Origin of the sequence: Streptomyces sp. MUSC 14, assembly GCF_001866675.1 — a bacterium.
In the GTDB taxonomy this organism is placed as follows: Bacteria; Actinomycetota; Actinomycetes; order Streptomycetales; family Streptomycetaceae; genus Streptomyces.
In genome coordinates this window covers 56853-144452 of the sequence record NZ_MLYN01000048.1, presented here as the reverse complement: position 1 = coordinate 144452, position 87600 = coordinate 56853, and the positions used below count along the sequence as shown (strand labels likewise).

The 87600-nt window shown below is 72.3% G+C and carries 73 protein-coding genes, 1 tRNA gene and 6 pseudogenes (1 of these 80 cut by a window edge); 35 read left to right on the top strand and 45 right to left on the bottom strand.

What is annotated here, in order from left to right; translation table 11 throughout:
* Positions 1-274 precede the first annotated feature (274 nt).
* Positions 275-529, bottom strand: coding sequence for a DUF397 domain-containing protein (locus BIV25_RS29650; RefSeq protein WP_071375516.1), 255 nt, complete (start codon positions 527-529; stop codon positions 275-277).
* Complete coding sequence (locus BIV25_RS29645; protein WP_071375515.1) at positions 530-1390, bottom strand: helix-turn-helix transcriptional regulator; 861 nt, start codon at positions 1388-1390, stop codon at positions 530-532.
* 193 nt (positions 1391-1583) lie between these two features.
* Between BIV25_RS29645 and BIV25_RS53320 the strand changes: the two are divergent.
* Positions 1584-2142 (top strand): annotated as a pseudogene (locus BIV25_RS53320) (ATP-binding protein); the annotation flags it as partial.
* 502 nt (positions 2143-2644) lie between these two features.
* On the top strand, positions 2645-3019 hold the full coding sequence (locus tag BIV25_RS29635; protein ID WP_071375530.1) for a hypothetical protein: 375 nt from the start codon (positions 2645-2647) through the stop codon (positions 3017-3019).
* 110 nt (positions 3020-3129) lie between these two features.
* Here the strand turns inward: BIV25_RS29635 and BIV25_RS51450 are convergent, their stop codons facing one another.
* The 4 genes from BIV25_RS51450 to BIV25_RS29620 form a co-directional block, all read right to left on the bottom strand.
* Positions 3130-3306, bottom strand: a complete 177-nt coding sequence (locus BIV25_RS51450) for a hypothetical protein (protein WP_177235461.1) — start codon at positions 3304-3306, stop codon at positions 3130-3132.
* A 175-nt stretch (positions 3307-3481) separates the two neighbouring features.
* Positions 3482-4132, bottom strand: coding sequence for a DUF899 domain-containing protein (locus BIV25_RS29630; RefSeq protein ID WP_071375514.1), 651 nt, complete (start codon positions 4130-4132; stop codon positions 3482-3484).
* A 174-nt stretch (positions 4133-4306) separates the two neighbouring features.
* Positions 4307-6145, bottom strand: a complete 1839-nt coding sequence (locus BIV25_RS29625; RefSeq protein WP_177235460.1) for an FUSC family protein — start codon at positions 6143-6145, stop codon at positions 4307-4309.
* Positions 6146-6517: 372 nt separating this feature from the next.
* Complete coding sequence (locus BIV25_RS29620) at positions 6518-7282, bottom strand: nucleotidyltransferase domain-containing protein (RefSeq protein ID WP_071375513.1); 765 nt, start codon at positions 7280-7282, stop codon at positions 6518-6520.
* Between the two features lie 133 nt (positions 7283-7415).
* On the opposite strand from BIV25_RS29620, the gene BIV25_RS29615 reads away from it, so the two are divergent.
* Both BIV25_RS29615 and BIV25_RS29610 read left to right on the top strand, forming a co-directional pair.
* Positions 7416-7832: a RidA family protein gene (locus BIV25_RS29615; RefSeq protein WP_071375528.1), complete on the top strand. Its 417-nt coding sequence runs from the start codon at positions 7416-7418 to the stop codon at positions 7830-7832.
* Complete coding sequence (locus BIV25_RS29610) at positions 7829-8299, top strand: GNAT family N-acetyltransferase (protein WP_071375512.1); 471 nt, start codon at positions 7829-7831, stop codon at positions 8297-8299. The genes BIV25_RS29615 and BIV25_RS29610 overlap by 4 nt, the downstream gene beginning before the upstream one ends.
* A gap of 10 nt (positions 8300-8309) precedes the next feature.
* Here BIV25_RS29610 and BIV25_RS29605 read toward each other — a convergent pair whose 3' ends face one another.
* Positions 8310-9032: an aspartate/glutamate racemase family protein gene (locus tag BIV25_RS29605; protein ID WP_071375511.1), complete on the bottom strand. Its 723-nt coding sequence runs from the start codon at positions 9030-9032 to the stop codon at positions 8310-8312.
* Between the two features lie 5 nt (positions 9033-9037).
* The gene (locus BIV25_RS29600) at positions 9038-10498 is read right to left on the bottom strand and encodes an NCS1 family nucleobase:cation symporter-1 (RefSeq protein WP_071375510.1); all 1461 of its coding nucleotides are present in this window, start codon (positions 10496-10498) and stop codon (positions 9038-9040) included.
* 146 nt (positions 10499-10644) lie between these two features.
* Between BIV25_RS29600 and BIV25_RS29595 the strand changes: the two genes are divergently transcribed.
* Positions 10645-11322 carry a GntR family transcriptional regulator gene (locus tag BIV25_RS29595; RefSeq protein WP_071375509.1) on the top strand — a complete coding sequence of 226 codons (678 nt, stop codon included), beginning with the start codon at positions 10645-10647 and terminating at the stop codon, positions 11320-11322.
* A 108-nt stretch (positions 11323-11430) separates the two neighbouring features.
* On the opposite strand, the gene BIV25_RS29590 is transcribed toward BIV25_RS29595, so the two are convergent.
* Together BIV25_RS29590 and BIV25_RS29585 are read right to left on the bottom strand one after the other, a co-directional pair.
* A complete protein-coding gene (locus BIV25_RS29590) occupies positions 11431-12126 on the bottom strand; it encodes a uracil-DNA glycosylase (RefSeq protein WP_071375508.1) in 696 nt (231 codons plus the stop codon).
* Positions 12127-12226: 100 nt separating this feature from the next.
* On the bottom strand, positions 12227-13588 hold the full coding sequence (locus BIV25_RS29585; protein WP_371273078.1) for a M20/M25/M40 family metallo-hydrolase: 1362 nt from the start codon (positions 13586-13588) through the stop codon (positions 12227-12229).
* A 217-nt stretch (positions 13589-13805) separates the two neighbouring features.
* Between BIV25_RS29585 and BIV25_RS49670 the strand changes: the two are divergent.
* Positions 13806-14588: pseudogene (locus BIV25_RS49670) on the top strand (RNA-binding S4 domain-containing protein); the annotation flags it as partial.
* 262 nt (positions 14589-14850) lie between these two features.
* Here the strand turns inward: BIV25_RS49670 and BIV25_RS54610 are convergent.
* The 3 genes from BIV25_RS54610 to BIV25_RS29575 form a co-directional block, all read right to left on the bottom strand.
* Positions 14851-14976 (bottom strand): hypothetical protein, encoded by a 126-nt coding sequence (locus tag BIV25_RS54610; protein ID WP_371273077.1) that lies wholly within the window; start codon positions 14974-14976, stop codon positions 14851-14853.
* Between the two features lie 94 nt (positions 14977-15070).
* Positions 15071-15754, bottom strand: a complete 684-nt coding sequence (locus BIV25_RS29580) for a bifunctional 2-polyprenyl-6-hydroxyphenol methylase/3-demethylubiquinol 3-O-methyltransferase UbiG (protein WP_071375507.1) — start codon at positions 15752-15754, stop codon at positions 15071-15073.
* 98 nt (positions 15755-15852) lie between these two features.
* Positions 15853-16761, bottom strand: coding sequence for an acyltransferase domain-containing protein (locus tag BIV25_RS29575; RefSeq protein WP_071375506.1), 909 nt, complete (start codon positions 16759-16761; stop codon positions 15853-15855).
* Between the two features lie 110 nt (positions 16762-16871).
* On the opposite strand from BIV25_RS29575, the gene BIV25_RS29570 reads away from it, so the two are divergent.
* The gene (locus BIV25_RS29570) at positions 16872-17198 is read left to right on the top strand and encodes a DUF6343 family protein (RefSeq protein WP_071375505.1); all 327 of its coding nucleotides are present in this window, start codon (positions 16872-16874) and stop codon (positions 17196-17198) included.
* A gap of 39 nt (positions 17199-17237) precedes the next feature.
* Here BIV25_RS29570 and BIV25_RS29565 read toward each other — a convergent pair whose 3' ends face one another.
* The 4 genes from BIV25_RS29565 to rpsA form a co-directional block, all read right to left on the bottom strand.
* Positions 17238-17618: a tetratricopeptide repeat protein gene (locus BIV25_RS29565; protein WP_071375504.1), complete on the bottom strand. Its 381-nt coding sequence runs from the start codon at positions 17616-17618 to the stop codon at positions 17238-17240.
* Positions 17619-17668: 50 nt separating this feature from the next.
* Complete coding sequence (coaE, locus tag BIV25_RS29560) at positions 17669-18280, bottom strand: dephospho-CoA kinase (protein ID WP_071375503.1); 612 nt, start codon at positions 18278-18280, stop codon at positions 17669-17671.
* A gap of 45 nt (positions 18281-18325) precedes the next feature.
* The gene (locus BIV25_RS29555; RefSeq protein WP_071375502.1) at positions 18326-19264 is read right to left on the bottom strand and encodes a PAC2 family protein; all 939 of its coding nucleotides are present in this window, start codon (positions 19262-19264) and stop codon (positions 18326-18328) included.
* Between the two features lie 178 nt (positions 19265-19442).
* A complete protein-coding gene (rpsA, locus tag BIV25_RS29550; RefSeq protein ID WP_071375501.1) occupies positions 19443-20933 on the bottom strand; it encodes a 30S ribosomal protein S1 in 1491 nt (496 codons plus the stop codon).
* A 365-nt stretch (positions 20934-21298) separates the two neighbouring features.
* On the opposite strand from rpsA, the gene BIV25_RS29545 reads away from it, so the two are divergent.
* Both BIV25_RS29545 and hrpB read left to right on the top strand, forming a co-directional pair.
* A complete protein-coding gene (locus BIV25_RS29545; protein ID WP_071375500.1) occupies positions 21299-22132 on the top strand; it encodes a class I SAM-dependent methyltransferase in 834 nt (277 codons plus the stop codon).
* A 94-nt stretch (positions 22133-22226) separates the two neighbouring features.
* On the top strand, positions 22227-24752 hold the full coding sequence (hrpB, locus tag BIV25_RS29540) for an ATP-dependent helicase HrpB (protein ID WP_071375499.1): 2526 nt from the start codon (positions 22227-22229) through the stop codon (positions 24750-24752).
* On the opposite strand, the gene BIV25_RS29535 is transcribed toward hrpB, so the two are convergent.
* The 3 genes from BIV25_RS29535 to BIV25_RS29530 all read right to left on the bottom strand — a co-directional run bounded on the left by BIV25_RS29535 (position 24742) and on the right by BIV25_RS29530 (position 27856).
* Entirely contained in the window at positions 24742-25734 is a 993-nt protein-coding gene (locus tag BIV25_RS29535) for a DUF3068 domain-containing protein (protein WP_071375498.1), read from the bottom strand. The two genes, hrpB and BIV25_RS29535, sit on opposite strands and share 11 nt — an antisense overlap.
* Before the next feature lie 46 nt (positions 25735-25780).
* Positions 25781-25915, bottom strand: coding sequence for an SPW_0924 family protein (locus tag BIV25_RS49665; protein WP_107471226.1), 135 nt, complete (start codon positions 25913-25915; stop codon positions 25781-25783).
* A 180-nt stretch (positions 25916-26095) separates the two neighbouring features.
* Positions 26096-27856, bottom strand: coding sequence for a lytic transglycosylase domain-containing protein (locus BIV25_RS29530; RefSeq protein ID WP_071375497.1), 1761 nt, complete (start codon positions 27854-27856; stop codon positions 26096-26098).
* Positions 27857-28167: 311 nt separating this feature from the next.
* On the opposite strand from BIV25_RS29530, the pseudogene BIV25_RS29525 reads away from it, so the two are divergent.
* A pseudogene (locus BIV25_RS29525) lies at positions 28168-29036 on the top strand (DUF4184 family protein).
* Here the strand turns inward: BIV25_RS29525 and BIV25_RS29520 are convergent.
* The gene (locus tag BIV25_RS29520; protein ID WP_177235459.1) at positions 28945-29370 is read right to left on the bottom strand and encodes a hypothetical protein; all 426 of its coding nucleotides are present in this window, start codon (positions 29368-29370) and stop codon (positions 28945-28947) included. The pseudogene BIV25_RS29525 and the gene BIV25_RS29520 sit on opposite strands and share 92 nt — an antisense overlap.
* 649 nt (positions 29371-30019) lie before the next feature.
* Positions 30020-32746 carry a DNA polymerase I gene (gene polA / locus BIV25_RS29515; protein ID WP_071375495.1) on the bottom strand — a complete coding sequence of 909 codons (2727 nt, stop codon included), beginning with the start codon at positions 32744-32746 and terminating at the stop codon, positions 30020-30022.
* A gap of 214 nt (positions 32747-32960) precedes the next feature.
* On the opposite strand from polA, the gene BIV25_RS29510 reads away from it, so the two are divergent.
* The 9 genes from BIV25_RS29510 (at position 32961) to BIV25_RS29470 (ending at position 43119) form a co-directional block, all read left to right on the top strand.
* Complete coding sequence (locus BIV25_RS29510) at positions 32961-35273, top strand: FdhF/YdeP family oxidoreductase (RefSeq protein WP_071375494.1); 2313 nt, start codon at positions 32961-32963, stop codon at positions 35271-35273.
* 76 nt (positions 35274-35349) lie between these two features.
* Positions 35350-35841: a hotdog fold thioesterase gene (locus tag BIV25_RS29505; protein ID WP_071375493.1), complete on the top strand. Its 492-nt coding sequence runs from the start codon at positions 35350-35352 to the stop codon at positions 35839-35841.
* A 53-nt stretch (positions 35842-35894) separates the two neighbouring features.
* Positions 35895-36350, top strand: a complete 456-nt coding sequence (locus tag BIV25_RS29500; RefSeq protein WP_256256195.1) for a hypothetical protein — start codon at positions 35895-35897, stop codon at positions 36348-36350.
* A complete protein-coding gene (locus BIV25_RS29495) occupies positions 36347-37009 on the top strand; it encodes a Tat pathway signal sequence domain protein (RefSeq protein WP_071375492.1) in 663 nt (220 codons plus the stop codon). The genes BIV25_RS29500 and BIV25_RS29495 overlap by 4 nt, the downstream gene beginning before the upstream one ends.
* Positions 37010-37294: 285 nt before the next feature.
* Positions 37295-38533 carry a branched-chain amino acid ABC transporter substrate-binding protein gene (locus BIV25_RS29490; RefSeq protein WP_071375491.1) on the top strand — a complete coding sequence of 413 codons (1239 nt, stop codon included), beginning with the start codon at positions 37295-37297 and terminating at the stop codon, positions 38531-38533.
* A gap of 113 nt (positions 38534-38646) precedes the next feature.
* Positions 38647-39579 carry a branched-chain amino acid ABC transporter permease gene (locus BIV25_RS29485; protein WP_071375490.1) on the top strand — a complete coding sequence of 311 codons (933 nt, stop codon included), beginning with the start codon at positions 38647-38649 and terminating at the stop codon, positions 39577-39579.
* A gap of 5 nt (positions 39580-39584) precedes the next feature.
* Entirely contained in the window at positions 39585-41435 is a 1851-nt protein-coding gene (locus BIV25_RS29480; RefSeq protein ID WP_071375489.1) for a branched-chain amino acid ABC transporter permease, read from the top strand.
* 5 nt (positions 41436-41440) lie between these two features.
* Positions 41441-42406 (top strand): ABC transporter ATP-binding protein, encoded by a 966-nt coding sequence (locus tag BIV25_RS29475; RefSeq protein WP_071375488.1) that lies wholly within the window; start codon positions 41441-41443, stop codon positions 42404-42406.
* Positions 42403-43119, top strand: a complete 717-nt coding sequence (locus BIV25_RS29470; protein WP_071375487.1) for an ABC transporter ATP-binding protein — start codon at positions 42403-42405, stop codon at positions 43117-43119. The genes BIV25_RS29475 and BIV25_RS29470 overlap by 4 nt, the downstream gene beginning before the upstream one ends.
* Before the next feature lie 67 nt (positions 43120-43186).
* Here the strand turns inward: BIV25_RS29470 and BIV25_RS29465 are convergent, their stop codons facing one another.
* Positions 43187-43843 (bottom strand): ANTAR domain-containing response regulator, encoded by a 657-nt coding sequence (locus tag BIV25_RS29465; protein WP_071375486.1) that lies wholly within the window; start codon positions 43841-43843, stop codon positions 43187-43189.
* A gap of 100 nt (positions 43844-43943) precedes the next feature.
* On the opposite strand from BIV25_RS29465, the gene BIV25_RS29460 reads away from it, so the two are divergent.
* A tRNA-Leu gene (locus tag BIV25_RS29460) sits at positions 43944-44018 on the top strand.
* Between the two features lie 93 nt (positions 44019-44111).
* On the opposite strand, the gene pyk is transcribed toward BIV25_RS29460, so the two are convergent.
* The 7 genes from pyk to BIV25_RS29425 form a co-directional block, all read right to left on the bottom strand.
* Positions 44112-45548 (bottom strand): pyruvate kinase, encoded by a 1437-nt coding sequence (gene pyk, locus BIV25_RS29455; protein WP_071375485.1) that lies wholly within the window; start codon positions 45546-45548, stop codon positions 44112-44114.
* Between the two features lie 158 nt (positions 45549-45706).
* The gene (locus BIV25_RS29450) at positions 45707-46831 is read right to left on the bottom strand and encodes a GDSL-type esterase/lipase family protein (RefSeq protein WP_071375484.1); all 1125 of its coding nucleotides are present in this window, start codon (positions 46829-46831) and stop codon (positions 45707-45709) included.
* Between the two features lie 51 nt (positions 46832-46882).
* Positions 46883-48298 carry a lysine N(6)-hydroxylase/L-ornithine N(5)-oxygenase family protein gene (locus BIV25_RS29445; protein ID WP_071375483.1) on the bottom strand — a complete coding sequence of 472 codons (1416 nt, stop codon included), beginning with the start codon at positions 48296-48298 and terminating at the stop codon, positions 46883-46885.
* Entirely contained in the window at positions 48295-49728 is a 1434-nt protein-coding gene (locus BIV25_RS29440) for an aminotransferase class V-fold PLP-dependent enzyme (protein WP_071375482.1), read from the bottom strand. Before BIV25_RS29440 ends, BIV25_RS29445 begins: the two co-directional genes overlap by 4 nt.
* Before the next feature lie 813 nt (positions 49729-50541).
* Positions 50542-53070 (bottom strand): aminopeptidase N, encoded by a 2529-nt coding sequence (gene pepN / locus BIV25_RS29435; protein WP_071375525.1) that lies wholly within the window; start codon positions 53068-53070, stop codon positions 50542-50544.
* 135 nt (positions 53071-53205) lie between these two features.
* Positions 53206-53553 carry a chorismate mutase gene (locus tag BIV25_RS29430; protein WP_071375481.1) on the bottom strand — a complete coding sequence of 116 codons (348 nt, stop codon included), beginning with the start codon at positions 53551-53553 and terminating at the stop codon, positions 53206-53208.
* Between the two features lie 33 nt (positions 53554-53586).
* Complete coding sequence (locus tag BIV25_RS29425; RefSeq protein ID WP_071375480.1) at positions 53587-54477, bottom strand: AraC family transcriptional regulator; 891 nt, start codon at positions 54475-54477, stop codon at positions 53587-53589.
* Between the two features lie 113 nt (positions 54478-54590).
* Here BIV25_RS29425 and BIV25_RS29420 point away from each other — a divergent pair, with 113 nt between their 5' ends.
* A complete protein-coding gene (locus BIV25_RS29420) occupies positions 54591-56345 on the top strand; it encodes a beta-galactosidase family protein (protein WP_071375479.1) in 1755 nt (584 codons plus the stop codon).
* 58 nt (positions 56346-56403) lie between these two features.
* Positions 56404-57285, top strand: coding sequence for a hypothetical protein (locus BIV25_RS29415; protein WP_071375478.1), 882 nt, complete (start codon positions 56404-56406; stop codon positions 57283-57285).
* Positions 57286-57610: 325 nt separating this feature from the next.
* Here the strand turns inward: BIV25_RS29415 and BIV25_RS29410 are convergent, their stop codons facing one another.
* Positions 57611-58516: an SDR family oxidoreductase gene (locus tag BIV25_RS29410; protein WP_071375477.1), complete on the bottom strand. Its 906-nt coding sequence runs from the start codon at positions 58514-58516 to the stop codon at positions 57611-57613.
* A complete protein-coding gene (locus BIV25_RS29405; protein ID WP_256256191.1) occupies positions 58513-59295 on the bottom strand; it encodes an SDR family oxidoreductase in 783 nt (260 codons plus the stop codon). Before BIV25_RS29405 ends, BIV25_RS29410 begins: the two co-directional genes overlap by 4 nt.
* An 86-nt stretch (positions 59296-59381) precedes the next feature.
* Between BIV25_RS29405 and BIV25_RS29400 the strand changes: the two are divergent.
* The 4 genes and pseudogenes from BIV25_RS29400 to BIV25_RS29385 form a co-directional block, all read left to right on the top strand.
* Positions 59382-60116, top strand: a pseudogene (locus BIV25_RS29400) (enoyl-CoA hydratase family protein); the annotation flags it as partial.
* Between the two features lie 252 nt (positions 60117-60368).
* Positions 60369-61220, top strand: coding sequence for a CoA transferase subunit A (locus tag BIV25_RS29395; protein WP_071375476.1), 852 nt, complete (start codon positions 60369-60371; stop codon positions 61218-61220).
* 26 nt (positions 61221-61246) lie between these two features.
* The gene (locus BIV25_RS29390) at positions 61247-62041 is read left to right on the top strand and encodes a CoA-transferase (protein ID WP_107486389.1); all 795 of its coding nucleotides are present in this window, start codon (positions 61247-61249) and stop codon (positions 62039-62041) included.
* A 7-nt stretch (positions 62042-62048) separates the two neighbouring features.
* Positions 62049-63107: a nitronate monooxygenase family protein gene (locus BIV25_RS29385; protein ID WP_071375474.1), complete on the top strand. Its 1059-nt coding sequence runs from the start codon at positions 62049-62051 to the stop codon at positions 63105-63107.
* Positions 63108-63258: 151 nt separating this feature from the next.
* Here the strand turns inward: BIV25_RS29385 and BIV25_RS29380 are convergent, their stop codons facing one another.
* The 3 genes from BIV25_RS29380 to BIV25_RS29370 are packed head-to-tail and all read right to left on the bottom strand — an operon-like array spanning position 63259 to position 65902.
* On the bottom strand, positions 63259-64416 hold the full coding sequence (locus BIV25_RS29380; RefSeq protein WP_071375473.1) for an acetyl-CoA C-acetyltransferase: 1158 nt from the start codon (positions 64414-64416) through the stop codon (positions 63259-63261).
* Between the two features lie 40 nt (positions 64417-64456).
* Positions 64457-65068: a TetR/AcrR family transcriptional regulator gene (locus BIV25_RS29375; RefSeq protein ID WP_071375472.1), complete on the bottom strand. Its 612-nt coding sequence runs from the start codon at positions 65066-65068 to the stop codon at positions 64457-64459.
* Positions 65069-65116: 48 nt separating this feature from the next.
* On the bottom strand, positions 65117-65902 hold the full coding sequence (locus tag BIV25_RS29370; RefSeq protein WP_071375471.1) for an SDR family oxidoreductase: 786 nt from the start codon (positions 65900-65902) through the stop codon (positions 65117-65119).
* 61 nt (positions 65903-65963) lie between these two features.
* On the opposite strand from BIV25_RS29370, the gene BIV25_RS29365 reads away from it, so the two are divergent.
* Together BIV25_RS29365 and BIV25_RS29360 are read left to right on the top strand one after the other, a co-directional pair.
* Entirely contained in the window at positions 65964-67103 is a 1140-nt protein-coding gene (locus BIV25_RS29365; protein WP_071375470.1) for an acyl-CoA dehydrogenase family protein, read from the top strand.
* Complete coding sequence (locus BIV25_RS29360; RefSeq protein WP_071375469.1) at positions 67103-68077, top strand: acyl-CoA dehydrogenase family protein; 975 nt, start codon at positions 67103-67105, stop codon at positions 68075-68077. Before BIV25_RS29365 ends, BIV25_RS29360 begins: the two co-directional genes overlap by 1 nt.
* Before the next feature lie 12 nt (positions 68078-68089).
* Here the strand turns inward: BIV25_RS29360 and BIV25_RS29355 are convergent, their stop codons facing one another.
* The 4 genes from BIV25_RS29355 to BIV25_RS29340 all read right to left on the bottom strand — a co-directional run bounded on the left by BIV25_RS29355 (position 68090) and on the right by BIV25_RS29340 (position 76212).
* Positions 68090-68821 carry a VWA domain-containing protein gene (locus BIV25_RS29355; protein ID WP_071375468.1) on the bottom strand — a complete coding sequence of 244 codons (732 nt, stop codon included), beginning with the start codon at positions 68819-68821 and terminating at the stop codon, positions 68090-68092.
* Between the two features lie 131 nt (positions 68822-68952).
* Entirely contained in the window at positions 68953-70416 is a 1464-nt protein-coding gene (locus tag BIV25_RS29350; RefSeq protein ID WP_071375467.1) for a glutamate synthase subunit beta, read from the bottom strand.
* On the bottom strand, positions 70409-75001 hold the full coding sequence (gene gltB, locus BIV25_RS29345; RefSeq protein ID WP_177235458.1) for a glutamate synthase large subunit: 4593 nt from the start codon (positions 74999-75001) through the stop codon (positions 70409-70411). Before gltB ends, BIV25_RS29350 begins: the two co-directional genes overlap by 8 nt.
* A 479-nt stretch (positions 75002-75480) precedes the next feature.
* Complete coding sequence (locus BIV25_RS29340) at positions 75481-76212, bottom strand: VIT1/CCC1 transporter family protein (RefSeq protein WP_071375465.1); 732 nt, start codon at positions 76210-76212, stop codon at positions 75481-75483.
* Between the two features lie 260 nt (positions 76213-76472).
* Between BIV25_RS29340 and BIV25_RS29335 the strand changes: the two genes are divergently transcribed.
* The 7 genes and pseudogenes from BIV25_RS29335 to BIV25_RS47845 all read left to right on the top strand — a co-directional run.
* Positions 76473-77540, top strand: a complete 1068-nt coding sequence (locus BIV25_RS29335; protein ID WP_071375523.1) for an ADP-ribosylglycohydrolase family protein — start codon at positions 76473-76475, stop codon at positions 77538-77540.
* Between the two features lie 319 nt (positions 77541-77859).
* On the top strand, positions 77860-78981 hold the full coding sequence (locus BIV25_RS29330; protein ID WP_071375464.1) for an ADP-ribosylglycohydrolase family protein: 1122 nt from the start codon (positions 77860-77862) through the stop codon (positions 78979-78981).
* A gap of 8 nt (positions 78982-78989) precedes the next feature.
* Complete coding sequence (locus BIV25_RS29325) at positions 78990-80213, top strand: ADP-ribosylglycohydrolase family protein (RefSeq protein WP_071375463.1); 1224 nt, start codon at positions 78990-78992, stop codon at positions 80211-80213.
* A complete protein-coding gene (locus BIV25_RS29320) occupies positions 80201-81559 on the top strand; it encodes an ADP-ribosylglycohydrolase family protein (RefSeq protein WP_071375462.1) in 1359 nt (452 codons plus the stop codon). Before BIV25_RS29325 ends, BIV25_RS29320 begins: the two co-directional genes overlap by 13 nt.
* Positions 81556-82449, top strand: a complete 894-nt coding sequence (gene rbsK / locus BIV25_RS29315) for a ribokinase (RefSeq protein ID WP_071375461.1) — start codon at positions 81556-81558, stop codon at positions 82447-82449. The genes BIV25_RS29320 and rbsK overlap by 4 nt, the downstream gene beginning before the upstream one ends.
* Positions 82450-82471: 22 nt before the next feature.
* Positions 82472-82570: pseudogene (locus BIV25_RS49660) on the top strand (CoA transferase); the annotation flags it as partial.
* A gap of 2 nt (positions 82571-82572) precedes the next feature.
* Positions 82573-82936: pseudogene (locus BIV25_RS47845) on the top strand (aldolase/citrate lyase family protein); the annotation flags it as partial.
* A gap of 57 nt (positions 82937-82993) precedes the next feature.
* On the opposite strand, the gene lgt reads toward BIV25_RS47845, so the two are convergent.
* From lgt to trpC, 6 genes are all read right to left on the bottom strand, one after another.
* Positions 82994-83971, bottom strand: a complete 978-nt coding sequence (lgt, locus tag BIV25_RS29310; RefSeq protein ID WP_071375460.1) for a prolipoprotein diacylglyceryl transferase — start codon at positions 83969-83971, stop codon at positions 82994-82996.
* Between the two features lie 87 nt (positions 83972-84058).
* Entirely contained in the window at positions 84059-84832 is a 774-nt protein-coding gene (locus tag BIV25_RS29305) for a thioredoxin domain-containing protein (RefSeq protein WP_071375459.1), read from the bottom strand.
* Between the two features lie 107 nt (positions 84833-84939).
* Entirely contained in the window at positions 84940-85758 is an 819-nt protein-coding gene (gene trpA, locus BIV25_RS29300; protein WP_071375458.1) for a tryptophan synthase subunit alpha, read from the bottom strand.
* Entirely contained in the window at positions 85755-87038 is a 1284-nt protein-coding gene (gene trpB, locus BIV25_RS29295; RefSeq protein ID WP_071375457.1) for a tryptophan synthase subunit beta, read from the bottom strand. The genes trpA and trpB overlap by 4 nt, the downstream gene beginning before the upstream one ends.
* Before the next feature lie 117 nt (positions 87039-87155).
* Positions 87156-87332 (bottom strand): tryptophan biosynthesis modulator TrpM, encoded by a 177-nt coding sequence (gene trpM / locus BIV25_RS54605; RefSeq protein WP_371273079.1) that lies wholly within the window; start codon positions 87330-87332, stop codon positions 87156-87158.
* Positions 87333-87365: 33 nt separating this feature from the next.
* Positions 87366-87600, bottom strand: the 3' end of a protein-coding gene (gene trpC / locus BIV25_RS29290) for an indole-3-glycerol phosphate synthase TrpC (protein WP_071375456.1). 575 nt of this gene lie beyond the right edge of the window; only the last 235 of its 810 coding nucleotides appear in the window; the start codon falls outside the window, past its right edge — the gene reads right to left on this strand; its stop codon occupies positions 87366-87368.

Sequence of the window (87600 nt, the reverse complement as noted above, 5' to 3'; positions counted from 1 at the left end):
TCTTGCAGGACCGCGAAAAACATAACGGGGGCGCCGGCCGGACGGAGCAGATCGACGACGGCCGCCCCGGCTTCGGCTTCCATGGGACGGCGCCGAGTTCTCCTAGGCGGAGTCGGCCGTCGCGCGGGTCGTCATCGGGTCGCTGCCGTAGGGCGGTTCGGACGGCAGGCGGGCCGGAGGGGGCCAGCGGTGTCCGGATGGATGCTCAAGAGGTCGAGGTCAAGTCAGTGCCAGGGTGAGGAAGTCGGCTGAGCAACAAGGAGCACGGGCAGGCTCAGGACAGCAGGAAGTCGGCCTCCCCCGCCTTGGCGCCCTCGATGAAAGCGGTCATCTCGTCCGTGGTGTAGATCAACGCCGGCCCGTCCGGGTCGGTGGACTGGCGCACGGCGATCCGGCCGTCGGCCAGCTTCATCGCCTCCAGGCAGTTACCGCCGTTGCCGCCGCTCCAGGGCTTGTGCCACCCCTCGCTGCCCAGCTCCCGCGCGGGCATGCCGTTGTAGACGTGTCCGCGCGGCGTGATGCGATCCATTCACAGCTCCTTGCGGAGATCCTGGAGGATCTCCTTCGTGCGTTGTGCCGTAGCGGCCTGTGCCGCCATGCGGTCCATGACCTCGAGGTGGGTCGCCACCTCGGTGCGCGCGTCCAGGTAGACCGCGCCGGTCAGGTACTCGCTGTAGACCATGTCCGGAAGTTCTGACATGGCAAATCGGAACAGCACGAAGGGCCCGTACGTCCCCGGGTGCGGCCCGTGGGCGAACGGGGCCACCTGGAGCGTCACATGGGGCAGCTTCGTGGCCTCCAGCAACTTGTCGATCTGCGCGCGCATCACCTCCGGGCCGCCGACCTGCCGACGCACGGCGGTCTCGTCCATCACCGCCCAGAAGCGCGGGGCGTCGGAACGGCTGAGCAGGTTCTGGCGTTGCATGCGCAGCGCGACGTGCCGTTCGATGTCGTCCGGGCTGGTCTGGCCGATGGCACCGGACTTCAGCACACCGCGCGCGTAGTCCTCGGTCTGGAGCAGGCCGGGGACGAAGTGCGGCTCGTACGAGCGGATCAGGGCGGCCGCGCCCTCCAGGCTGACGTACATCGAGAACCAGCCCGGCAGGATGTCGTGGAACCGCTGCCACCAGCCGGGCTTGTTGGCCTCCTCGGCGAGCTGGACGAACACGTCGGCCTCGTCGTCCGCTACGCCGTACGCCTTGAGCAGCAGTTGCAGGTACGGGATCTTGAGGGCGACCTCGGCCGTCTCCATACGGCGGACGGTGGCGGGGGCGACACGCAGCACGCGGGCGGCCTCCTCACGCTTCAGCCCGGCGCGTTCCCGCAGGTCCAGCAGGCGCCGGCCGAGGACCACCTGGCCCACCGTCGGCGCGGACCGCGGCTCGCTCACGCTGTCACCTCCACGGAATCCACCGAAAGCCCCACTCCACGACTCGTTCGAAGACCGGGGCGGATCTCCGATGACCCCAATTGGCGCCGCTCGACGTGCTGTTGCGAGCAGTGTGCCACGGCCTCTGACCGAGTCATACAGCACTCTGCAATTTTCAGAGTGACACTTGCCAAGTGTTCACGGCGGGGAGATAGTGGCAAGCGTGATTCCGTCCGCGCCCTTAGGAACAGATGCCGCCGCAGACCGTTCCGGTCTCGGTGCCGCGTCGGAAGCGGCCCCCCGGTGGGGCGCCGCCGAGCGCCGGTTCCGCTTCGAGCTGGCCGCACATCCGGGTTCCGTCGCCCAGGCGAGACGCCTGGCGCATGCCCGGCTGACGGGCTGGTCCGTCTGCGCGGACACCTGTGACAGCGCGGTCCTGGTCATCTCCGAGCTGGTCACGAACGCGATCGTGCACACCGCGAGCAGCCATGTCGTGTGTGAGCTGCACGATCACGAGGACGTCGTACGCATGGCCGTCCTCGACGAGGGCTGCGCTCCCGGCGAACCCCACCCGTCTGCCCAGCGCCCGGACGATGAGCACGGGAGGGGATTGTTCCTCGTCGACGCGCTGTGCCGGGCCTGGGGTGCGCAGGAGCACGGCTCCGGCCTGCTGGTCTGGGCCGACCTGCCGCGCCGGAGCGGCGGGGCCCACGACACCGCCGAGCCGTGCAACGACCTCGGCTGGGGTGCCCGCCCCAAGCCGGACCGGCCCGCCGACACGCGCGAGGACGACCCGGCCGGGGCCGGCCACGAGGGCGCGGGGCGGGCCACCGACGAGGTCCACGGGAAGCGCAGGATCCCCGAGCAGCCCGGCCGCGACGACGACCGTACGCGCGCGGAGACGCTCGGCCGTGGAAGCGACGGAACTTCGGAACAGCCGCCGTCCCGGGCACCAGAGCGGCAACACCGGGCCGCGACGGCCGAGTACCGGGTGCAGCAGGCGTCCGAGCAGCACTGTCACGGGACATCCGAGCAGCTCCGGCACGGCATACCGGAGCCGCACCGGCACCGGTCCCCGGACCGCCCTTGGCACCACCCGCTGCACCGGGCCCCCGAACAGCGCCGCGCCGGGGAGCGGCCGTGACCGGCGGCGGACCCGACGTCACGGGCGCGGAGCACAACGGTCCGGCTTCCGGCTCCGGCTCCGGCTCCGGCTCCGGCTCCGGCTCCGGCTCCGGCTCCGAGCGTGCGCTCGGTCTCGACACCCTCGTACGGCTGCAACGCCGACGGCCCGTCCCTGAGGCGCCCCGTCGCCTGCTGCTGCCCGAGGGCATGACGGCCCCGCTGGGCTGTGACGCCGTGGCCGTGCCGGACCGCCTCGGTCCGCTGGTCGTACCGCGGCTGCCGCGGCTGGGCTGCGTCTACACCGACGGTGCGCGGTGGTGGTGGATCGTTCCGTCGGACTCCGACTACGCCCTGCCCTGGCCGGCTCCGGCCCAGTACGCCCCCGGCGCCCTGGTCACCGGCCCCGCACGGCTCATCCACCGCCCCGAGGGCACGGTGCCGTACACCCCGCCGATCCCGCTGTACCTGGCCCTGTGCCGGGTGCTCGGCACGGCCCCGGACTGGTCGCGGGCGGTCTCGGCGTAGACGGTTGAGACGATCGAGGGTGGGCGGTGCGCGGCAGGCGGTAGGCGACGCACTCGTCCGCGGTCACGCGGCGTCGGCAGCCCGCCAGAGGCAGCCGCCCCTCCGGACGCTCACTCCGAGCTGTCGCCGCCGCGCACGATCACCAGGAACGTGTCCGTCGCGAGGTCCATGACGACCTCGGCGGGCATGCCTTCCTGACGCCGCGCATGCGCGAACTCCTCCGCGGGCCAGGACCCCCGCGGACCGCCGGCGGGAAAGCGCTCGAGCACCGTTCGTCCCTTCACCATCGCGCACCTCCAGAAAGCGTCGCTCTCGGAGGAGTTAACGCCCTGGAGGCGGCGAACGCTTCGCCCGGTGAAGGCACTGAGACATTACCTACACCCGTTCGGCGCGAATCAGAAGAACGCGTTCACTTTTTGACATCAAGTGCACACGCTGTGTCAGCGAGTTGCATGATTCATGTCAGTAGTCGTACTCGTCGTGCAGCCGGAGCCGGTCGCTGCCGGCGGGGCTGCGGCCCAGCGCGGTGAGGTCGAGCAGGCCGGCGATGGTGCAGGCGCCGTCCAGCCCGTCGTCGAAGACCGAGTAGGTGTGGAAGACCCGGTCGTGGTCGCGCAGGAAACAGCTGATGCCCGCGCGCTCCACCGGGCCGCGGTCCGACTCCACGGTGGCCTCGAAGTCGCGGTTGAAGTCGCCGTTGGACGCCGCGTACGAGTACCAGGGCACCGCCCAGCCCATCCGCGCCTTGAACGGCAGGATGCGGGTGAACGGGGCGCGGGAGACGGACGCGAACGCGGTGTTCCTGGCGCGCAGATGGGCGAGGTGGCCGAGCTGGTCCAGGAAGGCCGAGCAGCACGGGCAGCCGGTCCGCCACTCCGGGGCGAACATGAAGTGGTGCACGATGAGCTGGGACCGGCCCTCGAAGAGGTCGAGGAGCGTGGCCTTGCCGTCGCCGCCCTCGAAGACGTACTCCGTGTCGACCTCGACCATGGGCAGCCGCCGCCGCTGCGCGACCAGTGCCTCGCGCGCCCGTCTGACCGCCTCCTCCTTGCGCAGCAACTCCTCGCGCGCCGCGCGCCACTGCTCGCGCGAGACGATCTCCGGAAGCGACATGGGCCCTCCTGTCCGACGGTCGGTTCGGGGTGGTGACCGATGCCGGGAGCGGAACTCATCGCTGTCCGCGAAGAATTTCCATGCGTCTTCGACGACCACGCCATCGAGGTGTCGGCCGACGTGTGCCGATGGCGCAGCCGGGGTCCGGCGAGGGCGCCGTACACCACCGTACGGCTACGCGGCGGCGGGCAGCGGCATCTCGATCTCCTGGAGTTCCAACTCACCCAGCGCGTCCCGCAGTTGCCGGACGTGCCGGGGGGTGAGGCGACCGGTGTCGTCGAGGTGTACGGCGCAGGCGGTGGTCGTGTCGACAAGTCGCTCCAGAACGTCCGCGACGGCCTCGGTACCGGCGGTGTGCCGGGCCAGGGCAGGCAGTTCGGCGGCGGCGAGCGCGATGGCGGTGCGGGCCTCGGCGAGGGTGCGGTAGGCCTCCCGGCGCAGCGCCCAGCGCTCCGCGCGGTCGCCGGACTCGCCGAGGACGTGCACGAGGTACGCGTGCGCGGCGCTCCCGGCCGTCGCGAGCCGGGCCCGCACCCCGCCGCCCCGCTTCCCCGGCATCGGCAGATGCCCGACGACGAGCACGAGCGCGCAGGCGAGCAGCGTCTCGCCGATCCGGCCGGCGCAGGCCTGCGCTTCGCCGCCGACCATGACGAGGGCGAGGACGAGGACGGTGACGACGGCGGTCAGCGCGGCGAAGTGCCGGGTGGCGACCGGGACGAGCGCCCCGCAGACCGCGACCAGCGCGATCAGCCCCGCCGGGCGCGGCAGCAGCGCGGCGAACCCGGCGAACGCCAGGGCGCCCAGCACGGTCCCGGCGGCCCGGCACAGCACCCGGGAGGCGAGTGGCCCGAGGTCGGGCTTGACGAGGAAGACGGCGGTGGCGGGCAGCCAGTACCAGTGCTGGTGGTGGCCGTACCAGCGGGTGTGGTGCAGCGCCTGGGCGATGGCGGCGCTGGCCCCGAAGCAGAGGGCGACGCGCAGCCCGTACTCGCGCCCGCCGGTGCCGAACGCGGCGCGCAGGCTGTCCCGGAGGCCGCGGCGCCGGGCGGGCGGCCACTGGTGCGGGCCCTCGGCCCGGTCGAAGGCCTCGGCGGCGCGCAACAGGGCGTCGTCCAGGGCGCGCAGGGCGGGTACGGAGCGGCTGGGGGCGGGCAGCGGGCCGGTGCCGGTGTTGCCGCGGACCGCGGCGGCGAGCCTGCGGGGACCCTCCGCAGCCCGCGCGGAGACCGGCTCCCCCGCCCAGTACAGGGCGGTGGCGGCCTCGGCGAGGGGCAGCGCGGCCACGTACTGGGCGTGCAGCCGACGCTCGGCGGCGGAGCCGGCGTGCCGGCGCAGTCGGGGGCCGGCGAGGGCGTCCTGCGCATGGTCGAGCGCGGCGGTCAGCGCGGCCCGCCGTGCGGTGGCGAGGTCACCGCCGACGACGTCGAGGAGATCGGCGACGGCGCCGTACACGCCGGCGACCGCCTCCCGCTCCCCGTCGAACCGGAAGTCACCGGCGAGCGAACCGGGCGTGGGCAGCGCGAGCCGCAGCAGGATCAGCCAGCCGGCCCCGGCGAGGAAGGCGAGCGCCCGCTGCCAGCCGCTCGCGGCCGCGGGCATCCCGGCGCCGAGCGCGGCTCCGACGAGCAGTTGCGTCCCGGCGGCGGAGGCGACGGGCCCGACGGCACTGATGCCGCCGGCGACCAGTCCCAGCAGGGTGAGCACCAGGGTGAGCGGTACGGCGGCCAGCCCCTGCCCGGCGTACGTCCCCGCGATCAGCCCGAGCGCACCGGCCAGCGCGGGCCCCCCGAGCCGCCCGACGGAGGCGCGTCGGCTGCCGGGGCGGTCGTTGATGCCGGCGAGCATCGCGGCGATGGCGGCGAGGACACCGCTGGGCAGCCGGTCGGCCGACAGCCCGGCGAGCAGCAGCGGCCCGGCAGCGAGCGCACCCCGGGTCACCGCGCTCCAGGGCACGGGGCCGCGCTGCGCGCGCAGGGCGTGGGCGAGCCAGAGGGGTGCGGCGGGCCGGGACACGGGACTCCTGTTCGTCCGAGGGCGGGGCGGGGTGAGGTGCCTTCGGACGACGGTGGCCGGCGGACCGTGCTTCCACGGTAGGCCGGGTTCGCCGGGCGAGCGGGGCGATCACGTTTCGGGAAGGTGAAAGGTGCCCGGGACGGCCGGTTTCTTTATGAACGCAACGCCCCGACTGCCACGACTGCCCCGACTTCCACGGCTTCCACGGCTTCCACGGCTTCCGCCGCTTCCACGACGTCCATGACCGCCACAGTTTTCACTGCTCCCCGGCTTCCGCTGTTGCCCGGCGGCCCCTCTGCTTCCACCGCTTCCACCGCTTCCACGATGACGCGGTTCCGGCCGGCGTGTCACCGCCCCACCCGGGCGCTCCCGTTACTGCCGGGCTTCCGTCAGGATCTCTCCGGCACGGGCGACTGCGCGGACGAGAACCGCGGGCTCGGCGCGCAACGCGCCCACCACGGCGTCGATCCCGCGCAGTCCGGCCCGTTCCAGCAACCGCTTCTCGTTGGTCACCCACTCCCCGCGTGCCGCGAGCACGCCGTGCGCGGCCTGTGCGGCGGCCGTGGCGACGGCCCCGGCGGTCTCGGTGAGGCGGCCGTGCGGGGCGTGGTTGGTCCTGGCGTAGTCGAGGGTGGCGCGGGCCGTGCCGTGCCAGCGCTCGGCGGCGGTCGCGCGCAGCCTGTCCGGATAGCCCGCCGGGCGCGGCAGTTCACCGCGCAGCACCTGGTTGACGGCCAGTTCCGCCACGAGCAGGTAGGTGGGGATGCCTGCGAGATGGAAGAGCAGCGGCTCCACCCGGAACCGCCCCTCCGCTGCCTCGGCCAGCTCGTGCTCGACCACGTCGAGGTCCCGGTAGTGCACATCGACCCGGCGCCCGTCGACCTGCAGCCAGGCCCCGCCGTTGAACACGCCGCCGCCCCAGCCGCCGACCTCGGACACCTCCCCCTCCCAGCCGACGGCCCGCAGGTCGTCGGGGTCGAAGGAGCCTCGGTAGTAGACCGCCATGTCCCAGTCGCTGTCGGGACGATGGACGCCCTGTGCGCGGGAGCCGCCGAGGGCGACCGCCCGGACGGTGGGGAGGGCGGCGAGACGGTCGGCGGTGGTGTCGAGGAACTCGGGATCGGGACAGGAGGGCATGTCTTTCAGTCTGTCAGCCGTCCGACGCACACGCTTCGAGCGCCCGTCGCACCCGGACCGGGAAAACGGGATGCGTCGGCTCCGCCGGACGCAGATGATCGGGAGGCTGCCGTCCGCCGCCCCAGGAGCCGCCATGATCCGCCGAGCGAACGCGCCCGGTCTCTTCCCGCCGCCCACCTATGCGCACGCCTCGGTGGTGGAGGCGGGCACCAGGCTCGCCTTCCTCGCCGGCTCCGTGCCGCTCGACGAGAAGGGGGAGATCGTCGGCCCGGGCGACCCCGTACGGCAGGCCGAGCGGGTGATCGGGAACCTGCGCGAACAACTCGGCGCCGTGGGGAGCGACTTGGCGCATGTGGTCGTGACCGAGGTGTACGTGGTGAGCACGGAGCCCGCCGTGCTGTCGGCGGTGTGGGACGTGGTCGAGGCCTCGGGGCTGAGCGCAGGGCCGCACTCGTCCACGTTGGTCGGGGTCGCTTGTCTCGGGTACCCCGGACAGCTGGTGGAGATCACAGCCACGGCCACGGTGCCGGAGGGGCGGAAGCAGCGGTGACGGAGGAGACGGAGGAGGTTGCACTGCGGCGGGCCGTCGCGGTGGATGCCCGGGCCGTCGCCGACGTCTGGCTGCGCTCCTTCGCCGCCGCGCTGCCCACCGTCGTCCGGCCGCGCTCCGACGACGAGGTCCGGGACTACTTCGCGAGCGTCGTCGTACCGGCGCGGGAGACCTGGGTGGCGGAGGCGGCCGGCGGCCGGATCGTCGGACTGATGGTGCTGAACGGGGAGTTGCTGTCCCAGCTGTACCTGCATCCGGACTGGCGGGGGCGCGGAATCGGCGACCGGTTCGTCGCGCTGGCCAAGGAGCGCAGCCCGGGCGGGCTGGCCCTGTGGACCTTCCAGGTCAACAAGCCCGCCCACCGTTTCTACGAGCGGCACGGCTTCACGGCCGACGAGTTCACCGACGGCAGCGGGAACGAGGAGCGGGAGCCGGATGTGCGGTACGTCTGGCGCCCCCAGGAATGACCCTCACCGATCAGTGGGGCGGCCGCCCCCATCTCCGCTCCTTCGGCAGCGGCTTGCCGTAGCTGCCCGCCCGGCTGGTCGTCAGGCCCAGGGCCACCAGGGACTCGGCGAGCCGGACCGCCGCGGCCACGCCGTCGACCACCGGCAGCCCGAGCTTCTCGCCCACCGTCCGCCGCAGGCCCGTCATCCCGGCGCAGCCCAGCACCAGGACCTCGGCGCCGGCGTCCCGGGCCCGCTCGGCCGCGGACAGGAACGCGGACTCGGTGCGGCCGGGGTCCTCGGCGAGATCGAGGACGCCGAGGCCGGTGCCGACGACGGCGGCGCAGTTGCGGGCCACACCGGCGGTCTCCAGGCTGTCCTCGATCTGGCCGCGGGAGCGGTCGAGGGTGGTGACGACGCCGTAGCGGCGGCCGAGCAGACAGGCCAGGTGGGCGGCGGCCTCCGTGATGTCCACGACAGGGACGTCGACGAGTTCGCGCACGCCCTCCCTGCCGTGCTCGCCGAAGCCGGCCAGGACGACGGCGTCGTACGCGGGACCGTCGTAGGTGCGCAGGGTGTCGAGGACGGCCGCCGCCGAGAGGTAGCTGTCGAGCCAGCCCTCGGCGGACGCGGGACCCCAGGCGGGGGTCAGACCGGTGACGGCGGTGCCCGGCCCGGCGGCGGCCCGGGCACCTCGCACGATCTCCTCGGTCATCTCCTGCGTGGTGTTGCAGTTGGTGACGATGATCCGCACGCTCGTCAGACCTCCTGCGTCGTACGGGCCTGGCGGTCACGCCGGTTGAGCAGCGCGTAGAGACCGGCGCCGAGCGCGGTGCCGATGAACCAGGAGTACGGCGCCACGTCGCTGAAGCTCTTCACCAGCGCCAGCACGGCCGCTACCGCCGCGGAGGGCAGGAACGCCCACAGCGCCCGGGGGTTGACGCCCTTGCGGTAGTGGTACGGGCTGTCCGGCCGGGCGTCGAACAGCGCCTGGACGTCGATCTTCTCGCGCTTGACCCAGTAGTAGTCGATCATGATCACGCCGAACAGCGGGCCCAGGAAGGCGCCGAGGCCGCCGAGGAAGTAGTTGACGACGGTCGGGTTGGAGAAGAGGTTCCAGGGGGTGACGACCAGCGCGGCCACCGTGCTGATCATGCCGCCGACCTTGAAGGTGATCTTCTGCGGCCAGACGTTGGCGAGGTCGTACGCCGGGGAGACGAAGTTGGCGACGATGTTGACGCCCATGGTCGCCACCGCGAAGGCGAGCGCGGCCACGACCAGCACCCAGGTGTTGCCCACCCTGGCGACCAGTTCCGCCGGGTCGGTGATGGCCTGCCCGAACGCCTTCAGCGAACCGGCCGTGACGATCACCGAGACGACGACGAAGGCGGTGGAGTTGACGGGCAGGCCCCAGAAGTTGCCGCGCCGGACGGTCCGGTGGTCGGGCGCGAAGCGGGAGAAGTCGCAGAAGTTGAGCATCAGCGTGCCGTAGGTGGCGAGGATCAGGCCGATCGCGCCGAACCACTGCCGCCACTGCTCGCCGGTGGACACCGGGTGCGGGGTGGAGGTGAGCGAGATGCTCCAGCCGGCCTTGGCCAGGACCCAGACCGCGAGCGCGATCATCACCAGCCAGATCACCGGGCCGCAGAAGTCCTGGAACTTGCGCACCGCCTCCATGCCCTGGCTGATGATCACCCACTGGAGCAGCCAGAGCGAGACGAAGGAGATCCAGCCGAGCCCGTCCAGGCCGAGGAAGGAGTGATGGGTGAGGGAGGCCAGGCCCGGCCAGGCGGCGAGCAGCATCACGTTGACGGCGACGGAGGCCAGATAGGTCTGGATGCCGTACCACATGATGGCGATCACGGCTCTGATCAGCGCCGGGATGTTGGCGCCCCAGATACCGAAGCTGATGCGGCTGACCACGGGGAACGGCACTCCGTGGCGCTGGCCGATCTTCCCCATGCGGTTCATGCCGACGTAGATGAGCACGAAGCCGGCGAGCAGGGCCGTGAAGACCTGCCAGACGTTCATGCCGAGGACCAGCAGGCCGGCGGCGAAGGTGTAGTTGCCGAGGTTGTGGACGTCGGACATCCACATGGCGAACAGGTCGAAGACCTTCCAGTTCCGCTGCTTCGCGGGGGCGAGGTCCTCGTTGACGAGGCGTGGGTCGGGGACGAACGCGGTGACGCCGGTGGCTTCGGCGCGGTCGGCGAGGGACACGGGGCCTCCAGGGGCAGGGGGGAGACGGAGGGCGGCGACCGTTTGGTATACCAAACTCCCTCATGGTCCCGCCGTCAACCGTTCGGACCGATGTCGTTGCCGTTACAGCCCCGTAAAAGCACCGACGGGTCGGCGAAGATGGGCCCATGACCCCCACGACGGCCTCTGCGACGACGAAGACCGAACCCCTCGGCGCGGTGCGCGAACGCGTCCTGGCGAGCCTGCGGGAGGACATCATCGGCGGCCGCCTGGCACCCGGTGACCGGCTCGTCGAACGGGAGCTGGCCGAGCGGTTCGGCGTCTCGCGGGTACCGGTGCGCGAGGCGATCCGTGCACTGGTCGCCGAGGGTTTCGTGCTCTTCGAGTCGGCCCGGCGCACGGTGGTACGACGGCTGACCCCGACCGACGTCAGGGAACTCTTCGAGCTGCGCGAGGCGTTGGAGGTGTACGCGGCGGGGCTGGCGGCGAGCCGGGTGACGCCGCAGGCCCTGGCGGAGCTGCGCGCACTGCTGGAGCGGGCGGCGCGGGCGACGAAGGAGGGAGACGCCGAGGCGATCACGGACATCAACACCCGCTTCCACGACCGCATCCGCGCCCTGGCCGGCAACAGCCTGCTGATCTCGGTCATGGAACCGGTCGACGGCCGCCTGCGCTGGCTCACCCGACAGAACGAGGAATGGCCCCAACTGCTCAGCGAACACCGTGAGTTGTACGACGCCATCGCCTCCGGCGACCCGGACCGCGCCCGCACCCACGCGCTGGCGCACGTCCGCGCCAACTACCGCTCGACGGTCCGGCACCTGTTCGGGGACGACGCCGTCTGACGGAGGTGACCGGGGCGACGGAGGTGACCGGGGCGGCGGAGGTGATCGAGGCAGGGGAGATGACGAAGCCGGCTGGCGTGACGAGCCGGCCGAGCCGGCCGGGATGCGTCACGGCAGTCCTGCCGCCCGCGCCGCCGTGCGCAGCACCTCGCGCAGCATCTCGGGGGTGAGCCTGCCGGTGAAGGTGTTGCGCTGGCTGACGTGGAAGCAGCCGAACAGGTCGAGGCCGTCGAGCGCGACCCGGGTACCGTGGGCGAAGGCCGGGCGCGGCCGGGGTACGGCCCAGCCCGCTTCGGCGAACGCGGGCAGCGCGGCTTGCCAGCCGAAGGCACCGAGGACGACGGCGGCCCTGAGCGTCGGGCGCAGCAGCTTCAGCTCCTGGACCAGCCAGGGGCGACAGGTGTCACGTTCGCCGGGGGTCGGCCTGTTGGCGGGCGGGGCGCAGTGCACGGGCGCGGTGACGCGGACGCCGTACAGCTCCAGTCCGTCGTCGGCGCTGACCGAGGTGGGCTGCGAGGCGAGCCCCACGTCGTACAGCGCCCCGTAGAGCACGTCCCCGGAGCGGTCGCCGGTGAACATGCGGCCGGTGCGGTTGCCGCCGTGCGCGGCGGGGGCGAGCCCGATGATCACCAGCCGGGCGTCGGCCGGGCCGAAGCCGGGCACCGGTCGCCCCCAGTACGTCCAGTCGGCGAACGCGGCCCGCTTCGTCCGGGCCACCTCCTCGCGCCACTCCACCAGCCGGGGGCAGGCCCGGCAGTCCGCGACGCGCCGGTCGAGCCGGGCGAGGGCAGCACTGTCGTCCATACCGCCACCGTATGCCCCGACGACTCCCCGACGTCCGTCGCCACCGGCGTCGACGCCCACGCCGACACCGCCGCCGTCACGGTCACCGCCGCCGGCGCCGTCACCCGTTCGTTTTGGCCCGGTCCTCGGCCGCGCGGCTCGCGTAGTTCTCCACGAACGCGCACATCGCCACGACCGTGTTGCGCAGCTCCGACAGCAGCACGCGCTCGTTCGGGGCATGCAGATTGCACAGGTTGTCCTGGGCGCCGAAGAGCAGCACCTCCGCGTCCGGCGCGGCCCTGGCGAGCCCGTTGACCAGCGGGATCGAGCCCCCGGTGGCGATGTACGCCGGCTGGGTGCCCCACGCACACGCCAGCGCGTCGAGCGCCGCCCGGTAGGCCGGACCACCGGTGACGGCCTCGAATCCGGGGCCGGTGTCGCCGGGCGTGACGGTGAGCGGCACGCCGTACGGTCTGAGCACCCGCAGATGCTCGACCAGCGCCGACAGCGCCTCGCGCGGATCCTGCCGGGGATGGAAGCGCAGGTTCAGCTTGGCCCGGGCGTACGGGACGACGGCGGAGGTGGCGTGGTCGACGCTCGGGGCATCGAGCCCGACGACCGTGATCGCCGGGCCGCTCCACAGCCGCTCCCCCAGCGTCCCGCTGCCCATGAGCGGCAACTCCTCGCCCACCCCGGCCAGCTCGCGGAACTCGTCCTCGGTGTACCCGGCCCCCGACCACGCCTCCCGCCACAGCCCCTCCACCGCGACGTCGCCGTGCACGTCGTGCAGCGTCGCCAGCGCCTTGAGCAGGACAAGCAGGGCATCGGGTGCGGCCCCGCCGAACTCACCGCTGTGCCGGGGCTCGGTCAGGGTGCGGGCCTCCACGATCACGTCGGCGGCCCCACGCAGCCCGGTGGTCAGGGTCGGGGTGCCGGGCCGCAGGTTTCCCAGGTCGGCGATCACCATCGCGTCGCACGCGAACCGCTCCGGGTCGGTCGGCGGGTACGCGTCGAAGGGGCTGCCGTACTCCTCCTGCCCCTCGAAGACGATCTTCACCCCGACCGGTGGCCGCCCCTCGTACGCCCGCAGCATGCCGAGGTGCGCGATGACGTTCGCCTTGTCGTCCGCGATGCCCCGGGCGCGCAGCCCGCCCTCGATCGGCGTGGGCTCGAACGGCGGCGACAGCCACAGCTTCTCGTCACCGGCCGGCTGGACGTCGTAGTGGGAGTACAGCAGGACGGTCGGCGCGGCCGGATCCGGCGGCGGGATCTCCGCGAAGATCACCGGCGCGGTGCCGGGCAGGTCGATCCGCTCGATGTGCTCCACGCCGACGCCGCGCAGCAGCTCCACGAGCAGATCGTGTGCCGCGTGCACCGGCTCCTCCGGAAACCCGGGACAGGCCACGGAGGGAATCTCGGCCAGCCGCACCAGATCGGCGCGCAGCCCCTCCATCAACGCATCCACCCTGCCCGCCGTGTCCACGCCGCCTCCTGCACTCGGGTCCACTCGACGACAACAGCCTCTGGGGTACGCCGGTACGACGCATCCGGGGTGAGCCAGGGGGGTGCGGTCGGCGAGACAGCGAGGGCAGCCCCCTCGCGGTCGTCGCACTGCTCGCGGTCGCCGCCTCCTTGCCCTCTGGAGCGCGCCCCGGAAAAACACGACCGGCTCCGTCCGCCCCGGGAGTTAAGGTCGGGACATGGCTTCCGAGGATGCGGACGACGACGTGAACCGTGAGACCGGCGGACCGGACGGAACGATCCCCGCCCAGGACGTCCCAGACTCCGGAACGCCGGCCGCCCGTCCCCTCGATCCCGCGATCCTCGCCGCGGTGGCCGCCGCCGAGGCCGCGGGGCCGACGACCGGCGAAACGGTCCGGATCGACAGCTGGATCTGGGCCGTACGCCTGATCAAGACGCGTTCCCTCTGCGCCACCGCCTGCCGGGGCGGCCACGTGCACGTGAACGGCGAGCGGGTGAAGCCCGCCTACTCCCTGCGCGTCGGCGACGAGGTGCGTCTGCGGCACGAGGGCCGGGAACGGGTGGTGATCGTCAAGCGCCTGATCCGCAAGCGGGTCGGCGCTCCCGTGGCCGTCCAGTGCTACATCGACAACTCCCCGCCGCCCCCGCCCCGCGAGGCCATGGCCCCGGCCGGCCTCCGCGACCGTGGCACCGGCCGACCCACCAAGCGGGACCGCCGCGAGATGGAACGACTCCGCGGCCTCAATGCCCTCCCCGGCGCCCCGAGCGGCTTCGCGGGACCAAGAGGCATCGGCGGCCCGGGAGGCTCCACGCGGCCTGAAGGATTCGCCGGACCTGGTGGCGCCGGTGAGCACGCTGGACGTGGTGGTCGCGGTGGCTCCGGTGGTGCGGCCGGGCGGGGCAGGTCCGGGGAAGCTGGTGGCCGTGCGGGCGCCGGTGGGACTGGGGGCCGTGCGGGCCGACGTGGCGGATCGGACGGGGCTGGTGGATCGGGCAGGCCCGGTGGGACCGGTGCGCGGGATCAGGCCGGTGGGTCTGGTGGGCGTGACGGATCCGGTGGGCGTGATCAGGCCGATGGGCGTGGCGGATCGGGTGGGCGCTCTCGGGATCGGTGATCCACCGCCCGTCACTCCTTCTGGCTCTCCTTTCGTTCTGGCTCTCCTCTCCGTCCTCCTCCCTGCTCACCCCCGCCGAACCAGCTCCAGCAGTTCGCGGTGGGACCTCAGCGCCCCCAGACGATCATGATGAGCGGCATCATCAGGATCAGCGAGGGGTCGTCGCGTTCTGGCCGTGGAAGGCGGTGAGCTGGACGATGAAGGCGATCGCCCTCAGCGCGCTGAGGGCGATCGCCGCCACGGACCGGAGGAGCGGTGTCAGCAGGGCGAGCAACTCCTGGACCGCACACAGCGCGACCCTGTGGACCCGGCGAGTCCCGGGAACTCATCGCCCTCCGCTCCCGTCCCCGGCAGCGCCGGGACGCCCGCTACCCCCTCGGCACAGCCCGCACCCACGTCCGGTCCGGTGTCAGGTAGGTGTCCACCTTCAGCCCCGCCTCCGCCAGTGCCGATTCGAACTGTTCCTTCGTCAGGGGCCGGGCCAGGAAGGTCTGGGTCCAGACCGCGTCCGGGAACGTGTACTCGGCCCGGACCGAGTTCACCCCGTCTCCGGCGGGCTCCACCGAGGCGATCCGTATCGTGAAGCCGCTCGGGTCGGCCCGCTCCCTCGGCACGTTCGTGTGGTAGTCCTCGCCCTCCCGCTGGATGAGCACCCAGCCTCCCTCCGCCACATGCCGGGCGCAGGCGCGCAGCAGGCCTCGGCGCACCTCCTCGTCACCGGCATGCACGAGGAACGACGCCAGCATCACCACGTCGAACTTCTCGCCGCCCAGGTCCAGTTCCTCGATCGGACCGCATACCGTGCGTGCCCCGCGGACGCGGGCCAGCATGTCGGCGGACTCGTCCACCGCCGTGATCGTGAAGCCCCGTGCGAGCAGGGGGTGGGTCATCCGGCCCACTCCGCTGCCCAGTTCCAGGATGTGTGCCCCCGCCGGCACCGCCGCGGCGATGATGTCCGGCGCGTCGCCCGCCGGCAGCCGCTCGTACAGCTCGACCGCGCAGCCGTCCGGGGTGATGGCTCCGGGTCCCGTGCCCTCGTGTCCCTCGCGCATTTCGACCGTCATGCCCGAACAACGGCCGGTCCCCGCACGCCCGTTCCCCTCTCGCGCCAGTTCACCCGTTCGAGTGATCCGCGCCCACCCCGCACTGTTCAGCCGGGGAACGGGAACCATCCGTGCCCGATGTACCAGTGGCCGCCCGCCCGCAGATGGTCTCCCACCGCACGCTCCACGGACGTGCGCCGCGGCAGCTCCGCCACCGGCAGTCCGGGGTCTCCGAAGACGAACTGGACGGGATCGGTGTCGGCCGGTTCGGTGTCCTCGCGGGCGGTGCGGAAGCGGTCCTGGAACCGGATGATGTGGGAGTCAGCCGGCAGATAGCGCCTCAACTGCCGGTCCAGCAGCCAGGAGTGGCACAGCGCCGCCACCGGCCGCTCCTCGGGGAAGTGCCGGGCGAAGAACTCACGGGCCCACGCGAGCGAACGGTCGCAGGCGGCCGGGGTCAGCGGACCGTGGAAGTCCGGGATGTGCAGGTTCAGACAGGGCGTACCGGGCACCACGGCCGATCCGGCCGCCGCGATCCCCCGTGCCGAGCGCTGCCCGAGTCGCGCCCGCTCGAACTGCAGTCGGCCCAGCTGGAACAGCTCGCCGCGGAAGTGCCGGACCAGCCAGCCTCCCGCCTGCACGCCGGTCGTTCCGTACCGTCGGCGGTGCGCCGCCAGCTGTCGGCCCAGGTCGGCCAGGGTACGCCGGGAGATCTCGGGCGGGATGCCGCGGTCCCGGTGCCGGGCGAGGGTGCGCGGGACCGCGGCGACGAAGACGTACACGGGGAAGGTGCGGCTCAGCTCCTCCGGCGCCGCGTCAAAGAATTCCGCGAGGTCGGGCGGGTGGCCGGTCCCCTCCGGACCGTGGAACAGCGCCTCGACGCACTCCTCAACCAGCCGCAGCAGGCCCGGGTCAGCGGTGATCCTGCGCCGCCGGGCCACCAGGTCGTTGATGTCCTCGTGCGGCACGGCGAGGTCGAGGAGCAGTTCGGGCAGGTCGTCGGCGTTCGGCAGCACGGGATCCCCCTTCGGCGGTTGACGTGCCGCCTGCGCGTGAGGGCCGGGTACGCGCCGTTGGTGGACATCGTCCCCGAAGAGTACGTTGCAGGGAGGAGTGGTGGTGTCCCATGCGTACGGGCAGTGAACCGTCGACCGCGCGCAGTGCGCTGCGGGCGCGGTTCTGGCTGAGCATGTGGGGGCTGGTCTGGTCGATCTTCGGCACGGCCGCGTTCGTGCTGGCCGGGCGCCCCGGCTGGGCGGCGGCCTGCGGAGTGCTGTGGCTGGTCGTCACCGTCGACATGACCATGATCCTGCGGCACATGCGGCAGGGCCCGCACTACCAGCCGGGCCGTGACGTACCGCCGTATCCGCCGCCGGACGACGTGCCGCCGCCGTACCGGCCGCCGCGGAACCGACGGCCGTACCCGCACCTGCCCAGGCACCGGCATCCGTGACCGCCCCGGCACAGCGCCGCCGTTCGACGCGGCCACTGGTCAGTCGTCGAAGCGGGCCGCCTTCAGGTACTCCGGATTGGGGTCGAGCGCGGCCGCCAGCCGGAAGTGGCGTTTGGCCTGGTCGGAGCGGCCCTGGCGTTCGTAGGTGCGGGCCAGCGCGAAGTGCGCGAACGCGTTGTCCGGCTCGCGCTCCAGCACGATGGTGAACTCCAGCTCGGCGGGCCGCAGTTGCGCCGCCGCGAAGAAGGCACGCGCGCGAAGCAGTCGGGCTGCGGTGTTCTCCGGGTGTACGGCGATGACTCCGTCGAGAAGTTTCACCGCGCCCCGCGGGTCCCGTGAGTTGAGCAGCTGCTCGGCTGCACGGAAGTCGATGACATGCGTTTCCGGAGTACGTCCGGTGGAACCGCTGGTCTCGGGCACGGCAGAGTCCTTCCCTTGCTCGGAGCGTTCAACGCCCGGTCAGGGGCCCGCTATTCCGCGGACGCCTCGCGAGCGCGTCGTACGAGGTCGTCCCACACGTCGGCGACACGCTTGTGCAGCGTGTCCAGGGGGACGTCGTTGTCGATCAGGATGTCCGCTGCCTCCCGGCGCTGTGCGCGCGTGGCCTGCGCGGCCATGCGCGCGCGTGCGTCCTCCTCGGTCATGCCGCGCAGCCGCACCAGCCGGTCGAGCTGGGTCTCGGGGCTCGCGTCCACGACGATCACGAGGTCGTACAGCGGCGCCAGACCGTTCTCGGTGAGGAGGGGTACGTCGTGGATCACGACGGCGTCGGGGGCCGCGGCCTCCTCCAGTTCGCGGGAGCGGAGGCCGACCAGAGGATGCACGATCGAGTTCAGCACGGCGAGCTTCTCGGGGTCGGCGAAGACGATGGCCCCGAGCCGGGGCCGGTCCAGGCTGCCGTCGGCGACGAGGACGTCCGCGCCGAAGGCCTCGACCACGGCAGCGAGACCGGGGGTGCCCGGCGCCACGACCTCGCGCGCGATGCGGTCCGCGTCGATCAGCACGGCGCCGTGCTCCACGAGCAGCCGGGACACCTCGCTCTTGCCGGCGCCGATGCCACCGGTCAGGCCCACTTTCAGCATGTGCCGAAGCTTAGGCCCTGCCACTGACAACGGAACCGGCGGAGGTCAGTTGTCGCCCTCCCGCTCGGCCAGGAAGCGCTCGAACTCCCGGCCGATCTCGTCGGCGGACGGAATGTCCGCCGGTTCCGCGAGCATGTTGCCCCGGGTCTCGGCACCGGCCGCGGCGTCGTACTGGTGCTCCAGGCCCTGGACGAGCGCCGTCAGTTCCTCGTCGCCCTCCCGGATCTGGCGGTCGATCTCGTTCTGCGTGCGGTGCGCCTCCGTGCGCAGCGCGTGCGCCACGCCCGGCAGGACCAGACCGGTGGCGGCCGTGATGGCCTCCAGCACGGTGAGGGCCGCGTCCGGGTAGAGGGAGCGGGCGATGTAGTGCGGGACGTGCGCGGCGACACCCAGGACGTCGTGCCCGGCCTCACTGAGGCGGTACTCCACCAGCGACTCGGCGCTGCCCGGCACCTGGGCCTCCTCGAAGGGGCTGCGGTGGCCGGGGACGAGGTCGGTGCGGTTCCCGTGCGGGGTGAGGCCGACCGGGCGGGTGTGCGGGACGCCCATGGGGATGCCGTGGAAGTTCACGGACAGGCGCACGCCGAGCCGCTCCACGATCTGCCGTACAGCCGCGGCGAAGCGCTCCCACTCCACGTCCGGCTCGGGCCCGGAGAGCAGCAGGAACGGGGCGCCCGTGGCGTCCTGGACGAGTCGGACCTCCAGGGTCGGGTCCTCGTACTCGGTCCAGTGGTCCCGCTTGAAGGTCAGCAGGGGCCGGCGGGCCCGGTAGTCCACGAGCCGGTCGTGGTCGAAACGGGCGACGAGCTGGTGGGGCAGTGAGTCGAGCAGCCGGTCGACGATCTGGTCGCCGGTCTCGCCCGCGTCGATGTATCCGTCGAAGTGGTAGAGCATGACAAGACCGGCCGACTCCTGGGCGAGCGCCATGTCGACAACGGCGAGGCCCTTCGGCTCCCATGCGTACAAACCCTGCGGATCAAGCACTGTGACCGCTCCTCCTCGTGTTCCCCGGCTTCAACGCCCTCCGGACCGCGGGCATTCCCGCCCGGCACTTTCCTGATCAAGGAAGCAGGTGTCGGCCCCCGGACACGCCTGAGGAGCCGCACCTCGGAAGGTACGGCCCCTCAGGACCAGCTATCGGCTAAGCCTCAGCGGGGAGCATTCAGCTCTGGCCGCCCGCCAGCTTCTCGCGCAGCGCGGCCAGCGCCTCGTCCGAGGCCAGCGCACCGGAGGTGTCGGCGCCCTCGGAGGAGTACGAGCCACCGGTCGCGGCCGGAGCCGCAGCCTCGCCGCCCTCGGCCGCGGCAGCGGCGTCGGCCTCGCGGGACTTGATGACCTGCTGCTGGTGCTGCTCGAAGCGGGCCTGCGCCTCGGCGTACTGGCGCTCCCACTCCTCGCGCTGCTTCTCGTAGCCCTCGAGCCAGTCGTTGGTCTCGGGGTCGAAGCCCTCGGGGTAGATGTAGTTGCCCTGGTCGTCGTAGGACGCGGCCATGCCGTACAGGGTCGGGTCGAACTCGACCGAGGCCGGGTCGGCACCGAAGGACTCGTTGGCCTGCTTCAGCGAGAGGCTGATGCGACGACGCTCGAGGTCGATGTCGATGACCTTGACGAAGATCTCGTCGTTGACCTGGACGACCTGCTCCGGGATCTCCACGTGGCGCTCGGCCAGCTCGGAGATGTGGACCAGACCCTCGATGCCCTCGTCCACGCGGACGAACGCACCGAACGGAACCAGCTTGGTGACCTTACCCGGGACGACCTGACCGATCTGGTGGGTCCGGGCGAACTGCTGCCACGGGTCTTCCTGGGTCGCCTTCAGCGACAGGGAGACGCGCTCGCGGTCCATGTCGACGTCGAGGACCTCGACGGTGACTTCCTGGCCGACCTCGACAACCTCGGACGGGTGGTCGATGTGCTTCCAGGACAGCTCGGAGACGTGGACCAGACCGTCGACGCCACCCAGGTCCACGAAGGCACCGAAGTTGACGATCGAGGAGACCACGCCGGAGCGGACCTGACCCTTCTGGAGGGTCGTGAGGAACGTCTGGCGGACCTCGGACTGGGTCTGCTCCAGCCAGGCGCGGCGGGACAGGACCACGTTGTTGCGGTTCTTGTCCAGCTCGATGATCTTCGCCTCGAGCTCCTTGCCCACGTAGGGCTGGAGGTCGCGGACACGACGCATCTCGACCAGGGAGGCCGGGAGGAAGCCGCGGAGGCCGATGTCGAGGATGAGACCACCCTTGACGACCTCGATGACGGTACCGGTGACGATGCCGTCCTCTTCCTTGATCTTCTCGATGGTGCCCCAGGCACGCTCGTACTGGGCGCGCTTCTTCGAGAGGATCAGGCGGCCTTCCTTGTCCTCCTTCTGGAGGACGAGGGCCTCGATCTCGTCACCGACGGCGACGACCTCGTTGGGGTCGACGTCGTGCTTGATCGAGAGCTCGCGGCTCGGGATGACACCTTCGGTCTTGTAACCGATGTCGAGCAGGACCTCGTCCCGGTCGACCTTCACGATGACGCCGTCGACGATGTCGCCGTCGTTGAAGTACTTGATCGTCTCGTCGATCGCGGCGAGGAAGGCTTCCTCGTTACCGATGTCGTTGACCGCAACCTGCGGGGTGGTGGCGGTGGTCTCGGTGCTGCTCGTCATGTGGGAAAGGGCTCCGGTACGGACATTGAAGTCGTAGGTACTGCTACGCCGGGAGCCCGTATCGCTCTGATGAAGCCGGACAGCCAAGGAAGCGCCACACAAAACCGCTGGTGGCGCCTCGAAAACCGAGGGGACATACAACAGATGCGAGCGCAGCCTGCTACGTCTGAGGTGCGCAGGCCCGCAGCGCAACTTGTAGCATACGGGGGCAGCCGGACAGGGTCAATGCGCGAAGGCGCACACGGGGGGCGGATCGCCGCATACCCCGCAGAAGAATCGTCCCGGGTGGCCACACGCAGGCCTCGGGACCCTTCCGTGACAGACCCCGGCGGGTTGGACGGAAGAGTACGACGAGGGAGCCGATCATCCAAGAGCCGGAAAGCTATGACCCGGGCGACACCGTGGATTCCACCTCGGAGGCCACACGGCGTGATGCCGGTGTCACGGAGAGCGCGCGGGCCAATCGGGGCTGGTGGGACCGCAACGCGGACGAGTACCAGGTCGAACACGGCACGTTTCTGGGCGACGACCGCTTCGTGTGGGGTCCGGAGGGCCTGGACGAGGTGGAGGCCGAGCTGCTCGGTCCGCTGGAGGAGCTGAAGGGCAAGGACGTCCTGGAGATCGGCGCGGGCGCGGGCCAGTGCGCGCGCTGGCTGGCCGCCCAGGGGGCCCGACCGGTGGCGCTGGACCTCTCGCACCGCCAGCTCCAGCACGCCCTGCGGATCGGCGGATCGTTTCCCCTCATCTGTGCGGACGCCTCCGCGCTGCCGTTCGCGGACGACTCCTTCGATCTGGCGTGCTCCGCGTACGGGGCGCTGCCGTTCGTCGCGGACCCGCGGCTGGTGCTGCGCGAGGTGCGCCGGGTGCTGCGGCCGGGCGGGCGGTTCGTCTTCTCGGTGACGCACCCGATCCGCTGGGCGTTCCCGGACGAGCCGGGCCCCGAGGGCCTGTCGGTGTCCTCCTCGTACTTCGACCGCACGCCGTACGTGGAGCAGGACGAGCAGGGCCGGGCGGTCTACGTCGAGCACCACCGGACGCTCGGCGACCGCGTCCGGGACGTCGTGGCCTGCGGTTTCCGGCTGGTGGACCTCGTGGAACCGGAGTGGCCGGCCTGGAACACCGCGGAGTGGGGCGGCTGGTCCCCGTTGCGCGGCAGCCTGCTCCCGGGCACGGCGATCTTCGTGTGCGAGCGCGACTGACCCCTCACCCGCGTTCCCTGTGCGCCTCCCTTCGCCTGCGTCGGGAGGCGTACGCGCGCGTGGGCTGCGTTTCCCGTCGTACGACACTGGGGGCGTGATCCGTTACGACGCCCTGGACGCGCTGCCCGTGCGCTCCGCCCTGCCCGACCTGACCGGCGCCCTGGAGGCGGACGGCACCGCCGTCCTCGTGGCGCCGCCCGGCACCGGCAAGACGACACTGGTGCCGCTGGTGCTGGCGGGGCTGGTCGGGGGCGGTCCGGCGCGGCGGGTCGTGGTGGCCGAGCCGCGGCGGATCGCGGCGCGGGCGGCGGCGCGGCGGATGGCGTGGCTGCTGGGCGAGAAGCCCGGCGGGAGCGTGGGCTTCACGGTGCGCGGCGAACGGGCCGTGGGCCGGCACACGCGCGTGGAGGTCGTGACGACCGGTGTGCTGCTCCAGCGGCTGCAACGCGACCCGGAGCTGCCGGGCGTCGACGTCGTCGTGCTCGACGAGTGCCATGAACGGCATCTGGACGCGGACACGGCGGCCGCCTTCCTCTGGGACGTGCGGCAGACGCTGCGTCAGGAGCTGCGGCTCGTGGCCGCTTCGGCGACGACGGACGCGGCGGGCTGGGCCCGGCTGCTCGGCGGGGCGCCGGTGGTCGAGGCGGCGGGCGTCGCGCATCCGGTGGAGGTGGTGTGGGCGCCTCCGGCGCGGCCGGTACGGCCACCGCACGGGATGCGGGTCGATCCGGCGCTGCTGGCGCACGTGGCGTCGGTGGTACGGCGGGCGCTGGCCGAGCGGGCGGGCGACGTGCTGTGCTTCCTGCCCGGTGTGGGTGAGATCGCGCGCGTGGCCGGGCAGCTCGGGGACCTGGGGGACGTCGAGGTGCTCCAGGTGCACGGGCGGGCGCCGGCCGCGGCGCAGGACGCGGTGCTGGCGGGCGGGGAGCGGCGCCGGGTGGTGCTTGCCACGTCCGTCGCCGAGTCGTCGCTGACCGTGCCCGGGGTGCGGGTGGTGGTCGACGCGGGGCTGGCGCGTGAGCCGCGGGTGGACCACGCGCGCGGGCTGAGCGGACTGACGACCGTACGGGCGTCGCGGGCGGCCGGGCGGCAGCGGGCCGGGCGCGCGGGGCGTGAGGCGCCGGGGGCGGTGTACCGGTGCTGGACGGAGGCCGAGGACGGCCGTCTGCCGGCCTTTCCGGCTCCGGAGATCAAGCTGGCCGACCTGACCGCGTTCGCCCTTCAGGCGGCCTGCTGGGGCGACCCGGACGCCTCCGGGCTGGCGCTGCTCGATCCGCCGCCGGGCGGGGCGATGGCGGCCGGGCGCTCCGCGCTGACGGTCGTGGGGGCGGTGGACTCCGCCGGACACGCAACGGAGCTCGGTGTGCGGTTGGCCCGGCTGGGGGTGCACCCCAGGCTGGGGCGGGCGTTGTCGGACACCTCGGGCGAGGGGGCGGAGGTGGTCGCGCTGCTCTCCGAAGAGGTGCCTCGGGACTACGGAGACGATCTTGCCGGTGCGTTGCGACGTGCGCGGCGCGGGGGTGACGCCTACGCGGGGCGGTGGGCCGCGGAGGTGCGACGGCTGCGGGCCGTCTCGGCCGATCCCGCCCGCCCGGCGGCCCGTGGCTCCCGGTCGGAAAGTGCCGTTCCCGTGGGGCCGGGCACCCGGGTCGACAGGCTCGCCGGGCTCGTCACCGCGCTCGCCTTTCCCGAGCGGGTGGCCAAACTCGACGGCGGGTCGTATCTCATGGCCTCCGGGACCCGGGCCGAGCCGGCCGACGGGTCGGCGCTGCGAGGGACGCCGTGGATCGTCGTGGCCGTCGCCGACCGGCCCGGCGGCACCGGGCACGCGCGCGTACGGCTCGCGGCTGCCGTGCAGGAGGACGTGGCGCGGGCTGCTGCCGGGTCCCTGCTGAGCGAGCGGGACGAGGTGCGCTGGGCCGACGGGGAGGTCGTGGCCCGGCGGGTCGAGCGGCTGGGGGCGATCGAGCTGGCCGTGCGGCCGCTGCGGGACGCCGACCCGGCCCTCGTGCGCGCCGCCCTCCTCGACGGTCTCCGGCAGGACGGGCTCGGGCTGTTGCGCTGGTCGCCGGAGGCGGAGACGCTGCGCCGACGGCTGGCCTTCGTGCGGACGCACCTCGGGGAGCCGTGGCCGGACGTGTCCGACGACGCGCTCCACGCGCGCGTGGACGAGTGGCTGGAGCCGGAGCTGAGCCGGGCCCGCCGGCGAGCCGATCTCGCCCGGATCGACGCCGGACAGGCGCTCACGCGACTGCTGCCCTGGGCGAGCGGGGAGGCGGGCCGGCTCGACGAGCTGGCGCCGGAGCGGATCGCCGTACCCAGCGGGTCCAGGATCCGGATCGACTACGGCGATCCCGAACGGCCGGTGCTCGCCGTCAAGTTGCAGGAGATGTTCGGGCTGGACGAGACACCGGCCGTGGCGGGGGTGCCGCTGCTGGTGCATCTGCTCTCCCCCGCCGGGCGGCCCGCCGCCGTCACTGCCGACCTGGCGTCCTTCTGGAAGGACGGCTACAAGGGCGTCCGCGCGGAGTTGCGCGGGCGGTATCCGAAGCACCCGTGGCCCGAGGACCCGGCCGCTGCCGCGCCCACCCGCCACACCAGCGCGCGGCTCAGGCGCTGACCGGCTCCGGCTCCGCCGACCGCGTCGGTGCGGGGTCCTCGGGGCGGCGGGTGCGGGCCTCCAGGAGGAGGGAAAGCGCCAGGAGCAGGATCCCCAGGACGAGCGAGCCCCAGGGGACATAGGAGGTGAGCGCCAGGACGAGGGTGCGGTTGTGCTTGACCAGGGCGACCGTGTGCTCGATGTAGTCCTCGCGCATCTTCACGTCACCGGCGAACGCCGTGACGCTCGCCCGGCCGCCGAGCAGGGTGCCGCCGCGCAGCTCCTCCTTGTGGTCCTCCTCGCCGTAGACGGGCGCGCCGGTGACGGGTTCGACCCAGAACTTGCGGACGGTGCTGTACCAGCGGGTCGTGCCCGTCTTCGCCACCGACTCCGGCGTGATGCCCTGCACGGGCATCGTCTTCGGCATGGGGACCCTGGTCCAGGGGATGGTCTGCTCGAAGTAGTAGACCTTCAGGCCGCGGAAGGTCTGGGTGCCCTTGTAGTGGATGGGGCTGGTGGTGCGGGTCTGGGCGTCGAAGTACTCGTAGTCGCGCTTCTGGGTCAGGAAGGGCCACTTGAACTCGATGCCCTGGCGGGTGACAGGGTCGCCGTCGACCATCTCTCCGGTGGCGTGGACGGGATCCTGGGTGTGGGCGTCGAAGATGTAGCGCTCGGGGACCTTGGAGACCATCTTGCCGTCGGGGCCCTGGACGTAGGACAGGCTGTCCCAGACGACGACCGGCCGGCCCGCCGTCTTCTCGATCTCCTTCGCGGCCGCCACGTTGCCCTTGAGGGTCTGCACGATGGTGACCTTGGGGACCTTCTTGGCCTGCATGGTGCCGTAGTCGAGGAGGGTGGCGTCCTTGGCCTCCAGGACCATGTCCTGGTACTGGTTCGCGGGGATCCTGGCCAGGCGCGGGAAGGCGTACCAGCGCATCAGCGGGGACAGCGCCGCGCAGAAGACGGCGCAGGCGAGCAGGACCAGGCTTGCCTTGCGGCGCATGCGAGGCCTCCCTCCCGGACGGGGTGCGGCTACGGGTGCGGTGCGGCTACGGGTGCGAAGGCACCGTCGTCAGCAGCGGTCGGGGCGACGTCCGTCCCGTCGGCGAGCCCATCGCGCTGATCGTGAGGACCAGGGCGAACGCGAGGGCGAGACCGGTCGCGGCGGCGATCAGAGCGCGCATACGGGCCTCCCGGCGGACGGAACGGTTCCTGCGGGTCGTCACCCCGACAACTTCTGACAGGGCGTCAGGTTCGGCACCGTAGCAACGGGACGGTGAGATGAGAACAGTGATGCACGCACGAACGGGGGGCGCCCTCCCCGCGGGAACGGAGAGGGCGCCCTGTGCGTTCTTCGGGTGGGATCAGGAGGAGGCGGACGGACTCGGGGAGGTGCTCGGGGACGGGGTCGGGCTCGCCGAGGTGTCGGCGGCGGCGACCTTCAGCTCGACCGTGAGGACCGCGCCGCCCGTGGTGGTGATCCGGAGAAGGAAGGTGCCGGTGGTGTCGTCGGCGTACAGCTTCGGCAGGGTGAGCAGGCCCTTGGCGTCGGTCTGGAGACCGGTGAGGGTGCGGACCGTCTTGCCCTTCGCGTCCTTGAAGTAGGGGCCCTGGTCGTTCTCGCTCGGGTCGAGGAGCGACTTGGTCAGGGTGGCGGTGGCCGCAACCTTGTCCGCGACGGCGCCCCTGTACGTCGCCTTCACCTGGACCTGGTCGGCGAACTCGCCGCCCGGGGTGCAGGTCAGCGGGGTGTCGCTGGTGCGGGCCAGGGTGTCGGCGGCGCGCGGGGTGACGGTGGCCGTGTAGTCGACGCCCTTGGGCGAGCGGCCCACGACGGTCGCGGTGACCTTGAAGTCACCGGTCTTCTCGCCCGCCTGGAGCGCGGGGGCGAGGGCGACGCCCCTGGCGTCCGTGACGACCGTGGCCACGCTCTCGCCGCCGGTGAACGTGGTGTCGGTGCCGCCGCTGATGGTGAACCGGATCCGCACCTTGGCGACGGCGCCGCCCAGCTTGGTCGCGGCGCGGGTGGAGATCCGCTCGGTGAAGGTGTCGCCGGCCATCGCGGTGAGCTGGGGGGTGCCCGCGTTCTCCAGGTGGTCCACCGTGTCGGTGGGGGTCGGCGTGGGCGTGGGCGTCGGCGGCTTGGACGGGGTCCCGGGGCTGCCGCTTCCACCGGGCTTGGCCGGTGTGCTGGGCTTCGGGTGCGGCTTCGAGCCGGGCTTGGCCTTCGGCGGGCCGGAGGGCGTCGGCGACGGTGACTGGGTGTGCGCGGTGCCGTCGTCGCTGCGGTGGCTGGGCAGGCCGCCGGTGCCGTCGGGGACGGAGTGGCCGCCGGTGCGGTAGTACTCCAGCCAGCTCAGGACCGTGTTCAGGTAGTCCTGCGAGTTGTTGTAGCTGAGGATCGCGCTGCTCAGGTCGGCCTGGCGCGAGAGGTCCCAGCCGTTGCGGCACAGGTAGTGACCGGCGGCGAGAGCGGCGTCGTAGACGTTGTTGGGGTCCTTCTTGCCGTCGCCGTTGCCGTCGCGGCCGGCCCAGGCCCAGGTCGACGGGATGAACTGCATCGGGCCGACGGCCCGGTCGTACAGGGCGCTGCCGTCGTACGCACCGTGGTCGGTGTCCTTGATGAGCGCGAAGCCGTTGCCGTCGAGGACCGGGCCGAGGATCGGGGTCAGCGTGGTGCCGTCGGCGCTGACCCGGCCGCCGTCGGCCTGGCCCGACTCGACCTCGCCGATGGCGGCGAGCAGTTGCCAGGGCAGGTTGCACTCGGGCTTGGAGGAGCGCAGTTCGGCCTCGGCCTTCTTGTAGGCGTCGAGGACCGTCGCGGGTATGCCGGCCTCCCCGTCACCCTGGGGGACCGGGGTGCCCGCGCTCGGCGTGGAGCTGGGGCTCGGGCTGGGGTTGGGGCTGTTCAGCGGCGGAAGGTCCGTGTAATAGGGCGAGTTGCCGGTGGCGCTGTTGCCGTCCGCGCCGGGTACCGGTGCGGAGGCGCCGGCCGCCGCCTGTCTGCCGTGGTCCCCGCCGGTCGCTCCCGGAGCCTGGGACGCGGACAGAGCCGCAACCGCTGCCGCGGCCACGGCGGTGGTCGCCGCCCCCTTGCGCAGCCGCCTGCCGAAATGCGCCGCCATAAAGTGACCCCTCCTGTGGACGCCCCTGCGTCCGTCTCCGTCCGTCTCGTTCTGGTCTGACGGTTGACCCGGCGTTCTGGTTGCGTCTGTTGCGCCGTGTCTGCTGTGTGGTGTGTGCGACCCGCGCGCCGGACCGGCGCCGCTCGCGACCCTACGGCAACTTGTCCGAGGCGGGCACCTGTTCACGTCCGGTTTTCACCGGTTGGCCGACTCTCGTTCCCGCCCGTGGGCGCGCAGGGAGGTCCCGCATGCTGATCGGGCCTGATCACCGCCTCCGGTGGCACGGCCAAGGACCGTTCGAGGGGGCCCAGTTGCCGTTCACACTGAGCCACGCGGCGGCCGTCCTGCCCACGGTCCGCCGGGACGGGACCGGGCGCGCGGCCCGCTGGTGCCGGCGGCGCTCGCGGCAGGCTCCTTCGCGCCCGACATGACCTTCTACGCGGCGAATGTGCTGCCCGGCGGTAGGGAGTTCGATGCGGTCACGCACGCGTTCGCCGAAGTCGTCACGGTCGATGTGCTCATCGCCTGGGCGCTGGTGGGGCTGTGGCTGCTGGTCCGCGAGCCGTTGCTCGCGCTGCTGCCCCGGGCCGCGCAGGGGCGGCCGGCCGCGCTGCTGCGCTGCGGTGTGCCACGCGCGCGTGTGCGGGTCACCGCTGTGGGGTGGTGGTACGTCTCCGCGGCGCTGGGCGCGCTGACCCATGTGGTGTGGGACGCGTTCACCCGTGACGGCCGCTGGGGGACCCGGTTGGTTCCGGCCGTCGAACGGGACCGGCTGCTGGGCGTGCCGCTGTTCGCGTGGCTCCAGTACGGCTCGTCCGTGGCGGGTGCGGCCGCTCTCGCCGCGTTCGCCGTACCGGCACTGCGGGGGCTGCGGGGGCTGCCGGGCGGGAAGCCGGCGTGGGTGCCGGTGCTGTCCGTGCGGGACCGCTGGTGGGCCGGGGTGTTCCTCGGCGGCTGCGCGGCGGCCGGGGCGGTGCAGCGGGTGGCGCCGGTGTGGTCGGGGGACCTGGTGCCGACCCTGTGCTTCGGGGTGGGTGCGGGGCTGCTCCCGGGACTGCTCCCGGGGCTGCTGCTGTACGCCGCCGGGGTCAGGGTGTGGCGTCCGGTCCCGGCGCCGGACGGTCCCGGGGATCGCGGCGCGACGACCGCTGCGGGCCGGAGCCGGCCCGCCGGTCGGTGAGGGAGGCGACGAAGACCGTGAGGGTGGGCCGGGGCCGCGTTCTCGGGACGAGGGTGAGGGCGAGGGCGAGGTAGCCGCGGGCCAGGTCGGCCCACTGCCGCCAGTCCGGTACCCGGTCCGCGCGGGCGGCCGTACCGGCACATCTGCGCCGCAGGTGGGCGGTGGCCCTACGGACGGTCCTCGCGAGGTCGACGGGGACACGGACGGTGCTGGCGCCGGCCGCGAGGGCCGGGACCGGCGAGACAGGCAGCCGGGCCTGCGTCGAGGAGATGCCTTGCCAGGCCGCCCGAATGTGTGCCTCGGGCGTCCGGCGGTGCAGCATGCGTATACCCATGCCCGCAGTGTTGCGGCTGCGGGGGGTGCGGGGCGTTTTGGCGGGGGCCACGTGAGTGACGGACCCCTGCGGGGTCCGCCGACGTTCCCGTGCCGGGCCCGGCTCGCGATGCCGGTGAGGCAGATGAGGATGCCGGTGAGACAGACGAACGCGGGTGCCCGGCGGATTCGGCACCGCCGGAACGCACCGCCCCGGCGCAGCACCGTCACAGCGAAGGGAATCTCCGACGGAGGAGAAACCCCCAGCAGCCACGTGAGTGACAAGCCCCTGCGGGCGTTCGCCGACGTTCCCGTGCCGGACCCGACTCGCGATGCCGGAGAGACGAGTGAGCGCGGGAATACCAGCAGATCCGGCACTGCCGGAGCGCACCGCCCCGGCCCAGCACCGTCGCGGCGAAAAGCTCTCCGACAGGCCCCCGTCAAGCACGTGAGTGACAGGCCTCTGCGGAGGTTCGCCGACGTTCCCGTGCCGGACCCGGTTCGTGGTGCCGGGGAGACGGGTGGGCGCGGGGTACCCGCGGATTCGGCACCGCCGGAGCGCACCGCCCCGGCGCAGCACCGTCGCGGAGAGAGGAATCTCCGGCAGAGGAGAAGCCCCCGTCGGCGGAGTGAGGGGGCGTTCGGTGCCTCCTCACCCCGAGCGGCACGCGTCAGTGCGCTGCGGACTCCCAGTCCGGGCCCGCGCCCACCGAGACGTCCAGGGGGGCCCTGAGGTGGACGGCGTTCGCCATTTCGCGGCGGACGGTCTCCTCTGCGGCCCGGTGCTCGCCGGGGGCGATCTCCAGGACGATTTCGTCGTGGACCTGGAGGAGCATCCGGGACTTCAGGTCCGCCGCACGCAGCGCGCTGTCCACCTTGAGCATGGCGATCTTGACGATGTCCGCCGCCGTCCCCTGGATCGGTGCGTTGAGGGCCATGCGCTCGGCCGCCTCGCGGCGCTGGCGGTTGTCGCTGTTGAGGTCGGGGAGGTACCGGCGGCGGCCGAAGAGGGTCGCCGTGTAACCGGTCGCACGGGCCTCGTCGACCGCACGGCGGAGGTAGTCCCGGACCCCGCCGAAGCGCTCGAAGTACGTGTCCATCAGGGCGCGTGCCTCGCCCGCGTCGATGTTCAGCTGCTGGGAGAGGCCGAACGCGGACAGGCCGTAGGCGAGGCCGTACGACATCGCCTTGATCTTGCGGCGCATCTCCGCGTCGACCGCGTCCCGCTCGACCGCGAACACCTGGGAGGCGACCGTGGTGTGCAGGTCCTCGCCGGAGGTGAACGCCTCGATCAGGCCCTCGTCCTCGGAGAGGTGGGCCATCACGCGCAGCTCGATCTGGCTGTAGTCGGCGGTCATCAGGGACTCGAAGCCGTCGCCGACGACGAAGCCGCGGCGGATCGCCCGGCCCTCGTCGGTGCGCACCGGGATGTTCTGGAGGTTCGGGTCCGTGGAGGACAGCCGGCCGGTCGCGGCCACCGTCTGGTTGAAGGTCGTGTGGATACGGCCGTCGGCCGCGATGGTCTTGATCAGGCCCTCGACCGTGACACGCAGCTTGGCCTGCTCGCGGTGGCGGAGCATGATGACCGGCAGTTCGTTGTCGGTCTGGGTGGCGAGCCAGGCCAGGGCGTCGGCGTCCGTGGTGTAGCCGGTCTTGGTCTTCTTGGTCTTCGGCAGGGCCAGCTCGTCGAAGAGGATCTCCTGGAGCTGCTTGGGCGAGCCCAGGTTGAACTCACGGCCCGCGGCGGCGTGAGCCTCCTTCACGGCCTGCTGCACGGCGCCTGCGAAGGTCTGCTCCATGGCCTCCAGGTGCGCGCGGTCGGCCGCGATGCCGTGCCGCTCCATGCGGGCGAGCAGGGCGGAGGTGGGCAGCTCCATGTCGCGCAGCAGGTCCGCCGCGCCGACCTCCGCCAAGCGGGCCCCGAAGGCCTCGCCCAGGTCGAGGACCGCGCGGGCCTGGATCATCAGCGCCTCGGCCTCGGCACCGTCGTCCGCGCCGAAGGCGAGCTGGCCGTCGGCCGCGGCGGCCGGGGCCAGCTCGCGGTGCAGGTACTCCAGGGACAGCGCGTCCAGGTCGAAGGAGCGACGGCCCGGCTTGACCAGGTACGCGGCGAGCGCGGTGTCCATGGCGACGCCCTCGACGCGCCAGCCGTGCTCGGCGAAGACACGCATGGCGCCCTTGGCGTTGTGGAACACCTTGGCGCGGGCGGCGTCGGCCAGCCAGGCCGCGAACGCGTTCTCGTCGGCCTCGTCCAGCTCGGCCGGGTCGAACCAGACGGCCGCTCCCCCGGCCGCGGCGAGGGCCACCTCGGCGACCGAGCCGGTGCCCAGCGCCCAGCTGTCGACCGTGGCGACGCCCAGGGTCCCGGCGTCGTGCTCCGTGAGCCAGGGGGCCAGCTCGCCGGTGCCCAGGACCGCGCCGTCGATCTCCACGCCCTCGGCGGCGACGGGGGTGGTCTCGGCCTCCTCCGCACCGGGGTCGACGGCGTAGAGCCGCTCGCGCAGTGAGGGGTTGCGGATCTCCAGGGTGTCCAGGACCATCGCGACCGTTTTGCGGTCGTACGGCGCACGCTCCAGCTCGGCGACCGTCCTCGGCAGCTCGACCGCGCGCTCCAGCTCGGTCAGGACGCGGTTGAGCTTGACCGACTCCAGGTGGTCGCGGAGGTTCTGCCCGGCCTTGCCCTTGACCTCCTCGACGCGCTCGACCAGCTCGGCGAAGGAGCCGAACTGGTTGATCCACTTCGCGGCGGTCTTCTCGCCCACGCCGGGGATGCCGGGGAGGTTGTCGGACGGGTCACCGCGCAGGGCCGCGAAGTCGGGGTACTGGGCGGGCGTCAAGCCGTACTTCTCGAAAACCTTCTCCGGGGTGAACCGGGTCAGCTCCGAGACGCCCTTCGTCGGGTAGAGCACCGTGATGTTCTCGGTGACCAGCTGAAAGGAGTCGCGGTCGCCGGTGACGATGAGCACCTCGAAGCCGGCGGTCTCGGCCTGCGTGGCGAGGGTGGCGATGATGTCGTCCGCCTCGAAGCCCTCGACGGCGAAGCGGGGCGCGTGCATCGCGTCGAGCAGCTCGCCGATCAGCTCGACCTGGCCCTTGAACTCGTCCGGGGTCTTGGACCGGTTCGCCTTGTACTCGGTGAAGCGCTCGGAGCGCCAGGTCTTGCGCGAGACGTCGAAGGCGACCGCGAAGTGCGTGGGCGCCTCGTCACGCAGGGTGTTGGCCAGCATCGACGCGAAGCCGTAGATCGCGTTCGTCGGCTGGCCGGTCGCGGTCGTGAAGTTCTCCGCGGGCAGCGCGAAGAACGCGCGATAGGCCAGCGAGTGCCCGTCCATGAGCATCAGCCGGGGACGCGTGCCGCCGGGGGTCTTGTCGGTCTTCTTCGATGCTGTCTCTGCCACGTCCCCGATCCTGCCACGCCGCACTGACACTCCGTCCCGGGGCGGCCGAGGGTCGCGGCTCGGTCACCCGCTGTGCGGGCGGTGTCGCGGGAACGGGGAGGCGTAGGGCCGGGAGCAGGCGGGCGAGGAGGAGGAGACCGGGGCGGCACCGTTGTCGGTGGCCCGTGGGAGGATCGGCGACGCATACGCACACGCAGTCGGAGGGGAGCGGGCGATGGCGACGAAGCCGCCCAAGGGTGATCCGGTCCAGGACGCGCCGCAGGTCGAGGAGCCGAAGCAGGCGGCCGCGGGACTGCCGGCCATCGGCCACACCCTGCGGATCGCCCAGCGGCAGATGGGCGTGCGGCGCACGGCGCTGACGCTCCTGCGGGTGAACCAGAAGGACGGGTTCGACTGCCCGGGCTGCGCCTGGCCGGAGCCGGACCACCGGCACGCGGCGGAGTTCTGCGAGAACGGCGCGAAGGCGGTCGCCGAGGAGGCCACCCTGCGCCGGGTCACGCCGGAGTTCTTCGCCGCGCACCCGGTGTCGGACCTGGCCGGCCGCAGCGGTTACTGGCTGGGCCAGCAGGGGCGGCTCACGCACCCCATGTACCTCCCCGAGGGCGGCACCCACTACGAGCCGGTCACCTGGGAGCGCGCCTTCGACATCGTCGCCGAGGACATCGCGGCCCTGGCCTCCCCCGACGAGGCCGTCTTCTACACCTCGGGCCGCACCAGCAACGAGGCCGCGTTCCTGTACCAGCTCTTCGCGCGCGAGCTGGGCACCAACAACCTGCCGGACTGCTCCAACATGTGCCACGAATCGTCGGGTTCGGCGCTCTCGGAGACCATCGGCATCGGCAAGGGCAGCGTCCTGCTGGAGGACCTCCACCAGGCCGACCTGATCATCGTCGCGGGCCAGAACCCGGGCACGAACCACCCCCGGATGCTCTCCGCGCTGGAGAAGGCCAAGGCGAACGGCGCGAAGATCATCAGCGTCAACCCGCTGCCCGAGGCCGGTCTGTCGCGGTTCAAGAACCCGCAGACCCCGCAGGGCCTGCTGAAGGGCGCCTCCCTGACCGACCTGTTCCTGCAGATCCGCATCGGCGGCGACCAGGCGCTCTTCCGGCTCCTGAACAAGCTGATCCTTCAGACGCAGGGCGCGGTCGACGAGGAGTTCGTCCGCGAACACACCCACGGCTTCACGGAGTTCGCCGAGGCCGCGCGGGCCGCCGACTGGGACGAGACACTGGCGGCGACGGGCCTCACGCGCGCGGAGATCGAGCGGGCCCTGTCCATGGCCCTCGCCTCGAAGCGCACCATCGTCTGCTGGGCCATGGGCCTCACCCAGCACAAGCACGCGGTGCCGACCATCCGCGAGGTGGTCAACTTCCTGCTGCTGCGCGGCAACATCGGCCGGCCGGGCGCGGGCGTGTGCCCGGTGCGCGGCCACTCCAACGTGCAGGGCGACCGCACGATGGGCATCTTCGAGCGGCCGGCCCCGGCGTTCCTGGACGCGCTGGAGAAGGAGTTCGGGTTCGCCCCGCCGCGCGCGCACGGCTTCGACGTCGTACGGGCCATCCGCGCGCTGCGCGACGGGGAGGCGAAGGTGTTCTTCGCCATGGGCGGCAACTTCGTCTCCGCCTCCCCGGACACCGAGGTGACCGAGGCCGCGATGCGGCGTGCGCGGCTGACGGTGCACGTGTCGACCAAGCTCAACCGCTCGCACGTGGTCACCGGTGCGCGGGCGCTGATCCTGCCCACGCTGGGCCGTACCGAGCGGGATCTCCAGGCCGCCGGCGAGCAGTTCGTGACCGTCGAGGACTCGATGGGCATGGTGCACGCCTCGCGCGGGCGGCTCGCGCCCGCGAGCCCGCGGCTGCGCTCCGAGCCCGCGATCATCTGCGGCCTCGCCCGCCGGGTGCTCGGCGGGAGCAGCGTGGTGCCGTGGGAGGAGTTCGAGAAGGACTACGCGGCGATCCGTGACCGCATCGCGCGCGTGGTCCCCGGTTTCCAGGACTTCAACACGCGCGTGGCCCGGCCCGGCGGTTTCACTCTGCCGCACGCCCCGCGCGACGAGCGCCGCTTCCCGACCACCACGGGCAAGGCGAACTTCACGGCGGCGCCGGTGGAGTACCCCGAACTGCCCGAGGGCCGGCTGCTGTTGCAGACCCTGCGCTCGCACGACCAGTACAACACCACGATCTACGGCCTCGACGACCGCTACCGGGGCATCAGGGGCGGCCGCCGGGTGGTGCTGGTGCACCCCGAGGACGCCGGGGCGCTCGGCTTCGCCGAGGGGGCGTACGTCGACCTGGTCAGCGAGTGGAAGGACGGCGTGGAGCGGCGGGCGCCCGGCTTCCGCGTCGTGCACTACCCGACGACGCGGGGCTGTGCTGCGGCCTACTACCCCGAGACGAACGTCCTGGTCCCGCTCGACGCCACGGCCGACACCAGCAACACTCCGGCCAGCAAGTCCGTCGTCGTACGTCTCGAAGATCACACCGCTGCGACGGCGGGTCGTCTGGAACAATCGGCGACCGACTGAGCGTTTGCTCAGCAGGCAGACAGCTGAGATCAGACAGCTGTGAGCGGACAGCTGGACGAGGAACGGAGCCGGGACCATGGGTGAGCAGCAGCGAGTGAAGTTCCCGCAGGAGGTCGTCGACGAGTACGCGGCGCTCGGTGTCGACCTGCCCGCCCTGTTCTCGGCCGGACACCTGGGCACGCGGATGGGTGTGCAGATCCTGGAGGCCTCGGCGGACAAGGTCGTCGGGACCATGCCGGTGGAGGGCAACACCCAGCCGTACGGGCTGCTGCACGGCGGCGCCTCCGCGGTGCTGGCGGAGACCCTGGGCTCGGTCGGCTCCATGCTGCACGGCGGCAGCTCGAAGATCGCGGTCGGCGTGGACCTGAACTGCACGCATCACCGCGGGGTGCGCTCGGGCCTGGTGACCGGTGTGGCCACGCCGGTGCACCGGGGCCGGTCGACGGCGACGTACGAGATCGTGATCAGCGACGAGGAGGGCCGCCGGGTGTGCAGCGCCCGGCTGACCTGCCTGCTGCGGGACGCGCGGCCGGGCGACGCGGCACAGGTGCCGCCCATCGCGGGCTGAGCGCCTCCCGCCGGGCCGTTGCCCCGCGCCGTCCCGCCCCGTAACTTCGGGACATGGGACGGCGAGGGGACCCCGGGCCGGGGGTGAGGTGCCCGCTGCTCGGGCCGGTGCTGCCCGCGCTGCTGCTGACGCTGCTCGCCACGGCCTGCGACGCGACCGCCGGCACCAGCGGCACCGGGTCCCACGACGCCCCCGCGCAGCGCACCTCCTCGCACCCCACGGGCGTCACATCCCCCTCCCCCGGCCCCACTTCGCCCGCCGGCCTGTGCACCCGCCTGGTCTCCCACTGGTCGCGCGCGGTGCTCGACGGCACCACCTACGGCGACTACCAGTCGATGGGGCTGTCCAACGGGCAGTACGCGATCCTGCGCGAAGTCGTGGCCGCCGCACGGGTGGTGAAACGGCGTCAAGGGGCTGCTGCCGCAGACACGTTGATCGACCGTCAGGCACGACGGGCCTGCGCCGACCGCTACCAGTACGGCACCCCGAGCGAAAGCCCCTGGCAGTGAACGCCATCGGCCCCCTGGAGCCCGGCGAGGGCACGCGCGCGTGGGACGCCGGAGATCCGGCCGGCCCGGCTCCCGGCCCCACGAGCCGGATCCGCAGGGCCGTGGCCGCCCGGTACGACCACCACCGGCGCGCCGCCCTCGCCCTCGCCGCGGCCGCCGTACTCCTGGGTGGTGGCGGCTACCTCTACGCCACCCGGCCCCGGCAGGAAGCCTCTCCCCCGCCGCCCCCTACACCGTTTCCCGCTCAGATGGTGGACGTGTTCTACGCGGGCGGCCGGCCCACTCCGGCCGGGGCACCGTCCCGCAGTTTCAGCTTCGCAGTGCTACTGAGAGTGGAGTCCGGGCCGCCGGTCACGGTGGCCCGTGTGACCCAGCCGTACGCGGGCCTGTCGCTGGTGACGACTCCGCGAACCCCCTTTGATACCAAGGAAGGCGCCGACCGCAAGATCACCATAACGATGCACGTGACGGAATGCGGAAAAGTACCCAAGGACGCCGGACTCCCTTTCCTGGACGTAACCCTGCGTAATGTGCGCGCAATGCAGATTCAGAGCTTCATCCTCGGTTCGCAGTATGCGCACCACCTGTCCCAGGCCTTGAAAGCCGCCTGCGACAACAAGATCACGTCATCACCAAAACCGCTGAGACACCTGAATTGATCATGGCAATTCCTGCGGGTTCTCATCATCCGGACGGGGCGAATCGGATGGAATTCCGACCTTCCACCCAGGGAGTACCGCTCTGCATTACGTCGTGTCATAACAAGAGCGTCACAGCCTCGGGCAGACTCTCCTCCACGTTCCCTGCACAGGCCTAGAGTCACCGCCAGTCACCGCGCCCGTCGGATTACCGCTTCGACTCGCCTTCCGGGCTTGTCATGTCGTTCAGGCGCGCGGCTCGGCCGTCTCCATGGGGAGGCGGTCGTCCTGGGGAAAGGACTGATCGTGCGTCAACGTTCGCTCATCGCCATCACCGCCGCGCTGGCAGCGGGAGCACTCACCCTCACCGCCTGCGGCTCGCGCGACAGCGGCGGCGACAAGGGTTCCAACTCCGGAAACGGCGGCACCACCGTCACCATCGGCGTCGACGCCCCGCTGACCGGCGACCTGTCCGCGCTCGGCCTGGGCATCAAGAACTCCGTGGACCTCGCGGTCAATACGGCCAACAAGCAGAACCTCGTCAAGGGCGTCACCTTCAAGATCTCCGCCAAGGACGACCAGGCACAGCCGTCCTCCGGCCAGCAGAACGCCACCGCGTTCGTCGGCGACACCTCCGTCCTCGGCGTCGTCGGCCCGCTCAACTCCTCGGTCGCGCAGTCGATGCAGAAGGTCTTCGACGACAACAAGCTGGTGGAGGTCTCGCCGGCCAACACCAGCCCGGACCTGACCCAGGGCACCGACTGGCAGAAGACCAAGGTGCGCCCGTACAAGTCGTACTTCCGCACGGCGACCACGGACGCCGTCCAGGGCCCGTTCGCCGCCCAGTACATCTTCAACAAGGCCAAGAAGACCAAGGTCTTCGTCATCGACGACAAGAAGACCTACGGCGCCGGTCTCGCCAAGACCTTCACCGAGGAGTTCACGAAGCTCGGCGGCAAGGTGGTCGGCACCGAGCACATCAACCCCGACACCAAGGACTTCTCCGCGGTCGCCACCAAGGTCAAGAGCTCCGGCGCCGAGGTGGTCTACTACGGCGGCGAGTACCCGCAGGCCGGTCCGCTCAGCAAGCAGATCAAGTCCGCGGGCGCGAACATCCCGCTGATCGGCGGCGACGGCATCTACGACCCGACCTTCATCAAGCTGGCCGGCTCCGCCGCCACCGGCGACTTCGCCACCTCGGTCGGCGCGCCGGTCGAGACGCTGGCCTCCGCCAAGGAGTTCGTCGCCAACTACAAGGCGGCGGGCTACAAGGAGGAGTACGCGGCCTACGGCGGTTACTCCTACGACTCGGCCTGGTCGATCATCGAGGCCGTGAAGAAGGTCGTCGACGACAACGGCGGCAAGCTGCCGTCCGACGCCCGCGCGAAGGTGACCGCCGCGGTGCAGAACGTGTCCTTCGACGGCGTGACCGGCAAGGTCTCCTTCGACCAGTACGGTGACGCGACCAACAAGCAGCTCACCGTCTACTCCGTGACGGGCGGCGCCTGGAAGGCCGTGGAGTCCGGCACCTACAACGGCGGCTGACCCCACCCCACCCGCACCGACCGAGCCGCGCGGGGCGCTGTTCCACTGGCGCCCCGCGCGGTCTCGCATCCGGCCCCATCCGTCGAACGTCCGAACCTCTCGGAGGACATGCGGTGAACGAACTGCCGCAGCAGCTGGTCAACGGCCTGCTACTTGGATCCATGTACGGGCTGGTCGCCATCGGCTACACCATGGTCTACGGCATCGTCCAGCTCATCAACTTCGCCCACGGCGAGATCTTCATGACCGGCGCGTTCGGCGCGCTCACGGTCTACGTCTACATTCTTCCCGACGGCACCTCGATGTGGGTGGCCCTGCCGCTGATGCTGATCGGCGCCGTCCTGGTCTCCGTCGCCGTCGCCGTCGGGGCGGAACGCTTCGCCTACCGCCCGCTGCGCACCGCGCCGCGCCTCGCGCCCCTCATCACCGCCATCGGTCTGTCCCTGGCACTCCAGCAGGCGGTGTGGGCCTGGTACCCGCAGGCGAAGTCCGCCCGCACGTTCCCCACCATCCCGGGCGGCCCGTTCAACATCGGCAGCGTCACGATCCAGACCGGTGACATCTTCCTGGTGGTCGCGGCCCCGCTCAGCATGGCGTTCCTCGCCTACTTCGTGATGCGCACGCGTACCGGCCGCGGCATGCAGGCCACCGCCCAGGATCCGGACACCGCGCGGCTGATGGGCGTCAACACCGACCGCATCATCGTGATCGCGTTCGCCCTCGGCGCCGCCTTCGCCGCCGTCGGAGGCGTGGCCTACGGCCTCAAGTACGGCCAGATCGACTTCAAGATGGGCTTCCTCCTCGGCCTGAAGGCCTTCACCGCGGCCGTCCTCGGCGGCATCGGCAACATCTACGGCGCCATGCTCGGCGGCCTCGTCCTCGGTGTGGCCGAGGCCCTGTCCACCGCCTACATCTCGGACATCCCCGGTATGGACAAGTTCGGCAGCCAGTCCTGGGCAGACGTCTGGGCGTTCGTACTCCTCATCCTCGTGCTGCTGTTCAGGCCACAGGGCCTGCTCGGCGAGCGCGTCGCGGACAGGGCGTGACAGCGATGACCACACAGACCTCACCGTCCGAGTCCCCCAAGTCCCCCGGAACCCCGGAGACTTCGGGCACCCCCGCGGTCGCCCACGCCGGTCTCGTCGGCCTTCCGGCATCGCTCGGCCGGGCCCTGGCCACCGGCGGCGGCGTCCTCACGATCGCGTCCACCTTCCTGTCCTGGACCTGGACCACCGACTTCCCCGGCGACCTCACCGTCTACGGCTACCCGGGCGGCCTCCAGGTCCTCGTCCTGATCGGCGGCGTCCTCACCACCCTGTTCGGCCTCGCCTCCTACGGGGTACGGGGCGTGCGCGCGCTGGCGCCCGGCAGCGCCGACGCCGCGGTGAAGATGGCCGCGCTCGGCACCTTCGGCGCCGCCTGGTACACCGTCATCGCCATCAGCGTGGAACTCGGCGGCCTGGTGAACCTGGACCCGGGCGGCGTCGTCGTCGCGATCGCCACGCTGGCCGCCCTGACCGGCGCGCTGGCCCTGCCGTTCACGCGGCCGGAGCCGGACCCGGTCGACCCGGACGACACCGGCTGGGAGCTGCTCAGGCACAACAACCGCCAGCGCTGGAACACGTTCCGCGCGGCCTTCGCCGCCGACACCCCGGCCCCGGCCCGCCCCCTGCCCTCCTGGGCCGAGATCCTCGTCATCGTCGCCGTCATGGCCGTGGGACTGACCGTCTTCAGCTACGGCGTCGGCACGGCGTACGACGAGTTGTTCGTCGGCTTCCTGATCACCGCCGGCTTCGGTTTCGCCGCGGTCTCCAAGGCCGGGCTCGTGGCCCGTGTCTCGGCGATCACCGCGAAGCACCGGAACATCACCATGATCGGCGCCTTCGTCGCCGCCGCGGCCTTCCCGTTCACCCAGACCAGCGACCAGTACGCGACGATCGGCGTCTACATCCTGATCTTCGCGACCGTCGCGCTGGGCCTGAACATCGTCGTCGGCCTCGCCGGCCTCCTCGACCTCGGTTACGTCGCCTTCCTCGGTGTCGGCGCCTACACCGCGGCCCTGGTCTCCGGTTCGCCGTCCTCGCCGCTGCACGTGCACTGGCCGTTCTGGGCCTCGGCGCTGCTCGGCGCGGTCGTGGCCATGATCTTCGGCGTCATCATCGGCGCCCCGACCCTGCGGCTGCGCGGCGACTACCTCGCCATCGTGACGCTCGGCTTCGGTGAGATCTTCCGGATCACCGTCCTCAACATGGACGGCACCTCGGGCCCGGACGTCACCAACGGCTCCAACGGCATCTCCTCGATCCCGAACCTGAACATCCTCGGCTTCGACTTCGGCGCGCAGCACCAGATCCTCGGCACCACCATCGGCCGGTTCGCCAACTACCTGCTGCTGATGCTGGTCATCACGCTCGTGGTGGTCGTGGTGTTCCGGCGCAGCAGCGACTCCCGTATCGGCCGCGCCTGGGTCGCCATCCGCGAGGACGAGACCGCCGCGCTCGCCATGGGCATCAACGGCTTCCGGGTCAAGCTCATCGCCTTCGCGCTCGGCGCCTGCCTGGCCGGGCTCTCCGGTTCCGTCCAGGGTCACGTCACGTACACGGTGACCCCGGAGCAGTACCAGTTCGCCTACGCCGTGCCGCCCAACTCGGCCTTCCTGCTGGCCGCGGTGGTCCTCGGCGGCATGGGCACCATCTCCGGTCCGCTGGTCGGCGCGTCCCTGCTGTACCTGATCCCGGCCAAGCTCCAGTTCCTGGGCGACTACCAGCTCTTCGCGTTCGGCGTCACCCTCATCCTGCTGATGCGCTTCCGCCCGGAGGGGCTCATCCCGAACCGGCGCCGCCAGCTGGAGTTCCACGAAGAGTCCGAGACGCCCGCCGTCCTCAGCAAGGCAGGGGCCTGACCACGATGACCACCGACACCACCACGCAGGACGCCGCCCCCGGCGCACCCGCCCCCGGCCAGGTCGTCCTCGACGCCCGCGGCGTGACCATGCGCTTCGGCGGTCTGACCGCCGTACGCAATGTGGACCTGACCGTCAACAGCGGCGAGATCGTCGGCCTGATCGGTCCCAACGGCGCCGGCAAGACGACCTTCTTCAACTGTCTGACCGGCCTGTACGTGCCCACCGAGGGCGAGGTCCGCTACCGCGACCAGGTGCTGCCGCCGAAGTCCTTCAAGGTCACCGCGGCCGGCATCGCCCGCACCTTCCAGAACATCCGGCTGTTCGCCAACATGACCGTGCTGGAGAACGTCCTCGTCGGCCGGCACACCCGCACCAGGGAGGGCCTGTGGTCCGCGCTGCTGCGCGGACCGGGCTTCCACCGCGCCGAGGCCGCCTCGCGCGAACGGGCCATGGAACTGCTCCGGTTCGTGGGCCTGGACCGCAAGGCCGAGCACCTCGCCCGCAACCTCCCGTACGGCGAGCAGCGCAAGCTGGAGATCGCCCGCGCCCTGGCCAGCGAGCCCGGTCTGCTGCTGCTCGACGAGCCGACGGCCGGCATGAACCCGCAGGAGACCCGGGCCACCGAGGAACTGGTCTTCGCCATCCGGGACCAGGGCATCGCCGTCCTCGTCATCGAGCACGACATGCGCTTCATCTTCAACCTCTGCGACCGGGTGGCCGTCCTGGTGCAGGGCGAGAAGCTGGTCGAGGGCGACAGCGCGACCGTCCAGGGCGACGAGCGCGTGGTCGCGGCCTACCTCGGCGAGCCCTTCGAGGACGCGCCCGGCGAGGCGGAGGTGGCCGAGGTCGAGGCCGCGGAGGCGGCGGCCGGGACCGAGTCGGCCGAGGCGACCGAGTCCGCCGAAGCGGCCGCGGCGGACGCCGAGAACCCGACCGACGCCGCGCCCGGCAAGGAGAACGACCGATGACCGCACTGCTCGAAGTCGAGGACCTGAGGGTCGCCTACGGCAAGATCGAGGCCGTCAAGGGCATCTCGTTCACGGTCGAGGCCGGTCAGGTGGTCACCCTCATCGGCACCAACGGCGCCGGCAAGACCACCACGCTGCGCACGCTCTCCGGGCTGCTGAAGCCGGTCGGCGGCCAGATCCGGTTCAACGGCAAGTCGTTGAAGAAGGTCCCGGCCCATCAGATCGTCGCGCTGGGCCTCGCCCACTCCCCCGAGGGGCGGCACATCTTCCCGCGCATGACGATCGAGGACAATCTGCGCCTCGGCGCGTTCCTGCGCAGCGACAAGCCGGGCATCGAGAAGGACATCCAGCGCGCCTACGACCTCTTCCCCATCCTCGGGGAGCGCAGGAAGCAGGCCGCGGGCACCCTCTCCGGCGGTGAGCAGCAGATGCTGGCGATGGGCAGGGCGCTGATGTCGCAGCCGAAGCTGCTGATGCTGGACGAGCCGTCGATGGGGCTCTCGCCGATCATGATGCAGAAGATCATGGCGACGATCGCCGAGCTGAAGTCCCAGGGCACGACGATCCTGTTGGTCGAACAGAACGCGCAGGCCGCGCTCTCGCTGGCCGACCAGGGCCATGTGATGGAGGTCGGCACGATCGTGCTGTCCGGAACCGGGCAGGACCTGCTGCACGACGAGTCGGTGCGCAAGGCGTACCTGGGCGAGGACTGACCAGGGCGACGGCGAGGCCCGTGCCCCTCTTCTCCGGGGCACGGGCCTCGCCGTACGAGCGGTGGGCTCAGCCCTTCTTGCCCGCCTTCTTCTCCTCGCTGTCCGCGATCACCGCCTCCGCGACCTGCTGCATCGACATGCGGCGGTCCATGGAGGTCTTCTGGATCCAGCGGAAGGCGGCCGGCTCGGTCAGGCCGTACTCGGTCTGGAGGACGGACTTCGCGCGGTCGACGAGCTTGCGGGTCTCCAGGCGCTGGGTGAGGTCGGCGACCTCCTGCTCCAGCTGCTTCAGCTCGGTGAAGCGGGAGACGGCCATCTCGATCGCCGGCACGACGTCGCTCTTGCTGAACGGCTTGACCAGGTACGCCATGGCACCGGCGTCCCGGGCGCGCTCCACGAGGTCGCGCTGGGAGAAGGCGGTGAGCATGAGGACCGGCGCGATGGACTCCTCGGCGATCTTCTCTGCCGCGGAGATGCCGTCCAGCTTGGGCATCTTCACGTCCAGGATGACCAGGTCCGGCCTGTGCTCGCGGGCCAGCTCGACGGCCTGCTCGCCGTCTCCGGCCTCGCCGACGACCGTGTACCCCTCTTCTTCGAGCATCTCTTTCAGGTCGAGCCGGATCAGGGCCTCGTCCTCGGCGATGACGACTCGGGTCGTCAGCGGAGGCACGTGCGACTTGTCGTCGTCGGGCGCGTCTACGGGCTGGGGCGACTCGGCGGTCACGGGGGCTCCTCGTTCAGGGCAGGGGTACTGCTGACAAGAGCCTACCTAGCTACGGTATGGTGGACGCGCGGAGGGTCGGGGGAAACCTTGGATTCTGCGAGCCCCGGTAGCCCAATTGGCAGCAGGCAACGGATTCAAAACCCGTACAGTGTCGGTTCGAGTCCGACCCGGGGCACTTTTCCTTGGATCCCAAGGTCAGTACAGAGACAGATGAAGGCCCCTCGACCGAGGGGCCCTTTTCGTGTCACCTGCTTCGTCTCACCCGTGACTACTTCGGGCTGTCGTCCTCACCGATGTGATGAACCCGGACCATGTTGGTCGAGCCGGAGACCCCGGGCGGGGAGCCGGCCGTGATCACCACGACGTCGCCCGTGCGGCAGCGGCCGTACTTCAGGAGCAGCTCGTCCACCTGGTCGACCATGGCGTCGGTGGAGTCGACGTGCGGGCCGAGGAACGTCTCCGCGCCCCAGGTGAAGCTGAGCTGGGAGCGGGTGGCCGGCTCCGGCGTGAACGCGAGCAGCGGAATGGGCGAGCGGTAGCGGGACAGCCGGCGGGCGGTGTCTCCCGACTGCGTGAACGCGACCAGGAACTTCGCGCCGAGGAAGTCGCCCATCTCGGCGGCGGCCCGGGCGACCGCGCCGCCCTGGGTGCGCGGCTTGTTGCTCTCGGTCAGCGGGGGCAGGCCCGCCGCGAGCATGTCCTCCTCGGCCGCCTCCACGATCTTCGCCATGGTGCGCACGGTCTCGACCGGGTACCTGCCGACGCTGGTCTCGCCGGAGAGCATCACCGCGTCCGTGCCGTCGAGGACGGCGTTGGCCACGTCGGAGGCCTCGGCACGGGTCGGGCGGGAGTTCTCGATCATCGAGTCGAGCATCTGGGTGGCGACGATGACCGGCTTGGCGTTGCGCCGGGCGAGCTTGACCGCGCGCTTCTGCACGATCGGCACCTGTTCCAGCGGCATCTCCACGCCCAGGTCGCCGCGCGCGACCATGATCCCGTCGAAGGCGGCGACGATCTCGTCGAGGTTCTCGACCGCCTGCGGCTTCTCCACCTTGGCGATCACCGGGAGGCGGCGGCCCTCCTCGGCCATGATGCGGTGCACGTCCGCGGCGTCCCTGCCGCTGCGCACGAAGGACAGGGCGATGACGTCGACGCCGGTGCGCAGCGCCCAGCGCAGGTCGTCCTCGTCCTTCGTGGAGAGGGCGGGGACGGAGACGGCGACGCCGGGGAGGTTCAGCCCCTTGTGGTCGGAGACCATGCCGCCCTCGACGACCCGGGTACGCACGCACGGGCCGTCGACGGCGGTGACCTCCAGGCAGACCCTGCCGTCGTCGACGAGGACGCGCTCACCGGGAGTGACGTCGGCGGCGAGGCCGGCGTAGGTGGTGCCGCACCGGTGGCGGTCGCCCGCGACGCCCTCCTCGACGGTGATGGTGAACTCGTCGCCGCGTTCAAGGAGTACGGGTCCCTCGCCGAAGTGACCGAGCCGGATCTTCGGACCTTGAAGGTCGGCGAGAATTCCGACGCTGCGGCCGGTCTCGTCGGCCGCCTTTCGCACGCGCTGATAGCGCTCCTCGTGATCGGCGTGCGTGCCGTGACTGAGGTTGAGGCGGGCGACGTCCATTCCGGCCTCGACCAGTGCCTTGATCTGGTCGTACGAGTCGGTGGCGGGCCCCAGAGTACAGACGATCTTTGCTCGGCGCATACCTCGAGCCTAGGCCTTACCCGCCGGTAGGGAATCGGCCCCACATGACCACTCAACAACCTTTGGGTAAAGGGCCGTTGACAAGTGTTGAATTGTGCGGTCACTCGCTCCGATGAGCGAATTTCTCTGCGGGAAGGCCGGCAGGGCTTCCGGAATCGCTAGAGCCTCAGCAGGGACAGCTCGGCGGCCTCGGCGATGGCCTTCGCGCCGACGTCGTTGACGTGCAGTCCGTCACCGCTGTCGAACTCCTCGCGGATCCGGTCGGGTTCGGCCGGGTCCGCGACGGCGGCGGCGACGTCCAGGATGCCGTCGAAGGGGTGCTCCTCCCCCAGCAGCCAGGCGTTGACCTCGCGGCGGACGGCCTGCCCGGCCTCGCTGTCGTAGCCGTCGTAGACCGCGCCGCGGTACGGGCCGATGGTGGAGCCGACGACGGTCAGCCCGGCGGCGTGCAGCCGGTCGGCGAGGGCGGTGAGTCCGGCGATGAGCGCGTCGGCCGTGGGGGGCTCGCCGGGCTCGGGAAAGGCGATGTGGCCCGGCAGGCCGAGGTCGTTGAGGCCGATGTGGATCAGGACGTGGCTCACGCCCGGCACCGCGAGGACGTCCCGGTCGACGCGGGCGAGGAGGTGCGCGCCGATCTGGTCGGTCAGCAGGCGGTTGCCGGAGATGCCCTGGTTGACGATCCAGCCGCGGGGCAGCCGGCGGCCCAGCTGGGAGGGGAAGCTGTTGTCGAGACCGGGCGTGGTGGCCGCGCCCTCGATCCAGGAGTCCCCGAAGGCGACCGCGATCCGGGTGCCCTCGGGCGCGCGCACGTCGGCGCCGATCCCGAAGTGCCCGGTGGGCACCTCCTCGGCGTCCCGCAGGGTCCGTGCGGTCAGCTGGTCGCCGGGGGCCGCCCGGCCGCTGTCGTACGGCACCGCGGAGAAGGTCGTCAAGCCGGTGTCACCGGGCAGATAGAGGCCGACCGTGAGCACGTGGCCCGCGGCGACGGGCCGCTCGACCGGGTCGGAGACGAGGTCCCCGCCGACCGGGACCGTGACGGTCCCGGTCCCGTCGAAGGTGAGCGGGGTGTCGATCCCGTCGCCCCGAAGATGCGCGCCGCCGATCTCCAGTGGCTCCTTGCCGTAACGGTTGCTGAGGGTGATCCGTACCGCCTCACCTCCTCCGGCCAGCCGCAGGGTCTGTCGTACGGTCTGGTCGGTGAAGCCCCGGCTCCGGAAGAGCGCGAAGTCCTCGTCGGGGTCGATGACGGCGGTGCGGTGGGCGGCGATCCATGTCGTGGTCATGGAAACCGCCAACAACGCCGTCGCCGGAGTTCTTCCGGCCCTGCGGGCTTCTCACCTTCCGTCGGCGAGGGGCGTCAGCTGCCGGACGGCCTCCCGGGCCTGCGGCACCCGCGGCAGGCCCTCCTGAAGTCCGAAGGTGGTGAAGGCGGTTCGCTCGGCCAGCGGGTAAGGGTTCTTCCCGGTGAGCGAGTTGAGGATGGTGGCGCTGCGCCAGGCGGCGAGGCCGAGATCGGGCGCGCCGACGCCGTGGGTGTGCAGCTCGGCGTTCTGGACGTAGACCGAGCCGGTCACGGACGGGTCCAGGACGAGCCGGAACTCCTCGTCGATGCGCGGGCGTTCGCTGCTGTCGCGGCGCATGTAGGGGTCGAGGCCGGCGAGGATGCGGTCGAGCGGGCGCTCCCGGTAGCCGGTGGCGAGGACGACGGCGCCGGTGGTGAGCCGGGTGCGGGTGCCCTGCTGGAGGTGTTCCAAATGGAGTTCGACCTGGGTGGTCGCGATCCGGCCGGCCGTGCGGACCCGGACGCCGGGGGTGAGCACGGCGTCCGGCCAGCCGCCGTGCAGGGTGCGCCGGTACAGCTCGTCGTGGATGGCGGCGAGGGTGCCCGCGTCGATGCCCTTGTGCAGCTGCCACTGGGCGGCGATCAGCCGGTCGCGGACTGGCTCGGCGAGGGCGTGGAAGTAGCGCGTGTAGTCGGGGGTGAAGTGCTCCAGGCCCAGCTTGGAGTACTCCATCGGCGCGAACGCCTCACTGCGGCCGATCCAGTGCAGCCGCTCGCGGCCCGCCGGGCGGTGGCGCAGCAGGTCGAGGAAGACCTCGGCGCCGGACTGTCCGGAGCCGACGACGGTGACGTGTTCGGCGGCCAGGACGGCGGCGCGGTGGTCCAGGTAGTCGGCGGCGTGGACGATCGGCACCCCCGGGGCGTCCACCAACGGCTTGAGCGCGTCGGGCACATGGGGTGCGGTGCCGACGCCGAGGACGATGTTGCGCGTGTACGTACGGCCCAGGGCCTCGGCTTCGCCCTCGGCGTCGAGCTGGGCGAAGTCGACCTCGAACACGTCCCGTTCGGGGTTCCAGCGCACCGAGTCGACCTGGTGGCGGAAGGACAGCCCCGACAGGTTCTGCGCGACCCAGCGGCAGTAGGCGTCGTACTCGGCGCGCTGGATGTGGAAGCGCTCGGCGAAGTAGAAGGGGAAGAGCCGTTCGCGGGACCGCAGGAAGCTCAGGAAGCTCCAGGGGCTGGTGGGGTCGGCCAGGGTCACCAGGTCGGCGAGGAACGGGACTTGGATGGTGGCGCCCTCGATGAGCAGGCCGGGGTGCCAGTCGAAGCCCGGGCGCTGTTCGTAGAACACGGCGTCGAGTTCGGCGAGCGGGTCGGCGAGCGCGGCCAGGGAGAGGTTGCAGGGGCCGATGCCGATGCCGACGAGGTCGCGGGGGGAGTCGGGCTCGTGGCGTGGGGGGTTGCTCATGCGGGAGTGCCTTCTTCTGCGGGTTCCGTCCGACCGGCTTCTGCGGGGTTCGCCGGGCGGGCTTGTGTGAGTTCCAGCAGCCGGGTCAGGTCGTCCGGCCGGGTACGGGGGTTGAGGAAGGTGGCCTTGAGCCAGAGCCGGCCGTCGACCCGGGCCCGCCCGAGGACGGCCCGGCCCTCGTGCAGCAGCCAGCGGCGGACGGCGGCCACTGCGTCGTCGCCGGCTGCCGCCGGCCGGAACAGCACCGTGCTGATCACCGGCCGGTCGTACAGCTCGAAGCCGGGGTGTGCGTCGACCAGGGCGGCGAACGCGCGTGCGTGGGCGCAGACTTGGTCGACCAGGGCGCCGAGTCCGGTGCGGCCGAGGGTCTTCAGGGTGACGGCGACCTTGAGGATGTCGGGGCGGCGCGTGGTGCGCAGGGAGCGGCCGAGCAGGTCGGGGAGGCCGGCCTCGGCGTCGTCGTCGGCGTTCAGGTAGTCGGCGCGCTGGTGCAGTGCGGCGAGTTCGGCGGGGCGGGCGAGGGCGAGGAGGCCCGCGGCGACCGGCTGCCAGCCGAGCTTGTGCAGGTCGAGGGTGACGGTGTGGGCGGCTTCGAGTCCGGAGAGCCGGTCGCGGTGCCGGTCGCTGAACAACAGGCCTCCGCCGTAGGCGGCGTCGATGTGCAGCCGGGTGCCGTGGGCGGCGCACAGGCCCGCGATCTCGGGGAGCGGGTCGATGAGGCCGGCGTCGGTGGTGCCGGCGGTGGCGGCGACCAGCAGCGGGCCGGGAAGCGCGGTGAGGGCCGCGTCCAGGGCGGCCGGGTCGAGGACGCCGCTCGGGGCGGGGACGACGACCGGATCGGGCAGGCCGAGGAGCCAGGCGGCACGCGCGAGCGAGTGGTGGGCGTTCGTCCCGCAGACCAGCCGGACGCCGGCGCCGTGTGCCTCGCGGGCGAGCAGCAGGGCGAGTTGGTTGGACTCGGTGCCGCCGGTGGTGACGAGGGCGTCGGCGAGCCCGGCCGCGTGGGCGAGCGCACGGGTGACCGCGGCTTCCAGGACGGAGGCGGCCGGAGCCTGGTCCCAGGAGTCCAGGGACGGGTTGAGCACGCTCGCCGCGAGGTCGGCGGCCGCGGCCACGGCGAGCGGCGGGCACTGCAGGTGGGCCGCGCACAGCGGGTCGGCCGGGTCGGCGGCGCCCTCGGCGAGGACCTGCACGAGGGTGCGCAGGGCGTCGGGATCGCCGTGCTCCGGCAGCGCGTCCCCGAGCACGTCGGCGACGTGCGCCGCGACCGCCTCGGGTCCCCCGGCGGGCAACGGCCCGCCCCGCGCCCGGGCACCGGCCGCGAGCGCGTCGAGGACGGCGGCGAGCAGGGGGCGCAGGGCTGCGGGGCCGTCGGTTCTCCCGGGGCCCGAAGCGAGGGCCGGGGCGGGCAGAGGGTGGTCACCGGGCATCGGCTGTCCTCCGCTTTCGGGCGCTCTCGGGCCGGCCTTCGGTTTCCAGCTTGTACGGGAAGTGGCCCGTGTGTCCCGAAATACCGACGATCAGAACCCGAAAGTGGGTACTGCCGTGCGGGGAAAATGCGTTGGGATTATGCCCGCGGGGTCATGCGCACCAGATCACGCCCGTACACCGAAGTCCGCGGCGTGGTCGCGGGCCCCGGTGAAGGGGCGGGCCGGGGTGCGGGTGGGCGTCTCGACCGTGCCGGTGTCCTCCGGCGCGCAGCGCCGACGGCGCGCGCGAAGGTCCGCGGCAGCCGTTCGAGCATCTGCGGCGGCACGTGCGGGAACCCCTCCGGGGCCGCCTCGCCCGGGTCCCTGCCACGAACGTCAGCTCCCGGCCGACGGCCGCGCCGACCACCGCGACCTGCTCGGCGTCGGTGATCGGCTGCGGTCCGGCCGGCCGGTGCACGGCGCCTTCGTGCCCGCCGTCGAGCAGGGTCCGTTCGGCCACGGCCGCGATGCCGTTCTCGTGGACGGGCGCGGTCCGGGCCCCGCGTGGACGCCGCGGACGGGTGCCCGCGCGGATCTGCGGCGCCCACTGGAGATGGCGTGCAGGACGCGCACGGGATGGGGCTCGTCGGTGCGCTCGGCGATGACGGCGCTGGAGCGCGGGACGAGGTGCCGTACGCCCTGCGCTCGGGCCGCCCGGAGCAACTCGGGCGGCCCGCCTGCGCGTCGAGGCGGAGAGCGCTCGCCCCGGCGAACCGGGCGGGTCGGCCGGGTCGAACCGCACCTCGGTCGGCAAGGGCTCCTGGGACTTCCGTCCTACGCCCCCTGAGCCTCCCCCGTCTCGCGGGGCTCCTCCTGCGCCTCCTGCCCGCCGCGCACGCGCAGGGCGCGGGAGAGGTCGTCGAGGCGGTCGGCGAGGGTGCGGCGCAGGGCCGGGGTGGGATCGGCGTCGCGCAGACAGGCCTCGCCGAGGGTCACGTTCTCGGCGTCGACGGCGTGTGCCGGGAAGGCCCAGCGGGCGGCCGCCTGCGCGATGGCGGGGCCGCGGCGGGCGCTGACGGCGACCGCGTCCGGGTAGAAGCGCGGCACGTACTCCCGTACCAGATCGGCCTGTTCGGGCTGCCAGAAGCCCTGCGCGGTGGCCGTGAAGAGGTAGTTGGACAGGTCGTCGCCCGTGAACATGGCCTCCCAGGCCGCGCGCTTGGCCGCCGGGTCCGGCAGGGCCGCGCGGCAGCGGGCGGCGCCCTCCTGGCCGGTGGCGCTCGGGTCGCGCTCCAGCTCGGCGGCGATCGTGGCCTCGTCGGTGGCGCCGAGGACGGCGAGCCGGGCGAGTATCCGCCAGCGCAGCTCGGGGTCGGTCTCCGGCCCGCCGGGCACCGTGCCGTCGGCGAGCCAGGCGGCGATGGTGTCGGGGTGGGCGGCGACACCGATCAGATGCCGTACGGCGATCAGCCGCAGGCCGGGGTGGTCGCCGTCCTCGGTGCGGCGCAGCAGGTCGCGGCAGAGGGAGGTGAGGGTGGACAGTGCCGCCGGGCGCTCCCGCGCGCTCAGGTACTGGTCGGCGATCTGACCGGAGGCGAAGGCGAGGACGCCCTGGACGAGCGCCAGATCGGTCTCCCGCGGCAGGTGGGCGCGGGCCGTCTCCAGGTAGGCGGCGGGCGGCAGTTCGCCGTCGCGCACGGCGTCCCGCAGGGCGTTCCAGACGACCGCGCGGGAGAGCGGGTCGGGCAGGCCGGACAGTCCGGTGCGCAGCGCCTCGGAGGAGTCGGCGTCGAAGCGGACCTTGGCGTAGGTGAGGTCGCCGTCGTTGAGCAGGAGCAGCGCGGGGCGCTTGCCGAGGGGCTCCGGTTCGCTCTGCGGGACGTCGAGGTCGCGGCGCTCGCGCAGCACCAGGCGGCCCTCGTCGGCGACGTCGCGGTCGTACAGCCCGACGGTGAGGCGGTGCGGGCGGCTGCCCGCGCGGTCGACGGTCAGGGTGAAGGTGCCGTCGGCGGAGGCGATCCGGGAGGTGAGCGTGTCGACGCCGGTGGTGCGCAGCCAGCTGTCGGCCCAGGCGGGGACGTCACGGTCGGTGGCGGAGGCGAGGGAGTCGATGAAGTCGGCGAGGGCGGCGTTGCCGAACTTGTGCCGCGCGAAGTGGGTGTTGATGCCGGCGAGGAAGTCCTTCTCGCCGAGCCAGGCGGCCAGTTGGCGCAGCGCGGAAGCGCCCTTGGCGTAGGAGATGCCGTCGAAGTTGAGCAGCGCGGAGGCGGTGTCGTCGACGTTCTCGGGGGCGACCGGGTGGGTGGTGGGGCGCTGGTCGGCGTCGTAGCCCCAGGTCTTGCGGGTGACGCCGAACTCGGTCCAGGGGTCGGTGAACCGGGTGGCCTCGGCGGTGGTCTGGTAGCCCATGTACTCGGCGAAGGACTCGTTCAGCCAGATGTCGTCCCACCACTTGAGGGTGACGAGGTCGCCGAACCACATGTGGGCCATCTCGTGCGCGATGACCATGGCGCGGGTCTGCCGCTCGGTGTCGGTGACGGCGGAGCGGTAGACGAACTCGTCGCGGAAGGTGACCAGGCCCGGGTTCTCCATCGCGCCCGCGTTGAACTCGGGGACGAACGCCTGGTCGTAGGAGTCGAAGGGGTACGGCTCCTCGAACTTCTCGTGGTACCGGTCGAAGCACGCACGCGTGACCTCGAAGATCTCGTCGGCGTCGGTGTCGAGGTACGGCGCGAGGGAGCGGCGGCAGTGGATGCCGAAGGGCAGTCCGCGGTGCTCGGTGCGCACCGAGTGCCAGGGGCCGGCGGCGACGGCGACCAGGTAGGTCGAGATCAGCGGGGTGGGCGCGGACTGCCAGACCCCGTCGGCGCGCTGCTCGACGACGCCGTTGGCGAGGACGGTCCACCCCTCGGGCGCCCTGACGGAGACCTCGAACACGGCTTTCAGGTCGGGCTGGTCGAAGGCGGCGAAGACACGCTGGACGTCGTCCATGAACATCTGCGTGTAGACGTACGCCTCGCCGTCGCTGGGGTCGGTGAAGCGGTGCATGCCCTCGCCCGTGCGGGAGTAGCGCATGGCCGTGTCGACGCGCAGTTCGTGCTCGCCCGCGGTCAGGTTCTTCAGCGGCAGCCGGCCGTCGGCGAGCGACTCCGGGTCGAGGGGCTGTCCGTCGAGCGTGACCGTGCGCAGCTCTGCGGGCTTCAGCTCGACGAACGTGTCCCCGGCGGACCGCGCGGTGAAGCGGATCGCGGTGCGGGAGTCGAAGGTCTCGTCGCCGGTCGTCAGGTCCAGTTCGACCGTGTACCGGTGGACGTCGAGGAGCTGTGCTCGGAGCTGCGCTTCGTCGCGCGTGAGTACGGACATGCAGCCCATGCTGCCCGATAGCACTGACAGCGGACAGAGCGTAGACCGGTTCGCGGTGTATGTCCGGATAGCCGAACGGGTCCGCCCCGACCTCGCCCTGCCGGACACCGGGGCCGGCGCTCCGGTGTCCCGGGGTCAGTCGTCCACGGACTGGGCGTTGGCGGTGTCCTCGGCGATGCGCTCGTGGTGGCGGATGACCTCGGCGATGATGAAGTTCAGGAACTTCTCGGCGAAGGCCGGGTCGAGCTTGGCGTTCTCGGCGAGGCGGCGCAGCCGCTCGATCTGGCGGGTCTCACGGCCCGGGTCGGCGGGCGGCAGCTGGTGCACGGCCTTGAGCCGGCCGACCTGCTGGGTGGCCTTGAACCGCTCGGCGAGCAGGTGGACGACGGCCGCGTCGATGTTGTCGATGCTGTCGCGCAGCCGCTCCAGTTCCTGGCGGACCTCGGGCTGCATGTCACCGGTGCCGGTGTTGCTGGTGGTCATGGCTGTCAACCCTATGCGGTCGTCGGCCCACGTCTACGGGGTGTCCGGAGAGTGGATCATCGGGGGATCGGCGGGGTCCGGCACCCGGTCGCTCCAGCCGCCGGGGACGACACGGCCCTGCTGGGCGCGGAAGCGGACCGGGGCGAGGCCAGCACGGCGCGTGAAGAGCCGGGAGAAGTAGGCGGGGTCGTCGTAGCCCACGCGGCGTGCGACGGCCGCGACGGGCAGCTCGGTGGCGGCGAGGAGTTCCTTGGCGCGGGCGAGGCGGATGCCGAGCAGGTAGTCCTTGGGGCTGCACCCGGCGGCCCGGCGGACGGCGCCGCGCAGCTCGGCGGGGGTCATGCCGTGCACGCGTGCGTGGTCGGCGACGCTCATCGGGGTGCAGGCGTCCCGGGCGAGGGCCTCCAGCACCTGGTCGCCGTCCGGGGCGAGGTCGGCACGGGCCCGGCGCAGGGCGACGAGGAGTTCGTGCACGGCGGCGCCGGTCTCCACCTCCAGCAGGGGGTTGCCCCGGCGGGCGGCGCGCACGATGCGGGCGACCACCGCACGGGGCCCGGAGGCGTCCGAGAGCGGCACGACGGGCCGGTCCGGCTCTATGTAGCCGAGCTCGGTGTACGTCACGGCGGCGGGCCCTGCGAAGTCGACGAAGCCCTCGTCCCAGCCGGTGCCCGGGTCGGGCGCGTAGTGGTGGGGCACGCCGGGCGTCAGCCAGAGCAGCGCGGGCGCGGTGACGGCCGTACGGCGGCCGTCCGCAGCCCGGTACCAGCCGCCGCCCGAACTGATCACGACGGCCACGTGGTGGTCGAGGGTGCGCGGGCCGACCGTGGGCAGCGCGCCGTGCTGGAGGCCGACGCCGAGACAGACCAGGCCGAGACGGTGGTGAGCGGGAGCGGGGCTGAAGAACCGCATCCAGGTCTGGTACATCGGCGCTCCTCCCGGCATCGGCCACCACGGATTCCCGCCGAGCGGCGTTTTGTCCAAGCACCGCTGATCTTCGTCCATGGCATGGCGCTCCGCCAGGGGCGAGGCTGGGCGACATGAGCGAGTTCACGGTGGGGGAAAGCGATTTCCTGCTGGACGGGCGACCGGTGCGGCTGCTGTCCGGGGCCCTGCACTACTTCCGGGTGCACGAGGCGCAGTGGCGGCACCGGCTGGCGATGCTGCGGGCGATGGGCCTGAACTCCGTGGAGACGTACGTCCCGTGGAATCTGCACCAGCCGCGCCCCGGCACGTTCCGGGACGTACAGGCACTCGGCCGGTTCCTCGACGCGGCCCGGGAGGAGGGCCTGTGGGCGATCGTGCGGCCCGGCCCCTACATCTGCGCCGAGTGGGAGAACGGCGGCCTGCCGGCGTGGCTGACGCACGAGGTGGGCACGCGCGCGCGTACCCGCGACGAACGGTATCTGTCGCATGTACGCGCGTGGTTCCGCCGTCTGCTGCCCGAGATCGTGCCCCGGCAGCTGGACCGCGGCGGCCCGGTGCTCATGGTGCAGGTCGAGAACGAGTACGGCAGCTACGGCAGTGACACCGGCCATCTGGGCGAGCTGGCCGGGCTGCTGCGCGCGGAAGGGGTCACGGTCCCGCTGTGCACCTCGGACGGCCCCGAGGACCACATGCTGACCGGGGGTTCGCTGCCCGGGGTGCTCGCCACGGTGAACTTCGGATCGCACGCACGCGTGGGCTTCGAGGCACTGCGCCGCCACCGCCCCGAGGGCCCGCTGATGTGCATGGAGTTCTGGTGCGGCTGGTTCGACCACTGGTCCGGCGAACACGTCGTACGCGACCCCGACGAGGCCGCGGAGGCGCTGCGGGAGATCCTCGACGCGGGGGCCTCGGTGAACCTGTACATGGCGCACGGCGGCACGAGCTTCGGGGGCTGGGCCGGCGCCAACCGGGGCGGCGAGCTGCACGAGGGCCCGCTGGCGCCGGACGTGACGTCGTACGACTACGACGCCCCGGTCGACGAACAGGGCCGCCCCACCGAGAAGTTCTGGCGCTTCCGCGAGATCCTCGCCGCGTACGGCTCCGGCCCGCTGCCGGAACTTCCGCCGCGGCCGGACGTGTTGGAGACACCGGCCGAGGCGTCACTCACCGGCTGGGCGGGGCTGGACGCCGTACTGGAGACGCTGGGCGGCGAGGAGCGCGCGACGCCCGTGCCGCCGTCCTTCGAGGAGCTGGGGGTCACCCGGGGCCTGGTGCGGTACGCGGTGGACGTGCCGGGGCCGCGGCAGCCGTACCCGCTGAGCGTGCGCGGGCTGCGGGACCTGGCGGCGGTGTACGTCGACGGGGTGCGGGCCGGAGTGCTCACCGAGGAGGAGCCGGCCCTGAAGGAGCCCGTCGCGGGCCCCGCGCGCGTGGAGCTGTGGGCGGAGTCCCTGGGCCGGGTGAACTACGGTCCCCGGCTCGGCGAGGCGAAGGGCGTCACCGGCGGCATCCTGCACGAGCGGCAGTTCCTGCACGGGGTACGCGCGCGTGGGCTGGATCTGGACGCCTTCGACGCCGGCGTGGACGCGGTGCCGTTCGGCCCGCTGCCGCAGGACGGCGCCCCGGGGCTGTACCGGGGCACGCTCGGCGTGCACGGGGCCGGGGACGCCCGGCTGGAGCTGCCCGGCTGGACGCGCGGCTTCGTCTGGATCAACGGCTTCGGTCTCGGCCGCTACTGGTCGGCGGGCCCCCAGCGGTCCCTGTACGTCCCCGGCCCGGTGCTGCGGGAGGGCGACAACGAGCTGTGGGTGCTGGAACTGGAGGAGAACGCCCCGGACCGAAGGGCGCCCCGGCTGTTCCCCGTGTGACCGGCGGCCCGCCGCGCCTAGAGTGGAGAGGAGTTCCGGCGTCATTGGGGGTGCGGACGTGGCGAACGGCGGACCCGTCGAGCACGGCTACCCGCATCTGGAGACGGTGCGGGCCGCGGTCAACGCGCTCTACAAACGGCTGTCCTACGACACCGTCCAGACGTTCTCGACCAGTCTGGCCCCCGCCGACGTGGCCTTCTGCGACACCGACGACCTGCACCTGGGCGCGCAACGCGTGGCCCGCGAGATCGTGCGGCACTTCCGGCTGCCGGACGCGCGGCTGATCGTCGGCTTCCGCGAGATGACCCACGCGGCGAACGTCGAACTGGCGGCGGGCCCCGAGTACTTCGTCGAGCTGAACGACCGTTTCCGCACGCACCGCCGGGACATCGGCGCCGCCCTCGCGCACGAGGTCGCGCACGTCTATCTGCACCGCCTGGACCTCTCCTTCCCGACCACGGCGGAGAACGAGATCCTCACGGACACGGTGACGACCTACCTGGGCGCGGGCTGGCTGCTGCTGGACGCCTTCCGGGAGGACGCGGTCTCCTCGCAGAAGCTCGGCTATCTCACACCCGAGGAGTTCGGCTACGTCCTGGCCAAGCGGGCGCTGCTGTTCCAGGAGGACCCGTCGGTGTGGTTCACCAGCCCGCAGGCCTACACCGCCTACACCAAGGGCATGGTCCAGGCCCGCCGGGACGAGCAGCAGCCACCGCTGACCGGCGCGGGCTGGGCGGGCCGGCGCCGCTACGCCCACGACCGCCGGCACGCGCCCTCCACCGCGCCGGGCGCCTCCTACGCCTTCACCCCCGACCCCGCCGGCCACCTCCGCGTCAGCTTCTCCTGCCCCACCTGCCACCAGCGGATCCGGGTGCCGGTGAAGGGGCGCGTCCGCGCGCGGTGCGGGCTGTGCAGGACGGTGCTGGAGTGCGACACCTAGGGGGTGTCGTCTGGATCAGGCCGACGTCGCGGGCCCTGGCACGTACTCCCCCAGAGGGGGCACCCCCCGGCCGCGTTGTCGTCGATCGCAGACTCCCCCACGCTCGGCCTCTCCCTCACGCTCGGCTTCTCCCCCACGCTCGGCTCCGTTTGAGCGGGAGGGGCCCCAGCGGGGGGACCCCATGACCCCGCTCGGGTCGGGCGGCAGGCGCCGTTCCTCACGGCCGGCCTGATCCGAGGACGCCCCCTAGCCCCTTTCACCGGCCTGCCCACCCGACCGCCCCCTGCACCCGCTGCCCCTCCGGCGGGCCGGAGCCCCGAGGGGTTCAGGCGCCGTACACCGGCCCCGGTTCCTGCGCCGCCGCCAGGAGTTCGCGCGCCGTCTCGCCCGCCTCGGCCGGGGTCCGGCGGGCTCCCTTGTCGGCGGTGGGTCCCGGCCGCCAGCCCTCCATGACCGTGATCCGGCCGCCCTCCGCCTCGAACACCCGGCCCGTCACGCCCTCGCTCGCGGCCGAGCCCAGCCAGACCACGAGCGGGGAGACGTTCCCCGGCGCCATGACGTCGAAACCGGTCTCCGGAGCCGCCATCGTCTCCGCGAAGGTGCGCTCCGTCATACGGGTGCGGGCGGCGGGCGCGACGGCGTTGACCTGGACGCCGTAGCGGGCCAGCTCGGCCGCCGCGACCAGGGTCAGGCCGACGATCCCGGCCTTGGCCGCGCTGTAGTTGCCCTGCCCGACCGAGCCCAGCAGGCCGGCGCCGCTGCTGGTGTGGACGACCCGGGCCACCGGCGTGCGCCCGGCCTTGGCCTCGGCCCGCCAGAGCGCGGCCGCGTGCTTCAGCGGCAGGAAGTGCCCCTTGAGGTGGACGCGGATCACGGCGTCCCAGTCGTCCTCGTCGAGATTGACCAGCATCCGGTCGCGCAGGAACCCGGCGTTGCTGACGAGCGTGTCGAGCCGGCCGTACGCCTCCAGCGCCGTCCGGACCAGGGACGCGGCGCCCTCGGCCGTGGCGATGTCGCCGCCGTGCGCCACCGCCTCGCCGCCGGCGGCCCGGATCTCCGCGACGACGGTCTCGGCCGGGCTCTTCGCGTCGCGGGCTCCGTCCAGCCCGACGCCCAGATCGTTGACGACCACCCGAGCCCCCTCGGCCGCGAAGGCGAGGGCGTGCGCGCGGCCGAGACCGCGGCCGGCGCCGGTGACGACGACGACCCGGTCGTCGCAGAGTGCGCTCATCTCACATCTCCCGGTTGACGGTTGGCTGTTGTGGCGTCGAGGAAGGCGGGCCGCTCCCCGCCGCCGTGCACGTGCAGGCACGCCCCACTGATGTAGGCGGCCGCGCCGGAGGCGAGGAAGACCGCCGCGCCGCCGACGTCGGCGGGGACGGCGAGCCGGCCGAGCGGGACGGTGCGGGAGACGGCGGCGACGCCGTCCGGGCCGCCGTAGTGCAGATGTGCCAGTTCGGTGCGGACCATGCCGACCACGAGCGTGTTGACGCGGACCTCGGGCGCCCACTCCACGGCCATGGACGCGGCCAGGTTCGCCAGACCCGCCTTGGCAGCGCCGTACGCGGCCGAGCCGGGCGAGGGCCGGGTGCCGCTGACGCTGCCGACCATCACGACCGAGCCCCGGCTGCGCCGCAGGTGCTCGTACGCGGCGAGGGACGCGGTCAGCGGGGCGATCAGATTCAGCTCGACGACCCTGGCGTGCCGCTCGGCGTCGGCGTCGGCCAGCAGCCGGTACGGGGTGCCTCCGGCGTTGTTGACGAGCACGTCCAGCCGGGGCAGACCGGCGAAGAAGTCCCGCACGGCAGCCGGATCACGCAGGTCGAGAGGGGCGAACTCGACACCCTCGACAGGGAGTTCCGGCGGACGGCGGGCACAGGCCAGGACACGGGCTCCGGCCTCGGCAAAGGCCCTCGCTATCCCGGCACCGACGCCGCGGGTGCCGCCGGTGACCACCACGGTGGCGGCGCGCGACGCGTCGCCCCAAGGGCGCACCGTCGAGTTATCCACAGGGCCTCCCGCTTGTCCGCGCAGGCTGCTAGCTTCGGAGCCATCGCACCTAACAAATGTTTGGTGGAAAGGTAGCTGATGCGGCCATGGGTGTCTCCCGTTCGTCCCCGGAAAAAGGGATTTCCGTCGTCACGGTCGACTTCCCGCCGGTGAACGCGCTGCCGGTGCGCGGCTGGTCCGAGCTGGCCGCGGCCGTGCGCGAATCCGGCCTCGACGCGGACGTCCGCTGTGTCGTGCTGGCCGCCGAGGGCCGGGGGTTCAACGCGGGCGTGGACATCAAGGAGATACAGGCAGCCGGCCAGGAGGCCCTGATCGGCGCCAACCACGGCTGCGCCGAGGCCTTCGCGGCGGTGTACGAGTGCGCGGTCCCGGTGGTCGCGGCGGTGCAGGGCTTCTGTCTGGGCGGCGGCATAGGCCTGGTGGGCAACGCTGACGCGATCGTGGCGAGCGAGGACGCCGTCTTCGGACTGCCCGAGCTGGACCGGGGCGCGCTGGGCGCCGCGACCCATCTGGCCCGGCTGGTCCCGCAGCACCTGATGCGCGTCCTGTACTACACGGGGCGCACGGCGAGCGCCGACGAACTGCACCGGCACGGCTCGGTGTGGCGGGTGGTGCCACGGCCGGAACTGCGGGAGGCGGCACTGGCGCTGGCGCGCGAGATCGCCACGAAGGACGGCCGGCTGCTGCGCATGGCGAAGGCCGCGATCAACGGCATCGACCCGGTCGACGTCCGCCGCAGCTACCGCTTCGAGCAGGGTTTCACCTTCGAGGCCAACCTCAGCGGACTGGCCGACCGGGTCCGCGACACGTTCGGAACGGGCGAGGGGCGCGGCGGGGTCGGCAGGGGCGGCACGGCCGACCGGAGCAGCACGGCCGACCGGGGCGACTCCGCCGACGAGAGCGGCGGGGGCGCCAGCGGCAGTACAGCCGGCAGGGGCGGCGCGGCCGAGAGCGGGGGCGCGGCCGACGGGAGCGGCACGGCCGGCAGGGGCGGTGCGGCCGAAGACGGCGTCGCGGCCGGAAACGGTGGCGCGACAGCGAGGAGCGACACGTCAGGGAAGGAGGGCGCATAGGTGGGCGACAAGACGATGAGCGCCGACGAGGTGGTCTCCCGGCTGCAGAGCGGGATGACCCTCGGCATCGGCGGCTGGGGATCGAGGCGCAAGCCGATGACGCTGGTCAGAGCCCTGCTACGCACGGACATCACGGACCTGACGGTCGTGTCGTACGGCGGCCCGGACGTCGGGATGCTGGCCGCGGCCGGCCGGGTCCGCAAACTGGTCACCGCTTTCGTCACCCTCGACTCGATCCCGCTCGAACCGCACTACCGGGCGGCGCGCGAGCGGGCGGGGTTCGAGCTGACGGAGGTCGACGAGGGAATGTTCCTGTCGGGCCTGCGCGCGGCGGCGCACCGGCTGCCCTTCCTGCCGGTGCGGGCGGGCCTCGGCTCGGACGTCATGCGGATCAACCCGCACCTGAAGACGGTCACGTCGCCGTACGAGGACGCGGAGACGCTGGTGGCGATGCCCGCCCTGCGGATGGACGCGGCCCTCATCCACATGAGCCGCGCCGACCGGCTGGGCAACGGGCAGTACCTGGGCCCTGATCCCTACTTCGACGACCTGTTCTGCGCGGCGGCGGACGCGGCCTACGTCTCCTGCGAACAGATCGTGGACACAGCCGAGCTGACCAAGGCGGCGCCTCCACAGTCGCTGCTGCTCAAGCGCCTCGCCGTGACCGGCGTGGTGGAGGCGCCGAACGGCGCGCACTTCACATCCTGCGCGCCGGACTACGACAGGGACGAGGAGTTCCAGCGGCTCTATGCCACCACGCCCTGGCCGGAGTTCGCCGAGCGGTTCCTCGGCCCGGACGAGGAGGCCTACCGGGCGGCGGTGCGGAAGTGGCGGAAGGAGCAGGCGCGATGAGCACATCCGAGACGAACACACCAGGGATGAACACATCGGAAACGCACGCACCGGGGACTGCGGGCGCACGGGCCCCCCTTCCCCCGCCCACCCGCGCCGAGTACTGCGTGATCGCCTGCGCCGAGGCCTGGCGCGGGGCCGGAGAGATCCTGGCGAGCCCGATGGGTCTGATCCCCTCTCTGGGGGCGCGGCTGGCCCGGCTCACCTTCGCGCCGGACCTGCTGCTGACCGACGGCGAGGCCCTGCTGGTCGGCCCGGACGGCACGCCCGAGGGCTGGTTGCCGTACCGGCAGCATCTGGAGCTGGTGGCGGGCGGGCGCCGGCACGTGATGATGGGCGCGAGCCAGATCGACCGGTACGGCAACCAGAACATCTCCTGCATCGGCGACTGGTCACACCCCCGCCGCCAGCTGCTCGGGATGCGCGGTGCGCCGCTCAACACACTCAACAATCCGACGAGTTACTGGATCCCGAGACACTCCCGCCGGGTGTTCGTGGAGCAGGTGGACGTGGTGTGCGGAGTGGGGTACGACCGGGCGGCCGGGCTGGGCGGCGCCGCTCGCTTCCACGCCCTCGGGCGGGTGGTGTCCGACCTCGGCGCCTTCGACTTCGCCACCCCCGACCACTCCATGCGGCTGGCCTCGCTGCATCCCGGGGTGAGCGTGGAGCAGGTGCGGGAGGCGACGGGTTTCGCGCTCACCGTGCCGGACGAGGTGTCCCGCACCCGGGAGCCGGAGGAGGCGGAACTGCGGCTGATCCGCGAGGTGCTGGACCCCGCCGGAGCGCGGATGCGTGAGGTGCCCGAGGCGGCGAGGGGGTGAGGGGCGGATGGAGACCGCACTGACCCGGCTGGTCGGCATACGGCATCCGGTCGTGCAGACCGGGATGGGCTGGGTGGCCGGCCCCCGGCTGGTCTCGGCGGCGGCGAACGCCGGCGCGCTCGGCATCCTGGCCTCGGCCACGATGACGCCCGGTCACCTACGGGATGCGATACGGGAGGTGAGGTCGCGCACCGACGCGCCGTTCGGCGTGAATCTGCGGGCCGACGCGGGCGACGCGGCCGACCGGGTGGAGATCATGCTGGCGGAGGGTGTCCGGGTGGCCTCCTTCGCCCTGGCACCCTCGGCCGGGCTGATCGCCCGGCTGAAGGAGGCAGGCGTGGTCGTCATCCCGTCCGTCGGGGCGCGGCGGCATGCGGAGAAGGTCGCTGCGTGGGGTGCGGACGCGGTGATCGTGCAGGGCGGCGAGGGCGGCGGGCACACCGGCGAGGTGGCGACGAGCGTGCTGCTGCCGCAGGTCGTGGACGCGGTGGACATACCGGTGGTGGCGGCGGGCGGCTTCTTCGACGGGCGGGGCCTGGTGGCGGCGCTGTCGTACGGGGCGGCCGGGGTGGCGATGGGCACGCGGTTCCTGCTCACCTCCGATTCGACGGTGCCGGACGCGGTGAAGGCCCGCTATCTCGCCGCGACGGTCCGGGACATCACGGTCACCCGGGCGGTGGACGGCCTGCCGCACCGGATGCTGCGCACGGACCTGGTGGTCGCGCTGGAGCGGTCGGGCCGGATCCGGGCCCTGGCCCACGCGCTGCGGAAGGCGGCCGGCTTCCGGCGGCTGTCGGGGCTCAGCTGGCGGGCGATGGTGCGGGACGGCCTGGCCATGAAGCACGGAAAGGAGCTGAGCTGGAGCCAGGTGCTGCTGGCGGCGAACACGCCGATGCTGTTGAGATCCGCGATGGTGGACGGCCGTACGGATCTCGGGGTGATGGCGTCCGGGCAGGTCGCCGGGGTGATCGACGACCTGCCGTCGTGCGCGGAGCTGGTGGAGCGGATCGCGAAGGAGGCGGAGGAGGTGCTGGCCCACCTGGCGGGACTCAGAGGCGTTCGATGATCGTCACGTTGGCCTGGCCGCCGCCCTCGCACATGGGCACCCTCCCCGACGGCCTCCTCGCACTGCTCGGCCCCGGGGGCCTCCCAGGCTTCGGAGGCCTGCGCCGGACTCCGTCCGCCGACGGGGCATGACCGCTCTCTCGCCGCCGCGGTCACAGGCGTTCGATGATCGTCACGTTGGCCTGGCCGCCGCCCTCGCACATGGTCTGGAGGCCGTAGCGGCCGCCGGTGCGTTCCAGTTCGTGGAGCAGGGTCGTCATCAGGCGGACGCCGGTCGCGCCGAGGGGGTGGCCGAGGGCGATCGCGCCGCCGTTGACGTTGACCTTGGCGGGATCGGCGCCGGTCTCCTTCAGCCAGGCCAGGACGACCGGCGCGAAGGCCTCGTTGATCTCCACGAGGTCGATGGCGTCCAGCGCGAGGCCGGTCTTCTTCAGGGCGTGGGCGGTTGCCGGGATCGGCGCGGAGAGCATGCGGATCGGGTCCTCGCCGCGCACGGAGAGGTGGTGGACGCGGGCGCGGGGGCGCAGCCCGTGCTCGCGGACGGCGTGCTCGGAGGCGAGCAGCATGGCCGCGGCGCCGTCGGAGACCTGGGAGGAGCAGGCCGCGGTGATGGTGCCGCCGTCGAGGACGGGTTTCAGCGTGGCCATCTTCTCCAGGGAGGTGTCGCGGCGGGGGCCCTCGTCCACGGCGACCTCGCCGTGGGGGACGGTCTCGCGCTCGAAGCGGCCGGTGTCGAGGGCGTGGAGGGCCCGCCGGTGCGAGCGCAGGGCGAACTCCTCCTGGTCCTCGCGGCTGATGCCCCACTTGGCGGCGATCATCTCGGCGCCGGCGAACTGGTTGACGGGCTGGTCGCCGTAGCGGGCGCGCCAGCCGGGGCTGCCGAGGAAGGGACCGTCGGTGAGGCCGAGGGGGGCGGCGGCCTGCCGGGAGGCGAAGGCGATGGGGATCTGGGACATGTTCTGCACCCCGCCGGCGATCACCAGGTCCTGGGTGCCGGAGAGCACGGCCTGCGCGGCGAAGTGCACGGCCTGCTGGGAGGAGCCGCACTGCCGGTCGACGGTCACGCCCGGCACCTCCTCCGGCAGGCCCGCGGCCAGCCAGCAGGTGCGGGCGATGTCCCCGGCCTGCGGCCCCACCGCGTCCAGACAGCCGAAGACCACGTCCTCCACGGCAGCCGGGTCGACCCCGGACCGCCGCACCAGCGCGGTGAGCACGTGTGCGCCCAGGTCGGCCGGGTGGACCGCGCTGAGCCCTCCCCCGCGCCGCCCGACGGGCGTGCGGACCGCTTCGACGATGTAGGCCTCGGCCATGACAACTCCCTCACAGGAAAGGGGCGTGACGCAGACGGTGTCACTCGCGTACGGCGATCCCGTCCAGCACCATCGACAGGTACTGGCGGGCGATCTCCTCCGGGCTGTGGTGTCCGCCGGGCCGGTACCAGGAGGCGGCGACCCAGACGGTGTCGCGGACGAACCGGTAGGTGAGGCGGACGTCCAGGTCGGCGCGGAAGACGTGCTCGGCCACGCCGCGCTCCAGCGTGGCCAGCCAGGCCTTCTCGAACCGGCGCTGGGACTCGGCGAGAAACGCGAACCGGTCCTGGGCCACGAGCTGCCGGCTCTCCTTCTGGTAGATGGCGACGGCCGCGCGGTGCCGGTCGATCTCCCGGAAGGACTCGGTGACCAGGGCCTCCAGTGTCTCGCGGGGCCCGAGCGCGGAGTCGAGGACGGTGTCGTAACCGTCCCACAGCTCGTCGAGGAAGGTCCGCAGGATCTCCTCGAGCATCGACTCCTTGGAGTCGAAGTGGTAGTACAGGCTGCCCGCGAGCATCCCGGCGTGGTCGGCGATCTTGCGGACGGTGGTGGCGTTGTAGCCGTGCTCGGCGAAGACCTCGGCGGCGGTGGTGAGGAGTTCGCCGCGGCGGGCCGCTGCCGGGGTCACCTGGGGCTTCTTCTTGGTCGGCACGGACCCATTCTGGTACCGGACCCCGTCCCGGCGCCGGGCCCGGTGGGTCTAGGCATGCTGGCTGCTGACGGAGACGACCTCGCCGGTCAGGTACGAGGAGTAGCCGGACGCCAGGAACACGATCACGTTGGCCACCTCCCAGGGTTGCGCCCAGCGTCCGAAGGCCTCCCGTCCGGTGAGTTCCTCCAGCAGTTCGGCGGAGGTGACCTTCACCAGGTGGGGGTGCATGGCGAGGCTGGGGGCGACCGCGTTGACCCGGACGCCGTAGGCGGCGGCCTCGATCGCCGCGCAGCGGGTCAGCGCCATCACTCCGGCTTTGGCGGCGGCGTAGTGCGCCTGCCCGGCCTGGGCGCGCCAGCCGACGACGGAGGCGTTGTTGACGATCACCCCACCGCCGGTCTCGCGCAGGGACCGCAGGGCGGCGCGCGTGCAGCGGAAGGTGCCGTTCAGGGTCACGTCCAGCACCCGGGACCACTGCTCGTCGGTCATGTCGACGAGGTCCGAAGTGCCACCCAGGCCCGCGTTGTTGACGACGATGTCGAGTCCGCCGTGCGCCTCCGCGGCCGTCTCGAACAGGGTCCGCACCTGGGCCTCGTCGGTGACGTCGCACGGCACCGCCGCCACCCGGCCCGGGAACTTGCGGCTCAGCTCGCTCTCGTACTCCTTCAGCCGGCGCGTGTGCGCGTCGCTGATCAGTACGCGTGCGCCCTCTTCCAGGAAGCGGTGCGCGGTCGCCCCGCCGATGCCGGCGCCGGCCGCCGCGGTGATGACGGCGGTGCGGCCCCGGAGCAGTCCGTGCCCGGCGACGTAGGCCGGGCTCTCGACGCCTGTCATAGGGTCACGCTAACCTACCAAACACTTGTTAGGGAAGACGCCGGAGAAAGGGGCAGCCGCCGTGGACCTGACCCATTCCGAAGCCGACGAGGAGTTCCGCGCCGAGGCCCGCGCCTGGCTCCGGGCGCATGTGCCGCGCACGCCGCTGCCGTCCCTGGAGACGGCGGAGGGCTTCGCGGCACACCGCGCCTGGGAGGCCGAACTGGCCGCGGACCGCTGGTCGGTGGTGTCCTGGCCGCGGCGGTACGGCGGCCGGGACGCCGGTCTGCTGCGCTGGCTGGTCTTCGAGGAGGAGTACTGGGCGGCGGGCGCGCCGGGCCGGGTCGGGCAGAACGGCGTCAGCCTGCTCGCACCGACGCTCTTCGACCACGGCACGCAGGAGCAACGCGCGCGCGTGCTGCCCCCGATGGCCACCGGCGAGGTCGTCTGGGCGCAGGCCTGGTCCGAGCCGGAGGCGGGCTCCGACCTCGCCTCGCTCACCTCCCGGGCGGTGCGGACGGACGGCGGCTGGCGCTTGCGCGGGCAGAAGACCTGGTCTTCGCGGGCGGCCTTCGCGGACCGGGCCTTCGGGCTGTTCCGCAGTCACCCCGACGCGCCGAAACCCCACCAGGGGCTCACCTACCTGATGTTCGACCTGTGCGCACCCGGTGTCACCGTCCGCCCCGTCGGCCGCCTGGACGGCAGACCGGCCTTCGCGGAGCTGTTCCTGGACGACGTGTTCGTCCCGGACGAGGACGTGATCGGCGAGCCCGGCCAGGGCTGGCGGATCGCGATGTCCACGGCGGGCAACGAACGCGGGCTCACCCTGCGCTCCCCGGGCCGCTTCCTCGCCGCGGCCGGCCGGCTGGCCGAGCTGTGGCGGGAGCGCGGCTGCCCCGAGCACGCACGCGCGCGCGTGGCCGACGCCCTGATCGGCGCCCGCGCCTACCAGCTGTTCACCTACGCGGCCGCATGCCGCTTCCTGGAGGGCGAGCGGCTCGGCCCCGAGTCCAGCATGAACAAGGTGTTCTGGTCCGAGCTGGACCTCGCGCTGCACGAGACGGCGCTCGATCTGCTGGACGCCGAGGGCGAGTCGGCCGACTCCGACTGGTCCGAGGGGTACGTGTTCGCGCTCGCCGGGCCCATCTACGCCGGTACCAACGAGATCCAGCGGGACATCGTCGCCGAGCGGCTGCTCGGCCTGCCGAAGGGACGCCGCTGATGCGCTTCCTGCCCGATGCCGAGCAGCGTGCCTTCACCGACTCGCTGCACGCGATGCTGACGGCGGCGGACACCCCGGCGGTGATCCGCGACTGGAGCCGCGGCGACCATGCGAGCGGGCGCGCGCTGTGGCGCCGCCTCGCCCGGGCAGGGGTGTTCGGCCTGGCGGTGCCGGAGGAGCACGGTGGCCTGGGGCGGCATCCGGTGGAACTGGCCCTGGCCTTCGTGGAGTTGGGGCGACATGCGGTGCCGGGCCCGCTGGCGGAGACGGTCGCGGCGGCCGTGCTCCTTGCCGAACCCCGGCTCGCGAAGCGGTTCCTGCCCGGCCTCCTGGCGGGTACGGACCTCGCGACGACGACGGTGCCGAACGGACCGGCCCTCGACGGCGACGCGGCCGCGGTCCGCCTCGCCCGCACCCCCGACGGGCTGCGCCTGGCCTCCGCCGGCCCGGTGCGCCGTTCACTCGACCCCGCCCGCCGCCTGACCCCGCTCGCGCCGGACGGCGAACTCCTCGATCCCGGCCCGCCGTTCGCCCTCGCGCTCACCTGGGCCCGGCTGGCCGTCGCCGCCCAGGCCCTCGGGGTCGGGCTCGCGCTGCTCGACCGCACGGTCGCGTATGTCGGCCGGCGCAGCCAGTTCGGCGTCCCCGTCGGCTCGTTCCAGGCGGTCAAGCACCGCCTCGCCGACTCCGCGACGGCGCTGCAGTTCGCGCGCCCGCTGCTGTTCGGCGCGGCGATATCGCTGCGCCCGGCGGACGTGGCCGCCGCCAAGCTCACGGCCTGCGAGGCGGCGTACACGACGGCCCGTACGGCGCTGCAACTGCACGGCGCGATCGGCTACACCGCCGAGTACGACCTGTCCCTGTGGCTGACCAAGGCCCGCGCGCTGCGCGCCGCGTGGGGCACGCCCGAGGAGTGCCGGGAGGTGTTCCTACAGGACGCGCTCAAGACGTCGGCGCCCGCGGACTCGCCCTGACCGGCGGCCGGTTCAGGCGGCGGGCGGCCGGACGATCCCGGCGGCTCGGGCGGCGGCCAGCCACTGCGGGAATTCTCCGACGAGCCGGTCGTACAGCTCGGCGTCGGACAGGCGCCGCGGGTCCTCGCCGGCATGGAAGAAGCCGGCGTTGTCCACGATCCGCTTGCCGGGGACGGCCAGCTCGTCCAGTTTCCGCAGGAAGTCGAACTGCCGGCTGCCCGGGTCGCCGAAGCCGACGAACTGCCAGAACAGCGGGAGTTTCGCCGCCTTGCACAGATACCGCTCGGCGGCGGGCCGGCTGATCGGGCCGCCGTCGGTCTGGAAGACGACCAGGGCGGGGTCGGTGGCGCCGCTGTCCAGGTAGTGGTCGATGACGGCGTCCATCGCCAGGTGGTAGCTGGTCTTCCCCATGTGTCCGAGCCCGGCCGCGATCCGCTGGACGGCGCCCTCGTGGCGGTCGAGGGCGATGTCGGTGACCGCGTCGACGTCCGTGGAGAAGAACACCACCGGCACCCGCCCGTCGTCGTCCAGGTGCGCGGACAGCCCCAGCACCCGGTCGGCGAGCGCCTGGACGCTGCCGTCCTGGTAGTACGGCCGCATGGAGCCGGAGTGGTCCAGCACGAGGTAGACGGCGGCGCGCTGCCCGTCCAGGCCGTGCTCGCGCAGGGACACGCCGGCGGTCTTGTACAGGCTGACCAGCGCCGGAGCCGTCTCCTCCACCTTGCGCAGGCTGATCGCGGTCATGCTTTCCCCTCGGCTGTGCGGACATGCGACGACGCCTGCCCAGCGTCCGGTCGGGGACAGTCGGGCAGGCGTCGTCAGTGTTCCGTACGCCGTTGTACGGGACGTCTGCAGGGGACCCGTGGGGTCCGGGGTCAGACCGCCAGGGCGCGGTCCGTCGGGCGGATCGGGGCCGGCAGGTCGCTGGCACCGGTCAGGTGGCGGTCGACACCGCGGGCGGCCGAGCGGCCCTCCGCGATCGCCCACACGATGAGGGACTGCCCGCGGCCGGCGTCACCGGCGACGAACACACCCGGCACGTTGGTCTGGAAGTCGGCGTCGCGGGCGATGTTACCCCGCTCGTCGAGGTCCAGACCAAACTGCTCGACCAGGCCGTTCTCCCGGTCGGTGCCGGTGAAGCCCATGGCGAGGGTGACCAGCTGGGCCGGGATCCTGCGCTCGGTGCCCGGCTTGGACGTCAGCTTGCCGTCGACGAACTCGACCTCGGCGAGGTGCAGCCACTGCACGTTGCCGTCCTCGTCGCCCTCGAAGTGGGTGGTGGAGGCGGAGTAGATCCGCTCGCCGCCCTCCTCGTGGGCCGAGGTGACCTTGTAGAGGATCGGGAAGGTCGGCCAGGGCTGCCCGGTCGGGTGCCGCTCGTCGTTCGGGCGGGGCATGATCTCCAGCTGGGTGACGGAGGCCGCACCCTGGCGGTGGGCGGTGCCCACGCAGTCCGCGCCGGTGTCACCGCCGCCGATCACGACGACGTGCTTGCCCTCGGCCGAGACGGGCGCCGTGACGTAGTCGCCCTCCTGGACCTTGTTGGCCAGCGGCAGGAACTCCATGGCCTGGTAGATGCCCTTGAGCTCGCGGCCGGGGACCGGGAGGTCGCGGGCCATGGTGGCACCGGCGGCGATCACGATCGCGTCGTACCGCTTCTTCAGGTCGCGTGCGTTGATGTCGCGGCCGATCTCGACGCCGGTACGGAAGCGGGTGCCCTCCGCGCGCATCTGCTCGATACGGCGGTTGATGTGCCGCTTCTCCATCTTGAACTCGGGGATGCCGTAGCGCAGGAGGCCGCCGATGCGGTCCGCGCGCTCGTAGACGGCGACCGTGTGGCCGGCCCGGGTCAGCTGCTGGGCGGCGGCGAGACCCGAGGGGCCGGAGCCGATGACCGCGACCGTCTTGCCGGACAGGCGCTCGGGGATCTGCGGGGCGACGTCCCCGGTCTCCCACGCCTTGTCGATGATCGAGACCTCGACGTTCTTGATGGTGACCGGCTGCTGGTTGATGCCGAGCACACAGGCCGACTCGCAGGGGGCCGGGCAGAGGCGACCGGTGAACTCCGGGAAGTTGTTGGTCGCGTGCAGCCGCTCGGAGGCGGCGCCCCAGTCCTCGCGGTAGACGTAGTCGTTCCACTCGGGGATCAGGTTCCCCAGCGGACAGCCGTTGTGGCAGAACGGGATGCCGCAGTCCATGCAGCGGCTGGCCTGCTTGCTGATGATCGGCAGCAGGGAGCCGGGGACGTAGACCTCGTTCCAGTCCTTGACGCGCTCACCGACGGGACGGGTGCGGGCGACCTCGCGGCCGTGGTTCAGGAAGCCCTTCGGGTCAGCCATTGATCGCCGCCTCCATCATCTTCTCGGTGATCTCGGTCTCGGTGAGACCCGCTCGCTCGGCGGCGTCCTTGGCGGCGAGCACTGCCTTGTACGTGCTGGGGATGATCTTGCTGAACCGGGCCGCGGCCGCGTCCCAGTCAGCGAGCAGCTTCTCAGCGACCGTCGAGCCGGTCTCCTCGGCGTGGCGGCGCACGACGTCGTGCAGCCACTGCTTGTCCGTGTCGTCCAGCGCCTCGACGGCCTCGACGTTGCCGACGTTGACGTTGTCGCGGTCGAGGTCGATGACGTACGCGATGCCGCCGGACATGCCCGCCGCGAAGTTGCGGCCGGTCGGGCCGAGGACGACCGCGTGGCCGCCGGTCATGTACTCGCAGCCGTGGTCGCCGACGCCCTCGGAGACGACCAGCGCGCCGGAGTTGCGGACGCAGAACCGCTCACCGGTACGGCCGCGCAGGTACAGCTCGCCGGCGGTGGCGCCGTAGCCGATGGTGTTGCCCGCGATGGTCGAGTACTCGGCGAGGTGGTCGGCCGCGCGGTCCGGGCGGACGACGATCCGGCCGCCGGACAGGCCCTTGCCCACGTAGTCGTTGGCGTCGCCCTCCAGGCGCAGCGTGACGCCGCGCGGCAGGAACGCGCCGAAGGACTGGCCGGCCGAGCCGGTGAAGGTGATGTCGACGGTGTCCTCGGGCAGCCCCGCACCGCCGAACTTCTTCGTCACCTCGTGGCCGAGCATGGTGCCGACCGTGCGGTTGATGTTGCGGATGGCGACCTGGGCGCGCACCGGCTGGGCGTCCTCGGCCGAGCCCGCGCTCAGCGCGTCGGCGGAGAGCTTGATCAGCTCGTTGTCGAGCGCCTTCTCCAGGCCGTGGTCCTGAGAGATCAGCTGGTGGCGGACGGCGCCCTCGGGCAGCGACGGCACGTGGAACAGCGGCTCCAGGTCCAGGCCCTGCGCCTTCCAGTGGTCGACGGCGCGCTGGACGTCGAGGACCTCGGCGTGGCCGACGGCCTCCTCGATGGAGCGGAAGCCCAGCTCGGCCAGCAGCTCGCGGACCTCCTCGGCGATGAACCGGAAGAAGTTCACCACGTACTCGGCCTTGCCGGCGAAGCGGTCGCGCAGCACCGGGTTCTGGGTGGCGATGCCGACGGGGCAGGTGTCCAGGTGGCAGACGCGCATCATGACGCAGCCGGAGACGACGAGCGGCGCGGTCGCGAAACCGAACTCCTCGGCGCCGAGCAGCGCGGCGATGACCACGTCGCGGCCGGTCTTCAGCTGGCCGTCGGTCTGCACGACGATGCGGTCGCGCAGGCCGTTGAGCAGCAGGGTCTGCTGGGTCTCGGCGAGGCCGAGCTCCCAGGGGCCGCCCGCGTGCTTCAGCGAGGTGAGCGGGGACGCGCCCGTGCCGCCGTCGTGGCCGGAGACGAGGACGACGTCCGCGTGTGCCTTGGACACACCGGCCGCGACCGTGCCAACGCCGACCTCGGAGACCAGCTTCACGTGGATCCGCGCCTGCGGGTTCGCGTTCTTCAGGTCGTGGATCAGCTGGGCCAGGTCCTCGATGGAGTAGATGTCGTGGTGCGGCGGCGGGGAGATCAGGCCGACGCCCGGCGTCGAGTGCCGCGTCTTCGCGACCCACGGGTAGACCTTGTGGCCGGGCAGCTGGCCGCCCTCGCCGGGCTTGGCACCCTGGGCCATCTTGATCTGGATGTCGTCCGCGTTGACCAGGTACTCGGAGGTGACGCCGAAGCGGCCGGAGGCGACCTGCTTGATCGCCGAGCGGCGCGCCGGGTCGTACAGGCGCTCCGGGTCCTCGCCGCCCTCACCGGTGTTGGACTTGCCGCCCAGCTGGTTCATGGCGATGGCGAGGGTCTCGTGCGCCTCCTTGGAGATGGAGCCGTACGACATGGCGCCCGTGGAGAACCGCTTGACGATCTCGCTGACCGGCTCGACCTCGTCGACCGGGATCGGGGCGCGGCCGGAGTCGAAGCCGAACAGGCCGCGCAGCGTCATCAGGCGCTCGGACTGCTCGTTCACGCGGTCCGTGTACTTCTTGAAGATGTCGAAGCGGCCGGTGCGCGTGGCGTGCTGGAGGCGGAAGACGGTCTCCGGGTCGAACAGGTGCGGCTCGCCCTCGCGGCGCCACTGGTACTCGCCGCCGATCTCCAGCGCGCGGTGCGCGGGAGCGATGCCGGAGGCGGGGTAGGCCTTGGCGTGGCGGGCGGCGACCTCGCCGGCGATGACGTCGATGCCGACGCCGCCGATCTTGGTGGCGGTGCCGTTGAAGTACTTCTCGACGAAGGCGTCGTCCAGGCCGACGGCCTCGAAGACCTGGGCGCCGCGGTAGGAGGCGACGGTGGAGATGCCCATCTTCGACATGACCTTCAGTACGCCCTTGCCGAGGGCGTAGATGAGGTTCTTGATGGCCTTCTCGGGCTCGATGCCGTTCAGGAAGGTGCCCGCGCGCAGCAGGTCCTCGACGGACTCCATCGCCAGGTACGGGTTGACGGCGGCGGCGCCGAAGCCGATCAGCAGGGCGACGTGGTGGACCTCGCGGACGTCACCGGCCTCGACCAGCAGGCCCACGTGGGTGCGCTGCTTGGTGCGGATGAGGTGGTGGTGGACGGCCGCGGTGAGCAGCAGCGACGGGATCGGCGCGTGCTCGGCGTCGGAGTGCCGGTCGGACAGGACGATCAGACGGGCGCCGTTGTCTATGGCGGTGTCGGCCTCGGCGCAGATCTCGGCGATCCGCGCGGCGAGGGAGTCGCCGCCGCCGGAGACCCGGTACAGGCCGGAGAGGGTCGCGGCCTTGAAGCCGGGCATGTCGCCGTCGGCGTTGATGTGGATGAGCTTGGCCAGCTCGTCGTTGTCGATCACCGGGAAGGGCAGCGTGACGGACCGGCAGGAGGCGGCGGTCGGGTCGAGCAGGTTGCCCTGCGGGCCGAGGGACGAGCGCAGACTCGTCACCAGCTCTTCCCGGATGGCGTCCAGCGGCGGGTTGGTGACCTGCGCGAACAGCTGGGTGAAGTAGTCGAACAGCAGCCGCGGGCGCTCGGAGAGAGCGGCGATCGGGCTGTCCGTGCCCATCGAGCCGATCGGCTCGGCGCCGGCGCGGGCCATCGGGGCGAGGATGACGCGCAGCTCCTCCTCGGTGTAGCCGAAGGTCTGCTGGCGGCGGGTGACCGAGGCGTGGGTGTGGACGATGTGCTCGCGCTCGGGCAGGTCGCCCAGCTCGATCTCACCGGCCTCGACCCATTCGGCGTACGGCTGCTCGGCGGCGAGGGTCGCCTTGATCTCGTCGTCCTCGATGATGCGGTGCTCGGCGGTGTCGACGAGGAACATCCGGCCCGGCTGGAGGCGGCCCTTGCGGACGACCTTGGCGGGGTCGATGTCGAGGACGCCGACCTCGGAGCCGAGGACGACGAGGCCGTCGTCGGTGACCCAGTAGCGGCCGGGGCGCAGGCCGTTGCGGTCGAGCACGGCGCCGACCTGGGTGCCGTCGGTGAAGGTGACGCAGGCGGGGCCGTCCCAGGGCTCCATCATCGTGGAGTGGAAGCCGTAGAAGGCGCGCCGGGCCGGGTCCATGGAGACGTGGTTCTCCCACGCCTCGGGGATCATCATCAGCACGGAGTGCGGGAGGGACCGGCCGCCGAGGTGCAGCAGCTCCAGCACCTCGTCGAAGGAGGCGGAGTCGGAGGCGTCCGGCGTACAGACCGGGAAGATGCGGTCGAGGTCGCCGCTGCCGAACAGGTCGGAGACCAGCTGGGACTCGCGGGCACGCATCCAGTTGCGGTTGCCCTTGACGGTGTTGATCTCGCCGTTGTGCGCGACGAAGCGGTACGGGTGAGCGAGCGGCCACGACGGGAAGGTGTTCGTGGAGAAGCGCGAGTGGACGAGCGCGACCGCGGAGCCGAAGCGGCGGTCGGACAGGTCCGGGAAGAAGGGCTCCAGCTGGCCGGTGGTCAGCATGCCCTTGTAGACGATGGTGCGCGCGGAGAGCGACGGGAAGTAGACACCGGCCTCGCGCTCGGCGCGCTTGCGCAGCACGAAGGCCTTGCGGTCCAGCGCGATGCCCTCGCTGGCGCCGTCGGTCACGAAGATCTGCCGGAAGACCGGCATGGTGGAGCGGGCGGTGGCGCCGAGCAGTTCGGGCGCGACCGGGACCGCGCGCCAGCCGAGGACGGTGAGGCCCTCCTCGTCGGCGATCGTCTCGATCCGTGAGACGGCGTCCTCGGTCCCCTCCTCGGGAAGGAAGGCGATGCCTACCGCGTACGAACCGGCCACGGGAAGGTCGAATCCGGCCACCTCGCGGAAGAAGGCGTCGGGCACCTGGGAGAGGATGCCGGCGCCGTCCCCCGAGTCGGGCTCGGAGCCGGTGGCACCGCGGTGCTCCAGGTTGCGCAGGACGGTGAGGGCCTGTTCGACCAGCGTGTGGGACGCCTCGCCGGTGAGGGTGGCGACGAAACCGACGCCGCACGCGTCGTGTTCGTTGCGGGGGTCGTACATACCCTGTGCAGCAGGGCGAGCATCCATGAACGACCAGTTCTGGCCATTCGCGGAGTGCTGGGACGGCTGGCGCGGCGTACGCATCGGCTCTCCCGTCGTCGTCATGTGGCATGTGGCAGGTGCCGAGGGACGACGTTGGCCCTCTGCGTGTGATCTCTGCGTGAGATCAAAATTTCGTGCAGGTTACATGATGGAGCGGTTCCCGGGAACCGGATACTGCGTTCCAACATGCGGACGCCACGGGGTACATGGCAGCGGTGCCGCACGAGACGGCGAGGGTGCCGCACGGTGACGGCGGGGCGCCGCGGGGAGCGGCCGGGGTACCGCTCGGTGGCGGCGGTGCCGCGCGGGGCGGCGACATGGCGAGGGGACCATCGCGGACAAGATCGATCGGATCGGCGTCCGGTGGCCCAGGGGGGGCGGGGAGAGCGTCTTCACTCGCCCCATGGGGGTGCGACAGGCGTCGTTGCCCGCGGCGCTTACGGCTCATGCCCGGTGGTTAAGCATTCGAAACCAGCGAGTAACGGCTACTTATGCGGCCCATCGCATAAGTAGCGGTAGCGCTATCCTACGGCCGTTCCGAACAGGCTGCCCAGGGCGTATGTCACACCGGCGGCCGCACCGCCGAGCGCGAGCTGCCGGAGGCCGCTGTACCACCAGCTCCGCGCCGTCACCCTGGCCACGACGGCACCACAGCCGAACAGCCCGACGAGGGCCAGCAGCAGGGCGGGCCACAGCGCGGTCGCGCCGAGCAGGAAGGGGAGCACGGGCAGCAGGGCGCCGAGCGCGAAGGACCCGAACGACGAGACGGCCGCGACCAGCGGCGACGGCAGGTCGCCGGGGTCGATCCCCAGCTCCTCGCGGGCATGGATCTCCAGCGCCTGCTCGGGGTCCCTGGACAGCTGTCGGGCGACCTCACGGGCCAGCTGGGGCTCGACGCCCCGGGAGACGTAGAGTGCGGCGAGCTCGTTCTCCTCGTCCTGCGGGTGCTTGCGCAGCTCGCTGCGCTCGACGTCGAGCTCGGCCTCGACCAGCTCGCGCTGGGAGGCGACGGAGGTGTACTCACCGGCGGCCATCGAGAAGGCACCGGCGGCGAGCCCCGCCAGCCCGGTGATGACGATCGTCTGGTGGCCGACGGAGCCGCCGGCCACGCCGGTCAGCAGGGCGAGGTTGGAGACCAGGCCGTCCATGGCACCGAAGACGGCGGGGCGCAGCCAGCCGCCGTTCACGTCGCGGTGCGTGTGGTTGTCGCGGTGCGCCTCGTGCAGCGCGGCCTCGGTTTCGATGATGGCCATGGGAGCCCCCGGGATAGCTTAGCCAAAGCTAACTTTGGACGAGTTCTATTCTTCGACAACACCGAAGGTACGCCGATCATTTCATCCTCGCCAGCAAGGGAAGGCTGGGCTAACCTGCGGCTTTACCTGACTTTGCTCATACGTGCATGATCTTGCTCAGATGCCGAGTGGGTGACGGGAGCCGCTCGGAGGCACAGCTGACGGCGGCCGGTGGGACACATCCGCAATGCGTGTTCGTGGTCTCGCCGAAGGAGCCCGCCATGGCATCGATCGCCTGCACTCCCCCGGTCCCGGCTGCCGGGGACGGGGACACCGCCGGGCCGCGCGAACGGGCGCGGGGTGCGCTGCTCGGCCTCGCCGTGGGCGACGCGCTGGGCGCGCCCGCGGAGAATCTCAAACCGTCCGAGATCCGCGCCCGTTGGGGCCGCATCACGGACTACGTCACCGAGCAGCCCTGCGGGACGGACGACACGGAGTACGCGATCTTCTCGGGACTGCTGCTCGCCCGGCACGGCTCGGCGCTCACCCCGGCGCATGCGGAGGCGGCCTGGCACGAGTGGATCGCCGACCGGGCCGAGGGCCCCTTCCGCGGCGCCGGCTTCAGCGAGCGCGGCACGCTGGAGAACCTGCGCCGGGGCCTCGCGGCCCCCGTCTCCGCCCAGCACCGCCACGCCTGGAGCGACGGACTGGCGATGCGGGCGGCGCCGTTCGGCGTCTTCGCGGCGGGCCGCCCCACCGAGGCCGCCCGCCTCGTGGCGATCGACGGTTCGGTGAGCCACGAGGGCGAGGGCATCTACGGCGGCCAGGCGGTGGCGGCGGGCGTGGCGGCGGCGATGACCGGCGCACCGCTCCCGGTGGTGATCGCCGCGGCCCTGGCGGTGATCCCGGAGGACTCCTGGACGGCCCGCTCGCTGCGGCGTGCGGTGGCGGTGGCCCACCGCGGCGAACGGGCGGTCCGCCGCGCGGTGGTCATCGGCGGCTATCCCTGGACCGACCTGGCGCCCGAAGCGGTCGCCCTCGCCTTCGGCGCGTACGCGGCGGCCGACGGCGACTTCCGGGAGTCGGTCCTGACGGCCGTCAACATGGGCCGCGACGCGGACACGACGGCGGCGGTGGCGGGCGCCCTGGCGGGCGCGACCCGGGGCGCGGCGGCGATCCCCGCCCACTGGTCCTCGGCGATCGGCCCGTCCCGGGGCCGCTGCCTGCCGTCGATGGCGGGCCACCACGTCCTGGACGTGGCGGAACTGCTGGCCCCCGCTCCCGGACCACCCCGCCCCACGGTACGACCCCCTCTGCTCGGGTACCCGGGCACAGAGGTGTTGTCATGACCACACGCCACATCGAAGGACTCCCGCCCGGCCTCGCCGCACGAGACACCACCGACCGGCCGGCCGCCCGGCACCGAGCCAGCCGGATGCCCGCTCCACCGACCACAACACCCGGCCACCCGCCCGAAACCACAACCCCAGGACGCCCGGCAGACAGCCACGCCGAAGGACTCCCGCCCGGCCTCGCCGCACGAGACACCACCGACCGGCCGGCCGCCCGGCACCGAGCCAGCCGGATGCCCGCTCCACCAAGCACAACACCCGGCCACCCGCCCGAAACCACAACCCCAGGACGCCCGGCAGACAGCGAGGTCACCGCATGACCGCACGCCGTGTCGAAGGGCTCCTGCTCGGCCTGGCCGCAGGGGACGCCGCCGGGTGGCCGGCCGCGCGGCACCGGGCCAGCCGGATGCCCGAGTGGACCCGTCGGCTCACCCGCGAGCTGGACGCCTTCGCGGAGCAGAACACCACCACCACCACCCTCCCGGTGCCGATCGCCCTCAACCAGCCGCCCGAGCCGCTGCGCCTCGGCCCCTCCGACGACGCCGAGTGGGCGGCCTTCGCCGCGGAGGCGGTGCTGCGGGCCGGCGACGACGACGTCCTCGGCGACCTCAGCCGGGAGCGTCGTACCCGAGCCGCCATCGACCTCACCTGGACCGCCGTGGCTGCGGAGGTCGCCGCCGCGGCCGAGCGCGCACCCGAGATCGAGTCCGCCGTGCTGCCGCTGCGCGCCCGCATCTCGGTCCGCGCCGGTCTCGGCAACCTCGCCGCCGGCCTGCGCCCGCCCGCCAGCGGCCACGACAACCCGCACTACTTCGACGACGCCGCCTGCGTCCGTGCCTGCGTCCTCGCCGTCGCCCACCCCGGCGATCCCGAACGCGCCGCCGCCCTCGCCGAGTTCGACGCCCGCTACACCCAGGACGGCGACGGCGTGCACGGCGCCCGCGCCATGGCGGCGGCGCTCGCGCTCGCCCTCACCGGCGCCGGCACGGACCGCTGTGTGGACGCCGCGCTCGCGGAGCTCCCCGCCGGCTCCGAGATCGGCCGCAACGCGCGACACGCCCTGGCACTCGCCCAGGGCTGCGAGTCCGCCTTCGCCCTCGTCCCGCTGCTGGAGCACCAGATCGTCGACCACGTCTACAGCTACGGCATCGCCGCCGCGGAGACCGTGCCGGTCGCCCTCGCTCTGGCCACCGCGGCCAGCGGCCGGATCGACACGGCCGTACCCGCCGCCGCGTGCCTGTCCCGCGTCGCCGACTCGGCGCCCGCCCTCGCGGGTGCCCTCACCGGGACGCTGGGCGGCGGCGCCTGCATTCCGCAGGCCTGGCGAGACGCCTGCCGCACCCTGTCCGGCTGCGCCCTGCCCCGCCTCACCGGCACCGACCTGGTGGAACTCGCCGGACTCCTGGAAGCCGCACAACCGGCCCGTCCAGGAGGATGATTCGGGGCATGACGCCCATCAAGTCCCATGGCATCACAGAACATGAACTCAGCTGTGAAACAGAACTAATTCATGAAAAAGATCCCATCGGTCTCGACGAACGCATCACGCGCGCCCTCGTCGGCGCCGCCGTCGGCGACGCCCTCGGCGGCCCGGTCGAGGGGTACTCCCCCGAGCAGATCGCCGAGCGCCACGGCGGCCGCGTGCACGGTGTCGTCGGCCCCTGGCACGGCGACGCCTGGCGCACCGCCCGCCCGATCGCGCCGTACCACAAGGGCGACGGCCACGTCACCGACGACACCCTGATGACCCATGCGCTGGTCCGGGTCTACGCCCGCGTCCGCGACCACCTCGACGCGTACGCCGTCGCCGAACACCTGGTCCCGGACCTGATGACCACCCCCCGCTGGATCCCGGAGCTGGAGGCCGAGGCCCTGCCCCTGCACCGCCTCTTCCTCGCCGAGAAGTGGCTGGTGACCCGCCTCGCCCACGCTCACGCCGACCCCCGGGAGGCGGGCGTCGGCAACATCGTCAACTGCGGTGCGGCGATGTACATGGCCCCCGTCGGCCTGGTCAACGCCGCCAACCCGGCCGCCGCCTACGCCGAGGCGCTGGACGTCGCCGGTGCGCACCAGTCGTCGTACGGCCGGGAGGCGGCCGGTGTCCTCGCCGCGGCCGTGGCCGCCGCCGCGACCCCGGGCGCGACACCCGATTCGGTCGTCGCGGCCTGCCTCGCCCTGGCGAAGGACGGCACGCGCGAGGCGATCGAGAAGGTCTGCGAAGTCGCCGTACGGCACCGGGACTTCGAGTCGGCGCTCGGCCCGCTGCGCACGGCGGTCGCCCCGTACGACACCGTCGGCCCGGACTACCGCGCCCCCTCGCTCGGCGCCCGGCGCCCGTCCCGGCTGCACGCGATCGAGGAACTGCCCGTCGCGCTCGGCATGTTGCTCGTCTCCGGCGGCGACCACCGGCACGCCGTGCTCGGCGCGGTCAACTACGGCCGCGACTGCGACTCGATCGCCACGATGGCCGGTGCCCTCGCGGGCGCCCTCGGCTCGCCCGTCCCCGAGGAGTGGGCGAAGACGGTCGCGGAGGCCAGCCGGCTCGACCTGTGGGCGCCGGCCCGCACGCTCACCGAGGTCACGCGCGAGATCTTCGCGGCGGACGTACGCCGCCGCCGTGCGCACGAGCGGGCCGTCACGGCACTCGGAGGCGCCGCATGCTCCGACTGACCTGGGTCCAGCCGGAGGACCTGCTCGGCCACGAACTGCGCCAGGCCCGGCTGGACGGCCGGTCGCCCTCGGCGATCGAGGCCCGCTGGCGGGCGGCCGGCGGCCCGGACGCGCCGGAGCGGGCGGGGGCGTCGCCGCACCGGGTGTCCCGGTATCTGCGGCTGCTGGCGGAGGACCTGCTGGACGAACTGGCCGATCTGCCCAGCCGGCTGGCGGACGACGAGCCGACGGACCTGGACCGGATCAGGTCCCGGTGCCCCCAGTGGCCCGCCCCTTCCGGCGGCACCACCACCCGCGCCGCCCTGGAAGCCGCCTGGCTCGGCCGGGCCGTCGGCTGCCTGCTCGGCAAACCCGTCGAGAAGCTCCCCCTCGACGCCCTGCGCGCCCTCGCCCGCGCCGCCGGCAACTGGCCCCTCGCCACGTACTTCACCGCCGTCGGCGTACCCGGCGACCTGCTCGCCGAGCACCCCTGGAACCGCCGTTCGGCCGCCACCTCCCTCGCCGAGAACATCGACGGCATGCCGGAGGACGACGACCTCGACTACCCCCTCCTGAACCTGCTGCTCCTGCGACGCCACGGCAGGGCGTTCACCACCGCGGACGTGGCCCGGCTCTGGCTGGACGAGCTCCCGCCCGGCCGCACGTTCACCGCCGAGCGCATCGCCTACCGCAACCTCCTCTCCGGCGTCGAACCCCCGTACACGGCCCGGCACCGCAACCCCTTCCGCGAGTGGATCGGCGCCCTGATCCGCGCCGACGTGCACGGCTGGACCAATCCCGGCGACCCGGCCGGCGCCGCCGAACAGGCCTACCGCGACGCGGCGTTGACGCACACCGCCAACGGCGTCTACGCGGCGATGTTCACCGCCGCCGTCATCGCCACCGCCGCCACCGGCGACCAGGACGTGCACGCCTGTCTGCGCACCGGCCGCAGCGTGGTCCCGCCCCGCTCCCGGCTCGCGCAGGCCATCGACCACGCACTCCGACTCGCCCACTTCTACGAGGACTTCGACCCGGTCGTGGACGAGCTGCACGCCCTGTACGGGCCCACCCACCACTGGGTGCACGCCATCCCCAACACCGCCCTGACCGTCGCCGCCCTCACCCACGCCGACGGCGACTTCACCGGCTCGATCCGCCGTGCGGTGTCCGGGGGCTGGGACACCGACTCCAACGGTGCCACGGCCGGCAGCGTCGCCGGTCTCCTCGCCGGCGACCCGGCGGCGCTCCCCGAGCACTGGCGGGCCCCGCTGAAGAACCGGCTCGCCAGCACCGTCGCCGACTTCGACGGCACCGGCTTCGACACCCTCGCCCACCTCACCCTTCTGGAGACGGCCCGCTCATGACCCACATCGTCGTCCTCGGCAGTACGAACATGGACCTCGTCACCTATGTCGCGAAGGCCCCGCAGCGCGGCGAGACCGTGACCGGACGGGAGTTCCGCACGATCCCCGGCGGCAAGGGCGCCAACCAGGCGATCGCCGCGGCCCGCGCCGGCGCCACCGTCTCGATGGTCGGCGCGGTCGGCAACGACGCCTTCGGGCTGCGGATGCGCGACACCCTCGAACACTCCGGTGTGGACACCGACTTCCTGCGCACGGTCGAGGGCCCGTCCGGCACCGCGCACATCGTGGTGGACGACGAGGGCGGCAACTCGATCGTCGTCATCCCCGGCGCGAACGGCACCGTCGACCACCTCTCCCCCGGCGACGAAGGGCTGATCGCCTCCGCCGACGCGCTGCTGCTCCAGCTGGAGATCCCGCTGGCCGCGGTCGTCGCGGGCGTGCAGGCCGCCCACCGGCACGGGGTCCGTACGGTGCTCACTCCCTCCCCCGCCCAGCCGCTGCCGCCCGAACTCCTCGCCGCGACCGACCTGTTGGTGCCCAACGAGTACGAGGCGGTCACCCTCACCGGCCGCACCGACCCGCGCGAGGCCGCCGCCGCGCTGCTGGAGCTGGTGCCGGAGGTCGTCGTCACCCTGGGCGCGACCGGCTGCCTGTACCGGTCCCGGGGCACCGAACCGCTCGTCGTCGCCGCGCCGCAGGTGACCGCCGTCGACTCCACGGGCGCCGGGGACACCTTCGTCGGCGCGCTCGCGGTGGCCCTCGCCGAGGAGAAACCGGTGCGGGAGGCCCTGTCCTGGGCGGCCGCCGCGGCGGCGATCTCCGTCCAGCGGGCCGGGGCGTCCGCGTCGATGCCGTACCGCCCGGAGATCGAGGACCAGTACCACGCATGAGGACGCCGACACCCCCCCGACGCTCGGTGACTTCGGCGCCGAGGTGATCAAGGTCGAGCATCCGCGCCGGCCCGACCCCTGCCGGAGACACGGCCCGGCCGAGGACGGCGTCGGCCTGTGGTGCTCGGCATCGAGCGCGCCTACGCCGTCGCCATCGCGCACCCCGCCCTGCGGGGCATCGCGCTCGGCGAGGCGGATCTGCGGGCCGGCCTGGGGGTACGGGCCGACGCCGGCCTCGACTGGCCGCGCTCCCGGGTGATCGTCGCCGCCCGAGCGGCAGGGCTCGCACCACCGCCCCGGTCGGTCCACCCCGACACCCGCGACCTGGCCGGAGCTCGCCGCCTCCTGCGCCCACGGCCACGCCCTCGGCTTCCTGGGCCGCGCCGCGATCCACCCCCGCCGGCTGCCGGTGATCGAACGGGCCTACCCGCCCACGCCGGAGGAGACCGAGGCGGCGGGGACGGTCCTTGAGGCGGCGGAGACGGAAACGGCGCACGCAAAGGGCGCCCCGGTCAGGGCGCCCTCGGTGTCGTACAGCCGGCCGTCAGGTCGTCGACTTCGACGTCCCCGACTCGGCTCCGGCCTCGTCCTTCGCCTCTACGGCAGCCTCCTCGGCGGCATCGGGCTCGGCCTTCTCCGTGTCCGTGTCCTTGACCTCGGCATCGGTCTCGGCAGCCTCTTCCGTACTGTCGGCCACGGCGTCGGAGGCGCCCGGCTCCACCACGGCCTCCCGGCCGGGCCGCAGCTTCGAGGACACCACCATGTACGCCACCGCCAGCAGGAACACGATCATCGCGGTCCAGTCGTTGAGGCGGAGGCCCAGGATGTGGTGGGCGTCGTCCACGCGCATGTACTCGATCCAGCCGCGGCCCACGCAGTACGCGGCGACGTACAGGGCGAACGCCCGGCCGTGGCCCAGCTTGAAGCGGCGGTCGGCCCAGATCACCAGGAAGCCCACACCGATGCACCACAGGGACTCGTAGAGGAAGGTCGGGTGGTAGTAGCCCGGCACCCGGCCGCCCTCGGACGAGGTGATGTGCAGCGCCCAGGGAACATGCGTCTCACGGCCGTACAGTTCCTGGTTGAACCAGTTGCCCCAGCGGCCGATGGCCTGTGCGAAGGCGATGCCGGGCGCGACGGCGTCGGCGTACGCGGGCATCGGGATGCCCCGGCGCCGCGCGCCGATCCACGCGCCGAGCGCGCCGAGCGCGATCGCGCCCCAGATGCCCAGGCCGCCCTGCCACACCTTGAAGGCGTCCACCCAGTCACGGCCCGGGCTGAAGTACAGCTCGTAGTCCGTGATCACGTGGTACAGCCGTCCGCCGACCAGGCCGAACGGGACGGCCCAGACCGCGATGTCGGCGACCGTGCCGCTGCGCCCGCCGCGGGCGACCCAGCGTCTGTTGCCGAGCCAGACGGCGACGAAGACGCCGATGATGATGCAGAAGGCGTAGCCGCGCAGCGGGATGGGGCCGAGGTACAGCACCCCGCGCGACGGGCTGGGAATGTAGGCAAGTTCCATGGCAGGTCCGACGCTACCGTGCCGTGCCGTGGGGACGGCAAGCCGCCCGGCTACGGGTCCATAACGGGGGCGTCCGGAAAGCGCCTGTCAGCGGTTGGCCGCCTCGACCATCTGCTTCAGCTTGGCCGGGGTCATGCTCTGGTTCTCGTAGATGTTCTTCCCGCCGAGCAGGACCGTGGGCGTGCCGCTGAAGCCACTGGTCTGGAAGGCCTTCTGGGACTTGTCCACCCAGCTGTCGTGAGTGCCGTCGTTCACGCAGGTGCGGAAGGCCGGGGTGACGAGACCGTGGACCTTGCCGGCCAGCTCGATCAGCTTGTCGTTGCTGCTGAACGCGTCGTCCGTCTCCTTCGGCTGGTTCGTGTACAGCACGTCGTGGTAGTCGCGGAACTTTCCGGCGTCCTGGGCGCAGGCCACGGCGTTGGCGCCGCGCAGGGAGCCGGTGCCGCCGAGGTTGCCGTCGATCAGACGGACCAGGTGGTACTCGATTCTGAGCTTGCCGGAGTCGACCAGTTGGTGGAGCGTCGGGCGGTAGGCCGTCTCGAAGGCCTGGCAGGCGGGGCAGCGCACGTCCTCCCAGACGGTGAGCGTCGACTTGGCGCCGTCCTTGCCGACCGGGATCGCGAGGCTGTCCTTGCCCTGCGCGCCCGAGGGCGCCACGACCGGGCCCGCCTTCGCACTGCTCTTGCTCTTGCCCGCGTTCGCGGCGATCACGCCGATCACCGCCGCGAGGCCGAGGACGCAGACCACGCTCGCGCCCACGATCAGCGTGCGCCGCCGCCTGTCAGCGGACTTCTGCTTCTCGCGCTCGACCGCCAGCCGCTCCCGGGCGGTGCGCTTTCCGTCACGGTTCTTCTCGCTCACACCTCCAGAACGAACCGGGGAGGCGCAGCGCGCCTCCCCGGCCTCAGGTCCACCCGTTCGAGTGACCGAATGTTCCGTTGCAGGTGACTACGGATGATTGCTGACGGTTACGCCCGTCCGCGCACACCCTTCGCGAGCTCTCCGGCCAGCTCGCGGACCCCCTCGATGCCCGCCGCGTGGCCGGGGGCGTCGAGCATCCGCTTCACGAACGCCGAGCCCACGATGACGCCGTCGGCGAAGCCGGCGACCTCGGCGGCCTGGGCGCTGTTGGAGACGCCGAGTCCGACGCAGACGGGCAGGCCGGTGCCGGTGGCGCGGGTGCGCTCGACCAGGTTCTGGGCCTGCGCGCCGACCGACTCACGGGTGCCGGTGACGCCCATGAGCGAGGCGGCGTAGACGAAACCGCTGCCCGCGCCGGTGATCTGCGCGAGCCGCTCGTCCTTGCTGCTGGGGGCGACGACGAACACGGTGGCGAGGCCGTGCTTGTCGGCGTGCTCGCGCCACAGCGCCGACTCCTGGACGGGCAGGTCGGGCAGGATGCAGCCCGCGCCGCCCGCCTCGGCCAGCTCGGCGGTGAAGCGCTCGACGCCGTAGCGGTCGATGGGGTTCCAGTACGTCATGACGAGGACGGGCTTGCCGGTGGCCGCGTGGGCCTCCTTCACCGTCCGCATGACGTCCGCGATCTTGACGCCGCCGCGCAGGGCGATGTCGTCGGCGGTCTGGATGACGGGGCCGTCGAGGACGGGGTCACTGTGCGGCAGGCCGACCTCCACGACGTCCGCCCCGCCGTCGAAGACGGCCTTGATCGCCTCGATGCCGCCGTCCACGGTCGGGAACCCGGCCGGGAGGTAGGCGATGAGTGCGGAGCGGCCCTCGGCCTTGGCGCCGGCCAGGGTGTCGGACAGCAGCTGAATGTTCCCGCTCACTTGGCGTCCCCCTCGATCTCGGCGGTGTCGGTCGCGTCGGCGGCGACCGCGGCGTCGGCGTCGTACAGGCCGAAGTAGCGCGCGGCGGTGTCCATGTCCTTGTCGCCGCGGCCGGAGAGGTTGACGACGATCAGGCCGTCCTTGCCCAGTTCCCTGCCGACCTCCAGGGCGCCGGCGAGGGCGTGCGCGCTCTCGATGGCCGGGATGATGCCCTCGGTGCGCGACAGCAGGCGCAGGGCCTGCATGGCCGCGTCGTCGGTGACCGCGCGGTACTCGCCGCGGCCGGAGTCCTTCAGGTAGGAGTGCTCGGGGCCGATGCCCGGGTAGTCCAGACCGGCCGAGATCGAGTACGGCTCGGTGATCTGGCCCTCCTCGTCCTGGAGCACGTAGGACCGGGAGCCGTGCAGGATGCCGGGCTCGCCGGCGGTGAGGGTGGCCGCGTGCTCGCCGGTCTCGATGCCGTGCCCCGCCGGCTCGCAGCCGATGAGGCGGACGCCCGTGTCGGGGATGAAGGCGTGGAAGAGGCCGATGGCGTTGGAGCCGCCGCCGACGCAGGCGATCGCCGCGTCCGGCAGGCGGCCGGCGCGCTCCAGGATCTGGCGGCGGGCCTCGACGCCGATGACCCGGTGGAAGTCGCGGACCATGGCCGGGAAGGGGTGCGGGCCGGCGACGGTGCCGAAGAGGTAGTGGGTGCGGTCGACGTTGGCGACCCAGTCGCGGAACGCCTCGTTGATGGCGTCCTTCAGGGTGCGGCTGCCGGACTTCACCGAGACGACCTCGGCGCCGAGCATGCGCATGCGGGCCACGTTCAGGGCCTGGCGCTGGGTGTCGATCTCGCCCATGTAGATGGTGCAGTCGAGGCCGAACAGGGCGCAGGCGGTGGCGGTCGCGACGCCGTGCTGTCCGGCGCCGGTCTCGGCGATGACCCGGGTCTTGCCCATGCGCTTGGTGAGCAGGGCCTGGCCGAGGACGTTGTTGATCTTGTGCGAGCCGGTGTGGTTGAGGTCCTCGCGCTTGAGGAACACCCGGGCGCCGCCGGCGTGTTCGGCGAACCTCGGCACCTCGGTCAGGGAGCTGGGGCGGCCGGTGTAGTTGACCATCAGGTCGTCGAGCTCGCGGGCGAACTCGGGGTCGTGCTTGGCCTTGTCGTACTCGACGGCGACCTCGTCGACGGCGGCGACGAGGGCCTCCGGGATGAACTTGCCGCCGAACACGCCGAAGTAGCCTTCGGCGGTGGGGACTTGGCCCTGTGGGTCAGGGAAGAAGAAACTGCTGGGCATGCCAGAACCTCACGGTGAGTGTGCGTGAAAAGACACTGTTCGCCGTGGGGCGTCGGGGTTGTCAGTTGACTGCGGGACCGTTGTGGCCGGTCGCGCCCACGCGACGGAGTCGCATATTCAACACAGCCCTGCGCCCCTGGCGGGGCGCTGCTGCCATCGCATGCCGTTCACTTGCCCGGGTTCGTCACCGATGACGTACCGCACGCGACGGCCGTGGACCCGCCTCGCCGGGGCTCGGCAGCCCCGGGGGCGGCAGCCGCGCGCGAGGCGGGCGTACCGGTCCACGGTCGTCATGGTGGGAGTCATCGGTGTCAGCCTAGCGGGTGATCAGCTCCGGCCGTGCCGCAGCGCGGGGTGCTCGCCCGCGGCGACCAGGTCGGCGACGGCGGTCTTCGGGTCGCGGCCGGTGACGAGGGACTCGCCGACCAGGACCGCGTCGGCGCCGGCGTTGGCGTAGGCGATCAGGTCGTGCGGACCGCGGACACCGGACTCGGCGACCTTGACGAGGTGGTTCGGGATCTCCGGGGCGACCCGCTCGAACGTGCCGCGGTCGACCTCCAGC

Bases quoted from the DNA above. Each gene is read 5' to 3' on its own strand.
- BIV25_RS29630 (WP_071375514.1), bottom strand. From the start codon at position 4,132: ATGTCGCTTCCGGAGATCGTCTCGCGCGAGCAGTGGCGCGCGGCGCGC.
- BIV25_RS29380 (WP_071375473.1), bottom strand. From the start codon at position 64,416: ATGGCCGAGGCCTACATCGTCGAAGCGGTCCGCACGCCCGTCGGGCGG.
- pyk (WP_071375485.1), bottom strand. From the start codon at position 45,548: ATGCGCCGAGCAAAGATCGTCTGTACTCTGGGGCCCGCCACCGACTCG.
- BIV25_RS29475 (WP_071375488.1), top strand. From the start codon at position 41,441: ATGACCACCGACACCACCACGCAGGACGCCGCCCCCGGCGCACCCGCC.
- coaE (WP_071375503.1), bottom strand. From the start codon at position 18,280: ATGCTGAAAGTGGGCCTGACCGGTGGCATCGGCGCCGGCAAGAGCGAG.
- BIV25_RS29390 (WP_107486389.1), top strand. From the start codon at position 61,247: ATGAACACATCGGAAACGCACGCACCGGGGACTGCGGGCGCACGGGCC.
- BIV25_RS29410 (WP_071375477.1), bottom strand. From the start codon at position 58,516: ATGAGCGCACTCTGCGACGACCGGGTCGTCGTCGTCACCGGCGCCGGC.
- BIV25_RS29335 (WP_071375523.1), top strand. From the start codon at position 76,473: ATGGCATCGATCGCCTGCACTCCCCCGGTCCCGGCTGCCGGGGACGGG.
- BIV25_RS29590 (WP_071375508.1), bottom strand. From the start codon at position 12,126: ATGGACGACAGTGCTGCCCTCGCCCGGCTCGACCGGCGCGTCGCGGAC.
- BIV25_RS29615 (WP_071375528.1), top strand. From the start codon at position 7,416: ATGATCCGCCGAGCGAACGCGCCCGGTCTCTTCCCGCCGCCCACCTAT.
- BIV25_RS29355 (WP_071375468.1), bottom strand. From the start codon at position 68,821: ATGACCGCGATCAGCCTGCGCAAGGTGGAGGAGACGGCTCCGGCGCTG.
- BIV25_RS29385 (WP_071375474.1), top strand. From the start codon at position 62,049: ATGGAGACCGCACTGACCCGGCTGGTCGGCATACGGCATCCGGTCGTG.
- BIV25_RS29520 (WP_177235459.1), bottom strand. From the start codon at position 29,370: ATGGGTATACGCATGCTGCACCGCCGGACGCCCGAGGCACACATTCGG.
- BIV25_RS29440 (WP_071375482.1), bottom strand. From the start codon at position 49,728: ATGCCCGGTGACCACCCTCTGCCCGCCCCGGCCCTCGCTTCGGGCCCC.
- BIV25_RS49665 (WP_107471226.1), bottom strand. From the start codon at position 25,915: ATGCGCGCTCTGATCGCCGCCGCGACCGGTCTCGCCCTCGCGTTCGCC.
- BIV25_RS29570 (WP_071375505.1), top strand. From the start codon at position 16,872: ATGCGTACGGGCAGTGAACCGTCGACCGCGCGCAGTGCGCTGCGGGCG.
- BIV25_RS29620 (WP_071375513.1), bottom strand. From the start codon at position 7,282: ATGCCCTCCTGTCCCGATCCCGAGTTCCTCGACACCACCGCCGACCGT.
- rpsA (WP_071375501.1), bottom strand. From the start codon at position 20,933: ATGACGAGCAGCACCGAGACCACCGCCACCACCCCGCAGGTTGCGGTC.
- trpM (WP_371273079.1), bottom strand. From the start codon at position 87,332: ATGACGACCGTGGACCGGTACGCCCGCCTCGCGCGCGGCTGCCGCCCC.
- BIV25_RS51450 (WP_177235461.1), bottom strand. From the start codon at position 3,306: ATGGTGAAGGGACGAACGGTGCTCGAGCGCTTTCCCGCCGGCGGTCCG.
- BIV25_RS29450 (WP_071375484.1), bottom strand. From the start codon at position 46,831: ATGACCACGACATGGATCGCCGCCCACCGCACCGCCGTCATCGACCCC.
- BIV25_RS29580 (WP_071375507.1), bottom strand. From the start codon at position 15,754: ATGCGCGAGGGACACGAGGGCACGGGACCCGGAGCCATCACCCCGGAC.
- BIV25_RS29445 (WP_071375483.1), bottom strand. From the start codon at position 48,298: ATGAGCAACCCCCCACGCCACGAGCCCGACTCCCCCCGCGACCTCGTC.
- BIV25_RS29370 (WP_071375471.1), bottom strand. From the start codon at position 65,902: ATGACAGGCGTCGAGAGCCCGGCCTACGTCGCCGGGCACGGACTGCTC.
- BIV25_RS29500 (WP_256256195.1), top strand. From the start codon at position 35,895: ATGGGACGGCGAGGGGACCCCGGGCCGGGGGTGAGGTGCCCGCTGCTC.
- BIV25_RS29595 (WP_071375509.1), top strand. From the start codon at position 10,645: ATGACCCCCACGACGGCCTCTGCGACGACGAAGACCGAACCCCTCGGC.
- BIV25_RS29350 (WP_071375467.1), bottom strand. From the start codon at position 70,416: ATGGCTGACCCGAAGGGCTTCCTGAACCACGGCCGCGAGGTCGCCCGC.
- BIV25_RS29325 (WP_071375463.1), top strand. From the start codon at position 78,990: ATGACGCCCATCAAGTCCCATGGCATCACAGAACATGAACTCAGCTGT.
- lgt (WP_071375460.1), bottom strand. From the start codon at position 83,971: ATGGAACTTGCCTACATTCCCAGCCCGTCGCGCGGGGTGCTGTACCTC.
- trpB (WP_071375457.1), bottom strand. From the start codon at position 87,038: ATGCCCAGCAGTTTCTTCTTCCCTGACCCACAGGGCCAAGTCCCCACC.
- BIV25_RS29360 (WP_071375469.1), top strand. From the start codon at position 67,103: ATGCGCTTCCTGCCCGATGCCGAGCAGCGTGCCTTCACCGACTCGCTG.
- rbsK (WP_071375461.1), top strand. From the start codon at position 81,556: ATGACCCACATCGTCGTCCTCGGCAGTACGAACATGGACCTCGTCACC.
- gltB (WP_177235458.1), bottom strand. From the start codon at position 75,001: ATGCGTACGCCGCGCCAGCCGTCCCAGCACTCCGCGAATGGCCAGAAC.
- BIV25_RS29480 (WP_071375489.1), top strand. From the start codon at position 39,585: ATGACCACACAGACCTCACCGTCCGAGTCCCCCAAGTCCCCCGGAACC.
- BIV25_RS29430 (WP_071375481.1), bottom strand. From the start codon at position 53,553: ATGACCACCAGCAACACCGGCACCGGTGACATGCAGCCCGAGGTCCGC.
- BIV25_RS29420 (WP_071375479.1), top strand. From the start codon at position 54,591: ATGAGCGAGTTCACGGTGGGGGAAAGCGATTTCCTGCTGGACGGGCGA.
- BIV25_RS29425 (WP_071375480.1), bottom strand. From the start codon at position 54,477: ATGTACCAGACCTGGATGCGGTTCTTCAGCCCCGCTCCCGCTCACCAC.
- BIV25_RS29650 (WP_071375516.1), bottom strand. From the start codon at position 529: ATGGATCGCATCACGCCGCGCGGACACGTCTACAACGGCATGCCCGCG.
- BIV25_RS29330 (WP_071375464.1), top strand. From the start codon at position 77,860: ATGACCGCACGCCGTGTCGAAGGGCTCCTGCTCGGCCTGGCCGCAGGG.
- BIV25_RS29530 (WP_071375497.1), bottom strand. From the start codon at position 27,856: ATGGCGGCGCATTTCGGCAGGCGGCTGCGCAAGGGGGCGGCGACCACC.
- pepN (WP_071375525.1), bottom strand. From the start codon at position 53,070: ATGTCCGTACTCACGCGCGACGAAGCGCAGCTCCGAGCACAGCTCCTC.
- BIV25_RS29535 (WP_071375498.1), bottom strand. From the start codon at position 25,734: ATGCGCCGCAAGGCAAGCCTGGTCCTGCTCGCCTGCGCCGTCTTCTGC.
- BIV25_RS29320 (WP_071375462.1), top strand. From the start codon at position 80,201: ATGCTCCGACTGACCTGGGTCCAGCCGGAGGACCTGCTCGGCCACGAA.
- BIV25_RS29505 (WP_071375493.1), top strand. From the start codon at position 35,350: ATGGGTGAGCAGCAGCGAGTGAAGTTCCCGCAGGAGGTCGTCGACGAG.
- BIV25_RS29470 (WP_071375487.1), top strand. From the start codon at position 42,403: ATGACCGCACTGCTCGAAGTCGAGGACCTGAGGGTCGCCTACGGCAAG.
- BIV25_RS29510 (WP_071375494.1), top strand. From the start codon at position 32,961: ATGGCGACGAAGCCGCCCAAGGGTGATCCGGTCCAGGACGCGCCGCAG.
- BIV25_RS29340 (WP_071375465.1), bottom strand. From the start codon at position 76,212: ATGGCCATCATCGAAACCGAGGCCGCGCTGCACGAGGCGCACCGCGAC.